At 61.7% G+C, this 115343-nt stretch carries 92 protein-coding genes (1 of these 92 running past the window's edge); 69 read left to right on the forward strand and 23 right to left on the reverse strand.

Annotated features, from left to right (window positions below):
• Positions 1-349: 349 nt before the first annotated feature.
• From ACIQUS_RS19925 to ACIQUS_RS19940, 4 genes are read left to right on the forward strand one after another with little or no spacing between them, the layout of a single operon-like run.
• On the forward strand, positions 350-2257 hold the full coding sequence (locus ACIQUS_RS19925) for a sigma-54-dependent Fis family transcriptional regulator (RefSeq protein WP_403050236.1): 1908 nt from the start codon (positions 350-352) through the stop codon (positions 2255-2257).
• Between the two features lie 10 nt (positions 2258-2267).
• On the forward strand, positions 2268-4001 hold the full coding sequence (locus tag ACIQUS_RS19930) for an ABC transporter ATP-binding protein (protein WP_403050239.1): 1734 nt from the start codon (positions 2268-2270) through the stop codon (positions 3999-4001).
• Positions 3991-4671: a S8 family serine peptidase gene (locus ACIQUS_RS19935; protein WP_403050242.1), complete on the forward strand. Its 681-nt coding sequence runs from the start codon at positions 3991-3993 to the stop codon at positions 4669-4671. Before ACIQUS_RS19930 ends, ACIQUS_RS19935 begins: the two co-directional genes overlap by 11 nt.
• Positions 4664-5968, forward strand: coding sequence for an NAD(P)/FAD-dependent oxidoreductase (locus ACIQUS_RS19940; RefSeq protein WP_403050245.1), 1305 nt, complete (start codon positions 4664-4666; stop codon positions 5966-5968). The genes ACIQUS_RS19935 and ACIQUS_RS19940 overlap by 8 nt, the downstream gene beginning before the upstream one ends.
• 144 nt (positions 5969-6112) lie before the next feature.
• On the opposite strand, the gene ACIQUS_RS19945 is transcribed toward ACIQUS_RS19940, so the two are convergent.
• The gene (locus ACIQUS_RS19945; RefSeq protein WP_403050248.1) at positions 6113-7606 is read right to left on the reverse strand and encodes an aldehyde dehydrogenase family protein; all 1494 of its coding nucleotides are present in this window, start codon (positions 7604-7606) and stop codon (positions 6113-6115) included.
• 416 nt (positions 7607-8022) lie between these two features.
• Here ACIQUS_RS19945 and peaA point away from each other — a divergent pair, with 416 nt between their 5' ends.
• The 5 genes from peaA (at position 8023) to ACIQUS_RS19970 (ending at position 14357) form a co-directional block, all read left to right on the forward strand.
• Positions 8023-9582, forward strand: a complete 1560-nt coding sequence (gene peaA / locus ACIQUS_RS19950; RefSeq protein ID WP_403050250.1) for a quinohemoprotein amine dehydrogenase subunit alpha — start codon at positions 8023-8025, stop codon at positions 9580-9582.
• 73 nt (positions 9583-9655) lie between these two features.
• A complete protein-coding gene (gene peaB / locus ACIQUS_RS19955) occupies positions 9656-11086 on the forward strand; it encodes a quinohemoprotein amine dehydrogenase maturation protein (RefSeq protein WP_403050253.1) in 1431 nt (476 codons plus the stop codon).
• Between the two features lies 1 nt (position 11087).
• Entirely contained in the window at positions 11088-11411 is a 324-nt protein-coding gene (gene qhpC, locus ACIQUS_RS19960; protein ID WP_285865720.1) for a quinohemoprotein amine dehydrogenase subunit gamma, read from the forward strand.
• Between the two features lie 31 nt (positions 11412-11442).
• Positions 11443-12567, forward strand: coding sequence for a quinohemoprotein amine dehydrogenase subunit beta (peaD, locus tag ACIQUS_RS19965; protein ID WP_403050257.1), 1125 nt, complete (start codon positions 11443-11445; stop codon positions 12565-12567).
• 116 nt (positions 12568-12683) lie between these two features.
• A complete protein-coding gene (locus ACIQUS_RS19970; RefSeq protein WP_403050260.1) occupies positions 12684-14357 on the forward strand; it encodes an AMP-binding protein in 1674 nt (557 codons plus the stop codon).
• A 226-nt stretch (positions 14358-14583) separates the two neighbouring features.
• Here ACIQUS_RS19970 and ACIQUS_RS19975 read toward each other — a convergent pair whose 3' ends face one another.
• The 7 genes from ACIQUS_RS19975 to ACIQUS_RS20005 all read right to left on the reverse strand — a co-directional run bounded on the left by ACIQUS_RS19975 (position 14584) and on the right by ACIQUS_RS20005 (position 22108).
• Positions 14584-15057 (reverse strand): copper chaperone PCu(A)C, encoded by a 474-nt coding sequence (locus ACIQUS_RS19975; RefSeq protein ID WP_403050263.1) that lies wholly within the window; start codon positions 15055-15057, stop codon positions 14584-14586.
• A 15-nt stretch (positions 15058-15072) separates the two neighbouring features.
• On the reverse strand, positions 15073-16077 hold the full coding sequence (locus ACIQUS_RS19980; protein WP_403050266.1) for an SCO family protein: 1005 nt from the start codon (positions 16075-16077) through the stop codon (positions 15073-15075).
• A 64-nt stretch (positions 16078-16141) separates the two neighbouring features.
• Entirely contained in the window at positions 16142-19546 is a 3405-nt protein-coding gene (locus tag ACIQUS_RS19985; protein ID WP_403050269.1) for an Ig-like domain-containing protein, read from the reverse strand.
• 241 nt (positions 19547-19787) lie between these two features.
• Positions 19788-20267, reverse strand: a complete 480-nt coding sequence (locus ACIQUS_RS19990; protein WP_403050272.1) for a molybdenum cofactor biosynthesis protein MoaE — start codon at positions 20265-20267, stop codon at positions 19788-19790.
• A gap of 1 nt (position 20268) precedes the next feature.
• Positions 20269-20520: a MoaD/ThiS family protein gene (locus ACIQUS_RS19995; RefSeq protein WP_403050275.1), complete on the reverse strand. Its 252-nt coding sequence runs from the start codon at positions 20518-20520 to the stop codon at positions 20269-20271.
• Positions 20517-21020 carry a cyclic pyranopterin monophosphate synthase MoaC gene (gene moaC, locus ACIQUS_RS20000; RefSeq protein ID WP_403050278.1) on the reverse strand — a complete coding sequence of 168 codons (504 nt, stop codon included), beginning with the start codon at positions 21018-21020 and terminating at the stop codon, positions 20517-20519. Before moaC ends, ACIQUS_RS19995 begins: the two co-directional genes overlap by 4 nt.
• A gap of 197 nt (positions 21021-21217) precedes the next feature.
• On the reverse strand, positions 21218-22108 hold the full coding sequence (locus ACIQUS_RS20005; RefSeq protein WP_403050281.1) for a LysR family transcriptional regulator: 891 nt from the start codon (positions 22106-22108) through the stop codon (positions 21218-21220).
• A 299-nt stretch (positions 22109-22407) separates the two neighbouring features.
• On the opposite strand from ACIQUS_RS20005, the gene moaB reads away from it, so the two are divergent.
• On the forward strand, positions 22408-22947 hold the full coding sequence (gene moaB, locus ACIQUS_RS20010) for a molybdenum cofactor biosynthesis protein B (RefSeq protein ID WP_403050284.1): 540 nt from the start codon (positions 22408-22410) through the stop codon (positions 22945-22947).
• Entirely contained in the window at positions 22944-24164 is a 1221-nt protein-coding gene (gene glp / locus ACIQUS_RS20015) for a gephyrin-like molybdotransferase Glp (protein ID WP_403050287.1), read from the forward strand. Before moaB ends, glp begins: the two co-directional genes overlap by 4 nt.
• Before the next feature lie 782 nt (positions 24165-24946).
• On the opposite strand, the gene ACIQUS_RS20020 is transcribed toward glp, so the two are convergent.
• On the reverse strand, positions 24947-25846 hold the full coding sequence (locus ACIQUS_RS20020) for a bestrophin family protein (RefSeq protein ID WP_403050290.1): 900 nt from the start codon (positions 25844-25846) through the stop codon (positions 24947-24949).
• Positions 25847-25855: 9 nt separating this feature from the next.
• A complete protein-coding gene (moaA, locus tag ACIQUS_RS20025; RefSeq protein WP_403050293.1) occupies positions 25856-26860 on the reverse strand; it encodes a GTP 3',8-cyclase MoaA in 1005 nt (334 codons plus the stop codon).
• Between the two features lie 341 nt (positions 26861-27201).
• Here moaA and ACIQUS_RS20030 point away from each other — a divergent pair, with 341 nt between their 5' ends.
• The 21 genes from ACIQUS_RS20030 to ACIQUS_RS20130 all read left to right on the forward strand — a co-directional run bounded on the left by ACIQUS_RS20030 (position 27202) and on the right by ACIQUS_RS20130 (position 58283).
• Entirely contained in the window at positions 27202-29526 is a 2325-nt protein-coding gene (locus tag ACIQUS_RS20030; protein WP_403050297.1) for an FdhF/YdeP family oxidoreductase, read from the forward strand.
• Between the two features lie 104 nt (positions 29527-29630).
• Positions 29631-31022 (forward strand): cytochrome ubiquinol oxidase subunit I, encoded by a 1392-nt coding sequence (locus tag ACIQUS_RS20035; protein ID WP_403050300.1) that lies wholly within the window; start codon positions 29631-29633, stop codon positions 31020-31022.
• Positions 31023-31036: 14 nt separating this feature from the next.
• Positions 31037-32053 carry a cytochrome d ubiquinol oxidase subunit II gene (gene cydB, locus ACIQUS_RS20040; protein WP_403050303.1) on the forward strand — a complete coding sequence of 339 codons (1017 nt, stop codon included), beginning with the start codon at positions 31037-31039 and terminating at the stop codon, positions 32051-32053.
• A 343-nt stretch (positions 32054-32396) separates the two neighbouring features.
• The gene (locus ACIQUS_RS20045) at positions 32397-33038 is read left to right on the forward strand and encodes a DUF4255 domain-containing protein (protein WP_403050306.1); all 642 of its coding nucleotides are present in this window, start codon (positions 32397-32399) and stop codon (positions 33036-33038) included.
• 44 nt (positions 33039-33082) lie between these two features.
• The gene (locus tag ACIQUS_RS20050; protein ID WP_403050309.1) at positions 33083-34492 is read left to right on the forward strand and encodes a phage tail sheath family protein; all 1410 of its coding nucleotides are present in this window, start codon (positions 33083-33085) and stop codon (positions 34490-34492) included.
• 21 nt (positions 34493-34513) lie between these two features.
• The gene (locus ACIQUS_RS20055; RefSeq protein WP_403050312.1) at positions 34514-34951 is read left to right on the forward strand and encodes a phage tail protein; all 438 of its coding nucleotides are present in this window, start codon (positions 34514-34516) and stop codon (positions 34949-34951) included.
• Between the two features lie 12 nt (positions 34952-34963).
• Entirely contained in the window at positions 34964-35401 is a 438-nt protein-coding gene (locus ACIQUS_RS20060; protein WP_403050315.1) for a phage tail protein, read from the forward strand.
• Positions 35402-35429: 28 nt separating this feature from the next.
• Positions 35430-35609, forward strand: coding sequence for a DUF5908 family protein (locus ACIQUS_RS20065; RefSeq protein ID WP_403050318.1), 180 nt, complete (start codon positions 35430-35432; stop codon positions 35607-35609).
• A gap of 2 nt (positions 35610-35611) precedes the next feature.
• Entirely contained in the window at positions 35612-36316 is a 705-nt protein-coding gene (locus ACIQUS_RS20070) for a hypothetical protein (protein WP_403050321.1), read from the forward strand.
• Positions 36313-38052, forward strand: a complete 1740-nt coding sequence (vgrG, locus tag ACIQUS_RS20075; RefSeq protein ID WP_403050324.1) for a type VI secretion system tip protein VgrG — start codon at positions 36313-36315, stop codon at positions 38050-38052. The genes ACIQUS_RS20070 and vgrG overlap by 4 nt, the downstream gene beginning before the upstream one ends.
• A gap of 14 nt (positions 38053-38066) precedes the next feature.
• On the forward strand, positions 38067-38336 hold the full coding sequence (locus ACIQUS_RS20080; protein ID WP_403050327.1) for a PAAR domain-containing protein: 270 nt from the start codon (positions 38067-38069) through the stop codon (positions 38334-38336).
• A 2-nt stretch (positions 38337-38338) separates the two neighbouring features.
• Positions 38339-38773, forward strand: coding sequence for a GPW/gp25 family protein (locus ACIQUS_RS20085; RefSeq protein ID WP_403050330.1), 435 nt, complete (start codon positions 38339-38341; stop codon positions 38771-38773).
• A 13-nt stretch (positions 38774-38786) separates the two neighbouring features.
• On the forward strand, positions 38787-42449 hold the full coding sequence (locus tag ACIQUS_RS20090) for a hypothetical protein (protein WP_403050333.1): 3663 nt from the start codon (positions 38787-38789) through the stop codon (positions 42447-42449).
• Positions 42446-46243, forward strand: coding sequence for a hypothetical protein (locus ACIQUS_RS20095; protein ID WP_403050336.1), 3798 nt, complete (start codon positions 42446-42448; stop codon positions 46241-46243). The genes ACIQUS_RS20090 and ACIQUS_RS20095 overlap by 4 nt, the downstream gene beginning before the upstream one ends.
• A 172-nt stretch (positions 46244-46415) precedes the next feature.
• The gene (locus ACIQUS_RS20100) at positions 46416-50165 is read left to right on the forward strand and encodes a hypothetical protein (RefSeq protein ID WP_403050339.1); all 3750 of its coding nucleotides are present in this window, start codon (positions 46416-46418) and stop codon (positions 50163-50165) included.
• A 7-nt stretch (positions 50166-50172) separates the two neighbouring features.
• The gene (locus ACIQUS_RS20105) at positions 50173-51546 is read left to right on the forward strand and encodes a contractile injection system tape measure protein (RefSeq protein WP_403050342.1); all 1374 of its coding nucleotides are present in this window, start codon (positions 50173-50175) and stop codon (positions 51544-51546) included.
• Between the two features lie 9 nt (positions 51547-51555).
• On the forward strand, positions 51556-54819 hold the full coding sequence (locus tag ACIQUS_RS20110) for a DUF4157 domain-containing protein (protein WP_403050345.1): 3264 nt from the start codon (positions 51556-51558) through the stop codon (positions 54817-54819).
• Positions 54820-54830: 11 nt separating this feature from the next.
• Complete coding sequence (locus ACIQUS_RS20115; protein ID WP_403050348.1) at positions 54831-56150, forward strand: ATP-binding protein; 1320 nt, start codon at positions 54831-54833, stop codon at positions 56148-56150.
• A gap of 510 nt (positions 56151-56660) precedes the next feature.
• Positions 56661-57278 (forward strand): hypothetical protein, encoded by a 618-nt coding sequence (locus ACIQUS_RS20120; protein ID WP_403050578.1) that lies wholly within the window; start codon positions 56661-56663, stop codon positions 57276-57278.
• Positions 57279-57432: 154 nt separating this feature from the next.
• A complete protein-coding gene (locus ACIQUS_RS20125) occupies positions 57433-57867 on the forward strand; it encodes a YeeE/YedE family protein (RefSeq protein ID WP_403050351.1) in 435 nt (144 codons plus the stop codon).
• Between the two features lie 2 nt (positions 57868-57869).
• The gene (locus ACIQUS_RS20130; protein ID WP_403050354.1) at positions 57870-58283 is read left to right on the forward strand and encodes a DUF6691 family protein; all 414 of its coding nucleotides are present in this window, start codon (positions 57870-57872) and stop codon (positions 58281-58283) included.
• Positions 58284-58295: 12 nt separating this feature from the next.
• On the opposite strand, the gene ACIQUS_RS20135 is transcribed toward ACIQUS_RS20130, so the two are convergent.
• Both ACIQUS_RS20135 and ACIQUS_RS20140 read right to left on the reverse strand, forming a co-directional pair.
• Positions 58296-58526, reverse strand: coding sequence for a hypothetical protein (locus ACIQUS_RS20135; RefSeq protein ID WP_403050357.1), 231 nt, complete (start codon positions 58524-58526; stop codon positions 58296-58298).
• A 52-nt stretch (positions 58527-58578) separates the two neighbouring features.
• A complete protein-coding gene (locus ACIQUS_RS20140; protein WP_403050360.1) occupies positions 58579-59652 on the reverse strand; it encodes an NAD(P)-dependent alcohol dehydrogenase in 1074 nt (357 codons plus the stop codon).
• Positions 59653-59922: 270 nt separating this feature from the next.
• Here ACIQUS_RS20140 and ACIQUS_RS20145 point away from each other — a divergent pair, with 270 nt between their 5' ends.
• Both ACIQUS_RS20145 and ACIQUS_RS20150 read left to right on the forward strand, forming a co-directional pair.
• Positions 59923-60849, forward strand: coding sequence for a universal stress protein (locus ACIQUS_RS20145; RefSeq protein ID WP_403050363.1), 927 nt, complete (start codon positions 59923-59925; stop codon positions 60847-60849).
• 22 nt (positions 60850-60871) lie between these two features.
• Complete coding sequence (locus ACIQUS_RS20150; protein ID WP_403050366.1) at positions 60872-61327, forward strand: hypothetical protein; 456 nt, start codon at positions 60872-60874, stop codon at positions 61325-61327.
• 81 nt (positions 61328-61408) lie between these two features.
• Here the strand turns inward: ACIQUS_RS20150 and ACIQUS_RS20155 are convergent, their stop codons facing one another.
• Positions 61409-61981 (reverse strand): GNAT family N-acetyltransferase, encoded by a 573-nt coding sequence (locus ACIQUS_RS20155; protein WP_403050369.1) that lies wholly within the window; start codon positions 61979-61981, stop codon positions 61409-61411.
• 301 nt (positions 61982-62282) lie between these two features.
• On the opposite strand from ACIQUS_RS20155, the gene ACIQUS_RS20160 reads away from it, so the two are divergent.
• From ACIQUS_RS20160 to ACIQUS_RS20180, 5 genes are all read left to right on the forward strand, one after another.
• A complete protein-coding gene (locus ACIQUS_RS20160) occupies positions 62283-63734 on the forward strand; it encodes an aldehyde dehydrogenase family protein (protein ID WP_403050372.1) in 1452 nt (483 codons plus the stop codon).
• 10 nt (positions 63735-63744) lie between these two features.
• Complete coding sequence (locus ACIQUS_RS20165) at positions 63745-64929, forward strand: iron-containing alcohol dehydrogenase (RefSeq protein ID WP_403050374.1); 1185 nt, start codon at positions 63745-63747, stop codon at positions 64927-64929.
• A 64-nt stretch (positions 64930-64993) separates the two neighbouring features.
• Complete coding sequence (locus ACIQUS_RS20170; RefSeq protein WP_403050377.1) at positions 64994-66439, forward strand: purine-cytosine permease family protein; 1446 nt, start codon at positions 64994-64996, stop codon at positions 66437-66439.
• A 220-nt stretch (positions 66440-66659) separates the two neighbouring features.
• Complete coding sequence (gene betI, locus ACIQUS_RS20175; protein WP_403050380.1) at positions 66660-67307, forward strand: transcriptional regulator BetI; 648 nt, start codon at positions 66660-66662, stop codon at positions 67305-67307.
• Between the two features lie 76 nt (positions 67308-67383).
• On the forward strand, positions 67384-67806 hold the full coding sequence (locus ACIQUS_RS20180; RefSeq protein WP_403050383.1) for a hypothetical protein: 423 nt from the start codon (positions 67384-67386) through the stop codon (positions 67804-67806).
• Between the two features lie 4 nt (positions 67807-67810).
• Here ACIQUS_RS20180 and ACIQUS_RS20185 read toward each other — a convergent pair whose 3' ends face one another.
• Entirely contained in the window at positions 67811-68779 is a 969-nt protein-coding gene (locus ACIQUS_RS20185) for an endonuclease (RefSeq protein ID WP_403050386.1), read from the reverse strand.
• A 173-nt stretch (positions 68780-68952) separates the two neighbouring features.
• Positions 68953-69819, reverse strand: coding sequence for a patatin-like phospholipase family protein (locus ACIQUS_RS20190; RefSeq protein WP_403050389.1), 867 nt, complete (start codon positions 69817-69819; stop codon positions 68953-68955).
• 280 nt (positions 69820-70099) lie between these two features.
• On the opposite strand from ACIQUS_RS20190, the gene ACIQUS_RS20195 reads away from it, so the two are divergent.
• The 5 genes from ACIQUS_RS20195 to ACIQUS_RS20215 all read left to right on the forward strand — a co-directional run bounded on the left by ACIQUS_RS20195 (position 70100) and on the right by ACIQUS_RS20215 (position 77986).
• Positions 70100-71134 carry a L,D-transpeptidase gene (locus tag ACIQUS_RS20195; RefSeq protein ID WP_403050392.1) on the forward strand — a complete coding sequence of 345 codons (1035 nt, stop codon included), beginning with the start codon at positions 70100-70102 and terminating at the stop codon, positions 71132-71134.
• Between the two features lie 118 nt (positions 71135-71252).
• Positions 71253-71972, forward strand: coding sequence for a murein L,D-transpeptidase catalytic domain family protein (locus ACIQUS_RS20200; protein ID WP_403050395.1), 720 nt, complete (start codon positions 71253-71255; stop codon positions 71970-71972).
• A gap of 147 nt (positions 71973-72119) precedes the next feature.
• Entirely contained in the window at positions 72120-73976 is a 1857-nt protein-coding gene (locus tag ACIQUS_RS20205; RefSeq protein ID WP_403050398.1) for a DUF1302 domain-containing protein, read from the forward strand.
• Between the two features lie 24 nt (positions 73977-74000).
• A complete protein-coding gene (locus ACIQUS_RS20210; RefSeq protein ID WP_403050401.1) occupies positions 74001-75368 on the forward strand; it encodes a DUF1329 domain-containing protein in 1368 nt (455 codons plus the stop codon).
• 191 nt (positions 75369-75559) lie between these two features.
• A complete protein-coding gene (locus tag ACIQUS_RS20215; protein WP_403050404.1) occupies positions 75560-77986 on the forward strand; it encodes a LuxR C-terminal-related transcriptional regulator in 2427 nt (808 codons plus the stop codon).
• A 6-nt stretch (positions 77987-77992) separates the two neighbouring features.
• On the opposite strand, the gene ACIQUS_RS20220 is transcribed toward ACIQUS_RS20215, so the two are convergent.
• Positions 77993-78895, reverse strand: coding sequence for a LysR family transcriptional regulator (locus ACIQUS_RS20220; RefSeq protein ID WP_403050407.1), 903 nt, complete (start codon positions 78893-78895; stop codon positions 77993-77995).
• Between the two features lie 138 nt (positions 78896-79033).
• On the opposite strand from ACIQUS_RS20220, the gene ACIQUS_RS20225 reads away from it, so the two are divergent.
• From ACIQUS_RS20225 to ACIQUS_RS20245, 5 genes are all read left to right on the forward strand, one after another.
• On the forward strand, positions 79034-79861 hold the full coding sequence (locus ACIQUS_RS20225; RefSeq protein ID WP_403050410.1) for a hypothetical protein: 828 nt from the start codon (positions 79034-79036) through the stop codon (positions 79859-79861).
• A gap of 64 nt (positions 79862-79925) precedes the next feature.
• Positions 79926-81086, forward strand: a complete 1161-nt coding sequence (locus tag ACIQUS_RS20230) for an acyl-CoA dehydrogenase family protein (protein ID WP_403050413.1) — start codon at positions 79926-79928, stop codon at positions 81084-81086.
• A gap of 10 nt (positions 81087-81096) precedes the next feature.
• Positions 81097-82464, forward strand: coding sequence for an MmgE/PrpD family protein (locus tag ACIQUS_RS20235; RefSeq protein WP_403050416.1), 1368 nt, complete (start codon positions 81097-81099; stop codon positions 82462-82464).
• Positions 82454-83680: a CaiB/BaiF CoA transferase family protein gene (locus ACIQUS_RS20240; protein WP_403050419.1), complete on the forward strand. Its 1227-nt coding sequence runs from the start codon at positions 82454-82456 to the stop codon at positions 83678-83680. The genes ACIQUS_RS20235 and ACIQUS_RS20240 overlap by 11 nt, the downstream gene beginning before the upstream one ends.
• A gap of 9 nt (positions 83681-83689) precedes the next feature.
• Complete coding sequence (locus ACIQUS_RS20245; protein ID WP_403050422.1) at positions 83690-84502, forward strand: HpcH/HpaI aldolase/citrate lyase family protein; 813 nt, start codon at positions 83690-83692, stop codon at positions 84500-84502.
• On the opposite strand, the gene ACIQUS_RS20250 is transcribed toward ACIQUS_RS20245, so the two are convergent.
• Positions 84503-87250: a LuxR C-terminal-related transcriptional regulator gene (locus tag ACIQUS_RS20250; protein ID WP_403050425.1), complete on the reverse strand. Its 2748-nt coding sequence runs from the start codon at positions 87248-87250 to the stop codon at positions 84503-84505.
• A gap of 364 nt (positions 87251-87614) precedes the next feature.
• Between ACIQUS_RS20250 and ACIQUS_RS20255 the strand changes: the two genes are divergently transcribed.
• From ACIQUS_RS20255 to ACIQUS_RS20340, 18 genes are all read left to right on the forward strand, one after another.
• Entirely contained in the window at positions 87615-89303 is a 1689-nt protein-coding gene (locus tag ACIQUS_RS20255) for a GMC family oxidoreductase (protein WP_403050428.1), read from the forward strand.
• Between the two features lie 174 nt (positions 89304-89477).
• A complete protein-coding gene (locus tag ACIQUS_RS20260; RefSeq protein WP_403050431.1) occupies positions 89478-91034 on the forward strand; it encodes a long-chain fatty acid--CoA ligase in 1557 nt (518 codons plus the stop codon).
• A gap of 34 nt (positions 91035-91068) precedes the next feature.
• Entirely contained in the window at positions 91069-92253 is a 1185-nt protein-coding gene (locus tag ACIQUS_RS20265) for a lipid-transfer protein (RefSeq protein ID WP_403050434.1), read from the forward strand.
• Positions 92254-92281: 28 nt separating this feature from the next.
• On the forward strand, positions 92282-92725 hold the full coding sequence (locus tag ACIQUS_RS20270) for a MaoC family dehydratase N-terminal domain-containing protein (RefSeq protein ID WP_403050437.1): 444 nt from the start codon (positions 92282-92284) through the stop codon (positions 92723-92725).
• Positions 92718-93152 carry a MaoC family dehydratase gene (locus ACIQUS_RS20275; protein ID WP_403050440.1) on the forward strand — a complete coding sequence of 145 codons (435 nt, stop codon included), beginning with the start codon at positions 92718-92720 and terminating at the stop codon, positions 93150-93152. The genes ACIQUS_RS20270 and ACIQUS_RS20275 overlap by 8 nt, the downstream gene beginning before the upstream one ends.
• A 17-nt stretch (positions 93153-93169) precedes the next feature.
• The gene (locus ACIQUS_RS20280) at positions 93170-94003 is read left to right on the forward strand and encodes an SDR family NAD(P)-dependent oxidoreductase (RefSeq protein ID WP_403050443.1); all 834 of its coding nucleotides are present in this window, start codon (positions 93170-93172) and stop codon (positions 94001-94003) included.
• Between the two features lie 78 nt (positions 94004-94081).
• Complete coding sequence (locus ACIQUS_RS20285; protein ID WP_403050446.1) at positions 94082-95230, forward strand: acyl-CoA dehydrogenase family protein; 1149 nt, start codon at positions 94082-94084, stop codon at positions 95228-95230.
• Positions 95231-95255: 25 nt separating this feature from the next.
• Positions 95256-96056 (forward strand): enoyl-CoA hydratase/isomerase family protein, encoded by an 801-nt coding sequence (locus tag ACIQUS_RS20290; protein WP_403050449.1) that lies wholly within the window; start codon positions 95256-95258, stop codon positions 96054-96056.
• 29 nt (positions 96057-96085) lie between these two features.
• A complete protein-coding gene (locus tag ACIQUS_RS20295) occupies positions 96086-97498 on the forward strand; it encodes a coniferyl aldehyde dehydrogenase (RefSeq protein ID WP_403050452.1) in 1413 nt (470 codons plus the stop codon).
• 54 nt (positions 97499-97552) lie between these two features.
• Positions 97553-98521 (forward strand): NAD(P)H-dependent flavin oxidoreductase, encoded by a 969-nt coding sequence (locus ACIQUS_RS20300; protein WP_403050455.1) that lies wholly within the window; start codon positions 97553-97555, stop codon positions 98519-98521.
• 91 nt (positions 98522-98612) lie between these two features.
• Positions 98613-99008: a PaaI family thioesterase gene (locus tag ACIQUS_RS20305; RefSeq protein ID WP_403050458.1), complete on the forward strand. Its 396-nt coding sequence runs from the start codon at positions 98613-98615 to the stop codon at positions 99006-99008.
• Between the two features lie 26 nt (positions 99009-99034).
• Entirely contained in the window at positions 99035-99427 is a 393-nt protein-coding gene (locus tag ACIQUS_RS20310) for a Zn-ribbon domain-containing OB-fold protein (protein ID WP_403050461.1), read from the forward strand.
• Positions 99424-100575, forward strand: coding sequence for a thiolase (locus ACIQUS_RS20315; RefSeq protein ID WP_403050464.1), 1152 nt, complete (start codon positions 99424-99426; stop codon positions 100573-100575). Before ACIQUS_RS20310 ends, ACIQUS_RS20315 begins: the two co-directional genes overlap by 4 nt.
• 172 nt (positions 100576-100747) lie before the next feature.
• Positions 100748-101944 carry an acyl-CoA dehydrogenase family protein gene (locus ACIQUS_RS20320; protein WP_403050467.1) on the forward strand — a complete coding sequence of 399 codons (1197 nt, stop codon included), beginning with the start codon at positions 100748-100750 and terminating at the stop codon, positions 101942-101944.
• Between the two features lie 15 nt (positions 101945-101959).
• The gene (locus tag ACIQUS_RS20325) at positions 101960-103102 is read left to right on the forward strand and encodes an acyl-CoA dehydrogenase family protein (protein WP_403050470.1); all 1143 of its coding nucleotides are present in this window, start codon (positions 101960-101962) and stop codon (positions 103100-103102) included.
• A gap of 53 nt (positions 103103-103155) precedes the next feature.
• Positions 103156-103905: an electron transfer flavoprotein subunit beta/FixA family protein gene (locus ACIQUS_RS20330; protein ID WP_403050473.1), complete on the forward strand. Its 750-nt coding sequence runs from the start codon at positions 103156-103158 to the stop codon at positions 103903-103905.
• A complete protein-coding gene (locus ACIQUS_RS20335; protein ID WP_403050476.1) occupies positions 103905-104837 on the forward strand; it encodes an electron transfer flavoprotein subunit alpha/FixB family protein in 933 nt (310 codons plus the stop codon). The genes ACIQUS_RS20330 and ACIQUS_RS20335 overlap by 1 nt, the downstream gene beginning before the upstream one ends.
• Positions 104838-104911: 74 nt before the next feature.
• Positions 104912-106240 carry an MFS transporter gene (locus ACIQUS_RS20340; RefSeq protein WP_403050479.1) on the forward strand — a complete coding sequence of 443 codons (1329 nt, stop codon included), beginning with the start codon at positions 104912-104914 and terminating at the stop codon, positions 106238-106240.
• A 30-nt stretch (positions 106241-106270) separates the two neighbouring features.
• Here the strand turns inward: ACIQUS_RS20340 and ACIQUS_RS20345 are convergent, their stop codons facing one another.
• Positions 106271-106897 (reverse strand): TetR/AcrR family transcriptional regulator, encoded by a 627-nt coding sequence (locus tag ACIQUS_RS20345; RefSeq protein WP_403050482.1) that lies wholly within the window; start codon positions 106895-106897, stop codon positions 106271-106273.
• Between the two features lie 52 nt (positions 106898-106949).
• Positions 106950-108926 carry an alkyl/aryl-sulfatase gene (locus tag ACIQUS_RS20350; RefSeq protein WP_403050485.1) on the reverse strand — a complete coding sequence of 659 codons (1977 nt, stop codon included), beginning with the start codon at positions 108924-108926 and terminating at the stop codon, positions 106950-106952.
• Positions 108927-109170: 244 nt separating this feature from the next.
• On the opposite strand from ACIQUS_RS20350, the gene ACIQUS_RS20355 reads away from it, so the two are divergent.
• Complete coding sequence (locus ACIQUS_RS20355) at positions 109171-110307, forward strand: CaiB/BaiF CoA transferase family protein (RefSeq protein WP_403050488.1); 1137 nt, start codon at positions 109171-109173, stop codon at positions 110305-110307.
• A 188-nt stretch (positions 110308-110495) separates the two neighbouring features.
• Here ACIQUS_RS20355 and ACIQUS_RS20360 read toward each other — a convergent pair whose 3' ends face one another.
• From ACIQUS_RS20360 to ACIQUS_RS20370, 3 genes are read right to left on the reverse strand one after another with little or no spacing between them, the layout of a single operon-like run.
• Positions 110496-111722 carry a PD-(D/E)XK nuclease family protein gene (locus ACIQUS_RS20360; protein ID WP_403050491.1) on the reverse strand — a complete coding sequence of 409 codons (1227 nt, stop codon included), beginning with the start codon at positions 111720-111722 and terminating at the stop codon, positions 110496-110498.
• Positions 111723-111765: 43 nt separating this feature from the next.
• Complete coding sequence (locus ACIQUS_RS20365) at positions 111766-112428, reverse strand: histidine phosphatase family protein (RefSeq protein ID WP_403050494.1); 663 nt, start codon at positions 112426-112428, stop codon at positions 111766-111768.
• Between the two features lie 53 nt (positions 112429-112481).
• A complete protein-coding gene (locus ACIQUS_RS20370) occupies positions 112482-112883 on the reverse strand; it encodes a MerR family transcriptional regulator (protein WP_403050497.1) in 402 nt (133 codons plus the stop codon).
• A 74-nt stretch (positions 112884-112957) separates the two neighbouring features.
• Between ACIQUS_RS20370 and ACIQUS_RS20375 the strand changes: the two genes are divergently transcribed.
• Positions 112958-114049, forward strand: a complete 1092-nt coding sequence (locus ACIQUS_RS20375; RefSeq protein ID WP_403050500.1) for an SDR family oxidoreductase — start codon at positions 112958-112960, stop codon at positions 114047-114049.
• A gap of 111 nt (positions 114050-114160) precedes the next feature.
• Here ACIQUS_RS20375 and ACIQUS_RS20380 read toward each other — a convergent pair whose 3' ends face one another.
• Positions 114161-115343: the 3' portion of an alkyl/aryl-sulfatase gene (locus tag ACIQUS_RS20380; protein ID WP_403050503.1), read on the reverse strand. It continues 800 nt past the right edge of the window; 1183 of the gene's 1983 nt are visible here — the last part of the coding sequence; the start codon falls outside the window, past its right edge; its stop codon occupies positions 114161-114163.

Genomic DNA, 115343 nt, shown 5'->3' on the forward strand with positions numbered 1-115343 from the left:
CGCCGGAGCGAAGGGACCCGAAGCGAAGCGTAGGGCCGTATGTAGGAGCAGGCGGTTTTGCCTACTTTTTCCAAGAAAAAAGTAGGCCGCCGTAAAGGCGGAAGGGGCCGGCAGCGTCGCCGCATGGAATGGATAAGCTCGCAGCTTCAACACCCAAACCCCAAACCCCAAACCCATACCCCCGCAATACAGCGGCCGCCTCCCGGCCCGAGGTTTTTTACCGGCAGTGCGTGGATGCTCTGAAATATTGGAGTAAAGTCAGCGAGACCCAAGCAGTCGCATCAACCGTGGGCTGCTCGACATCGGCCATTGGCGGCACCGCGCCGCACACGGCACGCTGGAGTGAGAGATGGCGCAGCATATACCAATAACAAATGCTACCGACCCCTTGCAGACCTCGCGGATGGTGCGCCTGAAGCTGCTTAGCGAAGGCGCGTTGCCGCAAGGCATGCTGCGCGAGGAAATCGACGCCTCGTGGCGGCGCAGCCTGGGCCACGGTCTCAATTGCCTGGACGCCGAACAGGTGGAGCTGGACGCGCGCCACCGCCTGCAGGAACTGCTGGATGGCAACCGCCTGCTGATCGATGCCGCGACGCCGGAGATGGAATACCTGGTCCACCGCCTGGGCAACAGCAGCATGATCATCCTGGGCGACGCACAGGCCAACATCCTGGCCATCGGCGGGCAGACCGCCGAGCTCAACAAGGTGGGCCTGCGCGACCTGCACCCCGGTAGCTGCTGGAGCGAGTCGAGCCGTGGAACCAACGCCATCGGCACCGCCGTGGTCGAGGGCCGGCCGACCCTGATCAACTGTGGCGAGCATTACCTGGATCGCCTCAGCCCGTTTTCCTGCACCTCGGTGCCGCTGCGCGACCCGCTGGGGCATGTGATCGGCGTTCTGGACCTGACCCGCGAAGGCGTCATGGCCCAGCCCCAGGACAATCTTTCGACGCTGATACTGGCGGCCAGCACTATCGAGAGCCGCATGTTCGGCCTGTGCTACCCGGAGCAACTGGTGCTGGCCTTCCACAGCCGGTCGCAGTACCTGGGCAGCGCCTGGCATGGCCTGCTGGCCCTGAGCCTGGACGGTGAGGTGCTGGCGGCCAACGAACGTGCCTGCGAGTTGCTCCAGCTATCGCGCCAGGCCCTGGTCGGGCGGCGTTGCAGTGAACTGATGGGCGAGCGCACCTCGGCCTTCCTCACCCGCCTGTGGATGGACCGGGTGAGCAGTGTGCAAACCGCCAAGGGCGAGTTTTTCTTCCGTGCCGTGCACCTGCCCCGGCGGGTCGGCATGGGCACGGCGCAGCCGGTCAATAAAGCGCTGCCGTCCCCACGGCCTGTGGCGCTGGAAACCCTGGCCGGCCGCGATGCACGTTTTGCCAGGGCCCTGGGCATGGCGCGCCGGGGCCTGAACAATGACCTGCCGGTGCTGTTGCTCGGCGAAACCGGTACCGGCAAGGAGGTGGTGGCCCGTGCACTGCACCAGGCCAGCGCCCGTGCCGACAAACCGTTCGTGGCGGTCAACTGCGCCGCCATTCCCGAAGGCCTGATCGAATCCGAACTGTTCGGTTACCGCGAAGGCGCCTTCACCGGCTCGCGCCGGGGCGGCATGGTCGGGCGCCTGATGCAGGCCCACGGCGGCACCTTGTTCCTCGATGAAATCGGCGATATGCCGCTGGCCTTGCAGGCGCGCCTGCTCAGGGTGCTGCAGGATCGCCGGGTCGCGCCGCTGGGCGCCGGCGAAGAGCAGGAGATCGACGTGGCGGTGATCTGCGCCACCCACCGCGACCTCAAGCGCCTGGTGCTCGACCAGCATTTTCGCGAGGACCTCTACTACCGCATCAATGGCGTGAGCCTGCAACTGCCGGCCCTGCGCGACCGCGACGACCTGGGCGAGGTGATCGACAGCCTGCTGGGCAAGTTCGGTGCCCAAGGGGTGAGCCTGGACCCGGGCCTGCGCGAACTGCTGGGCAACTTCGACTGGCCGGGCAACATCCGCCAGCTGGAAATGGTCCTGCGTTCGGCACTGGCCATGCGCGAACCGGGCGAGCAGGTGCTGAGCCTTGAGCACCTCACTGACTGCCTGCTCGATGAGCTCAGCGGCACTCCGCCGCACAGCGGCAGTATCCGGGATAACGAGGTGGAGCTGATCCGCAGCGCCCTGGAGCGGCATCAAGGCAATGTCTCGGCGGCGGCGCAGGCCCTGGGCATCAGCCGTGCCACCCTGTACCGAAAACTCAAGCCGTTGCGCGAATAAGGGGCCGGTGATGGGCGGTATTTTCCTGAGGCTCATCGACGCCTCCGACCCGCAGCTGATGCGCCGCGCGCTGGCCTGGTTGTACGGTTTCGTGCGTCCGCACTGGCGGGCGATCGGTGCGTTGCTGGGGCTGTCGCTGGCAGCGTCGCTGCTGGTGCTGGCGCAGCCCTGGCTGGTCAAGACCCTGATCGACCAGGGCCTGCTGGCCAAGGACTTCCAGGTGCTGTGGCACATGGCGGCGATCATGATTGCGGTCGGCATTGCCGGCACGCTACTGGCGGGGATCAACCGCTACCTGCACACACGGCTGTCCGGGCGCATCCTGTTCGCCCTTCGCGATGACCTGTACCGCCACCTGCAACAGCTTTCGCCGGCGTTCTACGGGCGCAAGCGCATCGGTGACATCCTCTCGCGGCTGGACGGCGATGTCGCCGAGATCCAGCGCTTTGCCGTGGATTCGCTGTTCTCGGCGGTGTCCAGCGTGATCGGCCTGATCGGCGCGGTGACCCTGATGCTCATGCTGTCCTGGCAGTTGTCGTTGTTGCTGGCACTGCTGATTCCCATCGAAGTGTTGTGGCTGCGCTGGATGCGGCGCAAGGTCGAGCGCGAGGTGCGTACCTTGCGTGAGCGCTCCGCCGATGTGTCGTCGTTCCTGGTCGAGACCCTGCCGGCCATGAAATTCATCCAGGCCGCCGGGCAGCAAGGCCGCGAGTCCGATCGCCTGGGCCGCCTGGGCCAGGGCTACATGAGCCAGCTGCTGCGCGTGCAGGTCACCGAGTTCTTCACCCAGGCGGTGCCGGGCACGCTGACCTCGCTGTGCCGCGCCTGTGCCTTCCTGGTGGGTGGTTACTGGGTGATCCAGGGCACTTGGCAGCTGGGCGCGCTGATCGCCTTTTCCACCTACCTGGGCATGGCGGTCGGGCCGGTACAGAGCCTGCTCGGTCTGTACGTGGCGGTGCAGCGCATGGCCGTGAGCCTGGGGCGGGTGATGGAACTTCAACAGGAACCGGTTGGCGTGCACCAGGCCGTCACGCCTACGCCCTTGCCCCAGGGGCCCGGCGAGTTGCGCCTGGAAGCGGTGCACTTTGCCCATGAACAGCGTCTTGGCAGCGTGCTGGGCGGTGTCGAAATCTGTATTCCAGCCGGCGTGAAAGTGGCGATCAGTGGCGCCTCGGGCGTCGGCAAATCGACCCTGATCGACCTGCTGCAACGGTTCTACGACCCCGACCAGGGACGCATCCTGCTCGACGGCACCGACCTGCGCGAGCTGGACCTGGTGGCCCTGCGCAAACAGATCGCCGTGGTCAGTCAGGACATCGTGCTGTTTCGCGGCACCCTGGCGCAGAACCTGGCCTACAGCGTGCCCGAGGCCCGTCGCGAAGACCTTGAGCGGGTCGTGCGCCTGACCCGCCTGGAGTCGCTGGTCGAGGCCTTGCCCCTGGGCCTGGACGGGCTGCTGGGCGAGCGCGGCCAGCAGTTGTCCGGCGGCCAGAAGCAGCGCATCGCCATTGCCCGGGCCTTGCTCCAGGATCCACGGGTGCTGGTGCTCGATGAAGCGACCTCGGCGGTGGATGAAACCACCGAGCGGGAGGTGATCGCGGCCATCGACCAGCTGTTCGCCGGGCGCACGCGGATCCTCATCAGCCACCGCACCAGCACCCTGGCTGACGCCAACCTGCACCTGCACCTTGAAAACGGCCGCTTGCAAGCGGTCTGGCAGGAGCCGCTGCGCCATGATGAGTGAGGTCTGCGTTGGGGTGATCGATACCGGCTGCTCTGCGCTTCAGGCCCGCTCGCTGGCGGGTGGACGACGCTTCTGGCTGGAGCAGGGGATGTTGCGCGAAGGCGATTTGCAGGTCGATGCCCTGGGCCATGGCAGTGCCGTGCTCGGGCGGTTGCTGGCTCAGGGCGAGGGCGTGTCCGCGACGATGGCCCAGGTGTTCGACAGCCGCGGGAGCACCTCGGTATTGCAAGTCAGCGCGGCGTTGCTGTGGTTGGTGGAGCAGGGCGTGAGCCTGGTCAACCTGAGCCTGGGCCTGCAGCAGGATCGTCCGGTGCTGCGCCAGGCGTGCGCCGCGGCCCTGGAGGCCGGGGTATTGCTCTGCGCGTCCAGCCCGGCACGGGGCGGGCCGGTGTACCCGGCCAGTTATCCGGGGGTGTTGCGCATCACCGGCGATGCCCGCTGTCGCGAGGGGCAGTGGTCCTGGCTCGACAGCACCCAGGCGGACTTTGGTGCCGCGGTGGGTGAGCATGCCGGACAGGCCGGTGCGAGCCTTGCCTGTGCAGCGCTGAGCGGGCTGATCTGTGCCTACTTGCGCACGCATCCCGGCGCGAACCGCGAGCAGGTGCTGGGCTACCTGCGCGAACAGGCGGCCTACAGAGGGCCCGAACGTCGCGGAGGCGAGCATGGGTGAGCCGCGCATTCTGATTCTCGGTGCAGGTCCCGCAGGTGGCGCCACGGCCATTGGCCTGCGCCGGCTGGGCTATGACGTCGAGGTGGTATCCGACTGGCGGCGGTTCGATGCAGTGGAAGGCGTTTCCCAGCGGGTGCTGGAAGGCTTGCGCCATGCAGGCCTTGGCAGCGCCCTGGCGCAAGCCGCCGTGCCGGCCCGGCGCCGGGTTTACTGGAACGGGACTCGCCAGCAATTGAACCAGGAGTTCCTGCTGGACCGGCGCCTGTTCGACAGCGCCTTGCGTGATGACGTGCGCCGGGCGGGTGTGCAGGTTATCGAGGGGCGGGTTCGCGAAGTCCACAGCAGCGCGCACGCGCACCGCGTGGTGCTGGACAACGGCCGGGTGCTTTCGGCCGACTTTCTTGTCGAAGCCCGCGGGCGTCAGGCGCCCCTGGGCAGCAACCGCTTGCGTGGCCCGGAATGCGTCAGCCTGCTCAATCTGTGGCAGGGCGAACCGGGAGAGCCCGTCTCGGCGGTGGAGAGCCTCGACGATGGCTGGGCCTGGATGGCGCGCATGGCCGATGGCCGTTGCTATTGGCAGGTCACCCTGGACAGTGGATCGACCCGGCTGCCTTCCCGTGCGCAGTTGCCCGGGTATTGTGCCGATCGCCGTCGGCAGTCGGCGCTGGTGGCCGAACTGTTCGGCGCGGCTGCCTGGCAGCCGAGCGAACTGCATGCCCGCAGCAGCACGGCGATCCTGGCCGGCGATTGTGTCGGCAGTAACTGGGTAAAGGTGGGCGATGCGGCGATGGCGGTGGACCCGTTATCCGGCAACGGTATTTTCCAGTCGCTGTCTTCGGCGTTGCAGGCACCGGCGGTGGTCAATACGTTGCTGCGCCATCCCGAACGCGTGGACCTGGCACGGCGTTTTCATCAAACGCGAATCGAACAGCTGTTTCTACGCTTTGCGCGGATCGGGCGAGATTTCTATGCCCAGGAGCAACGTGTCGCCGGGCATCCGTTCTGGGCACAACGCCGCAGCTGGCCGGATGAACTGCCGATCCATGTCCAGGCTGACTTCAGCCAGCTGCGAGTCGCCTGTCGCCCGGTCATCCGCGAGGGTGTGATCGACGAAGCCGAGGTGGTGGTCGGCCCTGACCAGCCGCTGGGGATCTGGCACGTGCAGGGGGTGGAGGTGGCGCCGCTGGTGCATGGCCTGCAGGCCGGGCAGCGCCTTGAAACGCTGTTGGCCAACCGGCCAGCCGGGGAACAGGCGATGCTCCGTGCCTGGCTTACCGCCCAGGGCCACCGCGGGTAACCGCAGCCGCCAGGCTACGGTGGTGTCAGCCATCGCCGGCGATGCCGGCTCCCACAGGGATACCGGCATGCATATGGGAGTTGGCGATGCCGGCTCCCACAGGGGGTACCGGCATGCCCGTGGGAGCTGGCGAAGCCTGCGATGCTACAGTTTGATCAGCACCGACTTGAGCTCGGTGTAGTGCTCGATCGCCGCTGCCCCCATTTCCCGTCCGACACCCGACAGCTTGTAACCACCAAACGGCAATGCCGGGTCCAGGGCGCTGTGGCAGTTGACCCACACCGAACCGGACTTGATTCGCGGAATCATGCGGTGCACCGCCGCAAGATCATTGGACCAGATGCTCGCGCCCAGGCCATAGGGGTTGTCGTTGGCAAGTCCCACGACCTCATCGATGTCGTCGAACGGCATGGCGACCAGCACCGGGCCGAAGATCTCTTCCTGGACCAGGCGGTGACGCTGGTCGACATCGACGATCACCGTCGGCTTGACGAAGTAACCCGGCCCGAACCCTTCGCCGCCACAGGCGATGGTGGCACCCAGCTCGCGGCCAAGGTTGATGTAGCCGGTGACCCGGTCCTGCTGCTTGGCCGAGATCAGCGGGCCCATCTGCACCTTCGGGTCCAGGCCGTTGCCCAGGGTCATGCCGTTGGCGATGCCGGCGATGTCGGCCACTACATTGTCGAAATGCTTGCGGTGCACGTACAGACGCGACCCCGCGCAGCACACCTGGCCCTGATTGAAGAAGATCGCCGTGGCAGCGCCGGCGGCGGCTTCCTGCAGGTTGGCGTCGGGCATGACGATGGTCGGCGATTTGCCGCCCAGCTCCAGGGTGACCCGGGTCATGTTCTCCATCGCGGCCTTGCCGATCTGCTTGCCGACTTCGGTGGAGCCGGTGAAGGTCAGTTTGTCGACGCCCGGATGGCGGGTGAGGGCGGCGCCGGCGTTGAGGCCGGTGCCGGTGATGACGTTGAACACACCCTCCGGGTAACCCGCCTCCTGCACCAGTTCGGCCAGTTTCAGTGCGGTGAGCGGTGTCTCGTCCGCAGGCTTGAGCACCACGGTGCAGCCGGTGGCCAGCGCCGGGCCGAGCTTCCAGCACGCCAGCAGCAGCGGGAAGTTCCAGGCAACGATGGCGCCGACCACGCCGATGGCTTCACGGCGGATGAAACCGTGGAACTGGTCATTGGGCATCAGGGGAATCGAAGGTTCCACCGTCGTGCCTTCGATCTTGGTCGCCCAGCCGGCCATGTAGCGCAGAAAATCGATCGCCAGCTGCACGTCCATGACCTTGGCCACGGCGGCGCTCTTGCCGTTGTTCAGGCACTCCAGTTCCGCCAGTTCCTGGGCATCGCGCTCCATGAGGTCAGCCAGGCGCCACAGCAGGTTCTGCCGCTCGCGCGGGCGCAGGCGGCTCCAGGCGGAATCGTCGAAAGCGGCGCGCGCCGCCTTGACGGCACGGTCGACGTCTTCGCTGTCGGCGCAGGGCACCTCACCCAGCACTTCGCCCGTGGCCGGATTGCGAAAGCTCATGGTCTGGCCGCTCTGTGCATCCTGCCACTGCGCGCCGATGCGCATTTTCAGTTTACGGTCGAGAAAGGCCTGGGTGCCTGGGAGGATGGGCTGGGTCGAAAGCATGGGGCGGCGCCTCTTGTCATTGGATGTGCAGGGCGCTTTCGCAACCGCCATGCCAAGGTCGTGGAAGTCGCTCAAGATGTTGATATAAAAGGGTAATCGGCAGCAGGCCGGGGGGCAGTGCATGACCCGGGCTGTAGCAGTTTGAGACGCCATGAGACAGCGATGGAACAGTCCGGTGTTGGCCTAAGCTTGTGGCGAGCGATGGGCGTGTCTCATGGTGCAACGGGGTGTCGCAAATTTAGACGCCCAGTGTGGACCCATACGCCGGGCACAACACCCCGGTATTGCTCAAGCTATTGAAAAGAAAGACTTTGCGAAGATTGGCACAGATTCTGTATTGCTCATTCGCAGATGCACCTACGGCACCCAGCGTGCAAGAACGATAAGAACAACACCGTGGAGGTCTGACCTTGAGAATGACTCGACTCCGGCGACACAGCAGCAGCCTGGCACTGATTGCCGCCGCCTTGCTGTGCACCCAGGCCCAGGCATCGGAGCCTGGCGCCAACCTGCTGCAGACCAAGTGCATGGGCTGTCACCTGCCCGAAGGCAATGACACCTACAGCCGCATCAGCCACCAGCGCAAGACGCCGGAAGGCTGGCTGATGAGCATCGGCCGCATGCAGGTCATGCATGGCCTCAAGATCAGCGATGAGGACCGCCGCACCCTGGTCAAGTACCTGGCCGACAAGCAGGGGCTTGCGCCCAGTGAAACCGAGGGCGTGCGCTACGCCATGGAGCGTCGCCTCAATACGGTCGAGACGTTCGACGAAAAACTCAGCCAGACCTGCGGTCGCTGTCACTCCGGCGCTCGGGTCGCCCTGCAACGGCGTCCGGCCAAGGAGTGGGAACACCTGGTCAACTTCCACCTGGGCCAATGGCCGTCACTGGAGTACCAGGCCCAGTCGCGCGACCGTGACTGGCTGCCAATCGCCCTGAATGAAATGGTGCCGGACCTAGCCAAGCGCTTTGCCTTCGACACCCCGGCCTGGGCCGACTGGCAGAAGGCACGGCCCAAGGCCGAGGTCCTGGGGGGGCAGTGGACCTTCAGTGGTCATATGCTGACCAAGGGTGATGTGCGTGGCGAGATGAGCATCGCCAGTGCCGAAGGTGATGGCTTCAAGGTCGAGATCAAGGGCCAGTACGCCGACGGCACCCCGTTCCAGGGCAGCGGCTCGGCCATTCTCTACAACGGCTACGAATGGCGTGGCAACGTCAAGATTGGCGATACCCCCATGCGCCAGGTGTTCGCCGCACTCGATGGCGAGATGAAAGGACGCATGTTCGAGGCCGAGCATGACGAACGTGGCCTGGACTTCACCGCGGTGAAGGAGGGCAAGGCACGTCTGCTGGCGGTGCAACCCTCGTTCATCAAGGCGGGCAGCGAGGCCGAGCTGACCCTGGTGGGCAGCGGCCTGTCAGGCAAACCAGACCTGGGCGCCGGTATCGAGGTCACCCAGGTGCTGGCGTCCAGCGCCAACCAGGTGCGGGTCAAGGCCCGTGCCGCGAAGGACGCCGCGCCGGGTGTGCGCGAGGTGAGCCAGGGTGCGCTCAACGGCGTGAACCTGACCGTTTACGACAAGGTCGAGGAAGTGAAAGTGGTGCCGGCCTTCTCCATCGCCCGTATCGGCGAGAACGGCGGCAGCACGCCCAAGGTCCAGGGCCGCTTCGAGGCCGAGGCCTGGGGCAAGGACGCCAAGGGTGAACCGCTGCGTATCGGCTTCCTGCCGGCGCGCTGGTCGGTGGAGCCCTATGACGAAAGGGCCAGGGAGGACGAAGACGTCAAGTTCGCCGGGCACATGCAGGACAACGGCATCTTCATGCCCGGTGGCGCCGGCCCCAACCCCGAGCGCCGGATGATGACCAACAACGCGGGCAACCTGAAAGTGATCGCCAGGCTCGAAGACGGCGGACAGCAGGGCGAAGGCCACCTGATCGTCACCGTCCAGCGCTGGAACAACCCACCACTGCCGTAGGCGGCCGTGTACCGAGCGGGCGCTGCGGCGCCCGGTTACCAACGTTGATCGGGATGCACATCGGGAGGTCGCCATGGGCGCACAATTGAATCTGGTCGAGCGCAACCTGCATGAAGTGCAGGTCGATGCCGACCGCATGCTGTTCCATATACCCAGCAGTTCGCTGTTTGCCACCGACGCGGTGACCGGCGGGATCATCGACACCTTGCGCGAGCAAGGCTGTTCGTCCGAAGAGTTGCTGCAACGTCTTGAACCGCGCTTTGCCGGCCAGGACATCATCGATACCCTGCGCGAGCTGATGGCCCTGGAAGTGGTCAGCGACGGCTCGCCGCTGACTCCGGAAATCGGGCTGAAGCGGGTCGAGCGCACGGCCCTCAACACTGTGGTCTTGAACGTCAACACCGGCTGCAACCTCAGTTGCAGCTACTGCTACAAGGAAGACCTGGACAAGCCCTCGGCCGGAAAGAAAATGAGCGTGGCCACCGCCGAGTCTTCGGTGGAGATGCTGCTCAAGGAGTCGCCGGACGAGACGCGCTACACCGTGGTGTTCTTCGGTGGCGAGCCGCTGTCCAACCGGCCGCTGATCGAGCACATGGTGGGCTATTGCGAACGCCGCTTCGCCGAGCTGGGCAAGCAGGTCGAGTTCGTCATGACCACCAACGCCACGCTGCTCACCGAGGACATCGTCGACTGGCTCAATGCCCATCGCTTCGGCCTGTCGGTGAGCATCGACGGCCCCAAGACCGTGCATGACCGCAACCGCATCACGGTCGGCGGGCAGGGCACCTACGACGTGGTCCGGCGTAAAGCCGACATGCTGCTGTCGCGCTACGACAGCCGCCCGGTCGGTGCGCGGGTGACCCTGACCCGCGGCATCACCGATGTCGAAACCATCTGGAACCACCTGTTCAACGAGCTGGGCTTTGCCGAGGTGGGCTTTGCCCCGGTGACCTCGGGGGACATGGCCGACTTCAACCTCAGCGCGGCCGAGCTGGTCGAGGTCTTCGCCAACATGAAGGCCCTGGGCCGGCGTTACCTTGCGGCGGCGCTGGAGCACCGCAATATCGGCTTCTCCAACCTGCACCAGCTGATTACCGACATCCATGAAGGGCACAAGAAGGCCCTGCCATGCGGGGCTGGCCTCAAGATGCTGGCGGTCGACCACCAGGGTGAGCTGAACCTCTGCCACCGCTTCACCGGCTCCAGCCTGCCGACCTTCGGCAATGTGCACAGCGGGGTCAAGCAGGTGGAACTGAACGACTTCCTGTCCCAGCGCCTGGACCGCAGCGGCACCGGCTGCGAGAGCTGCCGCATCCGCAACCTGTGCTCGGGCGGTTGCTACCACGAGAGCTATGCCCGCTACGGCGATCCGACCCACCCGACCTACCACTACTGTGAACTGATGCGCGACTGGGTCGACTTCGGGATCGAGGTCTACAGCCGCATCATGGCCGCCAACCCGGCCTTCATCAGCCACTACATCACCCCGCGCAAGGCACACTGACATGAAACACCTCAAGCCGCTGAACAACAAAGCCCAGATTCTTGAGCAGGCAGTCGCCCAGGACCGTGTCGAGGAAGTGGTCGCCATGAGCGCCGTGGCCGGGTGTACCGCCACCACCGACCCGGGCTGGGAAGTGGATGCCTTCGGAGGCGTCAGCTCGCTGTGCCAGCCGATGGAAGCCGACCTCTATGGCTGCTCCGACCCGTGCTGGTGGCCGGCCCAGGTGCCCGACATGATGAGCACCTACCAGGACTGGAACGCCCAGGCCACCAACTCCCAGGACGACTGGCGCAACCTCGGCACCGTGTTTCCGAAAGACAAGTGACCGGCCGACAAGAACAACAAGGGGAAACCGCATGAAAGCTGGAGTTTTCGCAAAACTGGCGTTCACCGTCGCCGCCTGTGCCGCCAGCCTGGGCGCCTGGGCCGCCGACAGCAGCGCGCCGGCGCTCAAGGCCGGTCATGAGTACATGATCATCACCAACTACCCGAACAACCTGCACGTCATCGACCTGGCCAGTGACGAGGTGTACAAGAGCTGCAAGCTGCCGGACGCCTTCGGCCCCGGCACCGCCATGATGGCGCCGGACAACCGCACCGCCTATGTGCTCAACAACCACTACGGCGACCTGTACGGCATTGACCTGGACACCTGCCAGTCGGTGTTCCACGCCAACCTGTCGAGCACCCCGGGCGAGGTGGGGCGTTCGATGTATTCCTTTGCCATCAGCCCCGACGGCAAGGAGCTGTACGCCACGGTCAACCCGACCCAGCGCCTGAACGATCACTACGTGGTCAAGCCGCCGCGCCTGGAAGTGTTCCGCGCCGGCGACGGACAGGACGCCAAGCCGGTACGCAGCTTCCCCATGCCGCGCCAGGTCTACCTGATGCGGGCGGCGGACGATGGCAGCCTGTTCGTCGCCGGCCCCGACATCTACAAGATGGACGTGAAGACCGGCAAGTACGAGGTGGCGCTGGCGCTGCGCAACTGGAAGCGCCCGGGCTTCAGCGCCCCGGACGTGCTGTACTTCTGGCCGCACCAGACCGCGCAGCATGATTTCACCATGCTCTACACCGTGTCGCGCTTCAAGGACGACAAACAGGACCCGGCCACGGCCGAGCCGATGTACGGCTACCTGAGCATCGACCTCAAGACCGGCAAGAGCAGCTACCGCGAGTTCGCCTCCCTGACCGAGTTGTACTTCACCGGCCTGCGCTCGCCCCAGGACGAGAACCAGATGTACGGGGTGCTCAACCGCCTGGCCCGTTACGATATCAAGGAGCGCAAGCTGATCAAGGCCGCGAACCTGGAGCACACCTACTACTGCGTCGCCTTCAACAAGAAGGGCAGCAAGCTGTACCTGGCTGGGACCTTCAATGATATTGCGGTGTTCGATCCGCAGAGCCTGGAGAAGGTCAAGAACATCAAGTTGCCAGGCGGCGACATGTCGACCAGCACCGCCCAGGTGTTCATCCGCTAAGCCGGGCTCCCACAGGGGACCGATGTTGTCTCCGGTCACCTGTGGGAGCTGGCGCAGCCTGCGATCGGCTGCACAGCGGCCGCCATCCACCCGCACAACAAGAACAAGAGAACGCCATGAACGCGCTGAGCCATACCCAGGGGCGGCAGGACACCCCGCTGCTCGAGATGTGCATTGGAGACGCCTTCGACCTCACCGTTTCACGCTTCGCCCGGCGCGAGGCGCTGGTGGTCCGGCACCAGGGGCTGCGCTACAGCTGGCAGACCCTGGCCGAGGCGGTCGAGCGTCACGCCCGGGCCCTGATGGCCCTGGGCCTGGAACGTGGCGACCGCCTGGGCATCTGGGCACCCAACTGCGCCCAATGGTGCATCACCCAGTTCGCCAGTGCGAAGATCGGCGCCATCCTGGTCAACATCAACCCGGCCTACCGCAGCAACGAGCTGGAATACGCGCTGAGCCAGTCAGGCTGTCGCTGGGTGATCTGTGCCGATGCCTTCAAAACCTGCGACTACCACGCCATGCTGCTGGAACTGGCGCCTGGGCTTGCTACCAGCAATCCCGGTGAACTGGCGTGCGAACGCCTGCCCCAATTGCGCGGGGTGGTCAGCCTGGCCAGCGAGCCACCGGCGGGTTTCCTGTCCTGGGCAGCAGTGCAGGCGCGGGCCGGGGAGGTCAGCACCGAGGACCTGGCGGCACGCCAGGCCAGCCTGCGTTGCGATGAACCGATCAATATCCAGTACACCTCCGGCACCACCGGCTTTCCCAAGGGGGCGACCCTCAGCCATTACAACATCCTCAACAACGGCTACATGGTCGGCGAAAGCCTGGGCCTGACCGAGCACGACCGCCTGGTGGTACCGGTGCCGCTCTACCACTGCTTCGGCATGGTCATGGCCAACCTCGGCTGCATGACCCATGGTTCGACCCTGATCTACCCGGGGGACGCCTTCGATCCGCTGACCACCCTGCGGGCGGTGGCCGAAGAAAAGGCCACCGCGCTTTATGGTGTGCCCACCATGTTCATCGCCGAGCTGGATCATCCCCAGCGCGACAGTTTCGACCTCTCCAGCCTGCGCACCGGCATCATGGCGGGGGCCAACTGCCCGATCGAAGTCATGCGCCGGGTGATCGATGAAATGCACATGAGCGAGGTACAGATCGCCTACGGCATGACCGAGACCAGCCCGGTGTCGTTGCAGACCGGCCCTGACGATGACCTGGAACTGCGCGTTACCAGCGTCGGCCGCACCCAGCCGCACCTTCAAAGCAAGATCATCGACACGGCCGGGCAGTGCGTGCCCCGTGGCCAGGTCGGTGAGCTGTGCACCCGTGGCTACAGCGTGATGCTCGGCTACTGGAACAACCCGGCGGCCAGCGCCGAAAGCATCGACGAGGACGGCTGGATGCACACCGGCGACCTGGCGTGCATGGACGAGCAAGGCTATGTGCGGATTGTCGGGCGCAGCAAGGACATGATCATTCGTGGGGGGGAGAACATTTATCCGCGCGAGCTGGAAGAGTTCTTCCTGACCCACCCGGCGGTGGCCGATGTCCAGGTGATCGGTATTCCTTGTGCCCGGTATGGTGAGGAGATCGTCGCCTGGATCAGGCTGCACCCGGGCGAAGGCCCGGGCGAGGAGCAGTTGCGCGACTGGGCCAGGGCACGTATCGCCCATTTCAAGGTGCCGCGCTACTTCCTTTTCGTCGACCAGTTCCCGATGACGGTCACGGGCAAGGTGCAGAAGTTTCGCATGCGCGAGATCAGCATCGAGCAATTGCAGCGGCCCTGATCCCGACACCGTTTGCCCAGGTATGTTACGACCGCTGCGCGGCCGATCGCAGCCTGGCGGCAGCGGCTACAGGGAATTGGCGTTCAGTGGCCATCGCCGGCGTTGCCGGCTCCCACAAGGGTTCGGTATACACCGCCCCCTGTGGGAGCTGGCGAAGCCTGCGATCGACTGCGAAGCAGGCGCAACCCGGACAGTGCGGTCAACCGGTTTCACCACCGCTGCGCAATCAATGCACATGCGCGGCGGTATGGCCGGCCTGTGCCTCTACGGGTCCCACCTCGACCATCACCTCAACCACACCGGCCTTTTCGAACTCCAGGGTCATCGCAAACTGCTCCCCGGCCTTGAGGGGCTGTTCCATCCCCGTCAACATCACATGGTTGGCACCGGGCTGGAAGGTGACCTCGGTGTTGGCCGGAATCTCCATGGCATGGGTTTGCTGCATGCTCATCATGCCGTCGCTGGCCGCCTGGCTGTGCAGTTCGGCCTTTTGCGCCCGGGGGCTGCTGACCCGGATCAGGCGGTCGGCCTGGCTCCCCTGGTTGAACACGGTGAAGTACGCAGAACCGCCGGGCAGCTCGGCCGGCAGCTCACGGGACCAGGGTTGGGTGATCACAAGTTCGCCGACGCTGTAGTCATGGGCAAAACTTGGGGCCGTGCCAAGGAGCAGGGCGGTAAACACCAGGAAACGGGAGGTCATGGGCCAGTTCCTTCTTCAGTTAACCGTACGGTTGTTGTTTTTCTGATCATTGGCAGCCATCGGCTGCAAACGCTCGGTCTCTTCGTCCAGGTAGGTCAGCACCGCGGCGACTTCGACTTCGCCCAGGCGCAGGTTGGGCATGGCCAGGCGGTTGTATTGCTCGAACAACTGCATCGCCAGGGGCTCCTGTTCGGCCAGCATGCGGTCGGGCTCCCGGATCCAGCGACTGAGCCAGGCAGGATCGCGCTGGCGCGTCACCCCCAGCAGGTCCGGGCCGATGCTGCGCGCACCGGCATGCTCGGTGTCGCCCAGGGTGTGGCAGGAGGAGCAGCGTGTCCGGTAGATCTGCTCACCGGTGCTGGGCGGGCGTATGACCGGCGAGTCGGCCATGTCGTTGGTGCCGGTGGTGGCCAGCTTCCAGTTGTGCAGACTCTTGCCCAACCGGTCGGCCAGCACGTAGGGGTTTTCCATGGGCGAGGCCTTCATCCAGCGGCCGGTGGCCTGGTTGCCGATGATCAGGCTCAGGTTATGGTCCTTGGTCGGGCCATCGTCGACGCCCTTGATGAACAGTCCGAGTTTTTGCCGTAGCTGGGTGATCTCGTCCTTGTTGCCGGTGAGAAACTGCCAGCCGGGGCCGACCTTGAATTTCCCCGCGTACTCCTTGAGCACTTGCGGGGTATCGGCCTGCGGATCAATGCTGATCGAATAAAAGAACACATCCTGACCCACCCGTTCGCCCAGCAGTTTCTGCACCTGCTTCAGGCGCGCGGTTTCCAGCGGGCAGGAGTCGGTGCAGCGGGTGAAGATGAAGTTGATCGCCACCACCTTGTCCTTGATCAGGTCGTCGAAGAAACGCACCGACTGCCCGTCCTGGTTGATCAGGGTGGTGTTGGGAAAGTAGTGCTGCCCCCATTGCTGGTCAGGGGCGCTTTCACTGGCGTTCGCCAGCGGCCAGTGCGCGCTGCCGAGTGCAAGCACCAGCAGCAGGCGACTGAATCGTGTCCAGGTATTCCAGGCCATGCCATTTCCTCCTGAAGTCCTCTTGTCCAGGCGATGCTGCCGGCCTGGACAGGAGGGGGACGGGTCAACGCACCGTGAGTGCTACCGTGAGCGACTTGCCATCGACCGGCTTGATCGTCACCGTCGGGTTCGCCGCCGGCCCGCTGCCGGTGGTGCTGGCCGACAGGCGCCAGTTACCACCCGCCATTACCGTTGCGGTGCCCAGGGTCAAGGGCCCGCTGGTGGTCGCTGCGGTGAGGGTGAGGGTGGCACCGACTTTCAGCGAACTGGTGCCGGCCAGCTCCCAGGCATAGCGGTTGTTGCTGCGCACGGTGACGCTCGCCAGGCTCGCCTTCAGGTTGTAGTCGACCTCGACCACCGCCGGTGTGACGGCGACGCGTACGTTGGCCGCCGATTCCGACACGGCCCCGCGGGCATCCTTGACCTTGTACTCGAACACCGCGGTGTAGGCCTCGCTCACCGTCGCCGGCGGGGTAAAGGTCACCCGCGTGCCGTCGCTGCTGACGCTGCCATGGCCGGAGTCCGGTTGGCCGAGGCTGACGACCGACAGCGGCAGGTCGCCATCGGGGTCGCTGTCGTTGGCCAGGACGTTGAGGGTGACAGGCACGCCAGCCTTGGTCGCACCACTGTCGTCGCTGGCAACCGGCAGTTTGTTGTCATCATCGCCATCGCCCGGGTCTTCGCCGTTGTCTTCACGAGCGCCTGGCAGTGCGGCGGAGCTGATATAGCCGACGCCATCCCAGGTCGGCATGGGGGATGGCATCAGCTCGAGCTGGCCAGGGTTCTCAAGGTCGAAGCGCAGCAGCATGGAGTTGTCTTCATGCTGGGTGTTGTGGCAGTGCTCCATGAAGGTACCGGCGAACTCGCGGAAACGGATCGCCATTTCCACCTCTTCGGAGCTGTCCACTTCCGGCCCGACCCGATAGAGGTCCTTGCGCGACCATTTTTCCCACTCCGGTGGCGCCTTGCCGTCGCGGTTGAGGATGACGCCTTCCTCGAAGTGCACGTGCACCGGGTGGCTCCAGCCGTTGCCGCCGTTCTTGATCGTCCAGACTTCCAGGGTGCCATCGCCGCCGTAGCCGGCGTCGGTCGGGCCGCTGGCCAGCTGCGGCGCGGCGGTGATCCGCCGTGGGTCCATGGCGTAGCCGAAGCCGCCGTCGGTCTTGATCGTCCAGGGCTGGGTGTCGGTGCCATCGGAGCGGCCGAATTCGAAGCTGCGATGGCGCGCCTGCTTGAGTTTGGACTGCATGGCCGGGTCGTTGCGGTCGATGGTCAGCGGGATCATCGACTTGCCGGCGGCCTTGCCGGGCTTGGCCGGTTCATAGGCGGCCGGGTCCATGGCCAGGTCCTGGCCGGTGTAGGCCTTGACGTTGAACTGCATGAACTTGCCGACCACCGGGTCGCCATCGCGCCACCTCGGGCCCTTGCTGGTCTGGTCGACCACCGCCTTGTATTTTTCCGAGAGCACGTCGGCCAGCGCGATGGCGTCCTTGCTCGGGCCCTTGCCGGTGTCGTGCTCCATGAGGTTGACGAGGAAGATCTTGTCCCCGGCTTTGATCCCGTTCTTGCCGAAGTTGATGATGATGTCGTAGCGCTCGGCGATGGACAGGGTCGGCAGGATGCCGTTGTCGTCCCGGGTATCGCCGTTACCGTTGAGGTCCATGCTGCCGTCGAACGGAATGGCATGCTCCATGATGTTGCCGTCGTTGGCGATCATGTGAAACGGCACCCGGGCATAGGAGACGCCCGACCCCCTGGGCCCGGGGAACTCGCCACCATTGCCGGCGATTTCGCGGACCACGGCGACCTTGAAGTAACGCGACACCGAGCCATTGAGGATACGCAGGCGATAGCTGCGTGCACGTACGTCGAAATAGGGTTTGTACAGCCAGTTGACCGTCATCTGGTCGCCGAGGAAACCGTCGATGTTGAAGGGGTTGAACCACAACTGGCCGCTCTGGTCCCAGGCCTTGTCGGCAAAGGTCAGGTTGACGTCATAGTCGCGGTTGCCCCACGGCAGTGCCGAACCGCTGGGCAGGCGCAGGTTGACGCCGTCTTCCAGCGCCTCGTTGCCACGGTCCAGGGCGCTGTAGTAGTTCATCATCGCCGCGTTGCCCTTGTAGACGTTGTGGGCGGTGAAATCGAGCATGTGGTCGTGGAACCAGTGGGTGCTCATGGTCTCGCGCCAGTCGCCGCGCACCTTGATGCTGCCGTTCTCGCAAGTCTTGAGCCCGGGGGTGCGGTCGTTGACCCAGAGGGTTTCCCCCGGGTTGCAGGGGAACGCCGCCCTCGGGTCCTGGGCGGCGGTGTTGATCGAGTCGTAGCCGGCCAGTTGCAGCGGCCAGCGGTAGTCGTAGTACTGCCCGGGAAAGAAGAAGGCGTTGGTGTAGCCATCGCTTTCGGCCGGGTTATGGCCGTTGTGCTCGTGGGTGCTGAGGGTGTGCAGGCCGAAGCCGCCATTGGCGGCCGGATCGATCGGCAGGGCGTTGTAGTGACGCAACAGCACGGGCTGGCCGTAACGGGCCATCAGCAGCTTGGGCGGCAGCGTGCCATCGAAGGTCCACACCGAGTTGTGGTTCTGGATCGGCATGTTGGGGTGCAGGCGGATGCCGATGCCCTTGGTCGTCCCCTGGGTGGCGGTGAGGCCCGCGGTGTTGTGATAGAGCCCGCCGGGACCGAACTCGCCCTTGCTGTAGCCATGCATCTGCTTGCTGTCGCGCAGCCCCTGGTTGACCCGCGCGCCGGCCTGCGCGGTCTTGAACGCGGCCTGGGGGTAGAACTCGTTCCAGCGTTGATGGGACCAGCCTTTTCCGGGTGGCCGTCCTTCGGCGGGCGAACCCACCGGGTGGCGGTTGAGGAAGGCTTCGATCTGCGCTTTCCAGGGGTTGCGGTCCAGCACGTTGGAATACTGCGTGGGGAAGGGCGACAGCCCCGGTTGACGCAGGAAGGCGTCCAGGGCGGCGCTGGCCGGGCCGCTGCGGGCGACGCTGTTGGGGTCCTGCTCGGGCGCCGCCCCCGTGGTCGGGATCGGGAAGGGCAGGGTGCCGGCTTCGGCCGTCGGGTCGAGTTTCTCCAGGCCGAACTCTTCGTACAACAGCATCTGCTGGGTAAAGGGCTGGGCACCGAACAAGGGGCTGGCCAGGCCATTGGTGGGGTAGTTGAACGAGGTCTGCTGGGCCGGCTGCAGGACGTTTTCAGTGCGCGGCGTGGTGCGGTCGCCGTAGGCGCCGTTGGGCAGGGCGAGCGCGCCGTGGTTGCCTTCGGGCAAGGACTTGAGCGCGTCCAGCGCGGCCTGGATGGCCAGCGGGTCGGTGGGCGCGGCGGTGTAGGCAGAGGGGTCGGTCGGTGGGGGCTGGCTGGTGTCGTCGATCGGCGCCGCACTGCTCGTGCTGGCATCGAGGGCGACCAGCAGCGCGCAGGCGATGCCTGTACGCCGGAACAGGCCAAGGGGTGAAGGAGGAATGTGCATAGCGTTTACCTCGCTCGATGCCGTGCTGGCAGGCGCAGTGGGCTGCAATCGTAAATATCAAATGGCCACTTCTATTGCGCATCAAGCAAAAACGGATCCAACTCCAGAGACGGTTAGAGAAAAGGTGTAAATAACTGATTCATAAATGATTTATTTTTGGTGAGGGGGGAGGGCGGGGAACATTGGATCCAGGTCTGGGGGAAGTTCCCCGTTATCGGTGGGCGGTACAGCGGGAGGTCGGTTACCTGAACGGTTCAGGGCCTCCATTGTGCAGCCAGCGCGCCGCTGCCTGGGCATCGCTTTCGCGGGCATCCACCCAGCGGGCACCGTTTCGGCTCTGTTCGCACTTCCAGAACGGCACGCAGGTCTTGAGCTGGTCCATGATGTAGGCACAGGCGTCGAACGCCGCCTGGCGGTGAAGGCTGGCGACGCCGACCAGCACGATCGGCTCTGCGGCGGCGATGCTGCCGACCCGGTGCGTCACCGCGACGTCGAGCAGCTGCCAGCGCTGGCGGGCGGCGGCGACGATGGCCTCCAGGCTCCTCTCGGTCATGCCGGGATAATGTTCGAGAAACAGTTCGCTGACGCCTGTGGTTGTCAACCCCAGGTCGCGCACGTAGCCGGTGAAGGTCACCAGCGCGCCCAGGCCTTTAGCACGGGCACGCAGGGTGTCGATCTGCCGGTTGCAGTCGATTGCCTTGAACTGGACGCTGATACTCACGCTAACCCCCGGTCACCGGCGGAAAAAACGCGATGTCGTCGCCATCGCACAAGGGCTCGTCCAGCGAGCAGAGCGCCTGGTTGCGCGCGCACATCAGGTTGGCCTGGCCCAGGGTCTGCGCCCACACCCCGCCGCGGCTGACCAGCAGCTCACGCAGCGCCCGCAGGTCGGTCAAGGTCGCCAGCCAGGGCAGCGACTCACACTCCAGGCCCAGCTGCTCGCGGTAGCGGGCAAAGTACTGCAGGCGAATCATGGCGTTTGCTCCAGTTGATAAAGTCCCGAGCGGCCGCCGGCTTTGCGCAGCAGCCGCACCCAGTCGATTTGCATGCTGCGATCGACCCCCTTGCACATGTCATAGAGCGTCAGCGCAGCGATGCTGGCGGCGGCCAGGGCTTCCATCTCGACCCCGGTGACGCCTTTGAGGCTGCAGGTGGCAAGGATGCGCACGGAGTCCGGCGTCACTGCCTTCAACTCGACACTGATGGCCGTCAGCAGCAGCGGGTGGCACAGCGGGATCAGCTCATGGGTGCGCTTGGCCGCCATGATGCCAGCCACCCGCGCCACGGCGAACACATCGCCCTTGGGATGGCCGCCGGCATTGATCAGGTTGAGCGTTTCCGGCTTCATCCTGACCCAGGCTTCGGCCATGGCCTCGCGGCGGGTTTCGCACTTGTCGGTCACATCGACCATATGGGCGTTGCCGCGACTGTCCAGATGGGTCAGCGCTGCCGACGTTTCAAACGGTTCGTTCATTAACACTCCGTGGCAGCCTGAAAACAGGATGCCGAACCTTGTTCAAGTTTGATACCTGGCAACTACGGCAAGTAATGACAGGCAATGAATTACCCCCAAGCGCATCCAGTCGCTTGTTTTGATCGGGTAATAAGAGGTTTCAAGTAGTGCGAAGCACTGCAAGGAAGTTAACGCTGAACAGTTAAGTCCGGGCAGTATTAGCCTTGCATACCGAGCATCGCTTTAACTTCGGCAAAACACTTCTCCGCCAGTGCCGAACGCGGTTCGGTCCTGCGCAGCAGCAAACCGATGGGGGCGTGAACGCTGGCACTGGAGATCGGCAGGATGCGGATATGCTCGCTCAATTCTTCCAGGCCGTACTGCAACGGCATGATTGCGCAGCACATCCCGGCGCACACGGCCTGGATCAGTTGATAGGTGGAGTCGCTTTCCAGCACCGTCAGCGGATTCAGGCCACGGCTGCGAAAGCTCAGGTCGACCGACTGGCGATAATGCATGCCTTGCGACAGCAGCCCCAAGGGCAGCGCGCCAAGCGCCTCCCACGACAGCTGCGGTTGTTCGAACTGGAAATGCCGGGTGTCGTACAGCAGGCCCATGCTGGTGGAGCCCAGCTCGATCACATCGAAATAGCTGGTGTTGATCTGGTCCAGGTAGCAGATGCCCAGGTCAAGCTGGTTGCGGCTCAGGCCGTCGGTGACCTGCTCCGAGCTCAGCGAGGTCAGCTGGAACTGCAGTTCCGGGTAGCGTTGGGCCAGGGGGCTGAGGAACTGCATGGGGTTGAAGCTCGACAGCGGCACCATGCCCACGCGCAGGCTACCGACAATCTGCCCCCGGCAACTGGCCGCTTCCGCCTGCAGCCCGTCATAGGCGGCCAGCAGCGTGCGTGCCCAACCCAGGATACGCTCGCCGGCTTCGGTAAAGCCCTCGAAACGCTGGCCACGGGTCACCAGCACCAGGTTCAACTCATCTTCCAGGTTGCGCAGGCGCATCGACAGGGTCGGCTGGGTGATATGGCACAGCGCGGCGGCCTGACCGAAATGGCGGGTCTGGTCCAGTGCGATGAGGAATTTGAGCTGTTTAATATCCATGACACGGCCTGGTCGAGAAAGGGGAAGGCGTAAACGGGCGTTTCAAGCATAGCGCGTGTCCTGGCCCATCGCCCTGACCGCTGAACTACCGAATGAACTTGCAAGTGGCTGCACGGTATAGCGAAGTTATCCCAGCGTCCAATGGGAATTAATGAACGGCTGATAGAGGGGGTCGATAGCGGAACGTGCCCAACACTTCGATAGAGCCGTTCGATGGGGTGTTTGGAACTGTCGATTGGACGCTGCCTTTAATTGTCTCTAGTTTCCCTGCAATTAACAGTCGTCCTGCAGAGGTTTACATGAGCATCAAACTGGATGCGGTATTTGTTCCGCTGAACATTGCGGTATTGACCGTGAGCGATACAAGAACCTTCGAGACCGATACCTCCGGCGAACTGCTGGCCAGCCGCGCCGTGGAAATGGGCCATCGCCTGGTCGCCCGTACCTTGCTCAAGGACGACCTGTACACGATCCGCGCCCAGGTCGCGAGCTGGATTGCCGACGATCAGGTGCAGGTGGTGCTGATCACCGGCGGCACCGGGTTCACCGGGCGCGACAGCACCCCCGAAGCTGTCGCCTGCCTGCTGGACAAGCACATCGAGGGCTTCGGCGAGCTGTTTCGCGCGCTGTCGATCCTGGACATCGGTACCTCGACGGTGCAGACCCGCGCGCTGGCCGGCATGGCCAACGGCACCCTGGTGTGCTGCCTGCCGGGCTCGACCGGTGCTTGTCGCACTGCCTGGGAAGGCATTCTCGCCGAGCAGCTGGATGCGCGGCATCGGCCCTGCAACTTCGTCGCCCATCTCAAGCCCGGCAACGCCTGCGAGTCGCGTCAATGAAAGGCAGTCCCTTGCTCGCCGTGGACCAGGCCCTGGACCAATTGATGCAGCTGGCGGCGCAGGCCACGCTGCAGGCGGTGGAGCAGGTGGGCCTGGAGCACGCCGATGGGCGTGTGCTGGCCCGTGACCTGCTGGCCCCTGCCGATTCCCCGCCCTGGTCCAACAGCGCAATGGACGGTTATGCGTTCAGGCTGGCGGAGGTGGCGGCGGGGCCCTTGCCGGTGTCACAGACGGTGTTTGCAGGTACGGCGCCCGATCCATTGGCGCCGGGCAGCTGTGTGCGGATCTTCACCGGCGCGCCGGTGCCGCCGGGCGCCGACTGCGTGCAGCTTCAGGAGAACTGCCGGGTCGACGCTGACGGGCGGGTGTCATCGACGGTGCCCTTGCGCGTCGGCGCGAACATCCGGGTGCAAGGCGAGGAGATCGGCGCCGGCGCGCCGCTGCTCGCTGCCGGTACCGTCCTTGGGCCGGTGGCGCTGGGTGTGCTGGCGGCACAAGGAATGGAACAGGTCGCGGTACGGCGCAAGCCCCGGGTTGCGCTGTTATCGACCGGCAATGAGCTGGCGAAGATGGGGGCGCCGCTTGCGCCTGGCCAGATTCATGACAGCAACCGGATCGTGCTTAAGACGTTGCTGCGTCGACTGGGCTGCGAGGTCATCGACCTGGGGGCGGTCGGGGACGAACTGGCGTTGATTCGTGCCGCGCTTGAACAGGCCGCCGGCGCCGACTTGATCCTCAGCAGCGGGGGTGTCTCGGTCGGTGATGCTGACTGTATCGGCAGCCTGTTGCGCGAAGGTGGGGAGGTGAGGTTGTGGAAACTGGCGATCAAGCCCGGCAAGCCGTTCACCTTCGCCACCTACAACGGTGTGCCGTTCATAGGTCTGCCGGGTAATCCTGGTTCTGCGTTGGTGACGTTCCTGGTGCTGGTGCGGCCCTACCTGCTGCGGCGGATGGGCGTTGTGCAGGTCGAGCCATTGCGTATACCGGTTGTTGCGGGTTTCGACTGGCCGACGGCGGGCAATCGCCAGGAATACCTGCGGGTACGGATCGAGCGAGGGCGCGCGGTGCTGCAGGCCACGCAGAGTTCGGGGACTTTGCTCAGTGCCGTCGAGGCCGACGGTGTGCTTGAAGTGCCGGCCGGAAAGACGTTCGACATGGGCGAGTTGCTCGATTTCATTTCCTTTGCCGGGGTGGTAGGCCCAGGTAGCTCTCATTGATCGGCCTGGGCTGGTGGAGCCCTTTTTGGGTGTTTTTGGGGGGGAGCTGATCCATTTGATGCAGCGACGCTGCTGGCCCCTTCCGCCCTTACGGCGGCCTACTTTTTTCTTGGAAAAAGTAGGCAAAACCGCTCGCTCCTGCATCCGGCCCTACGCTGCGCTCCGGGTCCCCTCGCTTCGGCGTCTTCCGGGGCCACGCGGCACTACGACTTGCTTCGCAAGTCTACGGCTCGCGTTCTTCGGCTGCGCCGAAGGTGCTACGCACCGGCCCCTCCAGACACCTACGCTCGGCCTCCTGAAGTCGCAGGTTGCGGCGTCTGTGCCTACGCGTATGAAGAGCAAAAGCCAGAGCCAGAGCCAGAGCCAGAGCCAGAGCGACTGCAAGTCGCTGTGTTCGCTTCGCGTGCGAAGCTTGTCTTGCGGTGGTGATTATCCACTGCACAATCGACTTTCGAAGATAAAGCCAGTTCAGGCGCCGCCCGTAACTTTGCGACTTCAGGAGGCTGAGTGGAGGTGTCTGTAGGGGCCGGTGCGTAGCACCTTCGGCGTAGCCGAAGAGCGCGAGCCGTAGACTTGGCGAAGCAAGTCGTAGGCCGCGTGGCCCCGGAAGACGCCGGAGCGAAGGGACCCGAAGCGAAGCGTAGGGCCGTATGTAGGAGCAGGCGGTTTTGCCTACTTTTTCCAAGAAAAAAGTAGGCCGCCGTAAAGGCGGAAGGGGCCGGCAGCGTCGCCGCAGGGAATGGATAAGCTCGCACCTTCAACACCCAAGCCCAGGCTCAGGCTCAAGTGAGAATGAAGTCGACCGGTACCAGGGGCGAAGGCAAGTCGGTATGCCCCAACGCCCCGAGGATCTCACGCTCGATGGTACGCACCAAGGCATCGGTGGGCAGGTCGTTCTCATCGCGGCCGAACGGATCCTCCAGCTCGTCGCTGATCGCATCCAGGCCGAAGAAGGTGTAGCTGACGATGGCGGTGAACAGCGGCGCCAGCCAGCCCAGCGGCTCGGCCATGGCAAAGGGCAGCAACACGCAGAACATATAGATGGTGCGGTGCAGCAGCAGGGTATACGGGAAGGGCAACGGCGTAGCCTTGATCCGCTCACACACCGCCTGGGCTTCGGACAACCCCTTCAAGCGCTGCTCCAGGGTCACGTAACGCCATTCGCTGATCTGCTCGCTGGCTGCCAGCGCCGAACACTGCGCCCCGGCCAGTTGCAGGATACCGTCACTGACGTTGTAGGCCGGCAGGCTGTTGGCCTCCGGCAGCCATTGCCTGGCCGCTGCCACTTCGTCCTCGTTACGCAGCCGGGCGTTAAGTGCATGGGCGTATCCGCACAGACTCATCAGCAGGGCGCTCCGGCGGCGCCTGTCGGTAATCACCACGCTTTCGCGGATGAACGAGCGCACCTCGATAATCACCTGCCCCCAGGCCTTGCGGCCCTCCCACCAACGGTCGTAGCAGGCGTTGTTGCGAAAGCTCATGAAGATCGACAGCGAGATCCCGAGCAGGGTGAAGGGCGTGGCGTTGACCCGGGAAAAGAACGCCGGGTGAAGGTTCTCCAGCAACACGATCAGCGAGGCCAGCAGCGCGACCATCAGGGTACGCCGGGCCACGCGCTTGGCGATCGAGCCCTTGAGCGCGACCAGCACATTGAGCAGATTGGGTTTGGGATGTACGACCATGAGTGTTCCTTAGCCACCTGTCATGTTCATGAAGCGCAGGATCTGCACGTCGCCATCGACCTCGAAGTGATGGCGGTAGGGCTTGTGCGCGATGGCGCTGCGAATGGCCTTTTCCAGCCGCTCGCTGTCGCCCGGGTGAGCGCGCAGCACCTGCTTGAGATCGGCGGAGTGCTCGTTGCCCAGGCACAGCAGCAAGCGCCCCTCGACGGTGAGCCGCACGCGGTTGCAACTACCGCAGAAGTTGTGACTGTGGGGCGAGATGAACCCCAGGCGAATGTGCGGGGCTTCGGCCAGGCGCCAGTAGCGCGACGGGCCCTGGGTCGATTCCGCTGACTCGATCAGGGTGAAATGCTCGGCGATCCGTGCGCGTACCTCATCGCTCGAACAATAGGATTCGCTGCGCTGGTGTTCGCTGATGATCCCCAGGGGCATTTCCTCGATGAAGGACATATCCAGCTCACGATCGATGGCGAAACGAATCAGGTCGATGATCTCGTGATCGTTGCGGCCCTTGAGCACCACGCAATTGAGCTTGGTGCGGCGAAAGCCGGCGGCACGGGCGGCATCGATCCCGGCAATGACCTGGGCCAGGTCGCCGGTGCGGGTCAATTCCTTGAAGCGTTGGCTGTCCAGGCTGTCGAGGCTGATGTTCAGGCGCGACAGGCCGGCATCGAACAGCGGCCCGGCCAGGCGCGTGAGCTGGGAGCCGTTGCTGGTCATGCACAGCTCGCGCAGGCCGGGCAGGGCGGCCAGCCGGGCGCAAAACTCGACGACGCCCCGACGCACCAGCGGCTCGCCGCCGGTCAGGCGGATCTTGCGGGTGCCCATGGCGACGAAGCGCTCGGCGATCTGGTATTGCTCTTCCAGGGTCAGCAGGCGCTGGCGCGGCAAGAACTGCATGTCTTCGGCCATGCAGTAAACGCAGCGAAAGTCGCAGCGATCAGTGACCGACATACGCAGATAATCGATTTTTCGACTGAAGCCGTCGAGCAGTTCTGTAGTGGCTTTATTCACGATCGCCCTATCCTCTTAAACAGACTTTCGTCGATTTGTTAACTGCGTGAATGGGGAATAACGATACGGTTGGCCGAGGATAGGCAAGGGGGCGTTGAAGCGTCAAATTGCTTTTAGTGACCGGTTGATAAGAACGCTCTATCACCGGCTGGAGCCCTTGCTACGCGTGGCCTGTAGGGGTGATAGACCGTTCCGATCAGCCTTTCATAACTTTCGATTGGACGCTGTCTGGGGCATTCAATAGGCTGCCGGCATTGCAAGACTTATGTGCCGGTTAAAACAACTCGGCAGTAACTTTCATAAGTGCTCTGCGTCCTGTGTGCCAATCGAGGAAAACCCAGATGAGTGAAGAAGAACATATTAAAAGCTATAACGCGCCGGCCGCGGGTTGGGGCGCACTTAAAAGTGTGACCAAGGCCTGGCTGGGCAGCGAAAACGCTTTCAAGAATCTTCGGATGATGCTCAAGACCAACCAGAACGGCGGTTTCGACTGCCCGGGTTGCGCCTGGGGGGAGTCACCTGAAAACGGCATGGTCAAGTTCTGCGAGAACGGCGCCAAGGCGGTCAACTGGGAAGCGAGCGGGCGCCTGGTCGACCCCGATTTCTTTGCCAGGTACAGCGTTTCGGCGCTGGCCGGGCAAAGCGACTACTGGCTGGAGTACCAGGGCCGCCTGACCCATCCGATGCGCTATGACGCCGCCACCGACCACTATGTCGAAACCTCCTGGGAAGACGCCTTCGCGCTGGTGGCGCAGCACCTGAACAACCTCGAGTCGCCCGACCAGGCCGAGTTCTACACCTCCGGCCGGGCCAGCAACGAGGCGGCCTACCTGTACCAGCTGTTCGTGCGCGCTTTGGGCACCAACAACTTCCCCGACTGCTCGAACATGTGCCATGAGGCGAGCGGGGTGGGGATGTCGGAAACCCTCGGTGTCGGCAAGGGCACCGTGGTGTTCGACGACCTCGAACATGCCGACGCCATTTTCGTGATCGGCCAGAACCCCGGCACCAACCACCCGCGCATGCTCGAACCCCTGCGCGAGGCGGTGCAACGCGGTGCCCAGGTGGTGTGCTTCAACCCGCTCAAGGAGCGTGGCCTGGAGCGCTTCCAGCATCCGCAGCACCCGTTCGAGATGCTCAGCAACGGCTCCGAGCCGACCAATACGGCGTACTTCCGCCCGGCGCTGGGTGGTGACATGGCGGTGATGCGCGGCATCGCCAAATTCCTGCTCAAGTGGGAGCGCGAGGCCCAGGCCAAGGGTGAGCCGCCGGTGTTCGACCACGCCTTCATCGCCGAGCACACCAGTGGCCTGGACGCTTACCTGGCCGAAGTCGACGCTACCACCTGGGCGCATATCGTCGAGCAGTCGGGCCTGAGCCTGGCCGAGCTGGAGCTGGCCGCGCGCATGTACCGTCGGGCCGAACGGGTGATCATGTGCTGGGCCATGGGCGTGACCCAGCACCGGCATTCGGTGCCGACCGTCCAGGAAATCGTCAACCTGCAGCTGCTGCGCGGCAACGTCGGCAAGCCCGGCGCCGGGCTGTCGCCGGTGCGCGGCCACAGCAATGTGCAGGGCGACCGCACCATGGGCATCGACGAGCATCCACCGACCTGGTTCCTCGACGCCCTGGAGCAGCGCTTTGCCTTCAAGGTGCCGCGCCTGCACGGGCACAACGCGGTGCTGGCGATCCAGGCCATGGAAGAGAAACGCGCCAAGGTGTTCATCGCCCTGGGCGGCAACTTCGCCCAGGCCACGCCCGATACCCCACGCACCCACGCCGCGCTGCGCAACTGCGAGCTGACCGTGCACATCGCCACCAAGCTCAACCGCTCGCACCTGGTGACCGGCCGCGATGCGCTTATCCTGCCGTGCCTGGGCCGCACCGAAATCGACGTGCAGGCCCAAGGGCCGCAAGGGGTGACCGTGGAAGACACCTTCAGCATGGTCCATATCTCCTTCGGCCAGCTCAAGCCGCGCTCGCCGCTGTTGCGTTCAGAGCCCTCGATCATTGCCGGCATGGCCAAGGCCACCCTGGGCAATCATCCGATCGACTGGGACTGGGTGGTGGCCGACTATGGGCGGATCCGCGACCTGATCGCCGACACCATTCCCGGCTTTGCCGACTTCAATACCCGGCTGCAGCATCCGGGCGGCTTCCACCTGGGCAACACGGCGGCCACCCGGCAGTGGAAGACCGCCACCGGCAAGGCCCGCTTCACGCCTAGCGCCTTGCCTGCCCAGTTGGTGAATGAAACCGTGCTGGCACGCGGTGAAAAGCCGGACCTGATCCTGCAGACCCTGCGTTCGCACGATCAGTACAACACCACGCTGTATGGCCTGGACGACCGCTACCGCGGGGTGTTCGGCCTGCGCGAGGTGGTGTTCGCCAACGACGCGGACATTCGCCGCCTGGGCCTTGAGCCCGGTGACAAGGTCGACATGGTCTCGCTCTGGGAGGACGGTCGCGAGCGCAGGGTGACGGGCTTCACCCTGGTGGCCTACGACATCCCGGCGGGGCAGGCGGCGGCCTACTACCCGGAGACCAACCCGTTGGTACCGCTGGAAAGCTATGGCGATCGGACGTACACGCCCACGTCGAAGTTCATCGCCATCAAACTGGAGAAGGCGGGGGCGGATAACCGCATCCACACCGTCGCCGGCTGACAGCCGCACACTCCAACTTCCATCGACAGCAACCCCCGAATGGGGTGCGGGCCGCTCGCGGCGGCCGCACCGGGGGACGGCTGCCTGTCTAAAAGGACATCCTCATGGCAACGCTCGGCGCGTTGGACCTGGCGCGGATTCAATTCGCGTTCACGGTCTCGTTCCACATCATCTTCCCGGCCATCACCATTGGCCTGGCCAGCTTCCTGGCCGTGCTGGAAGGCTGCTGGCTGAAAACCGGCAACCCGGTATACCGGGACCTCTATCACTTCTGGTCGAAAATCTTCGCCGTCAACTTCGGCATGGGCGTGGTCTCCGGCCTGGTCATGGCCTATGAGTTCGGCACCAACTGGGCGCGTTTCTCCGACTTCGCCGGTAGCGTCACGGGGCCCTTGCTCACCTACGAGGTACTGACCGCCTTCTTCCTGGAAGCGGGTTTCCTCGGGGTAATGCTGTTCGGCTGGGACCGGGTAGGGCGGCGGCTGCACTTCTTCGCCACGGTCATGGTCGCCATCGGCACCCTGATCTCGATGTTCTGGATCCTTTCGTCCAACAGCTGGATGCAGACGCCCCAGGGCATCGAGATCATCGACGGGCGCGTGGCACCGGTGGACTGGTTCAAGATCGTCTTCAACCCGTCGTTCCCCTATCGCCTGGCGCACATGGCACTGGCGGCGTTCCTCTCCACGGCATTCTTCGTTGCTGCCTCGGCGGCCTGGCACCTGCTGCGCGGTCGCAACACGCCGCAGGTACGCACAATGCTGTCGATGGCCATGTGGATGATCCTGGTCGCCACCCCGGTACAAGTGGTGGTGGGCGACGCCCACGGCCTGAACACCCTGGAGCACCAGCCCGCCAAGATCGCCGCCATCGAAGGGCACTGGGACAACAAACCGGGCGAGGCCTCGCCGCTGGTGCTGTTCGGCCTGCCCGACATGGACGCCGAGACCACCCGCTACAGCCTGGAGGTGCCTTACCTGGGCAGCCTGATCCTGACCCACAGCCTGGACAAGCAGATTCCGGCGCTCAAGAGCTTCGCCAAGCAAGACCGCCCCAACGCCACCATCATCTTCTGGAGCTTCCGGGTCATGGCGGGCCTGGGCATGCTGATGATGGCCTGTGCGCTGCTGGCCCTGGTGCTGCGTCGCAACGGTGCGCTGTACCGCAACCGGGCGTTCCTGTGGCTGGCCCTGTTGATGGGGCCATCGGGTCTTGTGGCCTTGCTGGCGGGCTGGTTCACCACCGAAGTCGGCCGCCAGCCCTGGGTGGTCTACGGCATGTTGCGCACCACCGAGGCGGCGTCCAACCACAATGCGGTGCAGATGAGCGTCACCCTGGCGCTGTTCGTCCTGATCTATTTCTCGGTGTTCACCGTGGGTATCGGCTACATGATGCGCCTGGTGCGCAAAGGCCCGGGCGCCCATGAGCCGCACCCGTCCCCCGAGCTGCCGGGCAACCACGCCACCGCACGCCGGCCACTGTCGGCCGCCGACTGAGAAGGAGTCGAACAATGGGTATTCAAGGTATCGATCTGTCGGTCATCTGGGGCGTGATCATCGCCTTCGGGCTGATGATGTACGTGATCATGGATGGCTTCGACCTGGGGCTGGGCATTCTCTTCCCGCTGATCAGCGACGCCCGCGAACGCGATGTGATGATGAACACCGTGGCGCCGGTCTGGGATGGCAACGAGACCTGGGCCGTGCTTGGCGCCGCGGCGCTGTATGGCGCGTTCCCGCTGGCCTACTCGGTGATTCTCGAAGCGCTGTACCTGCCGTTGGTGCTGGTACTGGCCGGGCTGATCTTTCGCGGTGTGGCCTTCGAGTTCCGCTTCAAGGCGCACCCGAGCAAACGCCACTGGTGGGACAAGGCGTTCATTGGCGGCTCGGTGCTGGCCACGTTCTTCCAGGGCGTGGCCATCGGCACCTACATCTCGGGCATCCCGGTCGAACATCGCCAGTTCGCCGGCAGCGCGCTGGACTGGCTGGCACCGTTCCCGCTGTTCTGCGGCGTGGGCCTGATCCTCACCTATGCGCTGCTGGGCAGTACCTGGTTGCTGATCAAGACCGATGGCATGCTCGAATCGCGCATGCGTCACTACAGCCGGCCGTTGACCTACCTGCTGGCGATCGTGATTGCACTGATCTGCGCCTGGACCGCCTGGCTGCATGAGGACATTGCCCAGCGCTGGTTGGCCGGTAGCCACGGGATCCGCTCTGCCGTAATCGCGCTACTGGCCGTGCTGGCCGTGGTGGTGATCCAGAAGACCCTGCGCAAGCGCCATTCGCACGTGCCGTTCATGGCGGTGGTGGGGCTGGTGTTCCTGGGGTACCTGGGCCTGGCAATCAGCATCTGGCCGAACATCGTGCCGCCTGCGGTGAGCATCTGGGACGCCGCGTCGCCGCTGTCGAGCCAGCTGTTTGCGCTGATCGGGGCGCTGTTCATCATCCCGATCATCCTGGTGTACACCTTCTGGAGCTATCACGTGTTCCGCGGCAAGGTGCAGGTGGGGGATGCCTATCACTGATCGATGGTGGTGTGCAGGCTGGCGTTGTGAAAAGGCCAGCCTGGCAGCCGACAAACAACGGTTATCGATGGCGTATGAAAAGTGTTATGTCGGGAAGTGGGTTAAAGGTCCACGGATGATTTCGTATCGCTATTAATATGATATAGGGTACATGGGCATCTAACACTACATGCCTGTCCCTTCAGCGGCATCGCGAACCGATTGCCATGGCTGCCAGATTTTTTTTGACTGGCCAGCTTTTTCTGCTTCACTGATCAATCAAGCAGTTCGTAAGCACTAAGATCAGCGGGCAACTGGCGAGAAACCAACGCGTCCTGTTGCTTCCTGGAAGGTAGGGGTCGTAATGATCGCGCATGCCTTGTCCATAGTCGTGAATGAACTGAACCTACACTTGCAGCAAGCGTATAACCAAAAATTGCCGGCAGTGGAACTGGGGAACATTGCGGAAGGATTTCGAGTAGGTGCTACCGGCAGCGGCGTGTCGCAAGACGTGCTGAGCATGTCGTTGGTAAATATCCAGGAAGAGAAAACGCTGAAGAACACATCGTCTCTGGTTCGCGATATCCCGCACAAAAAAGCCACCTACGAAAACCCGGCTGTTTTCTTGAACCTGCATATATTGATCGTCGCCGCACACAGCAACTATACCAATGCGCTATTGATGCTGTCCCGTGCTATCCAGTTCTTTCAGGTGCGCAACAGCTTTACTGAAAGCAGCGTGGCGCCTGCCTCCATCACAACCAATGCCCCCCCCAACGCCTTGGATCGGCTGGTCGCGTTCAAGTTGATATTCGATTTGCACTCTCCGGGGCTGGAGGAAGTTAACCACCTCTGGGGGACCTTGGGTGGCAAGCAGTATCCCTTTGTGCTGTACATCGTACGTATGCTGGAACTTCGCTTCCACAGGGTGCAGGACGCCGTCCTGATCAAGGAAGGCGAAATCACGTACACCCAGCTGGCCCCGAGTCCCGACGCCGAACCATAGACGCTGTTTCCATTCTCGAATTGTAGATTCGCGAGGTACAAAAAATGGCGGAAATATACAAGACCCCTGGTGTCTACATAAAGGAAGTTCCTAAGCTACCGCCATCAATTGCCGCAGTGGAAACGGCGATTCCCGCGTTCATCGGGTATACCGAGAAAACGGACAGTGACGAGCTCAAGAAGCCGTTCCGAATTACGTCAATGGTGGAATACGAACAGTACTTTGGTGGTGCGGACCCGGAAGATAAGATTACTGTAGATGAGACAAAAGTCTCGCAAGACAAAGTGCTAGGAAAATTCAAGGCCACGTTAAAACCAGAGGATCGTTCGAAGCACATCATGTATTACGCTTTGCAGATGTTCTTCGCCAATGGGGGTGGGCCCTGTTACATTGTTTCTGTGGGGGATTATGGGGGCTCTATTAAAATAGACGCCCTGTCAGAAGGATTGAAGCTGCTGGAGGCCGTTGATGAACCGACATTGATACTATTTCCGGAAGCCCAGTATCTGGAAAGTATCAGTGACTTCAAGACCCTCATCACAGCTGCGCTGGAACAGTGTGAGAAGCTGAAGGATCGATTTGTCATCATGGACGTACACTGGGGTGATAAAAAACCGGAAGACCCAAAATCGAACATCACCAACGTCATCAGCGATTTTCGTAACGACGGCATTGGCGGCGATAATCTTAAGTATGGCGCCGCCTACGCGCCAAACCTGCACACTGTTCTTGAATACGTAATTGATCCAAGCAAGACCAAGGTCAGCTATGGAAGGGGCGAAAAACCCAAAAAGGAGGTCAACCTGGATGCCCTGAAGCAAGACGATACCCAGGCCTACGAAAGCGCCATGGCCGCCATCCGTGATCTGCCCTGCATACTGCCACCCAGCGCTGCTATCGCTGGCATCTACGCGTCAGTGGACGCCGAGCGTGGCGTATGGAAAGCACCTGCCAATGTCAGCCTGCGCGCCGTCATCAAGCCAACGATCGAAATCAGCCATGAACAGCAGGAAAGTATCAACGAGGACGCTACCACAGGCAAGTCGGTCAACGCGATCCGGGCATTCACGGGCAAGGGCACACTGGTGTGGGGCGCGCGTACCCTGGCCGGCAATGACAATGAGTGGCGCTATGTGAATGTGCGTCGATTGTTCACCTTTATCGAAGAGTCGATCGACAAAGCCATCACAGACTTTTGCTTCGAACCGAACGACGCCAATACCTGGGTACGGGTGCAGGCCATGTGCGAAAACTTCCTGACCGTGCTCTGGCGCCAAGGTGCATTGCAGGGCATCAAGCCGGAGCACGCGTTCTGTGTGTCGGTCGGCCTGAACAAGACGATGTCGAACCAGGACATCCTGGAAGGGCGCATGAAGGTTGAGATCGGCCTGGCCGCGGTGCGTCCCGCCGAGTTCATCATCCTGTACTTCTCCCACAAACTGGCGCAGTCCTGACTCGCGCAATCGAGGTGACTCATGGCACAGGAATATCCCCTTGCGCGCTTTCACTTCCTGGTGGATTGGGGGGGCGCAAAGATGAGTTTTACCGAGGTGACCGGGCTGGTCATGGAGCGCGAAAAAATCGAGTACCGCCACAGCGACAGCAAGGACTTCAGCAAGATGGTGATGCCCGGCATGCTCAAGAGCAATAACGTCACGCTCAAGCGCGGCACGTTCGCCGGGGATTACGACTTGAGCGATTGGTTCGGCATTGTAGCCAATGAACGGGTCGAAAACAGGCGCGATGTAACCATCAAGCTGCTGAACGAAAAGCATGAACCGGTGGCCGCGTGGACGGCGACCCGTTGCTTCCCGCTCAAGATCAGCGCATCGGATCTTAAGTCCGACGCCAACGAAGTCGCCATCGAGAGCCTGGAGTTCGCTCACGAAGGTTTGAAGTTGATGAAGTTTTGACGAGCGCGCGGCATGAGCGACTACTACCCACCGTGGGGTTTTTACTACAAGGTCGAATTCAGCATCAGCAACGACAAGAACGACACGCGGTTTCAGACGGTATCGGGCTTGTCCGTCGAGTGCGACACGGAAGAATACAAGGAAGGCGGTGAGAACCGCTTCACCCACAAGCTGCCGGTGCGCACCAAGTACGCCGACCTGGTGCTCAAGCGCGGGATGGTGACCGATTCGGCGGTCGTTGCCTGGTGCCTGGACGCCTTCAGTACAGGCTTTTTTGTACCGGCCGATGTGAATGTGATTCTGATGAACGAAAAAGGGCTGCCCTTGCGCACCTGGAAGGTGGCCCATGCCATCCCCAGGAAGTGGCTGGTCAGCGATCTGAGCGCCACTGACAACGCCATCGTAATCGAGACCCTGGAGCTGTCTTACCGCTACTTCACGATTCAATAGGCGGCCTGCGCCGCCGGGGTTGCAAGCCATGCCAATCGAGATCAGGGAATTGCACATCAGGGTCGCTGTCACCCCGCCCCAGGGCGCGACGGCGTCGCCTGCACCGGCGGTTGCGGCGGACAAGGACAACGAGCACGTGCAGCAGGCACTGGTGGCCGAATGCGTGGAGCAGGTACTGCGCATCCTGCAGAATAAAACGGAGCGTTGACGATGGCTCAAGGCAAGCTCGAAAAGATGCTGATCCTGGCGTTCGAGACGTCAACCGCTGCCGAAAGCGGCGGCAAGCCTGAGGCCAGCGCGATCTTCGAGGCATTGATCAATCCGGAAACCTATTCCCTGGAATACAAGGTAAAAACCGCGGAAGGACAAGGGCAGGGCACCAGTGGCACGCAACAGAAATTTGCCTACACGCTGCCCGAAGAGCTCACCTTCGAGTTCCTGTTCGACAGCACCGGCATCATCGATGGCAAGGCAAACAAGGACGGGGTGTTCGAAGAGATCGAGCATTTTCGCAAGCTGTTGACCGAATACCGTCCTGACTCCCATGAACCCTTCCACCTGAAGTTGATCTGGGGACATTTGATCTTCAAGGGCCGGGCAGTCGAACTGGGTATCACCTACAAACTGTTCAACCCTGGCGGCCAGCCCATCCGCGCAGTGGCCAGGGCCAAGTTCAAAGGCAGCATGGAGGAACAAAGGCGGATTGCCAAGGAGGACCGCCGATCCCCCGACCTGACCAATGTCCGGGTGGTCAAGGCCGGCGACACCCTGCCATTGATGTGTTTCAAGATCTACGGCGATCCCAGGTACTACCTGGACGTGGCGCGCATCAATCACCTGTCGAACTTCAGGGCGCTGGTTCCCGGGCAGGCGCTGGTCTTCCCGCCCATCCAGAAAGCCGAGTCACTGACATGAACGATGCCTTCAGCATGCCGGCGACGGCCACGCCTGATGTCTGCACCTTCGCCCTGCTGGTCGACGGACTGGATGTATCGGGTCAGTTCCATGTGCTGTCACTGGAGGTGAGCCGGGAACTGAACCGGATTCCTTGCGCCGTGATCGTTCTGAGCGATGGCGAGGCCGCGAAGTCGACCTTCCAGGCCAGTGATACCGAGCACTTCATCCCGGGCAGAAAGATTGAAATCCAGCTTGGCTATCGCGCGAAGAATGAAAGGGTGTTCAAGGGCGTTATCGTCAAGCACAGCATCCGGGTTCGCAAGAGCGCCAGCCAGTTGATCGTAGAGTGCCGTGACGACGCAGTGCGGATGTGCCAGGAAACCAACACTCGCCATTATTCCGGCAAGACCGATAGCGAAATCATTGAAGAGCTGATCTCGGCCCATGGCCTGGAGCACCAGGTGCAATCCAGCGGTGCGGTGCTGGGCGATCTGGTTCAGTACAACGCCAGCGACTGGGACTTCATGCTGTGCCGTGCCGAGGCCAACGGCCAGGTGGTCGTGGTGGATGACGGCAGCATCAAGGTAATGCGCCCGGCAACCAGCACCGAGCCTGTCGTCAGTATCCACTATGGCGCCACCTTGATCGAACTCGATGCCGAAATCGATGCGCGGTGGCAAAGCAAATCCATACATACCAGTAGCTGGAGTGCTGTGGAGCAGAAAATCATAGTGGCCGAAGCGAACGAGAGCGCGGTTGTATCCAGCGGCAACCTGACGCCCGACCACCTGGCCGGGGTAACAGGCAGCGATGCCCGGGTACTGCGTCACGGAGGAGGCCTTGGGCAGAGCGAGCTACAGGCCTGGGCTGACGGCCGGCTGCTGAAGGAGAGACTGGCAAAGGTCCGCGGCCGGGCCAGATGCCAGGGTTTCGCCAGCGCCAAGCCGGGCAACATGCTCATGCTCAACGGTGTTGGCCGCCGTTTCGAAGGCAAGCTGTTTGTGGCCGGCGTGCGCCATCTGGTGGTCAACGGCAATTGGGAAACGGATGTGCAACTGGGGTTGAGTCCACAGCAATTCGCCTCAGCCCACGACCTGCGGCCGATGCCGGCGGCCGGGTTGCTGCCAGCGGTGAGCGGCTTGCAGATCGGCGTTGTCACCGCGTTGCAGGGGGATCCAGCGCATGAGGAGCGAATCGCCGTGCAACTTCCGTTCGTTGGCAATTCAACCCAAGGGGTGTGGGCACGCGTTGCTTGCCTGGACGCAGGCAAGCAACGCGGTACGTTCTTTCGTCCCGAGATCGGTGATGAAGTGGTGGTCGGCTTCCTCGACAGCGATCCGCGTCATCCCGTAGTGCTCGGCATGTGCCATAGCAGCGCCCGGCCGGCGCCGGAGCCGGCCGCCGATAGCAATGACCTCAAGGGCTATGTCAGCCGCGAGAAACTGCGGTTGCTATTTGACGACGACAGCAAGAGCGCACGGTTGGAAACACCGGCCGGTAACCGGATCACCCTGTCGGAAGATGCCAAGGGCATCGTCATAGCAGACCAGAACGGCAACAAGATCACGCTGGACGCCAATGGCGTCTGCATCGAAAGCAACAAGGATCTGATCCTGAAGGCCACCAACGACATCAAGCTCCAAGGCGTCAATCTCGACCTCAAGGCAAGCATGGCGCTCAAGGCAAACAGTAGCGACGCAGAACTGTCCGGGGCGAATGTGGTGATCAAAGGTGGGTTGATTCGAATTAACTGAGTCCGGAGAACGAGATGCTGCCCGCCGCCCGTATTACCGACATGATCGTGAGTAGCGCAACCCTCGGCGCACCCGTGCCGATCATCCCGCCGGGTGCGCCGACGGTGCTGATTGCCGGATTGCCGGCCGCACGCATGGGCGACAGCTGCGGCGTGGACATCATCGTCAGGGGTTCGATGAGCGTCCTGATCGGTGGTCAGCCTGCCGCCCGGATGGGCGATACAAGTGCCGGCGGCGGCGCCGTGATCGGTCCGGGCGCACCGAACGTGCTGATAGGAGGCTGACAATGCGACGCGACTTCCTCGGACGCGGCTGGTCCTTTCCACCAACATTCGATTGCTCACGCCCTGGCGTGCAGATGCTCGAGGACGAGGCAGACATCGCCTCCAGCCTGGAGATCCTGCTCAGTACCGCGCTCGGCGAGCGTACCATGCTGCCCCAGTATGGCTGCAACATGGACGAGCTGGCATTCGAGAGCCTGGACATACGCATGAAGACCCTGGTGGCGGACAAGATCGAGACCGCGATTCTCTACCACGAGTCACGCATCGAACTGGAGGGCGTGCGCTTCGACGATACGCAAGCGCTTGAGGGGGCTCTGTTGATCGAAGTCGCTTACCGGGTCAAAGCCACCAATTCGCGTTTCAACTTTGTCTTCCCGTTCTACAAGCTGGAAGGCACCGACATCAACCTCGCCACCACCGTGGCCTTGTTGCCGTAGCGCGGGTGACGGTATGCCGGTCAACGATTGCACGCACACTACCGATCCGCTGAAGCTTGTGCGCGAAGGCAGCAGTCAGGCTCAGCGCCAGGCGACGGCACTCGATCCAGCCTACGCGCCAGTGGATCAGCGTACCGTTGCGCACCATATGGTTTTTGCACGGGCCTATTCGGCGTTCCTGAAATATTTCGATGCCAGCAACACGAAAAATGGCGACTGGCAGCCGTTTTTCGCCGCAGACGTCAGTGTGCAACTTGCCATGGCCGCGGTACAGGACGTGGAGCTCTACAAGGCTTCGATATACGCCTGCTTCGATTTCCTCAACAATCGGGACAACGCATCGAACGAGGCCGAGCTCAAAAACAGGTTGGGGCAGCTGTTCGGTAGCGTGGCCACGCTCGCCGCGCAACTTGAGCAATTGAAAGAAGGGTTGCCATCGCAGTTGCCTCTGAAGGCCCAGTTGAAAAACCTGATAGGCAAGCAGCTGGCGCCTGCCTTCAAGATGCTGTTGCTTTACCACCGGGACGGTTTGCAGGTGACTGCGCCGCCCCCCAGCGGGCCCTATCACCATGAGGTCAGACCCTCCATTGAAATCCTCGGGGCGGCCTTCACCCTTGAGCACGTCAAGGCACTGACGTTTTCCAGCGACTGGATTGTCGAGGACAAGGCGACGGACTGGAAGCGGTACATCAAGCACCTCGACAACACCAAGGTCTATCCACCCACGATGATCTATGGCGGTGCGGCGACGCTGTTCAACCGGATCAACCATATCGCAACGCATAATCTGTTTACGTCGGTGTTCGAGCGTTTCCTGAAAGTCTACGCGCGCACCGTAATCGATGCCGGCGCCGAGCTGGCATCGAGCTTGACCAACAACAATGCGCATGAGCCACACTACGCACTGTTCCTGGCATTCCTGCGCCTGTTCGAACATGTGCGTGAGGAATCGAACACACTCACCGAACGTCACCTGGACTTTTACTATCGCCAGGTTTTACGTCTCAAGGAGAGGGGGGCGCAGCCGAGTCATGTACACCTGCTGGCTGAACTGGCAAAGCCTGTGTCCTCTTACCTGATCGAGGCCGGGACCCTGCTCAAGGCGGGCAAGGACGGTCTGGGCAAAGAAGCCTATTTTTCCGTGCTGCGCGATACCGTACTGAACCAGGCCCGGGTGGCTGCGCTGCAGACGGTCTATCGGCATGACGCCGAAACCATCCGCACCGATGTGCATGGCAAGTACGGCGGACGGCTGTTCGCGTCATCGATTGCCAACTCCGCCGACGGCCTCGGCGCACCGCTGGAAGACAGCGATCCATCCTGGCACCCCTTCCATAACAAGCAGTACCTGGATGGCGGGCTGGCTTCGATCAGGATGCCGTATGCCACAGTCGGTTTTGCTATCGCATCGCATTATCTGCTGCTGGCTGAGGGCAGGCGCAGCATCACGCTGGATCTGACATTGGCAAGTAACGGAGCGGTTGTCGATCTGGCACGTGATGCCAGCTGTTTGTTGACCACGGCTGAGGGCTGGCTGGAAAAACCGATACTCAAAGGGGGCATTGAACAGGGCGCATTGCGTGTCGAGTTGGTTCTGGATGGAGCCGATCCGGCCATCACGCCCTACCGGCAGAACATTCACGGACAACGCTTCGCAACCGACTTGCCGGTGTTGCAAGTACTGCTCAGGCATCGCACCAGCGAGCAGTATGCGTATGCGATGCTTCAGGATGTGGTGGTGCGCAAATATGTACTGAAGGTCGCTGTCGAAGGCTTGAAGACGCTGAAGGTGTCGAACGACTTCGGCCCCGTCGACACCTCCAGGCCTTTCCAGCCGTTTGGCGCCTTACCGGTTGTCGACAGTGCGCTGGTGATCGGATCGAAGGAGATGTTCCAGAAGCAATTGAGCAGTGCCACTGTCCATGTCCAGTGGCTGGAGGAGCCGCAGTCAGAAGACGGCGAAAGTACGGGCTGTATCGATTTCCTCAGGGCAGGGCAGTGGAGCCCAACCCGCATCGATGCGATCGATATCTGTAAAACGGACTACCCCTTGACCGGCGACCTGGAAATGTCGGTACTCGATGAACCTGACTTGTCGGCACCTGCATTTCATAACACCGAGTCCCGTCAGGGGTATATGCGGATACGGCTCAAGGGCGTTGACACGATGGCTGAATTCCAGCGCAAGTGGCAGAAGTACTTGAGCCAGCCCAAGACTCAACCCGTGCCGATACTGACCCCGCCACCGGTCATGAGCGCGTTGAGCCTGAGCTACAGCGCCAGCCAGACAGTGGTCCTGGACAGCGCGAGTGAAGCGGCCTTCGCGCAGCGCAAGAGTCGCTTCTTCCATGTCGCGCCTTTCGGCGAGGCCGAACAGCACCCGCTGCTCAATAGCGCACGCAAGGTGCACCTGATGCCGCAGTTTGCCTTTCGCAGCGTTGATGCCGGCACCGCGAGCGGTGGCGAGTTGTACATTGGCGTAAGCGGCCTGCAGCCACCTCAGAACCTCACGTTGCTGATGGAAGTAGCCCCTGGCACGGCCGATCCACTGGTGACGAAGCCTGCAGCGCACATTACCTGGAGTTATCTATGCGACAACCAGTGGCTGGCTTTTACCGACAATGCGGTGAGTGATGGGACACAGGGACTGCTGTCCTGCGGCATTGTCACGCTGAGCGTGCCGCGCGCTGCTTCGTCGACCAACACCCTTCTGGCGCCCGGCATGCACTGGATACGACTGGCGGTCGCCGACCGTGTCGACAGCGCTTGCCGCCTGTTGATGGTGGCGGCCCAGGCGCTGGAGGCCCGATTCGTCACGCTCGACAACGACCCTGCATTCACTGCCAAGGTGCTGCCGGCAGGAACCATCACCCGGCTGGCGCAGCCTGATCCGGCCATCAAGCAACTCGTGCAGCCGTTCTCGACCTTCGGTGGGCGCGGTGCCGAGACTCGCGGCGATTTGCGCACGCGCATCAGTGAGCGCCTGCGTCACAAGGATCGTGCGATCACGCTCTGGGATAGCGAGCACCTGATCCTGGATGCCTTCCCTCAGATTTACAAAGTCAAGTGCCTGAACCACACGCAGTACGAATCGGATGCCAGTGGTGTTGGCATCTATCGTGAGCTGGCGCCCGGCCATGTGACGGTCGTGGCGCTGGCGAATCAGCAATTGCAGAACCAGCGCGATCCCCTGCGGCCTTACACCAGCCTGGACCTGCTACAGCAGATCGAGACTTTCCTGCTCCAGCGTTGTGCCTGCTTCGTCAAGTTGCATGTTCGCAACCCGCAGTTCGAGGAAGTCAGGTTGGCGTTCAAGGTCCGGTTGCATGACGGCTACGACGAGTCCTACCACATCACCAGGCTGAAGGAGGACGTCACGCGCTTTCTTTCACCCTGGGCGTTTCCGGGGGGCGGTAGTCCATCGTTCGGTGGCAAGGTCTACAAGTCAGTGCTGATTCACTTTGTCGAGCAGCGGCCCTACGTGGATTACGTCAGCGACTTCCAGTTGTTCCACGACATCGCAGGAGTGCCAGGGCGCAGCGATCTGGATGAGGTGGTCGGCTCGCTTGCCGTTTCGATGCTGGTTTCGGCGCCTGCCAACAAGCATGTGATCGAAGTCATGCACCCGATGGCCGCGGCGAACTTCGCCGACCACTGCCCCTGCGAGCCAACATGAGTAGCGAACCGCTCTCTATCCCCAGCCAGCCGGCATTGTCGCCTGCAGCCGACTACTATGCGCTGCGTCGTGAGGGCATCGGCTTTATCGAACAGATGGCCAGCGCCTTGTGGACCGACTACAACGCGCACGATCCGGGCATTACGATCCTGGAACAGCTGTGTTTCGCCCTGACCGACCTGGCCTACCGCAACGGTTGGGATATCAAGGACCTGCTGACGCCAGCCCGGCCTTCCGGCGACCCGGCACAACCCTTTCCCGATCAGGCATTCTTCACGGCGCGTGACATCCTGACGGTAAATCCGGTGACTGCGGACGACTTGCGCCGCTTGTTGATCGGGTTGAATGTCGTGCGCAACGCCTGGGTGTTCTGCAAGCAATGTGCTTGCGATGTGCTGTATTACGCCTGGCACGAAGGCGAGCGGCAGGTCATGTCCTATCGCAAACCCGACCCCGGCGTGCAGCCGGTGGTCCGTGTCGATGTGCAGGGATTGTATGAAGTACTGCTGGAGCTGGAAGCAGATGCCGATGCCGGAGATCTGAACGATCGCAAGGTCGACCTGAAGTCGAGCATCGAAGGGGCAGACGGCACGTCGTATGCGCTGGAGCTGGAGCTGCGTTTTCCCGAGTGGGAACTGGCACGTCCGGCTGACTGGCAAGCCTTCGTGAAGGCCGGCGATGTACTTGCGGTCAAGCTGGTGTCGCTGGGCGCCGACAAACACTACGACGTGCTGAACGACGCCGGCGTGGATCAGGCCGGCCGCGAACGCTACCTGCGCGAGCATTGGAACCATGCACTGTACCTGGGTTTCGAGGTCGTTCTACCAGGCGCGGTCGTCATTGCGATACGCAGTGCAGCGCTACATCTGTTCGGCGATAACACGACCCGCAGCAACATGACATTGGCGCGCTTGCAGGAGGTGCTGCAGGACAGCGGTTCCGGCGGCGCCATCGCACGCTACCGCAGCAAGGTAGGCAAGGCGCTCCGGGCGGTGAATGATGCCTGGCAGACACTGGCAAGCCACCGCAATCTGGACGAGGACTATTGCCGAGTGGCCTGTGTGGCGATCGAGGATGTGGCCGTGTGCGCCGACATCGAGGTTGCGCCGGATGTCGACATCGAGTCGGTCCAAGCCCAGGCGTGGTTCCTGATCGAGCAGTATTTCAACCCTGCAGTGCGGCATTACAGCCTGCAGGAAATGCTGGACGGTGGCACGTCAACTGAAGACATCTTCAACGGCCCGATGCCTCAAGCCGGCTTCCTCAAACACGATGAGCTGGCGGCCTCCAGGCTCAAGTCGGTATTGCGTAACTCGGACATCATCAACCTGTTGATGGGTATCAAGGGGGTGGTGGCCGTCGGCAACCTGTTACTGTCCAAGTTCGACGAAGACGGTGAGCTCGTCAAAGGCGCGGCAGACCCGAGCCTCGATGACGGCAAGCCGGTGTTCGACCCGCTCAAGAGCAGCGCCGCCTGGCAGCTGTACTTGAGCCCGTTGCACCAGCCGCGCCTGTATTTCAAACGTTCGCGTTTCCTGTTCCACAAGAATGGCCTGCCATTTCTGGCCCGCAGGGATGAAGCGGCAGACACGCTCATGCAACTGCGCGGTGAGGCCGAACGCAGCAAGATCAAGGATGCCGACCTGGATCTACCCGTACCCGCAGGTACCTACCGCAATCCGGCGCAGTACCACCCTGTGCAGTACGGCTTCCCGCAGGCCTACGGCATTGGTCCGCAAGGACTGTCACAGTATGCTTCACCACTGCGCAAGGCTCAGGCCAGACAGCTACAGGCCTACTTGATGGTGTTCGAGCAATTGCTGGCCAACGCCTACGCGCAACTGGGGCAGACGGCGGAGCTGTTTTCGCTGAACCCGGCGGTGTCGCAGTCTTACTTCGCCGGCACACTCAATGCCGCGCAAATCAAGTCATACAAGGATGTAGTAGAGAAGGGACTCAATGCTTTGCGTCTGAGCAGCATGACGGAAACGGCGGTCGAGTTTCACCAACGACGCAACCGCTTCCTGGACCACCTGATGGCGCGATTTGGCGAGAATTTCGCAGAGTACGCATTGTTATTGACGGATTTGAACGGGTTGCAATCGGGCCAGGCGCGCCTGATCAACGACAAGATTGCATTCCTCAAGGCGTATCCGCGCATCAGCCACGGGCGCGCCAAGGCATTCGACTACACGCTACCGGGCTGTACGCCGGACAACAGTGCCGGCATCAAGCAGCGCGTCAGTCTGTTGTTGGGCTTCGCGCAGCTACGGTTTGCCTGGGTAATGTCTGGCCCGGGCATCGTTAGCGGCTATGCGCTGGAGGATCAGCAAGCCAGGATCTGGTTGAGTGGTGCATTCGCGCAGCCTGTCGCTGCGGCGAGCGACAACGCTGCCCGGCAGTTGGCGTTTGCCCGATGCATTTCTCGCCTTTCACAGCCCGGGGCCTACGAAGTTATCCGTCAGGGTGCAGGATACAAGCTGACCGTCATCGATGTCGCCGGCCAGCCAATGGGCGAGCGCCCACAAGCCTTCACCACGCTTGCCGCTGCACAAGAGGCGATGGATGAACTGCTGGCCTTTAGCAGCAACCAGCGCATGATCGTGGTCGAACACCTGTTGCTGCGGCCTAAATTTCCAGGCGATGCGTTGTTCCCGGCAGGTTCCAGCGGCGCGTGCGGCTGCTGTGACGATGCCGATCCTTACTCCTTTCGCCTGAGCTTCGTGATACCGGGGTGGATTGCCCCCTTTAGCGACAACCTGACGCTGCGCGGTTTTGCCGATCGCACCATCGCCCAGGAGTTGCCGTCGCACCTGCTGGCGAAATTGTGCTGGGTTGGCAACGAAGGCTTTGTTCCCAACCCCTGCGCGGGGGTGGTGGCTGACGTTGCGGCGCTGTTGGCGTCCAGGTGGCGGACGATCGACGCTAAGCAGCACAGCGAAGCAGACACCTGCCGCTGCGCCGAAGCGCTTTATCTCGCCTTTTCGGCCGTTTTCACTGCCTGGTACGCGGACAGGATGCTGGAGTATCTGCAACCTGCCGCACTGCAGGCCGCATTGCAAAGCGTGTTCGCAACGCAACCGGATCGCTCCACTATTGTCTGCACGAACGCACTCGACGAGTCCGTGTTTACCGAGGTCAGGGCGCTAATGATCCGGTACTTTCAATCTGTGGCGTTCAATGGTTGGCAATTCGAGCGCTTTGAGAATGCCTGGTGCGCGTGGTTGCAGGCCAATGCCGCTTTCAACTGGACGCAAGAGCGCGTGCAGGCACGTGTACAGGCCATTCTCGATGCCGGATTGTCCGGTGCCGCCGACGAGCCCGCGCTGTGCGCCTGTGCAGCCGACCTGACCCTGGCGTGGGGGCAGGCGTTCGACGCCTGGATGCAAGCCAATATCGCCTCCGGCAGGCAACCCGTCGATTTCACGCCCTTTGCTCCGCCTGCGCTGGTGCTGTGTCCGGGCCTCGAGTTCAAGCCCGGCACTGGCGCGCAGGTCGAGGCGTTGCTAATGGACCGCTATTGCGCCTACATCGAGGTGTCTTACCGCCTGCGGGTGGTATTGGCGTTGCTTGGCAACCTGCGCAATGCCTATCCGGAGGCGACCTTGCATGATTGCGACGAGGGCAGCGACCTCAACCCGGTGCGCCTTGGCAGCACGGCACTGGGCGATCTGCCGCGACACAAGGGTGCGCTGCCAGCAGTGTCGGAGCCTGCACCATCGGTGGCTGACGGCGTGACAACCAATAGCGGGAATACCAGAAAACGTTCCAAACGCAGTAAGCCCACCCCATAAGCCCTCTGGGAAAACGGTGCTGACGATGGATGCCGAGCAGGATAAATACCCGATCTTCGAAGCCAACCAGGTGCTGTCGAATCTGCCCCTGAACCAACTGTTCGGCTACTTGAGCGAACAGGAACGCCTGACCCGCGCGAACCTGGTCGGCACCGGTATCTCGTGCGGGCTGGTGCTGCAACTGGACAGCGCGACCACCACCCTGCACATGACCGGCGGTTGTGGCATCACCACCCAAGGCTACCTGGCCGTCGAAGCCGAGAATCTGGCGCTGACCTCGTACCGGGCCTATAACCTCGTGCCCGACATGGACTATCCCTTGTTGCGCGACAAGTCCCAGGCCAGCCAACCGCAGTATCCACTCTGGGAGTTGTTCGCGGCAGGGGAGCCCAATGTCACGCCCTTGAGCTCGCCTGCCGGCTTTCTGGACGACAAGGCTGTATTGCTGTTCATCGAGCTGAAGAAAGAGGGTTTGCGCAACTGCAACCCCAACGACTGCAACGACCGGGGGTCACAAGTCACCGTCACGGTGCGACGGCTGTTGATCGATGCCGACGACCTGGCCAAGGTCATGGCCGAGGCTGCCGGGCTCGCCGCAGGCCAGACAGTGGCCGACCTCGAGGCGTCGTTGCTCGTTGGCCTGAACCTGCCCGACCTGCGACTGCCGCGCCTGGACGTACCTGAAACCGCACTGGTCAGTACCCAACAGGTATTGGCGGCATTTTACCGGGTGTTCTACGACACCGGTCTGGCCAGACACACAGGTGCGGCGCTCAGCGCTGCGTACGCGGCTTTCAAGCCGCTGCTGCAGGATCTGTACCCCAACGATCCATTCGCCGGTTTCCAGCTCAAGTTCGGCTTTCTCGAAGATCTGTCCGGCAATGCCGCCCAGTTTTATTTTCTCCAGTATTACTGCGACCTGTTCGACGACCTGCTGCGCGGCTACGACGAGATGCGCTGGAAAGGGGTGGAGCTGGTCTGTACCTGCTGCCCCGGCGAGCATCCGTTTCCCCGTCATCTGATGCTGGGTATTGCGCAGCCGGTCAGCGTTGCCAATCCCGAACTGTACCGACAAGGTTTCAGCCCTGCGTGCCTGGGCGAGCAGCAGCGCGAAGCATTCCGGCAATTGTTCCAGCGCCTTGTGGTCATGGTCGACAGCTTCACCTATCAGCCCCGGCTGCCAGATCCCTCAAGCGACGCCCCCATCGACCGGCAAGTAAGGATCACCCCCAGTGTTTACGGAGCCAGGCCGCTGGCTGAAAAAGCGCTGCCGTATTACTACGGCTTGAGCGGTACACCACCGCTGTACCACCTGTGGAACCCGGAGCACAGCCGACGCCGGCGCGCCAACCAGAACCTGGGCTATCGCAGCGACGAGTACACGCCCGCCGCCCCGCCGTTCGTGCTCGATGCCTTGCGCTACGATCTGGAGCCCTACGATTTCCTGCGCATCGAAGGCCACCTGGGCAAGCCATACCAATCCGTACTGGACACCTTGCTGCGGCTCAAAGCACGCTATCGCTTGCCGATCGAGATCCTGGCGCTACGCACAGGTGCCTTTGATGAAACGGCGCAACTTGCGGCAAGCAACAAAACGCGCTTCCCCGACCTGGAAGCCCTGTATGACGTCCTGCGTGAAGAACTGCTGACCAACCTGTGTGAAGGGGTTCGCTACCTCTACGACGTCGTGGCCAACGTGGACCTGCCAGGCGGCACTCCCAGCCACCCATTGCTGCAACGACGCGCGCCGCAGTACCGGTATGGCGGCAGCACGGTCGGTGCCTGGTATGAAAAATACCTGGCCAGCTTCCTGGCGCGGCCCTACATCGATGTGGATCAGCACAAGACCGATGCGAACGCGATCCTGACGGTCTATTGCGCGCTGTTCACAGGTACGACCGGTTTGCCGAACAGCCTGTACGCACACGTGGTGTCAATCTATTACATGAGTACGCTGTCCGAAACCCTGCCCGCCAGCCTGGACGCGCTCGCCTACGCCGACTTCGAGAACAAATGCCAGGATCTGCTCAGCCTGACCCGTTACTTTCGCAGTGACGTCAGCAAGCAGGTGACTGCTGATCTGCAGCAGTTCATTCCACAGGAAGCGCTGATCGATCACTTCGACCAGGTGTTGTATGGCTGCAACCTGGAGGCGATCAAGGCGTTGCACGAGGAGTATCTGCGCCGCCTGCGTGAATTGAAGCAGCAGCAAATGCTCGGTTACTTCCTGCGTCAGCATCCGGGTATCCAGCACAAGGCCGGCGTGCCCCTTGGGGGAACCTTCGTCCTGGTGTATCACCAGGAGGCCAACGCAAGGGCGTTCATGCTGGACGAGCGGGCGAGGGCGATGTTCGATGCGCCCCTGGCGGCTGGCGGCCTTAAAACTGCCGCGTTCGGCACCCTCGACAGCCTGGCGGTTTCCCGGGCATTGGGGCGGATCGGTCGCAACAGCACACTGGTAAAAGACCCGGACGTCCGGATGGTGCTTGCAAGCCTCACCGGCGAGGTGCCGGAGGCTGATATTCGCCCGGTGACCGAGGACGATGACGATAGCTTGATCAGCCAGTCGGTCAGATCGTTGGAAAAGGGCACGGTCATCGCCGATTTCTTTCTGCCTTATCGCTGCGCCGGCGATGGCCCGGGCGTGCAATATGTGTTGCCACTGCCGCCGCTGGGCTTGAGCGTGAAGCTGTCCTGTACCAATGAGGCGGGCAATGCCGCGACGCTGGAGCCCATAGGCGGCCAGGCGCCTTACGCCTATCAACTCGATGACCAACCCTTCAAAGCGTTGACCACGCCCGTGTTGCTCAGCGCGGGCGATCACACCCTGGCGGTACGCGACAGTGCAGGGGCACAGTCTGCCCTACAGACAGTGTCGGTGCCGTCGGCCTTGCACATCGGGCAGGAAGCGTACATCGACGACGTCAACGCAATGACGTACCAGGTAAGGTTTACCGTCACCGGTGGCGTCATGCCGTACTCGGCAGACAACGGCAGCCTTGATGTAAGCACTTATACCAGTGATCCAGTCCCTAGCGAGCAGCCCCTGCGGGTGAACATCAGTGACTGCGCCGGCTGCAGTGTGCATCGGGAGTTTTCCCGTATCGTGCCGCCCAGGTGCGATTTGCCGTGTGATGGATTGGCGATGCGTTGCGGACATCGTTTCTGGCTGCCTGAGCCCGAGCCTGAGCCGGAGCGACGGTTTGTCAGGGTACAACTAAAGGTCGATGTGTTCCGTTTCGAATTGCGCGCCGGCGGGATGGTCGATCTGACATCGGAAGTCGAAGCGATTCTTTCGGGCGTGAGTAGCGACGACCTCAACAACAACTTTGACGCTGTTGCTCAAAAGTGGACCGATCAGATCAATCGCTTGATCGCCGGTGCCATCGACGACGATGACTGGCTGCGCCTTGATTACACGCGCAATATCGGGGGTATGGCCGTACTTGGAATCGAGTATTTCGTGTGCCTCAAGTTCGAATTCCGTATTCGGGCAGTCATCATGCGTTCCAACATCGACACGAAATTGCCGATCGAGACGCTCTACACTCCCGCAGGCACAGAGATCAATGTCGGCCCGGATTTCCCTACGGTTGTCATTCCCCCGTTCAACTGCTCTCGAATCGCCAAATGCGACCCTGAGCGTCCGGTGACCCATGACTGCACGGACGTCGACCTGACGTTGAAAATCAACCAGCGGCTTGAAGGAAACCAGCTGACACTGAAATTTACGGCGACAGGTCGTGACAAGCCAGTTGCCTTTTTGTGGGAAGTGCAGGATTGCTTGCCATCGGTGTCCGCAAACAAGTCCGACACCTTGACCGTTATGTCCGGCTCGCCGACCGTCAAGTCGATCCGGCTTACAGCCTTCACTGAACGGGGCTGTGCCGTTGTGGCCACAGGCCAATTCACCGTGGGGTAGCCGCATCATGCCGCCGAAACCGCCCCACTGTATCCGCCGCCAGTACCTCGACGTCGAGATGCAAGGCAGCGAGTCCGATGCCTTTGCCCTGCAGGGCAAGTTGGCGGCGTTGCTTCGGCAGCGGCTGATGCCGGTGATCGAGCAGGCGCTGGACCGCTACAGCCCGGCGCAAGGCATTCTGCGCATCGAACGGCTGGATATCGACCTGGGCAGCATCGCACTGGAGCGGCTGGAGCAGGATTTGCCGCAGGTGCTCGGGCAATGCGTCGAGCTCGCCCTCGACGCACGCCTGTCACGCTACGGCGGCAGCCAACCGGTCAGCCAAGATGGACCTGTACAGGTCATCGACAGTGTGCAGGCACTGGACGAGGGGCTGGCTTGGTTTCTTCGATATGGCACGTTGCCTTGCACACTGTATCTGGCCAGCGGCATGAACCTGGAAAGCACCCTGGTAGCCGCCTGGCGTGCTGCTGGTTCAACCTCGTCATTGGCGCTCGCCCCCTTGTTGCTGCAGGCGCTAGCAGGGCAGGCGGCACTCGAACGCCTGGCGCGCCGCTTTACCGCCCGGTTTCACCAGGCCTTGTTGAGCCGGCTGTCGTCGCCAGCGGCAGCTGCACTGGGACTGGGGCGCCAACGCCTGCACGCAGGCGTGTTTCCTGCCGACAGGATCCGCGCTGAACGTCTGCTATGCCAGGCAGCGTTTACCCGGGTGCTGCAGGCCAGGACCTGTACTGCCGAGGATCTGGTCGAGGATGCGATGCATCTGGACAAGGGCGCGTCGGCTACCCGGACCGGTACAGAGGGGCAATATGGAGCGTCAGAAATACCTGTCGAAGGCGTAGTCACAGGCGCAACGGCTGAGGATCACCTCAGCCATGCTGACGAGGAAGAAGGGATATTCATCAACAATGCCGGCTTGGTCCTGTTGCACCCATTCCTGAGCCGCCTGTTCGAGGCATTGAAGCTGAGCGAAGGCGAAAGCCTGTTGCAGCCCGGACGGGCGCTGGTGCTGTTGCACTTGCTTGCCAGTGGCCAGGTCCAGGCGCCGGAGTACGAACTGGCTCTGCCCAAGCTGCTGTGCGGGTTGCCGCTGACGGCAAACGTGGACATCGACCTGGTGCTCGGTGCTGAGGAAATAGACGAGGCACAAGGTTTACTGGAGGCAGTAATCGGCCATTGGACGGCGCTGCGCAATACCTCCAGCGATGGCTTGCGCGGCACCTTTCTGATGCGCCCTGGGAAGCTTGCGCGGCGCAACGGTGAATGGTTGTTGCAGGTAGAGCAGCAAACAGTGGACATCCTGATGAGCGAACTGCCGTGGGGGGTCTCGGCGGTTCGCCTGCCCTGGATGGAACAGATCCTGTGGGTGGAATGGGCTTAGCGAGCGATCATGAAAGCGAGCGCTGAAAAAACTGCATCGACCACGACCTCGGCCAGTACTCACGAGACGAGCCATCACGCGTCTGGCAAGGCGTCAGAGGGCAGTTTTTTCTCGCCAGTGCGCCAGACCGGTGCCGTCCAGTTCAAACTGTCGGTGAGCCAGGCCGGCGACAGCTTCGAACAGGAAGCGGACCGCATGGCCGATAAGGTCATGGGCGCACCGGCACCTTCACCAGTGAATCTGCAGCACACCCCATCCCGGCAACTACTGCGCAAGGAAAGTGGCAGCACGCCGACCGTCGATGCAGCCACCCAGTCGGCAATCGGCAGAAAGATGACCTCCGGGCAACCGCTGTCCAGCGAAGTACGCGATTTCATGGAGCCACGTTTCGGCGCCGATTTCAGCAACGTGCGCATTCACAGCGATACAGAGTCGACCAGGCTGAGCAACCGCTTGAGCGCGCGTGCCTTTACCTACCAGAACCATGTGTTTTTCTCCGATCACCAGTACCAACCGGGCACTGGCGAGGGCAAGCACCTGCTAGCCCACGAACTGACCCATACGCTCCAGCAAGGGCATGCTGTACAGCGCAGCGCCGCGGTATCGAGCAGCGCCAACACACCACAGATCCAGCGCTTCGGGGTGCAGGATGCGCTCGATCGCTTTGCTGAAAAGGCCCATTACCTGCCGGGCTTTGCCCTGTTGAGCATCGTGCTTGGCTTCAACCCGATCAACCGCCGCAAAACCGATCGCAGCGCGGCCAGTATCCTGCGTGCGTTGATCGAGGTGCTGCCCGGTGGCGCCGTGATTGCCCAAGCGCTCGACAATCACGGCGTGTTCACCCGCGCTGGCACCTGGGTCGAACAGCAACTGGCGGTGCTGGGCGATGTTGGCAGCGATATCGTCGCGTCACTTGCAGCGTTCATCGACGCGTTGAAGTGGAGCGATATTCTGCACCTGGACGATGTATGGGAGCGTGCCAAGGCGATATTCACCCAGCCGATTGCACGCTTGCTGGCGTTCGCGGCCAGTGCGGTGACAGGGCTGATGGCGTTGATCAAGCAAGCCATCCTGCGGCCGCTGGCTGCCTTGGCGCAGGGCACTGCGGCTTACGATCTGTTGAAGGCGGTGCTGGGACAGGATCCGATTACCGGCGACCTCGTGCCACGCACGCCACAGGCCTTGATCGGCGGATTCATGAAGTTGATCGGCCAGCAAGAGGTGTGGGAGAACATCCAGAAAAGCAACGCCATCGGCCGCGCCTGGGCCTGGTTCGAGAGGGCAATGGGCGGTCTGCTCGGTTTCGCCCGGTCCATACCGGCACAGATTGTGGAAACGCTATCGAGCATCACCTGGCAGGATGTCGTCACCCTTAGCGGTGTGTTTGCCAAAGTGGGCAAGGCCCTGGTGAACGTGGGCGGGCAGTTTTTCAGCTGGGCCGGGGCGCAAGTCATCAGCCTGCTGGAAATCATCTTTGCCGTTGTTGCGCCCAATGCCATGCCCTACATCAAAAAGGCGCAGGGTGCGTTTCGCACCATTATCCAGAAGCCGATTGCCTTTGCCGGCAACCTGGTACGCGCCGGGAGGATGGGTTTCGAGCTGTTTGCCGCCAACATCGGTGCGCATTTGAAAAGCGCACTGATCAAATGGATCACCGGCCCCTTGGGGGAGGCGGGCGTTTACATGCCAACGGCCTTTAGTCCGATCGAAATCGCCAAGCTGGGGCTGTCGGTGCTCGGCCTGACCTGGCAGGCCATCCGCGCCAAACTGGTCAAAATCATCCCTGACCCGGTGCTGGCGGTGCTGGAGAAAACCGCCAGCGTGTTGGTGACCTTGGTGCGTGAGGGCCCGGTGGCGGCCTGGCAGGAAATCAAGAACGAGTTGAATGCGCTCAAGGATACGATGATCGCCAAGGTCACTGAAATGATCACCAGCGAAGTGGTCAAGGCGGCCGTGGTGAAACTGGTGAGCATGCTCAACCCCGCCGGTGCGGTGATACAGGCCATCATCGCGGTCTGGAACACGATCAACTTCTTCATCGAGAAGATCAACCAGATCGCTGGTGTGGTCGCCACGTTTATCGATTCGATTGCCGAAATTGCCGCAGGCAGGGTGACGGGCGCGTCGAAAAAAGTCGAGCAGACCATGGCCAATACGCTGACCGTGATCATTGCGTTCCTGGCCCGGTTTGCCGGGCTGGGAAATATTCCGGGCAAACTGGTCGGCATCATCAGGAAAATCCGCGCGCCCATCGACAAGGGACTCGACAAGATCGTGGCGTGGCTGGGCAACCTGCTCAAGAGGATCGGCGCGGCGGCGAAGGCGGGCGTCAAGAGTCTGGTGAGTTGGTGGAAGAAAAAAGTGCCTGTCAGTGGAGGGGGGGAGAACCACACGCTGACGTTCGAGGGGGAGCGCAAAAGGGCCCGGCTGGTACTGCGATCCACGCCACAGATGCCGTCCGCTTTCTTGAAGACCATGGCCGAGAGCCAGCTCGTGCCTGAGGTAACCTATCGCCAGCCCGTCGAAAAAGTGGAAACCCAGGAAGTCGCCATCGCTTATGTGCAGTCCCAGCTGGCCTCCTTTGACGATAACAACGATGCTACTGCAACGGGTAAGCGCGCCGACGAGGCCGACCAGTTTGCTATCGAGCTGGATAACAAGCTGGAGATTCTCGGCAGGTATCTTGGCACTACGTTGGATGGCTGGGGTGTGAAGAACCCAAACATCAAAGCCAAGGATATCGATCTGCCGCGTGGTAGCTTCAGTTATCAGCAAAAAGTCGACATCGCTGCCCAGCACAGAAAAATGGGCGGTGGGCATGAGCTACGGGAAAACAAACAAGGCGACCTGATCAATGTTTCCCGCGAAAAGGGCAAGGAACTGGCACGGCGCCACGTGGTGTCCGCCCACGACATGTCTGAACACTACACCAAAGCGCTGACCGGCAAAAAAGCCTCCGAAGCCAAGCTCTTGCTTGAGCAGCGTGGCTCTATTGCCCAGGCACGTACCTTTGTGAGTGGCTTGACGGTAGAAGCCATCCAGGTTGCCGCCAAAACCCGATACTCGAAGTTTTTTGGCTACCTGCGCAATATGTTCATCGGTGACAGTCGGCAAAACAGTGCGATCCAGGAAAAAATTGATCGTTATCACCCCGCTATGCAGAAGGCCGATGGCACACCGGATGAAGAGAAAATCGATGGACATGTGCGCCATATGAAGCGCGCCTGGGCAATCGACTACTCGATAACAATTTCCGGCCTGGACAAACAATAGGGAGCGCAAAATTGTCGACCGACAATCTCCAGACAGCCCTGCACTACCTGCGCGCTGTCATTGTGGCCCGGCTCCAGTGCGCATCGCCTGAGGCACTTGAGCAAACCGTCAACGGCACCGCCTACTACGCGGACGATTCGCCTTTCGCACAGTTCATCGAGGCGCACGCGCCCAGCTTCGAGGAGTACATCGTGTTGCTGCTGGCACTGTCGCCGAATGTGCTGCCGACGTTCTTGAGTGACATCATCAGCACCTATCTGCCAACCGGTGGCGACTTTCCTGCGTTCGGTGGCGTCAGGGGCAACGGCCACCGTGGCGTGATCCCTACTGGCGAAACGGCGCAATTCATCTTGGCCGGCGACAACCTGGTCAACCGGATGCTGGTGCAGCGCATGTTGGGCAGCGAGCACTGGTTCGCGCGCAAGCACATACTCTGGCCGGAGGCGGTGCGCGAGGGCGAGCCGACGATGAGCGGACGCTTGATTCTGGCGCCGGAAGTCGTGGAGTTGCTCACGGTCGGCACCGTCAGCAAACCGCGCTTTTGCAGCGAGTTCCCCGCCGAGCACCTGCAAACGGAAATGGACTGGAGCGACCTGGTGCTCAACCAGGACACCCGCAAGCAAATCCGTGACATCGAAAACTGGAACCTGCACAAGGACACCTTGTTGCACGACTGGGGCATGGGTCGCAGGATGAAACCAGGCTACCGGGCCTTGTTCTATGGGCCGCCCGGCACCGGCAAGACGTTGACTGCAACCTTGTTGGGCCAGCAGACGGGGCGGGAGGTGTTTCGCGTCGATCTGTCGCGCGTGGTCTCCAAGTACATCGGTGAGACGGAAAAGAACCTGGCGCGGCTGTTCGACAAGGCCGAAAACAAACAATGGATCCTGTTCTTCGACGAAGCCGATGCCCTGTTCAGCAAGCGCACCGATGTGCGCGACTCCCTCGACAGGCATGCCAACCAGGAAGTCGCGTACTTGCTGCAGCGCATTGAGACCTACAACGGTCTGGTGATTCTGGCCACCAACCAGCGCAGCAATATCGATGACGCCTTCGTGCGGCGCTTCCAGGCGATCGTACACTTTCCAATGCCCGGGCCAGTTGAACGCGAAGCGATCTGGTGCAAGTCCTTCCCGCCACAGATCGAACTTGCGTCAGACGTGGACTGGCGGGAAATCGCAGGACGCCATGAGCTCAGTGGCGCGAGCATTCTGAATGTCAGCCACTATTGCGCACTCGAGGTGCTGGCCAGTGGCACGCACCGCCTTGACCAGCAGCAGCTGGAAGCGGCCATCCTGCGTGAATACGTCAAGGAGGGAAAAATTATCTAGTCCCCGTCTGGTCTATTCATCTGCAACCAGGCCAGCCAGAGCGGTCACCCGCCACTTGACCCTGTGCAGGAGCATGGACGGTGGGGGTAATTCAATCCAGATCATATTCATCACAGCGTACCGCCTGTCGCTGTTTTTGCCCGAAAAATGAACGATCGGAAAATACAGTCCTCTGATTTCCCAGCAGACCGGTCCGCAGTGATCGTGTTTGCTCTCCCCAGTAAAAAAATGGACGTTCAACCTCATCTGCATGGTATGGCATGCACATGGGGATTTTTTTTACCTGAAATCCGGAGTAAAGACATGCCCCCATCAATGACTCGCCAAGCGAGTCGCTGCGTTCCCGTCATGCCGGATTTTTGATCTGGTCTGTTTATCTGAACTTGAGCCTGTAGTTGCGACCAAGGCGTTCGTGCGCCGGTTGCATGGTCATTCAGCAGTCATGCATTACGTGGAGAAGTCGTCGTGGAGATTAATACAATTATCAGCCTGTTCGGGCAGAAAGAATCCATGGAACTTGTGCGTCTGGCGGTTATTTATATCCATCTGTTGGCCTGCTGCGTCGCCATTGGTCTGGTGTTTGCCAGCGATGCGGCAATGGTCAAGGATTTATTGAAAGGTCGAACATCGAGTGGGCACGATGACGCTCACATGGAAAGTTTGCAGAGGTCTGTTGCCAATGCACTTATATTGTTATGGCTGACCGGCGCAGCGATCATTGGCGTCGACTATATAGAAAAAGGCATGGCCTATTTTAATAATCCAAAACTTCACGCCAAAGTCATTATTGTCTTGTTGTTGACCTTTAACGGCATGTTGCTGCATCGCTATGTATTGCCGGCCTTGCTCAAGGCCGGGTCACTGCTTGACCTCAAGGTCGGTGTGCGAATGTTTGCCCTGTTCGCTGGCGCACTGTCGGGCGTGTCGTGGTTGTACGCGGCCATGCTGGGGGTCGGCCGGCCACTGGCCTGGAAGTATTCGCTGACCGAGTTGCTGGTGGCGTATCCGCTGTTGATTGCGCTCGGGTTTGCGCTGATGGTGGTCCTGACCCAGTGGGCGCGTATTCGCCGCATGGCCGTGGCGGACCAGCCGGGCCCATGGCTGCTTGCGGGCATTCACTCGCGTTGAACGGCTGAAACGATCGGAAAAGGCAGTGAATCTGCCAAGCCTCGGCCCCCTCCCAGTGAGGGGGCTTTTGCGTCGCTTGTCGCCTGAGGGTGAGCGTAGTGTAATTGAGCGGGCATCTGCGCCTGTTTCAGTTGTTCTGTGCGAAGGAGTTGACATGACGATCGATTGGCCCGCTTTCACCCCGTGGTCGGCCTTGTTCGGCGGCGTGCTGATCGGCCTTGCCGTGAGTCTGTTTGCGCTGATGAATGGTCGTATCGCCGGCATCAGCGGCCTGCTGGGCAGTGTGCTGCAAAAGGAGGGCGAGGGCAGGGGGGAGAAAGCACTGTTTCTTCTGGGCGTGTTGGTGGCGCCGCTGGTGTGGTGGTTGTTTTCGCAGGCGCCGATCGTGCAGTTCCAGACGGGCTGGACGGGGTTGCTCGTAGCCGGTCTGCTGGTGGGGGTGGGCACGCGCTACGCTGCCGGTTGCACCAGTGGCCACGGTGTCTGCGGGCTGGCGCGGCTGTCGCCTCGCTCGCTGGTCGCCACCCTGTGCTTCATGAGCACAGGGTTTGCCATTGTATACGTCAGCCGCCACCTGCTGGGAGCCTGATCATGCGATGGTTGACGGCGTTTATCTGCGGCGTGCTGTTTGGCCTTGGTCTACTGTTGGCGGGCATGGTCAACCCCACCAAGGTGCTTGGTTTTCTCGACCTGGCCGGACAGTGGAACCCATCGCTCGGCCTGGTCATGGTGGGCGCCATCGGCGCGGCCCTGATACCCCTGCAATGGAGCAGCAAACGAACACGTTCGATGCTTGGCTTGCCGATGCGCATGCCCACGACGCGAGCACTGGATCGCCGCTTGGTGGGCGGCAGCCTGGTATTTGGCGTCGGTTGGGGCATCGCCGGTGTCTGCCCGGGGCCTGCGCTGGCCCTGGTGCTGAGCGGCCACTGGCAAATACTGGTGTTCGTATTCGCGATGCTGGCGGGCATGGCGATCTTCAACTTGCTGCAAAGCCGGCCCTGAGCCCGGCCCCGATTACAGTAGTACCGAAGGGCCTTTACCGTAGCCATGCAGCATTGTCTCCAACGCCGGCATGCGGGGCACGTTGTCCTGTATCAGTGCAAATGAGTGCGGCGCGCTGAGCCGGGCATTGAGTCGTTCAACGAAGTCGGTCGCTTCCTCAAGACTGCGAAAGCTCACCATCCAGACATCCAGATGAACCCACCAACGGTCCTGACGTGAATGATCTTCAATGTAGATGTTCATTTGAGGCTACTCCGTTGTCGATGCGCGGGTTTGCACGGGACGCCGGTCTCGATCAGGGCGTTATGGCGACCTTCATCACCCCATCGCGTTGATGCGCAAACAGCTCGTAAGCGGCTTCGATGTCGTCGAGTTTGAACCGGTGCGTCACCAGGGGCCCCAGGTCGATGCGCTCGTTGGCGATCACCTCCATCAGGCGCCGCATACGCTCCTTGCCGCCGGGGCACAGGGTGGTGACGATGGTGTAGTCGCCCAGACCCGCAGCGAAGGCATCGAGGGGAATGCGCAAGTCCGAGGCATAGACGCCGAGACTGGACAAGGTGCCGCCCGGGCGCAAGACCCGCAGCGCGGATTCAAAGGTCGCTTGTGTACCGAGCGCTTCAATCGCCACATCGACCCCGCGCCCGTTGGTAATCGCCATGATCTGCTCGACGACATTACCCTGGGTGTAGTCGACGATGTGGGTGGCACCCAGCTGACGGGCTACCGTCATGCGCGCATTGACGCTGTCGACCCCGATGATCATGCCCGCCCCTTTGAGGCGGGCGCCGGCTACCGCACACAGGCCAATGGGCCCGAGCGCGAAGACCACCACGGTATCACCGATCTTCACATCGCCTCGCTCTGCGCCGCAGAACCCGGTGGACATGATGTCCGGACACATCAGTACCTGTTCATCCGTCAGGTGATCGGGGATCAGGGCAAGGTTGGCCATGGCATCCGGCACCCGGACATACTCGGCCTGGCAGCCATCGATGGTGTTGCCGAACTTCCAGCCACCGATCGCCTTGAACCCATGCAGGGCGCCGGGCCCGTCCTGGGACGCGCAGCCACACAGGCAGGCATTGCTGTAGCCACTTGGGGTGATTGCACCGGCGATGACCCGCTGGCCTTCGCTGAAGCCTTTGACCTGGGCGCCGAGCTTTTCAATGACGCCGACGGGCTCATGGCCGATGGTCAGGCCTTTGGCGACAGGGTATTCCCCCCGCAGGATGTGCACGTCGGTGCCGCAGATGGTCGTGGTGGTGAGCCGCACCAGGGCATCGGCAGGGCCTATGTCCGGAATCGGCTTCTCATCCAGCACTATCCGGTTCTTTTCCACAAAAATTGCAGCTTTCATGGTCGCCATGGCATCGATTCCTTTTTGAGAGTGCGGCCTTCACCTGTGTTTAGCCTGCGCTGAAAATCATCGAATCAATTGACCGGGATCAAGGATCCACCTCCGTTTGCGGTGGAGCGGTTACCGTGCGTCGGACCACGCATGACTGCAGTTGGGCCTGCGCCGGACGGTCCGGCATTTCGAGGTGCTTGGCATCGGAACTTGATACAGGTCAAACACACAGCCTAGGACAGATGCACGATGGCAGGTACCAACTCATCGCTAAGTGCGAGGTGTGTCATGTCCGACTATCAACGCGTGCTGCTGATTGCTCCCCCGCTGATGCAGCGCACAGACGCTTATGACCGTGCCGCAGCCCTGGCCAAAGCCAAGGGCATGGCGTTGCATATCGTGGCGTTCGATTACCTGGTGGGCCTTGCCACCGCCGGGTTGGTCAATGAACAGGCACTGGCTGTCATGCGCCAGGCCTATGTCGAGAAGCATCATCAATGGCTTGAAGAACAGGCCGGCCCGATGCGCAGGAACGGGCTCACGGTCACTACCGAAGTCGTCTGGGTCGATGATGTGCTCGACGAGATCCTCACCCACCTCAAGGAGCAGCCCTTTGCCCTGGTGGTCAAGGATATCGAGCACGAATCGCGCTTGATGCGGGCGATGTTCACGTCCCTGGATAACCAGCTGCTGCGGGAAACCAGGGTGCCCTTGCACTTTGTCAGCAAGGCCGGTCACGCCACGCCGCGCAAGGTGCTGGCTGCGGTCGACCTGTCGCGTCCTGACGATCAGTTCCCGGGCTTCAATGACCGCATTGTCAATGAAGCGCTGAAACTGGCCATGCAGTGTAAGGCACAGGTGCAGATCCTGTATGCCTACGACCTGACTTCCCTGCAGACCGATGCACAAACCCTGGGCCGTAAATCGTTCCTGTTTGGCTCCAACGTTGCCGAAAGCCTGCATGAGGCGCAAGGCGCCGCCTTCCGCGAGCTGGCCGAGCGCAACGGGATTGATCCGGAAAATTGCCATATGATCATGGGGGACCCGGCAAAAGTCCTGAGCATTTTCTGTGAAGCCCAGGATACCGACATTGTCGTGATGGGCCGTGTGCACCATCGTGGACTGGCCAAGTACATCGGCAGCACGGTTGAGCGGGTGCTGTACAAGATGCCGAGCAGTGTCCTGGTGGTTGCCCCGCAGTCCCCGGTGGTCTGATGCGTGATTGCGTGTTCAGGCAATGACCTGGTTCGAGGGCGTTGTGCAGCTACTCACGGCCAGGCCCTGGATGCTGTCGGGGTTTGCCGCTATCAGCCTGGGCGTGGGCGTCATTGTCCAGCATCGTTACACCGTGCTGGTTGGCAAGGCGATCTTCAATCCTGGCGCGCCAGGTTGGCGGGACAAGGTCGAGCGTATGGCGACCTGTGCCAAGGAGTCGAACCTGGTGCTGTGTCTACTCCTGGCCGTAGGGATAGGGTACCCGACGACCCTGTACTTTGCGGCGCGATCGATCCGCGCCATCGCTGCGGCCTGCGAAGCCAACCTCAACGACCCGTTGGTGATCCCGGGCGAAGATGGGCGGTCGATATCGATTGCTTCGCCCGTGTGCCAGTGCTTGTCCCAGGTGTTTCTGGACCGCAACGGCGTCGTGCGGCTCGCCCTGTTCGATACCTCAGCCCTTGATGTGACGGACTAGCAGGGCATCACCGAAGAGGACGAGCAGCACTGTTTGGACCGTGTTATTCCGGCGGGACAGCCTACCCCCGCGCAACGCCCGTCAAGCCAATGAAAGGCGGTGGATCACCTGGCAGGCATCGTCGGGACCACGGCTGGTCGAGAAGCCGAAGTCACGCGCCAGGTCGTGCATCGCCGCGTTCGCCGCGACGTCGATCGAAAACATTGTCTTGAATCCGTTGGCCCGGGCCTTGTCGATCAGGTGGCCGAGCAACAGTGCCCCCAGGCCGCGGTCCTTCCACTGATCATCGACCGTCACCGCGCATTCGCATTCATCCGCTTGCGCGCAGGCTGCATAGCGGCTGATACCGACCTCCTGCAGTTCGCCATTGACGTGGGCCAGCGCCACATAGGCCATGCGCTGCGGTTGGTCGACGGTCATCAACTGATCGAGCATCGCCTCGCCTGGCTCCTTGATCTGGCACAGGAAGCGAAAATGCCGTGACTGCGGTGAAAGACGCATGATGAAGGCTTTTTCCCGTTCGCGATCCTCGGCACGCAAAGGCCGGATCAGTACGTGCCCGCCGTCCGTCAGCGGTTCTATCCAGTGCTCGCCGTGTTCGGCCGCAAACGCGAGGGAAGAGGGTGCTTGTGCATTGGGTTGAACAGATGCCATGGGAGTTACTCCGAAGAGAGAAAGGTTCGTACCGCACCCTTTCTGTCTACACCTGTGGGATTTGCGTGGGTTGATACAGGTCAAGCCCAAGGTGTGATGCTGATGAACGGTCAGGTCGTCGCCTGCCGAAAATGCCTGCCAATACGGGTGTTCGTACTGAAAATATATTCAATAAATGCCTATCGCATTATTGAAGATATTTTCAGTATCGCCTAGGATTGCCGCCAGCCTGACAAGAACAAAACGAGGTGAAGCGGTGACTGTGTTGAAAGACAGGGCCTATTGGCTCGAGAAAGCTCAAATGCTGCAGATTGAGGGGCGGGCGTTTATCGATGGCATCTATGTCGATGCCCGTAGCGCTGCGACCTTCAGTGCATTCAGCCCCATCGACGGCGCGTTGCTGGCGCCCGTGGCCTTGTGCGCCGGGGACGATGTGGACCTGGCCGTGGCCGCTGCCCGTCGCAGCTTCGAGGCCGGTGTCTGGTCCGGTCTGGCGGCCCGCGAGCGCAAGGCGGTGTTGTTGAAGTGGGCGGCGTTGCTGGAAGCGCACACGGATGAACTAGCCTTGCTGGAGTCCCTGGACAGCGGGAAGCCGATCGCCGATACCCTGGGTGGTGATCTACCTGGCACGATCTACTGCCTGCGCTGGTTCGCTGAACTGATCGACAAGGTGCACGGCGAAGTGCCAGCGACCGACCCAGCGTTCTTTGGCACCGTCACCCATCAAGCCTTGGGCGTGGTAGCGGCGGTGGTGCCCTGGAACTATCCGTTGCTGATGGCCGCCTGGAAGTTCGCTCCGGCCTTGGCGGCCGGCAACAGCGTCGTTCTCAAACCGTCGGAAAAAACGCCACTCAGTGCCTTGCGCGTTGCCGCCCTGGCGATGGAGGCGGGCCTGCCTGCGGGTGTGTTCAACGTGGTCAGCGGTGATGGCGCCGTCGGCCGTTGCTTGAGCCTGCACGGCGATGTCGACTGCATCGCTTTCACCGGTTCAGGCAAGGTCGGGCGGGAAATCGCCCAGAATGCTGCTACCTCCAACCTCAAGCGTGTGTGGCTGGAGCTGGGGGGCAAATCAGCAAACATCGTCATGGCCGATTGCCCGGATCTCGCTCAAGCCGCCCGCTCGGCCGCCGCGGCGATTTTCGCCAACATGGGCCAGGTCTGCAGCGCCGGCTCGCGCCTGCTGGTCCAGCGCACGATCGCCGAGCCGTTGATCCGCGAGTTGCTCGCAGCCGCCGACGACTATAAGCCCGGACACCCACTGGACCCCGCCAGCGTCACGGGCGCCATCGTTGATACCGTGCAGTTGGAGCGGGTCTGTCACTACATCGAGATCGGCAAGCAGGAGGCCCAATTGCTCAAGGGCGGCCAGCCGCTGCCGCAGCTCGGCTCCGGTGCTTACCTGGAACCGACGATTTTTCTCGCCGAGGACGCATCGGCACGCATCGCCAACGAAGAAATTTTCGGCCCAGTGCTGGTGGTCATCCCGTTCGACACCCTCGAACACGCCATCGCTATCGCCAACCAGACCGAATTCGGCCTGGCGGCAGCCGTGTGGTCGACCGACCTCAAGACCATTCGTACCGCCACCCGCCAGCTCAAGGCCGGCACGGTCTGGGTCAATTGTTATGACGAACTGGTGGACATGAACTTCCCGTTCGGCGGCTTCAAGGAGTCCGGCAATGGCCGGGACAACTCGGCCCATGCCTTGAGCAAGTACACCGAGTTGAAATCGACCATCATGCGTTGCAGTTAAGGTGAGCCCCGTGGAAAACACACTTTCAGCACTGAACCCGCAAAAATGGACCGTGCCGGTCCCCATGGAATACGGCCCGGGCGTGCGCAACCAACTGGCCCGGTTGTGCCGCGAATTCAACATTTCCCGGCCAATCATCATCACTGACCAGGGCTCGTTGAACCTGCCCTTCGTCGGCGAAATACAGCGCGATCTGACCCAGGCAGGCCTGGCTTGCGGCTTGTACGGCGGCATCGAGCCCAACCCGACCGACCTGTCGGTCATGGCCGGTGCGGCGGCATACCAGGCCTGGGAAGCCGACGGCATCATTGCCCTGGGCGGTGGCAGCGGCCTGGACGCAGGCAAGGCGGTGGCCCTGATCGCCCGGCAGCAGCGCAGCGAGCTGTGGGCGTTCGATTTCGACAAACCGGTACCGACGGGCTTCGGCGCCGCGGACTTCCCCCCGGTCATCACCCTCCCGACCACCGCCGGTACCGGTGCCGAAACTGAGAGCACTGCGATGCTCACCGACACCGGTCGCGGTATCAAGGGCTGCGTCTGGCATCCCCATGCCCGACCGGCGGCAGTGATCCTCGACCCTGAGCTGACGCAAAGCCTGCCTGCCAACCTGACCGCCTGGACCGGTTGCGATGCGATCATTCATGCCCTGGAAGCCTACTTCGTGCCGAGCTTCAACCCGCTCAGCGACGGCGCCGCGTTGCAGGCCCTGACGTTGCTCTGGCACTCGATCGACACCGCGGTGCAGCGTGGCCAGGACCTGGAAGCGCGAGGCAAGATGCTTATCGGCTCGTGCCTGGCCGGGGTGGCTTTTCTCAAGGGCCTGGGCCTGGTACATGCGCTGAGCCACATGGTGGGCGCCACCTACAACACTCACCACGGCCTGACCAACGCGATCATTCTGCCGGTGGTGTTGCGCTTCAACCAGGCCCAGATCACGCCGCGGCTCAAACCGGTGGCGCAAGCACTCGACCTGCCGGACGCAAGCTTCGAGACCTTCTACAGCGCCGTGTGCGCCATGCTCGATCGCCTGCAGATCCCCAAGTCCCTGTCGACGCTGGGTGTCAGACACGCCGATATCGGTGCGGTGGCGCGCAAGGCCATGGGCGACCCTGCACGCCTGACCAATCCGCGTGATAGCACCCTCGAACAACTCGAGGGCTTGCTGCAGCAGGCGATCGATCGCGCCCGCGACTGATGGCTTGATCCCGTTCCAACCACCTAGCCGTGCAACCAAACCAATAACAAAAGGTGCAACTGCCATGTCTGCCCCACGCCAAGCGGCGTCCAAGGGACGCCTGAACCTGGAAACACGCTCCATCGATTACGTCCCGCTCGCCGAACGTCACGGCAAGGCCTGGCACTTGTGGCCCATCTGGTTTTGCGGGGAAGCGCACCTGACCACCCTGGCGGTCGGCATCATCGGCGTCGGCATGGGCGCCAACCTGTTCTGGTCGGCAGTGGCGATCGTCCTCGGCTGCGCCTTCGGCACGCTGTTCATGGCCGGCCACTCGACCCAGGGCCCGCAGATGGGCCTGCCGCAGCTGATCCAGTCGCGCCCGCAGTTCGGCTACCTGGGGGCGTTGCTGGTCTATGTGGTGGCGATTGCCACCTATGTCGGCTACAACGCCTTCAACCAGTTGCTGGTCGGGCAGACGCTGCACGAACTGTTCGATGTCCCGGAAAACGGTTCGGCGATTGCCTTCTCGTTGCTGGCGATCATCATGGCCATTGCCGGTTACAACACTTTCCACAAGGTGCAACGGCTGCTGGCCTTCGTGTTGATTGCGGTGATGCTGGTGTTCACCGTCGGGTTGTTCTTCTTCGTCCAGTTGCCGGCCGAGCAACTGAGCGTTTCCGGCTTCAAGGCCACGCCGTTCCTGGCGCAGTTCTTTGTCGCCGCCGCCTATCAGCTGAGCTGGGCGATCTACGTCTCGGACTATTCACGCTACCTGCCGGCCAATGTCAGCGTGCGTTCGTCGTTCTGGTGGACCTACCTGGGCGCCATGATCGGCGGGGTGTGGATGATGCTGATCGGCGCCCTGGCCGCGGCATTGAGCCCGGGGCAGAACCTGGCCAAAGGGCTGGTGATGCTGGGCAACTCGCTGTTCAGCGGTTTTGGTGAGATGCTGCTGATCCTGGCCGTACTGAGCCTTGTGACCAGTGCCGCGCAGAACTTCTACGGCGCGTCGATCACGCTGCTGAGCATTGCCGATACCGTGAAGAGCCAGACCTCCACCTTGCTCAAGCGCATTGTCTCGATGGTACTGGTAGGGAGCACCGCGATTGCCATCGCCATGACGGCCTCCGATAACTTCGTCAAGGAATTCGGTGATTTCCTCGCGATCCTGCTTTACCTGTTCACGCCGTGGACGGCCATCAACCTGGTGGACTTCTATAAAGTGCGTCATGGCAAGTTCTCGATTACCGAGATCTTCAAGCCCAACGGCATCTACGGTCGCTGGAACTGGCGGGGGATCGGTGCCTACGTGGCCGGCTTCGTCGCCATGCTGCCGTTCTCCAGCACCGGCTTGTATACCGGTTACGTCACCACCTTGCTCGATGGCGCCGACATCAGCATGCTGGTTGGCCTGGTGGTTTCGGCGATTGTCTACGGGTGGCTGTGCCGCTCCCAGGACATCGAGGCCGAACTGTCGCGCATAGGCGATCTGGACAAGGACCTGGAAAGCGGCCTCCAAGCCAATTGACCCAGGTCTGAAAGGGCTCGCCGCCTGCAATGGGCGGCGAGTTTCAAGCTGTTGTTCCACACGCCTGCAACCGCCACGCCGTTGGCATCTCCCTCGCGCTTATTTCCTGTCACTTATCCGCTCAAAAGTTGCTAAATTAACGCCGCGTTTCACGTATCGTTCCACAGAGGCCGCTGCCCGGAGAGTCGTTTTATGCCCCGCACTACACAGGTTTTGATGGATGAGCAGTGAGCCTGAAGTGGTCGAACTGAAAAAGCGTCGCACGCGCATCGATCCCCAGACGCGCCGCAAAGCCATTATCGAGGCCACGATGCAATGCATCACCCGCTATGGCCACAGCGGTAGCACCCTGGAGCGCATCTGTGCGCAAGCCGGGGTGTCCATCGGGCTGATCGGTCATCACTTTTCCAGCAAGGAAGAGCTGATGTTGTCGACCTACCAGGAGTTGACCGACCAGCTGCGCGAAGAAACCCGCAAATACCTGGAAATCCAGGGCGGCTCGCCCGAGGATCGCCTGATGGCGATCATTCGCTCATCGTTCCGTGGGCAGATATTCAATGAGTTCATCCTCACCACCTGGCTGGGTTTCTGGGGGGCGGCGGTGTCGTCGCAGGAACTGCGGGCGCTGAACAAAAAGCTCTATGCCGACTATCGCAAGGAGCTGGAGGCCGTATTCAAGGACATCGGCAAGGCAAACGGCACGCAGATAGACGCCAAGAGCGCCGCGTTGACCATCACCGCGCTCATTGACGGATTCTGGCTGGAATGGGCGCTCGACCATAAGGCGTTCAGCGCGAAAAAGGCCGAGAAGTGCTGCATCGCCACGGCGCAGATGTTTGTGAAGAGCGCTGTGCCTTTGCACGTGTAGGGAGGGAAGGGGATAGCCATCGCCCGCTGACGCTGTCGGCGCTATGCTGAATCTATAATCCCTTGGGTCATTGATCATGCGCACGATGATGCTGTTGCTCGCAGCCAGTGTTGTTGCCGGTTGCCAGGCCCCGATGCCCGCCGCCAACCCCCAGATGGCCTGGGTCGATTTCGCAACGCCATTCCCCAACGACCGGTTGCTGATGGCCGAGCGCCTGGATAAACAGCGCCTGAGCGACGGGCGCTTTTTCCAGGTGACCCCGGGCAGCCATGAGCTGATGGTGCGCTTCGACTACGAAGTCGCCGGTGGTGGCGACATGGGCATGATGGGCGGCCCCACCGTGCGTGTCTGCTACCTGACCCTCAAGTACGATCATTTCATGGCTGGCCAGCGCTATGTGCTCGAGGGTCGCTCGATGGCCATGACCCCGGAGGCCCGGTTGTACAACACCAGGCGCGAGATCGTCGCTGAACTCAGCGATTTTTATTGCCTTACCTGAGGCGTTACTTGCAATTCCCAGCCTTTCGATAACCCGCCGCCTGAGCTTCAGATTCCGACGCGAAAGCGACCTGGTTTTTTGCCGAAACCTGCGCATAGCCAGGGCAGCCACTGGGAAGATGATAGACGTGGCTCTTCTGGTTCCCGACGATCACACCTGTGGCCGTGGATGCACTGGCCAGGGTGGGCGTTGGAGCGGGTTGTGGGGTTCGCACAGGAACAGCGCTCACAATGCCGTCACCCGCGGGTTTGTAGCCGCTCGTCCAGCTGCGCTGGCCGGTAACGAACGGGTTGGAGTGCCCCATGATGGCGGAGATGCGGCGATCGCGTTCCTTCTCCCAGGCCGTCACCGGATGCTGCTTGTCCCAGGCCATGAGCAACTGTTGCTGCTGGCGCGACATGTTCAGCTTGTACCGGTCGAACATGTAAAAGGTCGTCCTCGCTACAAGGCCTTTTACTTCGTCGCGAGGTTCTGCTGCGCGCTGTTGGAAATCAACCTTGGTAGTGCACTGGCCGTATTGAGGGGCAACGCCTGAAACCATGCCATAGTTGAAATTGCTGCGGTCGCCGTTCACCTCGCCGACAGAGGGGTAGAGATTGAACAGGTCGGCTTCCATTGCACGGAACACCGGATCGGTATCCACACACTGTTCCCGGCCGCCGCTCTGCCAGCATTGACGCTGGTGACCGAAAGTCCAGGCCGGAACGATGTGTTCCCACTCGGTTCGCTCGGCACGGGTTTGCTGCTGGCGGGTTTCATATCCGCATGACTTGGCATCGATCCGGCCGCCGGATTTACCGACCCAAGTCCACTTGCAACCGCAGTACAGCTCTCCCATGGGGCTGTTTGCCTGGTCGAGGTAGATCTTCTGCTTGGCGATGACCTTGGCTTCAGTGAACGTTGCAGGAGGGCTTGAGAAGGCAGGGGAAACAGTAGTAAGGAATAACGTTACGACGTACAGCAGCTTCTTCATGTGAAAGCATCATCGGTATTTACAGGGAGCGGGAGTATACGTGGATGGAGAACTTTAGTGGGCGTGGACAGGGATGTCAGAATTAGCAGTTTCCAAACTTTAAACACGCCGCTCATGCGCGTGACAGGGAACTTCTGATGAACGTCTCGCTGTGTCCAACGGGTTGCAGGCACTCAATGCTCATGGGCATGTGAATGGACCGTCAGGGCACCTGGAACCTTGGTGCGCTCAAGCCCGCCACGGGCCAGCCACTTGAGGGTCTGCTCATAAGCGCGCTGCAACAAGGATTCGGTCTGGGCAAAGTTGAACACCGACACATCCACGGGACACAAAGGTGGGACGATGTGCAGGCTGGTGAGGGTGCGGAAGTGTTCGATGTCGCTCACCAACTGTCGCATGCTCATCAGGTTGACAGTATGCAGGGCCAAGGCAATCAAGCCGCGGGGCGGTTGTGTCAGCGCGCAGCTCATGCCTGTGGGGACCACCACGACCTTGGTGGCGCCCAGGGCTACGGCCGTTGAAATAGGTGTGTTGCTTGCCACACCACCGTCAATCAGGAACTGATCGGCAATCTGTACGCAGGGGAACACCAACGGGATGGCGGCGCTGGCCAGTAACGCCTGCGCGAGTTCACCACGGGACAACACGGTCTCGGCACCGCTGAGCAGGTCGGTGGCAACGATGTGCAGCGGCAGCACCGCATCCTCAATGCGGTGAATGGGCAGGGCTTTTCCCAGCAGCCGGTCCAAGGCGGCCGGCTGCAACAGAAAACCCCGCCGTTTGATCAGACCTCTACAGGTATCGAGCCAGGACAGGGGAAAGATGTCGGTTTTACGCAGGCCTCGCCAGAACCCGGCAAGTGCCTCGACCCCTTCGACATCAGGTCTTGTGGCGAAGTAGGCACCGTTGATGGCGCCCACCGAAGCCCCCACCACCAGGTCGAATCGAATATCGGCCTCGACCAGGGCCCGCAACATGCCGACCTGAACCGCGCCCAGGCTGCCGCCACCAGCGAAGACGATTGCGGTTTTGCTCGCCATGGTCGAGGTCCCTGTACGGAATGTACCGAACCAGTTTAGCTGACGGATCGGCGTTACCTTGGGGTGTAGCCGCTGCCGTCAGGCTGCGATCGACCGCGAAGCGGTCGCCAAACCTGCCCCTGCGTATCATCAGGCACACCGGGGTGACTGGATTGCGACTGCTGCGCAGTCGATCGCAGCCTGGCGGCAGCGGCTACTGTGGGCGCGCGCCAACTTTCGCATGGCCGCGCCAGGCACTTGCAGCTAAGCTGGCGACAGGGCTCTCTCAAGGATGGATTCGATGATGCATGTACCGCTCGCTCTGGGTCTGTTACTGGCCGCTGCCTTGGTCGAAGCGGCCCCGCTGCAGGTGCCCACCCCGGCCGAACTCAGGGCCCAGCTCGACAGTCTCAAGCCTGGCCAGTTTCTCTGGTACCCGCAGGTCTCGCCGGTGGGACCGGTGACCGTGGTGGTCAGCCTCACCGAGCAACGTGCTTACGTCTATCGCAATGGCATCGCCATCGGCGTCAGCACCGTGAGCAGCGGCAAGGCAGGGCGGGAAACCCCCACCGGGGTATTCAGCATTCTGCAGAAAAAGGTCGAGCATAAATCCAGCCTCTACAACAGTGCGCCGATGCCCTACATGGAGCGCCTGACGTGGGACGGCATCGCCCTGCATGCTGGCCATCTACCGGGCTACCCCGCCTCACATGGTTGCGTGCGCCTGCCGCTGGCATTCGCCAAGAAGCTGTATGAGATCACCGGTTTCAGTTCTACCACCGTGATCGTTTCCGATACCCACAGTGCACCGGTGGAGGTTTACCACCCCGGTGTGCTCGCGCCTACGGTCAACGAGGGCAAGGCCCAAGGCCCGCTGGTGTTGAACAACCAACAGTTCTGGAACGATCCAGACCCGACAGCGGGGCCGTTGTCGATCCTGATCAGTCGCGCCGACCTGCGTGCCTACGTGTTTCGTGGCGGCCAGTTGATCGGCTCGGCGCCTGCATTGTCGCTTGAAAGCAGCCGGCATCGCAGTGGCATGGCGGTGTATTCCCTGTTGCAAAAGCCATCCGCCTTGGCATCCGACGCCGCGCAGCCATTGCGTTGGTCGGTGGTGGGGCTGAGCAACCCGGAGTACGGGAATACACCCTATGAACAATTGGGCCACTTGAACATGAGTCCGGAATTCCGCCGTCATTTACGCTCGGCAATGGACATCGGCACGATGCTGGTGATCACCGACTGGGCGTCAACTCGGGATACCCGCAGCAATGGAACATTCACGGTGGTCAGCACCGAAGACAGTGAAGAACTTAAACCATTGGTCAAGAAATGATCGGCAACCCTGTAAAAATCAAGCAAAATAGCGCCCTTTGACTTCAAACCGACCGTCCGGAGTAACGCCGTACGGCCGATCTGCTTTCGATTGCAGACAGGTTTTAACAGGATCATCCATGTCGATGTTCGAACCATTGCGGGGAGCCATCCGGCTCTCAGTGGCCACTGTTGGCCTGTTTTTCCTGGGCGCCTGGCACACCGCCCACGCCCAAACGCTGCCCAGTGCCGCCGAACTGCAGCAATTGGCGCCGAGCGCCAGCCTGTCGACCCTGGCCCTGGCACTCACCGCCTATGCGTGCGCCAGTGACAGCGACGCAGACAAGTTGCTCACGGTTATCGATTACTCCAAGGCATCGCGTGACAAACGTCTGTGGGTGTTCGACTTGCGCGCCAGGAAACTGTTGTTCGAGGAGTGGGTTGCCCATGGCAAGAACAGCGGCGCCGATGTACCGACGACGTTTTCAAACACCCCGAACAGCTACCAATCCTCCATCGGCCTGTATGAGACAGGTCAGACCTACAGCGGCAAGCACGGCCGCTCGCTGCGCCTGCAGGGGCTGGAGCCGGGGTTCAACGACAACAGCATGTCGCGGGCGATTGTCATGCATGCCGCCGCGTATGCCGATCCCAAAGTCGTTGCCGGTCTCGGTCGCCTGGGTCGCAGTCAGGGATGTCCTGCCGTTCGACCGGCCATTGCCGGCAAGCTGATCGATACGCTGCAACGCGGAAGCCTGGTGTTCGCCTATTACCCGCAGCAAGACTGGCTGAACAAATCGCGCTTTCTTAACGCGCAGAGCTGCTCGCTGGCTCATCAAACGCTCGCCAGCAAGCGATAGGCACCGCTTGTAGTGGTCAACTAACTCCGCAGCGGGCACCCATTACCCGCACGGGTAGGTCGCAAAACTACCCCTTCAGGCAATATTGCTTGCCGGTTTACCTGCTTAGCATGGGCTTTCCATCTGATCCAACTCCTGGAAAGCCGCATGCAAACAATAATAAAGCGCGCAAACCTGCAACCCACCTTGTTGGCGACCGCAATCGCTTTGGTATGGGGAACTCAGGCGCAAGCCGTGAGCTTCACGCTCGGGGAAATCGAGGGCACCTTCGATTCGTCACTGTCCATCGGTGCAAGTTGGGCGACTCAAGACCCCGATTCAGACTTCATCTCCAACTTCAACGTGATGGGCGAGGAGGGCCACGCCGCCTCCCGTACCGCCGATGACGGACGCTTGAACTTCAAGAAACATGAAAGCTTCTCGAAGATCTTCAAAGGCATCCACGACCTGTCGCTCAAGTATGAAGACTCTGGGGTGTTTGTCCGTGGCAAGTACTGGTATGACTTTGAGCTCAAGGACGGCGATCAGCACTTCTACGACATCGATGACCACGGGCGTGACCGCTCTGCCAAGGCCTCGGGTGCGGAGTTTCTCGATGCCTTTGTCTATCACAACTATCAGATCGGCGATTTGCCCGGCAACGTGCGCCTGGGCAAGCAAGTGGTCAGTTGGGGTGAAAGCACGTTCATCCAGAACTCGATCAACGCCATCAACCCGATCGACGTTGCCGCGTTGCGCCGCCCGGGCGCCGAGGTCAAGGAAGGGCTGATTCCGGTCAATATGTTCTACCTGTCACAGGGCCTGACCGAGAACCTGACCGCTGAAATGTTCTACCAGCTGGAGTGGGACAAGACGGTAACCGATAACTGCGGCACCTTCTTTGGTGCTGACCCGGTGGCCAAGGGCTGCAATGACCGTCTGGTGATTACCGGACCCGACTTTGCCCCTGGTGTGGCTAGCAACAGCCTGAGTATTCAAGACATTGCCCGGGGCCTGGATAACGCCTACATCCCCCGTGGCAAGGATCACGAGCCCGGTGACAGTGGCCAGTTCGGCCTGGCCTTGCGCTGGTTCCTGCCGGAGTTGAACGACACGGAAGTTGCGGCCTATGCGATGAACTACCACAGCCGCAGCCCGTATTTGAGCTTTACCCGCACCACCGTGGCGGGCGCGCCTACCACCGCCAATACGCCGGCCCGCGTGCGTACCGCCAGCTACTTTGTCGACTATCCCGAGGATATCCGCCTCTATGGCCTGAGCTTCCAGACCAACGTCGCTGGCGTAGCGCTTGGCGGGGAAGTCAGCTTCCGTCCGAACATGCCGCTGCAGATCAACACGGCCGATCTGAACCTGGCCGCAGTGAACCAGTTTGGTCTGATCAATGGCGTGCCGGGCGCGGTATCGCCAGTGTTTGTCGACGGCTTTGCCACCAACGCCCCAGGCGCTGCGATTCCAGGTTACAAGCGCATGCCGGTGACCCAGGTACAGGTGACGGCGACCAAGTTTTTCGACCAGGTACTGGCAGCAAGCCGCCTGACGCTGGTGGGCGAGGTGGGCTACAACCGCGTCTCGGGCTTGAGCACCGATACCGGCGACGTGCGTTTCGGTCGAAGCCCGACCTACGGACCGGGCGCGCTGGTCGACAACGGCGCGGTATGTACCGGTACCGCCGCCGGAACACCAACGGCCAGTAACCCGCAGCAGGAATGCAACAACAAGGGCTTTTACACCAGCGACTCCTGGGGCTACCGCGTGCGCGGCAAGCTGGACTATCCCAACGTGATTGCCGGCATCAACCTTTCGCCCAGCGTTGCCTGGTCGCATGACGTCAATGGCACCGGGGTCAGCTTCGAAGAAGGCGCCAAGGCGGTCAGCCTGGGGCTGGATGCCGACTACCAGAACACCTACACCGCAAGCCTCAGTTACACCAACTACTTTGGCGGCGACTTCAACACGCTGGTGGACCGTGACTTCATGTCGCTCAGTTTTGGCGTGAACTTCTAAACCTGATTCCGTGGAGATCTGAAGATGAAACCCATCACTTTTTTTCAGGGTGCAGCGCTGACCCTTACCTTGTTGGCCACAGGTGTAATGGCTGCGGTTTCACCCCAGGAGGCGGACAAGCTTGGCACGACGCTGACGCCACTTGGCGCGCAGAAGGAAGGCAACAGCGACGGCAGCATTCCGGCCTGGACCGGCGGGCTCAAGCCGGGGGCGGCGAAAGTCGAGAGGGGCTTTCTGGGCGATCCGTTCGCCGATGAGAAGCCGCTGTTCGTGATCACTGCGCAGAATGCCCAACAGTACAAAGACAAGCTGACCGACGGGCAGCTGGCGATGTTCAAGCGTTACCCCGACAGCTACCGGATTCCGGTATTCCCAAGTCATCGTACGGCGGCAAACCCACAGGAAGTCTATGATGCGGCGAAGAAAAGCGCATTGAATGCACAGTCCCTGGCAGGGGGTAACTACATCGGCAACCTTGGCGCTTCACGCTTCTATGCGTTTCCATTGCCTGCAAACGGCGTTGAGGTGCTGTGGAACCACATGACGCGCTACCGCGGCAAGAACTTCCGCCGCCTGACCGCTCAAGCGACGCCGCAAGCCAATGGATCTTTCACTGCGGTTGAGTTGAGCGATGAAGTTGGCTACCCGCAGTACATGAAAGACGCCGATGGGAAAAAGGCCGAGAACGTGATGTTCTACTACAAGCAGGAAGTCACTGCGCCTTCGCGCCTGGCCGGTGGCGTGACGTTGGTCCACGAAACCATCGACCAGGTCACCGAACCGCGCATGGCGTGGGTCTACAACGCTGGCCAGCGCCGGGTCCGCCGTGCGCCCCAGGTTGCCTATGACGGCCCGGGAACCGCCGCCGACGGCCTGCGCACCGCTGACAACGCCGATATGTTCAACGGCGCCCCGGACCGGTATGACTGGACGTTGGTTGGCAAGAAGGAGATGTACATCCCCTACAACAACTATCGCCTCGCTTCGCCGCAGCTCAAGTACAAGGACATGCTCAAGGCCGGGCACATCAACCCTGACTACACGCGCTACGAGCTGCACCGGGTATGGGAAGTGGTCGCCACCCTCAAGCCAGGCGAGCGCAATATCTACGCCAAGCGCCATATGTACTTCGATGAAGACACCTGGCAGCTGGTGGAGATCGATCACTACGATGGTCGTGGTCAGCTGTGGCGTGTTGCCGAGGGCTTTGCCATGGCCGACTACGAGCAGAGCCTTGGCAACTACGCTGCCATGGTGATCAACGATCTGGTCGCCGGTCGCTACTTGGTCATGGGACTGTCCAATGAGGCGCCGCATGGCACCGAGTATGGCACCAACCCGACCATGGCCGACTTTACCCCGGGTGCCTTGCGCAACGCCGGCATTCGCTGAGACCAGTGGGAGCGGGCATGACCTGCGACTGCGATGGGCCAGTCCTATCGCATCGTGAGGCAAGCTCGCTCCCACCTAAGTGAACAGATCAAGCGTAGGACTAGTTCCTACGACCGATTGTGAAGGCAGGCCCCTGATGATTTGCTAGGCACACGCTGCCGCCTGGCCAATAACAATTATCAGGTGTTGTCATGACCAGTCTTAACCTCAAGACACTGCCTTCGCTGCCGGTGTCATTGCCCAACTTGCCCGCACGGCACTTGCCTCGCCAGCATCTGGTTGACCTGCTGCTGAAAAAAAGCCAGCGTTTGCGCCTGTTGTGCGCCCCGGCCGGTTTTGGCAAAAGCACCTTGTTGTGCGAAACCCTGCGCCAACTGCCGCAAGAGCGCACTGCCTGGATCCCGATGAGTGGCCAGTGGCTGACCATCGGCACGTTCTGCCAGCAGATCGGCAAGGCTTTCGGGGTCGCCCCGGCCATCTACCGTGATACCGATGCGTTGCTGTCGTGGTTCAGCCAATGCGAGGAAACACTGCGTCTGGTGCTCGACGATTACCCAAGCCAGGGGCCGGATCCGATTGGCCAGTGGCTCGACCAGTTGCTTGGGTTGCCCGGCAGCGCCTTGCAGGTGTTTGTCAGCTGTCGCCAGCGCCCGCAATTGAACCTGTCACGCTTGTTGCTCGAGGATGAATTGCTGGAGCTGGACAGCCGCCAGTTGGCGTTCAGCCGTGACGAATTCGAGCAGTTGATGGGCCTGTTGGCGCCCAACCGTTGCGCCAACGAAAACGCCATGCTCTGGCAACAATCGTTGGGCTGGTGCGCCGCCACGCGGCTGCTGTGCGAAGCGTCGCAACAGCAGGGCAGCGTCTGGTTGCGCGAATACTTGCAGCACGAAGTACTGTCGCGCCTGACGGAGCGACAAGTGTCGATACTCAGCGCCCTGGCCCACCTGCCCAAGTTCAATGCTGCGCTGTATGCGCACCTGTGGGATGACGAAAACGGTACCGCTGCCTTCGAGCTGATGCTGCGCACCAACGCCTATTTTCACGTGCTGGATGCGGCCGGCCAGTGGTACTGCTTGTTGCCCGCTATCGCCAACGCCTTGCGCGACCAGCTCCAGGGGGCTGCGCTCAATCAACTGCGGCTGCGCGCGTGCCATTGGCTGAGCGCCGCAGGGTGCATTGACGACGCCATCGAGTTGGCCCTGTGCGCAGGACAGCCAGACCTTGCCGCCAACCTGATGGATCGCCTGGGTTTTGACTGGTTGTTTGCCCGCCAGCATTTGAACAAATGGCTTGGTTGGTACGACAGAATGCCGCCGTCACTGTTGCTCGGCTCGCCGCGCTTGATTTTCCAGAGCGCACGGGCGTTGCTGTTGAGCTGGCGGCTGGACGAAGCGCACAGCTGCATTGCCCGTCTTGAACGGTTTCTGCCACATCCCGACCCTGTACAGCATCGGCGGCTGATTGCCAATTGGCAGGCATTGTACGGCAGCCTTGAGGGCTTGCGAGGCCATGCACAGACGGCAGGTGAGCACTGCCGCCAAGCACTGGCGCACCTGAGCAGTCCTGACTGGCGATCGGCCATTCTGTGTCATTCGACCCTGGGTCGGGTAGAAATGGCCACCGGCAACAGCCAGGACGGCCGCCAGTTGCTCCAGGATGCGGTAGAAATTGCACGGCGCCATGGTTGTCTGGCCAACGAGGTACTGATCAATACCGATCGCATTCGCCAGGCGATCCTTTCCGATGAGCTGGCCCAGGCTGAAATTCTCTTGAACCAGAGCCTGGAGCTGACCCGCGCCGATACACGGCCAAGTTTGTTGCTGGGGCGCCTGCACCTGCTGCAAGGCGAACTGCACCTGTTGCGCGGTGCTGCAAGCGAGGCTGAAAAGGCGCTTGAGCTTGGAATGAGCCTGGCTCGCGAAAGTGCTGACCCCTTCAAGCTCCACGGCTATGTGGGCCTTAGCGAAGTTGCCGCCAGACAGGGTGACTTCGACCAGGCAAGCCGGGCAATGCATGACGCCGAACGGCACATGCATTGTCAAAAGGCTCAGGCCAGCTGCTATCAGATGCTGCTGGACTACCAGCGCCTGCGGTTGCTTGTGCACAGGGGCGAGTGGCAAGCGATCGAGCCGATTGCCCTGGCGATGGAAGCGCTGCTTGACCCGGGATCTGGCCGTATCGCACCGTTGCACACGCCGTCGTTGCCGCTGCGTATTCAACTGCTACTGGCGCTTGCGCAGCGCGGGCTTGGCCGAGCGGATGAGGCGCGCAAGCGTCTACTGGCAATGCTCGAGCACTGTGAACGGTTCAAGTTCAACGCGCTGGCCAGAGAGGCGCGTGTGCTGCTGGAAACGATCGAAGGTCAAGGTCAAGGCGATGTGCCCTCGGCGAATCCCGCAGCAGCCAAGCCCTCACGCTTTGAATTATCCAGCCGCGAACTGTCGGTACTGAACCTGTTGGCCACCGGCCTGACCAATCAGGAAATTGGCGACAACCTGTTCATCTCCCTCAATACCGTCAAGGCCCATACCAAGAGCATCAACGCCAAACTTGGGGTCAAGCGCCGCGCGCTGGCGGTGATGCGCGCACAGGAAATGGGCTTGCTTGCGCCATGAAGCGAATTATTGGCATGGGTCCTTGCCGCACGCTTGCAGCGTTTCAATCAATGCCTGGGTACAGGCGGGCAGTGCCTGCAGATCGCGCACCAGGATGCTGCGTTCGCGAACCGCCCAAGGCTCGTCCAGTTCGACGACGGACAGCTCCATGCTCAGGGCATGGCGGCGTGCGGCAGTCTCGGGAATGACGCCAATGCCAACACCGGCTTCGATCATGCGACACACCGCCTCGAAGCTCGACAGCTGGATTCGAAGCGGCAGGGATTCGCCGATGTTCTCCACCTGTTCACGCATGAAGCTGTTCAGCGTACTGCCATCGTGCAGGCCGATGTGGGGGAACTGCAGGGTGTCGGCCAGTGACAGGCGCTGTTGTTGCGCCAATGGATGTTCACGGGGGACGGCCAGCACCAGGCGGTCGGTACTGAAATGCAGCGCTTGCAGGCCATTGGCGTGCACGGGGCCGGCAATGATGCCCAGGTCGGAGGAGCCGTCCAGCACCCCGCGAACGATGTCGCGGTTGAGTTTTTCCTGCAGGTCCACGGTCACGCCGGGGCGCAGTGCCAGAAAACCCGCCAGCACCTGGGGCAGGAATTCGGTGACGGCAGTGGTATTGGCAAATATGCGGATGTGGCCGGCGGCATCAGTGCCGTAGGCGGTGAACTCGCTCTTGAGGTACTCCACCTGACGCAGGATCAACCGCGCGTGGTGCAGCAGGCGCTGGCCCGCCGGCGTGACCTCGACACCGCGGTTGTCGCGATAGAGCAGGCGGCTGCCCAGCTGGTTCTCCAGGGCCTTGATCCGGGCACTGGCAGCGGCGGGAGAGAGGCAGGCCTTGCGTGCGCCCTGGGTCAGGCTTGGGGCCTCGGCTATGTGGGTAAACAGACGCAGGTCGGCCAGATCAAAGTGCATGGGTGGGCTCGCGGCAGGCAAAGGATTTCGATGTTGGCGTTCGTTTATGGCGAACGCTGGATTATTAAAAGACTGATTCATCAAACGCAAGCCTGTGGGCATGCTTGCTGTCACATTGATCGAGCCTGGAGCATCTCCATGAGCAATTCCCCTTACGCCCAATGGATTGGCCGTCGCGAACACACCGAGGAACGCCTTGGCAGCAACCTGGTCAAGCGTATCGCTGCAACCCTAGGCCAAGCGACACCGGCGCCCGGCGACGCGTTGCCGCCGCTGTGGCATTGGGCATTCTTTCAACCGGCCGTCGATCAGCTGGAGCTTGGGCGCGACGGTCATCCGCTGCAGCTGCCGATCCTGCCACCGACGGTCAATCGCAACCGCATGTGGGCAGGTGGGCGAATCGAGTTCTTCGAGCCGTTGCGCGTCGACGCGCTGGCGACCCGCATCAGTACCTTGCTCAACGTCGAGGAAAAGACTGGGCGTGGCGGTTCATTGCTGTTTGCCACCCTGCGTCACGATTACCAGCAAGACGGCAAGCTGTGCCTGCGTGAAGAGCAGGACATCGTCTATCGCGAGCCAAGTCCGCCGCGCCTGGGCGACGGCCAGGGTCTGCCGCCTGCCGACTGGCAGGAGACCGTCGAGCCGACATCGACACTCTTGATGCGCTACAGCGCGGTGACCTTCAACGCCCATCGCATTCATTACGACTGGCCCTACGCCACAGACGTCGAGGGCTACCCCGGCCTGGTCGTGCATGGGCCGTTGATTGCGACCCTGAACCTGCGCGCCTTTTGCCACGCCAACCCTGAAGCACGCCTGCGGCGGTTTGCCTATCGCGGGGTACGCCCCTTGATTGCACCAGAGCCGTTTCAAGTAGGCGGTCGCATCACCGCGCCAGGCCAGGCCGAGCTGTGGGCCGGCGATGCGCGCGGTATCGCCCAGCAGGCGGAGTTGACGTTCGACTGATCGAATCACGGCGTCGCCTGTGCGTGCCGTTGCCCCCCCATCACAACAAAAACCAGGAGTAACGATGAATCCCAACAGTGAAGAGCTCAACGCCATTCGTGAAGGCGTACGCGCCTTGTGTGCCGGGTTCGATGCCGCCTACTGGCGCCGGATCGACGAGGAGAAAGGCTTCCCGGAGGCGTTCGTCAGCGCCATGACCCAGGCCGGTTGGCTGTCGGCGATGATCCCTGAGGCGTTCGGCGGCTCCGGCCTTGGCCTTGCCGAAGCCTCGGTGATTCTTGAGGAGGTCAACCGCAGCGGCGGTAACTCCGGTACGGTTCACGGGCAGATGTACAACATGTTCACCTTGCTGCGAAACGGTAGCGATGCACAAAAGCGCTACTACCTGCCCAAGCTCGCCAGTGGCGAGTTGCGCCTGCAATCGATGGGGGTCACGGAGCCTACAACCGGCACCGACACCACCAAGATCAAGACCACCGCGGTGCGCAAAGGTGACAAGTACGTCATCAATGGCCAGAAAGTGTGGATCTCGCGCATCCAGCATTCGGACCTGATGATCCTGCTGGCGCGCACCACGCCGCTTGATCAGGTCAAGAAAAAGTCCGAGGGCATGTCGATCTTCCTGGTCGACCTGCGTGAGGCCATTGGCAATGGCTTGAGCGTTCAGCCCATCGCCAACATGGTCAATCATGAAACCAATGAGCTGTTCTTCGACAATCTGGAGATTCCGGCCGACAGTTTGATCGGCGAAGAAGGTCGGGGATTCAAGTACATCCTTGATGGCCTCAACGCGGAACGTACGTTGATTGCCGCCGAGTGCATCGGTGATGGCCGCTGGTTCATCGACAAGGCCAGCCAGTATGCCCGCGACCGGGTGGTGTTCGGTCGTCCGATCGGTCAGAACCAGGGCGTGCAGTTCCCGATTGCCGAAGCCCACGTCGAGATCGAAGCCGCCGACCTGATGCGCTGGCGCGCCTGTGAGCAGTACGACAGCGGCGTCAATGCCGGCGCCAGCGCCAACATGGCCAAGTACCTGGCGGCCAAGGCGTCCTGGGAGGCGGCCAATGCCTGCCTGCAGACCCACGGCGGCTTTGGTTTTGCCTGTGAATACGACGTCGAGCGCAAGTTCCGCGAAACCCGCCTGTACCAGGTCGCGCCGATCTCCACCAACCTGATTCTGTCCTACGTGGCCGAGCATCTGCTCGAACTGCCACGCAGCTACTGAGGAAATCATCGTGAGCCATACCCGTACATTGGCTGCATTTCTGGCCAAGCTGAGCTACGACGATTTGCCCGATGCTGTGCTGGCACGCACCGAAGACCTGTTTCTGGACTGGCTCGGTTCGGCACTGGCCAGCCAGGGCGCGCACCCGATTCCATTGTTCGAGCGCTATGCCGCCAAAATGGGCCCTGCTGACGGTACCGCAAGCATCCTGGTCAACGGCTTGCGCAGCTCGCCGTACTTCGCCGCCCTGGTGAACGCCGCGTCCTCGCACCTGGTCGAGCAGGATGATCTGCATAACAGCTCGGTGCTGCACCCGGCCACGGTGGTGTTCCCGGCCGCGCTGGCTGCCGCCCAGGACTTGGGCAAGAGCGGGCAGGCATTGCTGCTGGCGTCGGTTGCAGGCTATGAGGCGGGCATCCGTATCGGTGAATTCCTCGGACGCTCGCATTACCGCATCTTCCACACCACCGCCACGGTCGGCACCCTGGCCGCAGCGGTCGCGGTCGGCAAGCTGATGGACTTCGACGAAGACGCCTTCATCAACCTGCTTGGCAGTGCCGGCACCCAGGCCTCAGGGCTGTGGGAGTTTTTGCGCGATGCGGCGGATTCCAAGCAACTGCACACCGCCAAGGCTGCCGCCGATGGCTTGCTGGCGGCCTACCTGACCGCCGATGGCCTGACCGGTGCACGCAACATTCTCGAAGGCGAGCAGGGCATGGCTGCAGGCATGTCCAGCGATGCGCGCCCCGAGTGTTTGTCCGATCGTCTGGGCAGCCGCTGGGCGTTGCTGGAAACATCATTCAAGTTCCACGCTTCTTGCCGTCACACCCATCCGGCCGCTGACGCACTGCTGGCACTGATGCAGCGCGAAGGGCTGCAGCATGACCAGATCGAGCGCGTGATTACCCGCGTACACCAAGGGGCGATAGATGTACTGGGGCGGGTAACCGTTGCGCAAACCGTGCACCAGGCGAAGTTCTCCATGGGCACGGTGCTTGGGCTGATCGCGGTACACGGCAAGGCGGGCTTGACCGAGTTCGACCAGTTCGCCCTGAGCGATGCGCGGGTCAGCGCCTTTCGTGACAAGGTCACGATGCAACTGGACGCCGAAGTCGATGGCGCCTATCCACAGCGCTGGCTGGGTCGGGTCGATGTGCTGAGCGTCGAGGGGCGCTGCTTGCATGCCGCCATCGACTCGCCCAAGGGCGACCCGGACAACACCTTGTCGCGCGAAGAGCTGGAGGACAAGTTCCGTCGCTTGCTGGCTTATGCCGGAGCGCTAAACACCGACCAGGCCGCAATCCTCATCGAACGCGTATGGAATCTGCGCAACACGCCGAGCTTGAGCGACCTGATGGAGATGAGCCATGGCTGCTGAATCGAATACGCCGAGACCGCTGGACGGCATCACCGTTGTCAGCCTGGAACATGCGATTGCGGCGCCATTCTGTACACGCCAGCTGGCGGACCTGGGGGCACGGGTCATCAAGGTCGAGCGCCCCGGCAGCGGTGACTTTGCCCGCGGTTACGACCAGCGGGTACGGGGCATGGCTTCGCATTTTGTCTGGACCAACCGCTCCAAGGAAAGCCTGGCGCTGGACCTCAAGCATGATCAAGCGCAGCCGGTACTCGAAGCGCTGTTGCAGCAAGCTGACGTGCTGGTGCAGAACCTTGCGCCGGGCGCAGCAGCGCGTATGGGGTTGTCCTATGAAGCCTTGCGCAGCCGCTTTCCGCGCCTGATCGTCTGCGATATTTCCGGTTACGGCGAAGGTGGCAGCTATGAAAGCAAGAAGGCCTACGATCTGCTGATCCAGAGCGAAAGCGGCTTTCTTTCGGTCACCGGCGACGCCAATGAAGAAGGCATGGCCAAGGCTGGTTGCTCCATCGCCGACATCTCGGCCGGCATGTATGCCTACACCGGTATCCTCTCGGCACTGTTGTTGCGTGAGAAGACCGGGGAGGGGAGTCGCGTAGATGTCTCCATGCTCGAGAGCCTGGTGGAGTGGATGGGCTACCCGATGTATTACGCCTTCGAAGGCGCTGCGCCGCCGCAGCGCACAGGTGCGGCGCATGCCACCATCTACCCGTATGGTCCGTTTCCCGTCGGTGACGAGGCAACGGTAATGCTCGGGTTGCAGAACGAGCGGGAATGGCAACAGTTCTGCGCTGTGGTGCTGGAACGTCCGGAGCTGACCGTCGATCCGCGATTTTCTGCCAACTTCAAACGTTCGGAAAACCGCCAGGCCCTGCGGGCAATCATCGTCGAGGTATTTGCAGGGCTGGGCTACCAGGCGGTGGTCGAGCGCCTCGATGCCGCGCAGATCGCCAATGCCCAGGTCAATGACATGGCATCGGTGTGGACGCATCCACAACTGGCGGCCAGGCAGCGTTGGGCTGAGGTAGCCAGCCCTGTGGGGACATTGCCCAGCTTGTTGCCGCCGGCCAGTAGCAGTGCGTTCGCACCGCGCATGGACGCGGTGCCCGGGCTTGGCCAGCACAGCATCAGCGTGCTGGCGGGGCTGGGCTACAGCGCTGCGAAAATCAGCGACCTGACGCAAACCGGTGCCATCCAGAACGGCGCCCAACTCGACTGAGGCTTTCCCATGTCATGGACTATCGTTCGCTCGGCACTGTTTGTGCCGGGCAGCCGGCCGGAGCGGTTCAGCAAGGCCCTGGCCAGCGGCGCGGATGCGGTGATCATCGACTTCGAAGACGCCGTGGCGCCACAAGACAAGCCCCAGGCCCGGGAGAATCTGTCGGCGTTCCTGGAACAGCATGCGGATGCACGCGTGCTGGTACGGGTAAACGCTGCCGGGCACCGCGAGCACGAGGCCGACCTGCAGCTGTGCCGCACGCTCCCCGGCGTGGTTGGTATCTTGCTGCCCAAGGCAGAGACGACCACGCAGGTACTGAGGGTTGCTGCCACCCACAAGCCGGTCTGGCCGATCATCGAAAGCGCCATGGGCGTGCTGGCCATCGAGCGTATCGCGGCCTGCGTGGGTGTGGCTCGTCTCACCTTTGGCGCCCTGGACCTTGCCCTCGACCTGGGAATGCGCGCTGATTCTGCGGCGGCGGACAGCGTGTTCGACCAGGTTCGCTACGCAATGCTGCTGCATTCTCGGGTCAACAGCCTGGCGCCGGCGCTTGACAGTGTTTACCCGGCGTTTGAAGACGAAGCCGGGCTCGATGCTGCCCTGCGTCGCGCTCGCGACATGGGCCTGGGGGGTGCCTTGTGCATTCATCCGCGCCAGGTGGCGGTGATTCATGCGGCGCTTGCGACCACAGCGCAGGAAAAAGCCTGGGCGCAGCGCGTGCTCGACGCGGCAGCCTCGGGGCTGGCGGTATTTGAAGTGGATGGGCAAATGGTCGACGCGCCGGTGATAGACCGGGCGCGTCGCCTGTTGGCCCAGGGCTGATCAGTCGAGCAGTCCCTTGGCCCGGGCAATGGCCACAGCCTCGGTGCGCCCTTGCGCACCGAGCTTGGCGTTGATGTTGCGCAAGTGGGATTTCACCGTGAACTCGGAAAGAAACATCTTTTGCGCGATCGCCCGGTTGCGCAGCCCGGCCGCCAGCAACTGGATGACCTGGATCTCCCGGGTCGTCAACGACTCTTTCGCATCGCTTTCGCCTGACGACGTAGCGCAGGTCTCGCCGCAATTGCCGGCGCGTTGCAACAGGCGGGTCAGAAAACGTGTCTCGATACCCAGGCTGCTGGCGCGGGCCTGGTGGGACACGGCCCAACGCTGAAGCACATCGGCCAGCCGCGCGCCCTCATCAAGGAAGGTGCGCAAAAAGCCTTCGTGGCTGGCAAAACGCAGTGCTTGGGTCAGTTGCGCAAACCCGTCTTCCTGTTGCCCTGCGCCATCCAGTGCCATGGCCAGCAGCAGGCACAATTTCAGCTTGCGGCGGTAGTGCTGGCGCTCGTCGGCCTGAGCGATAGCATCCTGCAGCTGTGACGCGGCCTCGACACAGGCGCCCTGGGCAATTTGCAGGCGCAGGCGAGCAATCGATGGGGTATCGACATCGCTGCCGTGAAAGAGAATGCCGGGACGGTCCCAACTGCTGATCAGATTCGCCGAGCGCAAGGCCTGGGCTGCCGCGTCCAGACGGTTTTCCAGGGTGGCGATGCGCGCCCGTTCCAGCCAGGCGGAACACATCACCCGGTCCGAGCCGGATTGGCGACCGATCTGTTCCAGTTCGGCAAGGTAGCGCAGCCAGGTATCGCGCTCGCCTTTCAAGTAGGCGATCCTGGCCAGCAGTACGTGGCTGGAAATCAGTGAATCCGGTGGGCTGCCATCTTTGGCGTGGGGCAGCGCCTCGCAAAGGTTGTGTTCAACTTCTTCCAGCGCATCGGACTCGTACAGGGCCAGTGACAAGGTAATGTCCAGCGACGTTTTGCCACCGAATGCGCTGTTGCCGTTGCCTGTCCAGCGGCACTGGGCGGCGGCTTGCAAGCGGGCAAGGGCGTTGCCCAGCCGACCCTGGGTCAGGTCCAGGACGCCTTCGATGCATCCGGTGACCGTGTTCAAGTAGGTCACACGATCTGGCGAGCTGCGCTTGTAGGCCTGTGAAAACAGATGCCGCGCCTCTTCATGGCGCCCGGTAACCAGCATGCTGAATGCCAGCGAGTTGGTGACTACGCCGTACTGGAACACTTCATCGAGCGGGATCTGCTCGATATGCTCAAGGCCTTCGAGGTAACACTCATCCACCTGGTCGGTGATGGCCAGGACCATGCAGCGAATGGTCCTGGCTTCCAGCTTGAACCGTTCGCGCGTGTCTTGATCGGCACGCCCTTCAAGTTGCTCGACAATCTTCAGCGCGTCGCGGTAGCGCCGGTGCAACGCCAGTGCCCAGGCATAGGCCACGTTGAGGTTCGGGTGCAGTTCCAGGTAAGCCTGGGGAATCCGGTCGAGCCAGCTGAGCAGCAGCCGCGAGCGCGCGTCGGCCATCAGTTGCCCGGCATACAGCGCCAGACGGCTGGCCGCTTCAGCCGTAGCCCCGGCTTGTAGCAGGTGCTCGATGGCCGGAATCGGCCGGTCCGCCGAGAAATGCCACTGGGCGGCGGCGTGGTGCAAGCTGACTGCGCGCCCGGGGAATTGCCGGTTCAGCGCGTCCTTGAGGTAGCTGGCGAACAAACTGTGGTAACGGAAACACTGATGTTCATTGTCCAACGGGAAGATGAACAGGTTACTGCGCTCAAGGTGCTCGATCATGGCCTGGCTGTCGTTGCGCCCGGTGACCGCATCGCACAGCGGCGCATTGAGTTGCTCGAGAATGCTGGTGTCCATCAGAAACAGGCGGCAGTCTTCGCTTTGCCTGGCGAGAATGTCTTCAGCCAGGTACTGGGCCAGCTCCTGGTTCGAACCGGAAAAAGAGGCCACGAAAGCGGCAGGGTCGGTACGTCCTTGCAACGACAAGCTGGCCAGGTAGATGGCCGTGATCCAGCCCTCTGTGCAGCGAAACAGCGTAGCGATCTCATTGTCGCGCAATGTCAGCTGGCGCTTTTCACGGATAAAGCGGGTGGCCTCCTCCAGGGTAAAACGCAGCGCGGCGGGGTTGATCTCCACCAACTGGCCGCGGGCGCGCAGTCGGCCCAGGCCGATATCCGGCGTGGTTCTGGAGGCGATCACCAGCACCCCGCAGGGCGGCAAAGCGTCCATCAGGCGTTGAACGAAGTCCAGTACCGAAGGGTTTTCAATGGCTTCAAACTCATCAAGCACGATTGAAAACGGCTTCACACAGCTGCTGACGCGTTCCAGCAGCTCCTGCAACTGCTCGGCCGCATTGACACTGGCTGGCTGTGAGCCAGCCTCGAGCGCGTCATCGGCACACAGGTCACGGATACCGCTGAGCAAGTGGGTGATCAGGCGTTGAATGTCGTTGTCGGCTTTATCCAGGTTAAGCCAAAGCACGCGGCGTCCGGCAGCCAGGCAGCGCTCGCGGTACTGCAGGAGCAGCGTGGTTTTGCCGAACCCGGCAGCGGCGCGAAGCAATATCAACCGCGCGTTGGCCACACTGCCCATGGTGTCGAGCAAATGGGCGCGGACAAGATGGCTGGGCGCGGCAATCGGCGCTGAAAGCTTGGCGTGCAGCACCTTTGCGCAGGTGGTGTGGCCAAGGTCCGTGGCAGCTGAGTCGTGGTGCTCCAGAGCATCGGGCATTGAAGTCTCCAGCAAGCGGGCTAGAGGGGGGGCGCGCAAAGACGCCGCCGTGGTTCCGCTTTTATTGTTATTTGATCCCTGCAGTTTGCCACGTCAAGGGTGGCAGGTATGCCGTTCTTTTGAACTAGTTCACCGCCCTGTAGGAGCGGGCTTGCCCCGCGATTTCGATCTGTCAGTCACATCGCATCGCGGGGCAAGCCGGCTCCTACAGGCATTCGATCCATACCAGGCAAAGGGACTAGTCCCCGTTTCACCTGTTCGAACGATTGTGCTCGTCGGCCGCAGGCTTAGGCTGGGTCCGGCATGTAGCAATGGCTTGCCGCTAGCGGCAATGCGACTTTCGAACAATAACAAAGGTGACGGTATGGAACAGGCTTACGATTTCATCGTGGTCGGGGGTGGGTCGGCCGGTTGCGCAGTAGCAGGGCGCCTGGCGGATGCCAACTGTGGTGAGGTGGCCCTGCTGGAAGCGGGTGGTCATGATCATCGCCCACTGGTGACGACGCCGGTCGGCATCGCGCTGGTGATCCCGCGGGCCGGTGAATTCAACTACGCCTACAACAGCTTGCCTCAGCCCAGCATGGCGGGCCGCGCAGGGTATCAACCGCGGGGCAGGGGCCTGGGCGGCAGTTCCTCGATCAACGGCATGGTGTATATCCGTGGCCGGGCCTCGGACTATGACCACTGGCAAAGCATGGGCGCTGAAGGCTGGGGCTGGAAGGATGTGCTGCCTTATTTCAAACGCTCCGAGTGCAATGAGCGGGTCGCGGGCCGCGATGACGATCCATTGCATGGCGGCACAGGTCCCTTGCATGTCACCGACCCGCGCTCACCCTGCGCCATGGCCCGGCACTTTCTGGAGGCGGCAAGCAGCGCCGGACATGCCTATAACCATGACTTCAATGGGCCTGTGCAGGAAGGCGTCGGTTACTTCCAGGTCACTCAGCGCAACGGCGAACGCTGGAACGCCGCCCGTGCCTATTTGCACCGGGGCAACACGGGCGATGGTCGGTTCAATGGCGGGCGCGCCAATCTGCACGTCCAGGTAAACACCCAGGTACTGCGCGTACTGTTCGAGGGGCGCCGGGCGGTGGGTGTGCTGGTACTCAAAGACGGTCGCGAGCAGGTCTTGCGGGCACGCAAGGAAGTCATCCTCAGTGCCGGTAGCCTGATCTCGCCGCAGTTGCTGATGGTGTCCGGCGTAGGGCCGGCCAAGCATCTGCAGGAAAAAGGCATCAAGGTGCTGGTCGATGCGCCACAGGTCGGCAAGAACCTGCAGGAACACGTCGATGTCATCTTGCACAAGCGTCTGTTCCGCACCGAGCTGTTCGGGGTGTCGGTGCGTGGGGCGTTTCGCTATCTCTGGGAGCTGATCAAGTACCGCGGCCGGCGCGAAGGTGTGTTCACCCGTAGCTTTACCGAGGCCGGTGGTTTTCTGAAAACCGACCCGTCACTGGCCGAGCCGGATGTGCAACTGCATTTCGTGATGTCCGCCGGTGACAATCATGGGCGCAAATTCCGCTATGGCCATGGCTATTCGTGTCATGTCTGTGTCCTGCATCCCCATAGCCGTGGCGAAGTGCGCCTGGCCTCCGCCGATATGCGCGATGCGCCGGTGATCGAGCTCAACATGCTCGCCGATGACCGCGACATGGAGGTCATGCTCAAGGGCGTGCATCAGGTTCAGGCGATTCTCGAGCAGCCTGCGCTGGCGCGCTTTGGCGGCAAGGCGCTGCACTTTGCCGGGCTGAAATTCGACGGCAGTGATGACCCGCAGATCAAGCAGGTCATCCGCGAGCGTGCCGATGGCGTGTATCACCCGGTCGGCACGTGCCGGATGGGCAGCGACGCGGCCTCCGTCGTCGATCCTCAATTGCGGGTACGCGGGGTCGAGGGCCTGCGCGTGGTGGATGCCTCGGTGATGCCAAGGGTGGTCGCCGGCAACACCAATGCCCCCTGCATGATGATCGGTGAAAAGGCCGCGGACCTGATCATCGCCGATCACCGTGCGCATGCCGCATCCGGCGACACGTCAAAGCCTGTGATGGCCTAGCCATTGACGAAGGGCCGCAAACCATCCCGGTTTGCGGCGCTGCGCCTGAGGCAACCCTCTAGTTCATTCGAACCACTGCAAGCACGCCTCAGGTTCATCCCTTTGATCGACGCTGACCGGTGGCGCGCTCCTTAGTATCGATCCTACAAGAACAACAGTATCAGGAGCTTGACCATGTACCTGACCCAAGGGTTGCAGCGCATGCTGCAACAAGAGCCGGACCACCTCGCCACGATCTATCGTGGCCGCCGCCAGACCTATCGCGAACTCGGGCAACGGGTCAGCCGGCTGGCTGGCGCGTTGCGTTCGCTTGGGATGAACAGCGGTGACCGGGTGGGCATGCTCGCACTCAACTCCGACCGCTACCTGGAATACATGCTGTCCACCTGGTGGGGTGGCGGTGTGCTGAACCCGGTCAATATTCGCTGGAGCGTCCCGGAGATCGTGTTCTCTCTGGACGACTGTGATACCGGCATTCTGATTGTCGACGATCACTTCCTGCCGATGGTCGAGCAGATCTGCAGTACCGCCCGTCGTGCACCGATTGTCATCCATGCCGGCGACAGCCCGGCGCCGGAGGGCATGTACGCCTACGAGCAACTGATCGCCGAAGCCGCACCGGTAGCCGATGCGATGCGCGGTGGCAACGACCTGGCGTCGATCATGTACACCGGCGGCACCACGGGCCTGCCCAAAGGTGTCATGCAATCGCATCTGAACCTGTGGTCGTCGGCCGTTGCCCGGGCAGCGCAGTTTCCTGGCCTGGACAACTGCCGAGGCCTGCACGCCGCGCCCCTGTTTCACACGGCGGCCATGGCCCGAGCGGTGGGGATGTTTTTGATCGGTGGCACGCATGTGCTGATTCCGGCCTTTGAGCCACTGGAAGTGTTGCAAACCATCGAGCGTGAACAGGTCAACGAGATGCTGCTGGTGCCGACCATGTTGCAAGCGGTGGTCATGCATCCGCAGTTCGCCGCCTACGACCTGCGCACCCTCAAGCGCCTGGCGTACGGCGCATCACCGATTTCGCCAACGCTGCTGGAAAAGGCCATGGCGGCCTTGCCCGGTATCGAATTCATGCACGCCTATGGGCTGACCGAAGCCGCGCCCGTGGTATCGGTGAACCCGAACGCCAGCCACAGCCCCGAAGGCATTGCCAGCGGCCGTGTGCGCAGCGTCGGGCGGGGTGGCTACGGCGGCATGGTGCGTATCGTCGATGAGCAGGGCAATGAAGTGCCGCGCGGTACGGTGGGTGAAATCGTCGTCTGCGGCCCGAACATCATGCAGGGCTACTGGAACCGTCCGCAAGAGACCGCCAAGGCCCTGAAAAATGGCTGGCTGCACACCGGAGACGGCGCCTACATGGACGAGGACGGCTACCTGTTCATCGTCGACCGCCTCAAGGACATGATCGTCACCGGTGGCGAGAACGTGTTCTCCGCCGAAGTCGAAAACGTCATCGCCCGCCACCCCGAAGTCGCCATGTGCGCGGTGATCGGCATTCCTCACGAGCGTTGGGGCGAAGCGGTGCACGCGGTGGTGGTGCGTACCCCGGGCAGCGAACTGAGCGAAGCCCAGCTGCGCGAACACTGCGCCAGCTACATCGCCGGCTTCAAGTGCCCGAAATCGGTGGACTTCACCGCCGCGTTGCCGCTATCGGCCGCCGGCAAGATTCTCAAGCGCGACCTGCGCGAACCCTACTGGAAAGACCAGGCCCGAGCAGTCAACTGATCCCGGCCAACCTTTGACCCTGATGGAGTAAAACATGAGCAATAAAGTTGTGGTTGCCGGCGTCGGCATGATCCCGTTCACCAAGCCGGGCCAAAGCGACACGTATCCGGTCATGGGGGCCAACGCCGCGAAAAAGGCACTGGCCGATGCCGGTATCGACTACGCCCTGGTGCAGCAAGCCTACGTCGGTTACGTGTTCGGTGACTCGACCTCGGGTCAGGCGGCCATCTATGGCGTGGGTCTGACGGGCATTCCGGTCATCAACGTCAACAATAACTGTGCCACCGGCTCCACGGCCTTGTTCCTGGCGCGCCAGGCGGTGGAAAGCGGCGCTGTCGAGTGTGCCATTGCCCTGGGTTTCGAGCAGATGGTGCCGGGGGCGCTCAAAGGTGCCTGGACTGATCGTCCTGGTCCGATGGAGCGGTTCGCCAATGTCATGACCGACCTCCAGGGCTTCCAGCCAGAGGCCCCGCGTGCCGCGCAGTTCTTCGGTGGCGCCGGTCGTGCCTACATGCGTGAGTACGGCATCAGCCCGGACATCTTCGGCCGCATCTCGGTGAAGGCGCGTAACCATGCCGCCAACAACCCGTTCGCGGTGTTCCGCAACCCGGTGAGCCTGGAAGAAATCATGGCCTCGCCGATGGTGTTCGACCCCATGACGCGCCTGCAGTGCTGCCCACCTACCTGTGGCGCCGCCGCTGCGATTCTCTGCTCCGAGGCCTTCGCCAAGAAGCATGGCCTGGATACCCGCGTAGTGATCGCCGCCCAGGCCATGACCACCGACCGCAACAGCAGCTTCGACGAAGCCGACATGCGCAAGGTGGTGGGCTACGACATGACTCGCAGCGCGGCCCTGAGCGTGTACGAGCAAGCCGGCGTGGCACCGACCGACATCAACGTGGTCGAGCTGCATGACTGCTTCACCGCCAACGAGCTGATCACTTACGAAGGCTTGTGCCTGACGCCGGAAGGCACCGCCGAGAAGTTCATTCTCGAGGGTGACAACACCTACGGCGGGCGCGTGGTCACCAACCCGTCCGGCGGCTTGCTCTCCAAAGGTCACCCACTGGGGGCGACCGGCCTTGCGCAATGCGCCGAGCTGACCTGGCAACTGCGCGGTGCCGCCGAAGCCCGCCAGGTGGAGGGTGCGCGCCTGGCCCTGCAACACAACCTGGGCCTGGGTGGCGCCTGTGTGGTCACCCTGTACCAGCGTCAGTGATCCGCGCCCCTGAACCGGAGATGTCTGCATGATCGATAAAAGCCATATCGGCGCCGTGGTGTCGAGTCACAACGTCAGCGTGGAGGCCGGTCGCCTGCGTTTCTTCGCCAAGGCCACCGGACAGCGCGATGCGCGTTACACCGACCCGGCTGCGGCGCTGGACGCCGGTTACCCGAACCTGCCGGTACCGCCGACCTTCCTGTTCTGCCTGGACATGGAGGCGCCGAACCCCCGCGCCACCATGGACCTGCTGAACATCGACATCGGCAAGGTGCTGCACGGCGAGCAGAGCTTCAAGTACCACCAGATGGCGTTTGCCGGCGATTGCCTGCATTTCGAATCGCGGATCGTCGACATCTACGACAAGAAGGGCGGTGCCCTGGAGTTTGTCGTGCGTGAAACCCGTGTAACCCGTCAGAGCGGTGAACTGGTCGCAGAGCTGCGTAACAGCCTGGTGGTGCGAAATGGATAAGGAGTCACTGATGCAGCCGGTCAACTTTGTCGACGTGCAGCCAGGCAGCACATTGCCGTCGTTCACCTGCGAGCCGATCAGCCGCCTCGCCCTGGCCCTGTACTGCGGCGCTTCGGGGGACCACAACCCGATTCACGTCGATCTCGACTTTGCCCGCAAGGCCGGCATGCCCGACGTGTTTGCCCACGGCATGTTGTCGATGGCCTACCTCGGTCGCCTGCTGACCGCCTGGGTGCCACAGCAATCGATTCGACAGTTTTCGGTGCGTTTTGTCGCCATCACCCAACTGGGCGATGCAGTGACCTGCTCGGGCACCGTGGTGGAGAAGGATGAGGCCACCGGCACGGTGCGCCTGGAAATCACCACCCGCAATCAGGCAGGCGAAATCAAATTGTCCGGCGAAGCCATCGTGGCCCTGGGCGCTTGAACAACAAGGAGAAAAACATGAGCAATAAACTTCAAGACCAAGTGGCAATCGTTTCTGGCTCCGGCCGTGGCATCGGTCGCGAGATCGCCCTGAAACTGGCCGCCGACGGTGCAGCCATCGTGGTCAACGACCTGGACGCGGCGCCGGCCGAAGAAGTGGTCGCGCAAATCGTCGCTGCCGGCGGCAAGGCGGTGGCCTGCGTTGGCAGCGTGACCGACAAGGACTTTGGCGATCGCTTCGTCAAGACCGCACTCCAATCCTTCGGTCGCCTGGACATCATTGTCAACAACGCCGGCTACACCTGGGACAACGTGATCCAGAAAATGACCGACGAGCAGTGGGACGCGATCATGGATGTGCACGTCAGCGCACCGTTTCGCATTCTGCGCGCCGCCAGCGACTACTTCCGCGAGAGCGCCAAGCAGGAGGCGGAAGCTGGCCAGGAAGTGTTCCGCAAAGTGGTCAACATTTCCTCGGTGTCGGGCGTGATGGGTAACGCAGGCCAGGCCAACTACTCGGCGGCCAAATCGGCCATCAACGGCCTGACCAAGGCCCTGGCCAAGGAGTGGGGTCGCTACAAGGTCTGCGTCAACAGCGTCGCCTTCGGCCTGATCAAGACCCGCCTGACCGAAGCCACCGCGGGTGAAAGCAACACGTCCACCCTGGACATCGACGGCAAGCAGATCAAGGTCGGGGTCAACCCGCAACTGATGAAGAACATCGAATCGATGATTCCGATGGGCCGTGCCGGTACACCGTTGGAAGCTGCAGGCTCGGTGTACCTGTTCTGCATTCCCGAGTCCAACTACGTGTCTGGCCAGGTGCTGGTAGTGGGCGGCGGACGTCCATAAGTGACCTGCGAGCTGCCATGCATCGGCGTGGCAGCTTACTCCTTTTCTGTTGCTTGACCGTCTTGCCGAGGAGCTTTCATGAGTGCCCAAACCTCTCCCTGGATCACTGATGACCTGGTGATCTTCCAGGATTCGATCCGACGATTCATTGCCAATGAGCTGACCCCGCACGAAGAGCGCTGGGCCAAGCAGCAGCACGTCGATCGTGACATCTGGCTCAAGGCCGGTGAGTTCGGCATGTTGCTGCCGAGCATTCCGGAACAATACGGTGGCGGCGGTGGTACCTTCGCCCATGACGCTATCGTGACCCTGGAACAAAGCCGGGCAATCAGTACCAGCCTTGGCACCAATGTGCACAGCGGTATTGTCGCTCACTACCTGCTGCGCTATGCCAGCGAAGAACAAAAGCTCAACTGGCTGCCGAAAATGGCCCGCGGTGAAATGGTTGCGGCCATCGCCATGTCCGAGCCGGGTGCAGGCTCCGACCTCAAGAGCATCAAATGCCGCGCCGTACGTGATGGCGACTGCTATGTCATCAACGGCTCCAAGACCTTTATCACCAACGGCTACCACGCCGACCTGATTCTGGTCGTGACCAAGACCGATCCGGAAAAAGGCGCCAAGGGTGTTTCGATCATCGTCGTCGAAACCAAGGACCTGAAGGGCTTCCGCCGTGGCCGCATCCTGGAAAAAATCGGCCAGAAAGGCCAGGACACCACCGAGCTGTTCTTCGACGACGTTCGTGTGCCGTGCGCCAACCTGCTGGGAACGGAGGAGGGCAAGGGCTTTATCCAGCTCATGCAGCAACTGCCGCAGGAACGCATGATCATCGCCCTGGGCGCGGTCAGCACCATGGAACGTGCTGTTGAAGAGACCGCTGAGTATGTGCGTCAGCGCAAAGTGTTCGGCCAGTCGTTGCTGGACCTGCAGAACACCCGTTTCAAGCTGGCCGAGTGCAAGACCATTGCCACCGTTGCACGCAGCTTTGTCGACGACTGCATGGCCAAAGTGCTCAAGGGCGAGCTCGACCCCGAAACCGCCGCCATGGCCAAGTGGTGGTGCACCCAGCAGAACTGCACGGTGATCGACGAGTGCCTGCAACTGCACGGTGGCTACGGCTACATGACCGAGTACCCGATCGCTCGCCTGTACGTGAACGCACGCGTGGGCAAGATCTTTGGCGGGTCCAACGAAATCATGAAAGAGCTGGTAGCACGCACCTTGTAGGGGCGAGCGTCGCGAGGGTACAGACATGAGCACAACCATTGAAGTTGGCGTTGACCAGGGTTTGGCGACGCTGGTGTTGTCCCGCCCCGAGCGCAAGAACGCGCTGACGGCGCAGATGTTCGCCGAGATGCTTGAGGCACTCGCGACCTTGCGCCGCGACAGCACGGTCAAGGCATTGCTGTTGACCGGCGCCGGTAGCGATTTTTGCTCTGGCGGCGACCTGGGCTCCATGCAAGGCGCAGTCGAGGCGGATACGGTGCGCACGCGAATGGTCGAAAACAATCGTTTGCTCAGTGCCCTGGCTGACTTTGACCGCCCGGTTATCGCTGCCGTCGATGGCGTCGCCTTCGGCGCGGGTTTCAGCCTGGCGCTGGCAGCGGACTTTGTCATCGCTTCGCAACGTGCGCGGTTCTGCATGGCCTTTGCCCGCGTCGGGCTGACTCCGGACCTTGGCGCTTCCTACTTTCTGCCGCGCATTGTCGGGCTGCAGAAAGCCAAGCAACTGGTCTATTCGGCCGCCGAAATCAGCGCCGAACAGGCGCTGGCCTTGGGTATCGCGCTGGAAGTACAGCCTGCCGAGCGGTTGCACAGCCGCGCCGAGGAACTGGCGCGAGGCATGGCGAACATGTCTGGCTGCGCCTTTGGCATGACCAAACGCCTGCTGGCGCGTTCGTTCGAAGCCAATCTTGCGACCCAACTGGACGCCGAGGCCAGCAGCCAGGCGGTGGCCATGAGCTCCAGCTACCTGCAGCAGGCCACGGCGCGTTTTGCCAGTAAACAGCCGCCGTTGTACCAGTGGCCGCTGGCACAGCCCAGCAGCAAATAAACGACTGTCCTCACCACAGGAGGTGTGCCATGAGCAGCATTGAGAACACGAGCCCGCTTGCCATTCGTTCGATCCTGGACAAACAACGCGCCAGCCTGCTGGACCGCGATCCGTTGACCGCGGCGCAGCGCATCGAGCTGATCGACCGCGCCATTGGTTTGCTGGTGGATTTTCAGGAGGAAATCGTTGAAGCGGTGTGCGCCGATTTCGGCCAGCGCAGCAAAGACTTCAGCCGCGTCACCGAAGTGCTTTCGCCGTTGATGACGCTCAAGCAGACCAAGGCCCAGCTTAGCGAGTGGATGCAGCCCGAAGCTCGCCACACCGAGCGTGGCCAAGCGTGGGTCGAGTATCAGCCACTGGGTGTGATCGGCATCCTCAGCCCGTGGAACTTCCCGGTCAACCTGGCCTTTGGCGGCCTGGCCGGCGCGCTGGCGGCAGGCAACCGGGTCATGATCAAACCGTCGGAATTCACTCCGCAGACCTCGGCATTGATGGCGCGGATGATTGCCTCGGTGTTCAGTGAAAGCGAAGTGGCGGTGATTACCGGCGGGCCAGAGGTCGGTCAGGCATTCTGCGCCCAGCCGTTCGACCACCTGCTGTTCACCGGTGCGACCAGTATCGGCAAGCATGTGATGCGCGCCGCTGCCGAGAACCTGGTGCCGGTGACCCTGGAACTGGGCGGTAAATCGCCGACGATCATTTCGCGTTCGGCTGATTTCGATGCTGCCGTGACCAAGATCATCACCGGCAAGCTGCATAACGCCGGGCAGATCTGCCTGGCCCCGGACTACGTGTTCGTGCCGCAAGAGTCGCTACAGGACTTTATCGTCGCGGCCAAAAACGTAGTCGCCACCTATTTCCCGCGTTTGCTGGATAACCCCGACTACACCTCGCTGATCAATGCCCGGCATTTCCAGCGGTTGCAGGGCTACCTGAGCCAGGCGCAAGCGGCGGGTGTCGAGCTGATCGAGCTCAACCCTGCTGGCGAAGACTTCAGTCAGCAAGCCCACCACAAGCTGGTACCAACCTTGCTGATCAACCCCGGCGACGAGTTGCTGGTGATGCAGGACGAGATATTTGGCCCGCTGTTGCCGATCAAACCCTACAAGACCATGGCTGAGGTGGTTGCCTACATCAACGCCCATCCACGTCCACTGGGCCTTTACTACTTCGGCAGCGATGAAGCCGAAGAGCGTCTGGTGCTCAGCCGTACCACCAGCGGCGGCGTGACGCTGAACGATGTCATCCGCCACGTCGGCGTCGAGAGCCTGCCCTTCGGTGGTGTCGGGCCCAGTGGCATGGGGGCCTATCACGGTCGGGATGGCTTTCGCACCTTCAGCCATGCCAAGGCCGTGCTGCGCGCCGCCGACGGCCCGGACCTGATGCGCCCACCGTACGTTGAACAGGTTCGCCAGATAGTGAGTTCGCTGATTACCCGCTGAGCAGTAGTGGCTGACGCGCCAGCCTGGTAGCGCGCACAGAGACGAGAGACGCTTATGAAAACGCGCATCACCGAGTTGCTGGGAATTGAGTACCCGATCATCCAGGGCGGCATGATGTGGGTGGGTCGGGCCGAGATGGCAGCCGCGGTTTCCAACGCTGGCGGCCTGGGGATACTGACCGCATTGACCCAGCCTACGCCTGAGGCGTTGTCTGCAGAAATCGCCCGATGCCGGGAAATGACCGACAAGCCGTTCGGGGTGAACCTGACCTTGCTGCCGTCGATCAACCCGCCCCCTTATGCGCAGTACCTGCAGGCCATTATCGACAGTGGCGTAAAGGTGCTGGAGACGGCCGGCAACAACCCGGGCGAAATCATCACGCGCGCCAAGGCGGCCGGGCTGACGGTGATCCATAAGTGCGTGGCGGTGCGCCACGCCCTGACCGTGCAGCGCCTGGGCGTCGATGCGGTGTCCATCGATGGCTTCGAGTGTGCCGGGCACCCCGGCGAGGATGATATTCCGGGGCTGGTACTGATCCCGCTGGCGGCGCGTCAACTGAGCGTGCCGGTGATCGCTTCGGGGGGCATCGCCGATGGTGTCGGCATGGCCGCCGCGCTCACCCTGGGCGCTGAAGGGGTGAACATGGGCACGCGTTTTTGCGCCACCCGCGAAGCGCCTATCCATGACGACATCAAGCAGGCCCTGGTGGCGGCCAGTGAACGCGACACCCGCCTGATTTTCCGCACCTTGCACAACACTGCACGGGTGCTGCGCAACCCGGTATCCGAAGAGGTGGTGAGCATCGAGCAGCGTGGCAACGCGCAGTTCGAGGACATTCGTCACCTGGTGGCGGGCGCCCGTGGGCGTGCGGCGCTGGAGTCCGGGCAGTACCAGGACGGGATCATCACCGCCGGCCAGTGCGTCGGGTTGATCGACGACGTACCGACCTGCGCCGAGCTGATCGAACGAATGGTCCGCGACTGTCGCGACAGCCTGCACCGTGCCCAGGGTTTGATGGGTTGAGCCAGTAGAAGGAGCGGTTATGCATACCCCAGCGCTTCAAGCCAGCCATGCCACAGGGCAGGGCAACGATGTACCGGAAGGCTTCGAACCCATGCAGGGCACCGGCTTCGTCCCTTCGATCGGCGCCATTTATGTGAATCGCCAGCGCCGCAGCATGGGCGCCCGGATTGCGCACAGTCATTTGAATCCGCTGGGTTTTGCCCATGGCGGCATGCTCGCGACCTTGATCGATACATCGTTTGGCATGGCGATCAAATTGGCTGTGCACACCGAGGTGCCGCCGGTCACGGTCTGCCTGAACATCGAATACCTGAGCCCCGCCTACCCAGGGTCGTGGATCGAGTCCACGGTCGAGGTCCAGAAGATTGGCGCGCGCCTTACCAATGCCAGCTGTGTGCTCAGGGACGGCGAGCGTCTGATTGCCAAGGGCAACGCGATTTTCGTCGCGACCGCAGGCGTACCGACAAGCAAAACTGACAACAAATAATTGATCCACCTCGTTCGGAGCACCTCATGAGTGAAGTCTTAGCCACTGCAGCGGCCGCGCTTGGCCCACAGGAGCAGTACCTCGAGTTTCTAAGCCAGGGCCGCTTCATGCTGCAGCGCAGCCTGTCCAGCGGCCGCTATGTGTTCTATCCGCGGGTGCTGATTCCCGGCACCGGCGAAACCGACCTTGTGTGGGAACAAGCCAAGGGCACTGGAACGGTCTACGCCATTACCGTCAACCGCGCGCGTACCGGCAGCCACAACGTGGCCCTGATCGATCTGGACGAAGGCCCGCGGATGATGTCGCGCATCGAAGGCCGTGAAACGGCGCCGATCGGTAGCCGCGTAAAGGCGCGGATCATCGAGGAGGAGGGGGTTGCCATGGTGGTGTTTGAAGTGATCGAGGAGGTAGCGGCATGAACCAGGCTATTCGCGGTAAAACCGCCATTGTCGGCATCGGCACCGCGGGTGTTGGCGAAGCCAAGGGCTTCAGTGCCATGGAGTTGCTCGGCCAGGCATCGCTGCAAGCGATCGCCGATGCCGGCTTGCAGTTGCAGGACATCGACGGCATTTTTGCCGCTACCAGTTCCCATGCCTTCCCGACGCTGTCGGTGGCCGAGTACCTGGGGATCAAGCCGTCCTATGTGGATGGCACCAATATCGGCGGCTCCAGCTTCGAGATGCATCTGCTGCAGGCGACCCTGGCGCTGGAAGCCGGCCTGTGCAATGCCGCCCTGGTTTGCTACGGCTCCAACCAGCGCACCGCCGGTGGTCGCCTGGTATCGATGAGTGAGCCGCAGTGGCACGAGGCGTTCTACAAACCGCGTCACCCCATCACGTCCTACAGCCTGGCGGCCAGCCGTCATATGTACCAGTACGGCACCACCCGCGAAATGCTCGGGGAAGTGGCGGTTTCGGCGCGCCAGTGGGCCAACCTCAATCCTGAGGCCTTCGCCCGTGGACCGCTGACCCTTGACGATGTCATGGCCAGCCGTATGGTCAGCGACCCGCTGTCGTCGGCCGATTGCTGCCTGGTGACCGATGGCGGCGCAGCGTGTGTGCTGGTACGTGCAGACCGTGCCCGTGACTTGCAACGCAAACCCGCCTACTTCCTTGGCGCGGCTGGCGCGCAGTGGCACCGCTCGGTCGTCGCGATGCCGGACCTGACGGTAACGGCCGCCTCCGAAAGCGGGCCACGGGCCATGGCAATGGCCGGGGTCACCCACGCCGATATCGACCTGGTCATGCTCTATGACGCCTTCACCATCAACACCATCCTGTTCCTCGAAGACCTGGGCTTCTGTCCCAAAGGCGAGGGCGGGCGCTTTGTCCAGGGTGGGCATATCGCCCCCGGCGGTGGCCTTGCCGTGAACACCAACGGTGGTGGTCTTTCCTGCGTTCACCCCGGCATGTACGGCCTGTTCCTGATCATCGAGGCCGTGCGCCAGATACGTGGGGAAGCAGGTGCTCGCCAGCTGAAGAAAGCCGACATTGCCTTGCTGCACGGCAACGGCGGCACGCTGTCGAGCCAGGTGACCGCTTTCCTGGGCAGCGAAAACGCGCTCTGAGCGCATGCCCGGGAAAGGGAGTACGGGCGCAATTTGGTCCGAACGATCTAGAGCCGCGATTGCTGAGTCATTCAATACTCAGCGCAGGTTCGCATAACAACAAGAAACCACGCACAGGCGACCCTCGTCGCCGAAGGCCTGCCTGTGCGTCTCGACTGCTCGAGGAGTCTCGATGGACATCCACTTCACCCCCGATGAACTTGCCTTCCGTGAGGAGGTAAGAAGCTTTTTGCGAGAAAAACTGCCGGCGAGCCTGGCCGCCAAGGTCAAGCTCGGTAAACGCCAGTCCAAGGCCGACATCTGTGGCTGGATGAGCACCCTCAATGAACGCGGCTGGTACGCCAATGGTTGGCCGGTGGAGCTGGGCGGTACCGGCTGGAGCGTGATCCAGAAGCACATCTTCGACGAAGAGTGCGCCTTGTTCGGTGCGCCGCGCGTGCTGCCGTTCGGTGTCGTCATGGTGGGGCCGGTCATCATCAAGTTCGGCACGCCCGAGCAGAAGGCCCATTACCTGCCACGTATCCTCGACGGTACCGACTGGTGGGCACAGGGCTATTCGGAGCCCGGTTCGGGCTCGGACCTCGCCTCGTTGAAAACCCGTGCCGTGCGCGATGGCGATCACTATGTGGTCAACGGCCAGAAAACCTGGACCACCCTGGCCCAGCATGCCGACTGGATCTTCTGCCTGGTGCGCACCGACCCTGAGGCCAAGGCGCAACGGGGTATCTCGTTCCTGCTGATCGACATGAAATCCCCGGGCATCACCGTGCGCCCGATTGTCACCCTCGATGGCGAGCACGAAGTCAACGAAGTGTTCTTTGACAACGTGCGGGTGCCGGTGGCCAACCTGGTGGGCGAAGAGAACCAGGGATGGACCTGCGCCAAATACCTGTTGACCCACGAGCGAACCGGCCTGGCTGGCGTCGGCTTCTCCAAGGCGCTGATTGCCCAGCTCAAGGTGATTGCCCAACGGCAACTGTGTGACGGCAAGCCGCTGCTGGACAACCCGATGCTCCGCACCCAGATCGCCGAGCTTGAGATCCAGCTCAAGGCAACCGAAATGAGCAACCTGCGCATTCTCGCCGCCAGCCAAGAGGGCGGTGAAACCGGCGCGCAGAGCTCACTGCTCAAGGTCAAGGGCACCGAAATTCGCCAGGCCATCACCCACTTGTTGCGCAAAGTCATCGGTCCTTACGCCTTGCCGTTCCTGGAAGAGGAACTGGAGCAGGGCTATGCCGGTGAGCTGTTGCACAGCGACTACAGCGCAACGTTGGCCAGCCAGTATTTCATCATGCGCAAGCTGTCGATCTACGGTGGCTCCAACGAGATTCAGAAGAACATCGTCTCGAAAATGATTCTCGAACTGTAAGGGGTTGCCTTGATCATGGATTTCAAATTGACCGAAGAGCAGCAAATGCTGCAGGACACCGTGGCCCGGCTGGTGCGCGAAGGGTATGGCTTTGAACAGCGCGAACGCTTTCGTCACAGCGAGGCGGGTTTGAGCCGCGCGTTCTGGGCCCAACTGGGTGAGCTGGGGCTGACGGCCGTTCCCTTTGCCGAGGCATTCGGCGGTTTTGGCGGCGGTGGTGTCGATACCATGCTGGTGATGAACGAGCTCGGCCGCGGCTTGTGCCTGGAACCCTACCTGCATTCGGTGATTTTTGCCGGTGGCCTGCTTGAGCAATTGGGCAGCGATGAGCAGAAAGATCAGCTGCTGACCCAGGTCGCCAGTGCCCAACTGCAGTTGGCCGTGGCCTTCGAAGAGCCGCAGAGCCACTACCACCTCAACGATGTACAGACCCGTGCTCAGGCCGTGGAAGGTGGCTGGATCCTGTCGGGTCGCAAGGCGGTGGTGATCGGCGGGCAGACCGCGGGCCTGATCCTGGTATCGGCACGTTCGGCCGGTGACGCCCGTGACGAAGCGGGTATCAGTCTGTTCCTGGTCGATCCGCAAGCAGCGGGTGTGACGCGCCGCGTGTACCCGACCATAGACGGTGTCAAAGCCTGCGAGCTGCTGCTCGACGGTGTCTTTGTCGCCAACGACGGGTTGCTCGGCCAGGCCGGCAAGGCGTTCAGTGCGCTGCGTTACCAGCAGGGCCGTGCCATCGCGGCGCAATGCGCGCAAGCGGTGGGCAGCATGGAAGAAGCCTGCAACCTGACCCTGGACTACCTCAAGACCCGCAAGCAGTTCGGTCAGCCGATCGGCAGCTTCCAGGTCCTGCAACACCGCATGGTGGACATGCGCTCGGAGCTGGATCAGGCCACCTCCATGGCGATGTTGGCCGCTTGCGCCGCCGATCAAGCCGATAGCGATGAACGCAGCCGTACCTTGGCTGCCGCCAAGTACGTGGTAACCCGTGCCGGCCGTTTCATCTGCGAACAGGCTATCCAGCTGCACGGCGGCATTGGCCTGACCCAGGAGTACGTGCTGTCGCACCATGCCAAGCACCTGGTGATGATCAGCCACCAGTTCGGTGACGATGATCATCATTTGCAGGCCTACGCCCGCTTGCTGCAGGTCGCCTGACCCTGACGTCTTGTTCCCCGGGCCTGCGGGCCCGGCTTTTTTGGAGTTCTGCGATGAAAGTCCTCGTAGCCGTCAAACGCGTGGTCGATTTCAACGTCAAGGTCCGCGTCAAGGCGGACAACAGCGGCGTTGATCTGAGCAACGTGAAAATGGCCCTCAACCCCTTCTGCGAAATCGCCGTGGAAGAGGCCGTACGCCTGAAAGAGCAGGGTGTGGCCAGTGAAGTCGTGGTGGTCTGTGTAGGCACGGGCGCTGCGCAGGAGCAGCTGCGCACCGCATTGGCATTGGGTGCTGACCGCGCCGTGCTGGTGGAGTCGGCCGACGAACCGGGTTCCCTGGCCGTGGCCAAGCTGCTCAAGGCTGTGGCAGATAAAGAACAACCGCAGTTGGTGATCCTCGGCAAGCAAGCCATCGACAGTGACAACAACCAGACCGGCCAGATGCTCGCTGCGCTGGGCGGTTTTGCCCAAGGGACCTTCGCCTCCAAGGTTGAAGTCGCTGGCGACAAGGTCAACGTCACCCGCGAAATCGACGGCGGCCTGCAGACCGTAGCGCTGAACCTGCCGGCGGTGGTGACCACCGACCTGCGCTTGAACGAGCCACGCTATGCGTCGCTGCCGAACATCATGAAGGCCAAGAAGAAGCCGCTTCAGACCATCACCCCGCAAGCGCTCGGTGTCAGCACGGCATCGACCGTCACCACCTTGAAGGTGGAGGCACCGGCTACCCGCAGTGCCGGGATCAAGGTCAAGTCGGTTGCGGAACTGGTCGAGAAACTCAAGAACGAGGCGAAGGTAATCTGATGACAATCCTGGTTATTGCAGAACACACCCACGCAGGGCTTGCCGCCGCCACCTTGAACACGGTCACGGCCGCGCAGCAGATAGGAGGGGAGGTCCATGTGTTGGTGGCCGGTGCCGACATCGACGGCGCTGTTGCCGCGGCGCAGGCCATCGACGGTGTCAGCACGGTGCTGGTTGCCAACGATGCAGCGTATGCGCACCAGTTGCCGGAAAACGTTGCGCCGCTGATTGTCGAGCTGGCCGCAGGGTACAGCCATGTGCTGGCACCGGGGACGTCCAATGGCAAGAACATTCTGCCGCGGGTAGCAGCGCTGCTGGATGTCGATCAGATTTCCGAGATTATCGCGGTGGTGTCGGCTGACACCTTCAAGCGGCCGATCTACGCGGGTAACGCCATTGCCACGGTGCAGTCGAGTGCGCCGATCAAGGTGATTACGGTGCGCAGTACGGCGTTTGCCAGTGCTTCGTGTTCGATCGCGGGGCAAGCCCGCTCCCACCGTGTGGACAGCTTGCCTTGTGCGGGTGTTTCCAGCTTTGTTGGTGAAGCGTTAGCCAGCTCTGATCGTCCTGAGCTGACGGCTGCGAAGATCGTCGTGTCTGGCGGTCGCGGCATGCAGAACGGTGACAACTTCAAGCACCTGTACAGCCTGGCCGACAAGCTCGGCGCGGGTGTGGGGGCTTCGCGCGCGGCGGTCGACGCCGGTTTTGTCGCCAACGACATGCAGGTCGGGCAGACCGGCAAGATCGTGGCGCCCCAGTTGTACATTGCCGTCGGTATCTCGGGTGCGATCCAGCACCTGGCGGGGATGAAAGACTCCAAGGTGATCGTCGCGATCAACAAGGACGAAGAAGCACCGATCTTCCAGGTTGCCGATTACGGCCTGGTGGCTGACCTGTTCGAGGCGGTTCCTGAGCTTCAAGCCGCTCTCTAATCGACGTTCCTGTCCCTGGCCGCTGGCGTCTGCGACGACGGCGGCCTGCGCAACTGTCCGTCAAGGAGTGCTCCATGAATGATGCCGTCGTACTGCCGGCTGCGGTCGAGCAGGATGAGCAGCAAACCCGCGCGGTGTACCGCAAAGTAATTCTGCGCCTGTTGCCGTACCTGTTCCTGGCCTATGCCATCAACACCATCGATCGCTTGAACGTGTCCTTCGCCAAGCTGCGCATGGCCGAGGACATCGCCCTCACCGACGCCGCCTACGGCATAGGTGCGGGGATTTTCTACCTGGGCTATATCCTCTTCGAAGTGCCGAGCAACCTGTACCTGCAACGCATCGGCGCTCGCGCCACGTTGACTCGAATCATGGTGCTTTGGGGGGCGGTGACCGTGGCAACGGCCTTCGTCACCACGCCGGGGCAATTGATTGCCGCCCGGTTTCTGCTCGGGGTTGCCGAGGCCGGTTTTTTTCCAGGCGTTATCCTCTACCTGACCTTCTGGTTCCCACCTGCGCTGCGCGCGCGAATCACTGCGGTTTTTCTCATGGCGGCGATGATCGCCGGGATCGTCAGCGGGCCGCTGGCGGGCTATATCATGAGTCACTTCGGTGGCTTCATGGGCTTGCGAGACTGGCAGGTGTTGTTTGTGCTCGAGGGTGTGCCGGCCATGTTGCTGGGTGTGTTTGGCTGGTTCTGGCTGGTCGACAAACCGGCCGATGCGCCGTGGCTCAGTCCCCGTGAGAAGCAACTGCTGGCCAGCGCCCTGGCCCAGGGACAAACGGCCGGCAGTGCCCATGCCAGTCTTGTCCAGGTACTGCGCAACCCGCGGGTGTACATTGCCGGCGTGGTGTTCTTTTGTCTGTATAGCGGCTCCAATACCGTGTCTTACTGGATGCCAACGCTGATCCGCGGCTTTGGCGTGGAGAACCTCAAGACCATTGGCCTGCTGGCGAGCATTCCCTACCTGCTGGCGCTGGTGGGTATGTACCTGTTGGCACGCAGCTCCGACAAGCGCCTTGAACGGCGCTGGCATGTGGCGGTGACGGTGATGGTGGGCGCCACCTGCTTCTTCCTGCTGGGGCCGGCGCAAGGCAATCTGGTTGCCTCGATGGCGTTGATGAGTGTCGGCGCGGCAGCGTCACTGGCTTCGCTTTCGTTGTTCTGGACCATTCCGCCAGCGCTGCTTACGCCTGCAGCCGCACCGGTCGGGATTGCGGTGATCAGTTGCATCGGTGGCCTGGCGGGGGTTGTCAGTCAGATTGTCGTGGGGGCGATCAAGTCGGCGACGGGGGACTTGTACCTGGCGTTCGATTTGATTGGTGTTGTATTGATAGTGGGTGTGCTGGTGTTGCTGCTGGCGATACCTGCGCGTCAATTAACCGAGCGGGTCAAACCCTGACAAGGCCAGTATCGCGGGGCAAGCCCGCTCCTACCGCCCGTAGGAGCGGGCTTGCCCCGCGATGCGGCCCGCGCAATCCCGCAACTGCGGGCCTGGGCCTTCGAGCATGTTCAGGACCATTTGCGTATAGCGTGCGACCACTTCCTCGATGCCCATCTGGCCGTCGTTGCGATACCAGGCGCAGGCCTGGGTCAGCAGACCGATGATGATCCGCGACATCAGTTTGCTTTCATCACACCACCACGTACCTTCGCCAACCCCTTGATCAAGAATCTGCTGCAGCTTGCCGAGATAACGCCGACGCGCCTGGCGAACCGTGAGCAGCTCGTGTTCGTCAAGGCAGCGCAGCTCCATATTGCCCAGAACAGCTTCATCCTTGTTGTTCAGGTGGGTGCCCAGGTGAAAGGCCACGAAGGCCTTGAGTGTGTTCCTGGCACAGGTATCGGGGCATTGCCGGTTCCAGTCTGCCGCCAGTTGCTCGTAATGGTGCAGCACCAGGGTGGTCAGCAGCTCCTGCTTGCCTTTGTAGTAAAGGTACAAGGTTGATGAATTGATGCCGGACTCTGTTGCCAGCAGGCGCAGGCTCATCGAGGGATAGCCGACACGCGCGATCAGTTTGATCGCGGCATCGCGGATACGTTTTTCAGTGGTGTTCATGGGGGGAGTCCGGGAAAGGTATCGCGGGGCAGCGAGCCCCGCGAAAAGGCCCTTAAGGTGTGACAATGTTGAACCAGGGCGAGAAGGTGTCGAGCATGCCCAGCAACTCGCCGAGCTTCTGGCTGTCACCCTGCACCTGGATGTCGCCTTGCTTGATGGCGGTCGGGAAGTCCAGCTGGCGCAGGCTGATTTTATCCAGCGTCGCTTTGCTCATGGTCACCGTGGCCGCGGCTTGCGGGTTCTGGGTGCCGGAGCGGTGAGTCAGCACACCGTTGCGCAAGGTCAGGGCAAACGGCTGGTTGAGGTCGCTGAACACCCAGTTCAAGGTCATGTCGTGGCCCTGGGCCTTCTGCGAATCCAGGCGCACGGCCAGGTAATCGAAGAACATCGACGGCGACATCGCCTGGATCATGTCCGGGGAGTTGGTGCCACCCTGGTACTGCGGTACGCCCTGGCGCAGCTCCATGGCCCCGGTCAGGTACATGTTGCGCCACAGCGCGTTCTCGCTCTGGTAGCCCAGCTGTTCCATGGCCTGGGCTTGAAGTTCGCGCGCCTCTTTGTTGTCAGGCGCGTAGAACACCAGGTTGTTGCCCAGTTGCACCGCCCAGCGATACTCGCCATTGGCCAGTGCCGCTTTCATCTTCTCCATGGCCGGAGCAAGGCCACCCAAGGCCTTCACGAAGTGCGCGGCGGCTTGCTCTGGCGGCAGTGGGTTGAGGTTTGCCGGGTTGCCGTCGTAGTAACCGAGGTAGCGTTGGTACACCGCCCGCGAGTTGTGGCTCAGGGAGCCGTAGTAGCCGCGGGTGTACCATTTGTTCTCCAGGTCGCCCGGCAGTTTCTGCATGTCATGGGCAATTTCCTCGGGCGTCAGGCCTTGGTTGAGCAGGTGCAAGGTGCGGTCATTCAGGAAGGCATACATGTCACGCTGGTCAGCGAGCAGGGTACGTACGCGTTCGCCGGTCCAGGTCGGCCAGTTGTGCGAGACGAACATGACGTCGGTCTTGTCGCCGTAGCGCTCCAGGCTCGCATCGATGTACTGCGCCCAGGCCTTGGCATCGCGCACCAGGGCGCCGCGTGGGGTCAGGATGTTGTGCATCATCTGCGTGGTGTTTTCAGACATGCACAACGCGCGCAGCTGCGGCAGGTACAGGTTCATCTCTGAAGGCGCTTCGGTGCCGGGGGTCAGCTGGAACTCGACATCGACCCCGTCGATGCGGTGCGTTTCGTAAGGATCCTTGATCGACACCGTAGGCGCGATCAGCGTGACCGTGCCACCCACCGGTGTCGATTTGCCCATGCCGGCATCGACCTGGCCCTTGTCATTGCGTGGCAGCAGACTGCCGAACTGGTACAAGGCGCGGCGGCTCATGGCGGTACCGGCGAAAATGTTCTCGCTCACCACATGTTCCATGAAGCCACTGGGCGCGTAGATGTTCACCTTGCCCGCCTTCACGTCGGCGTCGTCGACAATGCCTTTGATACCGCCGAAGTGGTCGGCATGGCTGTGACTGTAGATCACCGCCACCACCGGCTTTTTCGGGCGGTGCTGATAGTACAGCTCCAGTGCGGCGCGTGCGGTTTCGGAAACGGTCAGCGGGTCGATGATGATCAGGCCCTGATCGCCTTCGATCACGGTCATGTTCGAGACGTCCATCCCGCGCAGCTGGTAAATGCGCTCGGCGACCTGGAACAGGCCGGCATGGCTGTTCAACTGCCCCAGGCGCCACAGGCTCGGGTTGACGCTGTCTGGCACCTGGTCTTTGTTGAGGAACTGATACGCAGTGGTGTCCCAAATCACCTTGCCGTCGGCGCGCTTGATCTGCCCGTCAAACGCGGCAATCAAACCGCGACTGACCGACTCGTAGTCAGCGCGATCGGTAAACGGCAACTGGCTCAGCACCGCCTTGTTGCTGCTGATCGTTTGGCTTGAGGCGGGTTGGTTGATGGCAGGCTCGGCTGCGTACAGCATCGGGCTGCTGATGGCAGCGATTGCTGCGGCCAGCAGCAGGGGATTGAAGACGTGTTTCATGAATCCACCTTGGTTATTGTTATGCGTAACGGGTGCGTTCACCCACCTTGATGTTGCAGGTCTCGGAAACTGCACACTAAAGGACGGTGTGGGCAATGGCAGTAGATCGAACGAACCATACGCATCGTTTGCGCACGACGGGCATGCGGGCTGTCGGTGTGGCTTTGGTTCATTCGAACGATTGTCACGACAGGCGCAGTCACTAGGCTTGAAGCCATCAAACAACGAGCAAGGTGTAGCGCACATGTCAGGACCGTTGGCGGGGTTGAAAGTCGTGGAGATGGCAGGGCTTGGGCCGGCGCCATTTTGCGCGATGATGTTGGCGGACATGGGCGCCGAGGTGATCCGTATTGAAAAGCCAGTAAAGGCCGGCGCTGCCGACAACAGCCGCGTGCAGGTGCTTAATCGCGGTCGTCGTTCGCTGGCTATCGATATGCGCGCAGAAGGTGCCACTGAGACTGTCCTGGAACTGATCGCCAAGGCCGATATCCTGATCGAGGGCTTTCGCCCTGGCGTCATGGAGCGCATGGGCCTGGGACCGGATCTGTGCCTGGCGCGCAACCCGAGGCTGGTCTACGGACGCATGACCGGCTGGGGCCAGTTCGGCCCCCTGGCGCAGGCGGCGGGTCACGATATCAACTACATCGCGATTGCCGGCGCCTTGCATGCCATTGGCCGTGCAGGCGAAAAGCCGGCCGTACCGCTAAATTACGTTGGCGACTTCGGCGGTGGCGGCATGCTGCTGGGTTTCGGCGTGCTCTGTGCACTTACCGAGGCGCGCACCTCGGGTAAAGGCCAGGTGGTGGATGCGGCCATGACCGACGGCACCGCGTTGCTCTCGGCCATGATGTACGGATTCAAGGCGGCGGGCGCCTGGAACAATGAGCGGGGCGACAACCTGCTCGATGGCGGCGCACACTTCTATGACACCTACCGTTGTGCCGATGGCAAGTTCATCGCCATCGGTGCCATCGAACCGCAGTTCTATTCACTGTTGCTCAAGCTGTGCAACATCACTGACCCGGCGTTCCATACCCAGCGGGACAAATCGGCCTGGGCACCGCTCAAAGAACGCATGACCACGCTGTTCCTGACCCAGACGCGGCAGCAGTGGTGTGCATTGCTTGAAGGTACTGATGCCTGCTTCGCCCCGGTACTGGATTGGGACGAGGCAGCAGAGCATCCCCACAACATCGAGCGCGAAACCTTTATCCGCGTGGATGGCGTGTTGCAGCCGGCGCCCGCGCCACGCTTCAGTCGCAGCGTGCCCCCAACCCCGAGCGCCCCGCGGCGGAGCGGGGCGGACAGCGAAGCCATCCTGGCCGACTGGGGCATCGAGGCTGAGCGTATCGAGGCGTTGAAGGTGCAGCGTAGTATCTAATGGAGCTGGGTCGGGGCCTGTGGGAGCGGGCTTGTCCCGCGATCTGCCGCAACGCGGCAGCCATCCCTGGCTACACGGAGTGCCTGATACAACCGGGTGGCCGGATTGCGAGCGCTTCGCACTCGATCGCGGGACCAGCCCGCTCCCACATCCATTAAAAATGGGTACAGGCACTTTTCGTAAAAAGCTTAAGCTCGTCTTGGAACGAGCAGCTTCATGTTGAACTCGCGTTGCATACGCTTCACCATGTCAATGACTTGATAAGCAAAGCCGGTTGAACCTCGATCATTGAGCATTAGCCAGGCATTGGGGTCGGTATCCCAATTAGAGGGTACGGATATTGAGGTATAGGCCCGAGCATCGTACGTCCACCATGGCCACCATTTCGTAGCACTGCCTGTTACGCCACACAGTACATTCATGTACTCGCCCAGGGGCTGGATGTCCAGATCTGCATTTTCCCCCTCATCCCAGCGGCAAATTCCGAAATACAGCTTGCCATGGTTGCCCCGGTCAAAAGCCCAGCCCATACCGAAGAGATGCGACGGATCGAATCGAATGCCGAAGTGTCCTTGTGGCGATCCGTCCAGTAGTGCTTGATCAGAAAACAACTCGACGCCTACCTTGGAGAGTTCCCCCTCCAGATAAGATAAAAAATTTCGCCACATCTCGCGTTTGGCTTCACGTAGGTGCTGGGAAATGACGAAGGCGGCCTTGAGGTTCTCCTCATTGCGAAGCATGAGTCGGGTGAGTTCCTGAGGGTTATCCACGTGCAACTCTCCATTGATGTTGTGTTCCACAAACTGAGCAAGCGCCTCGACGAACAAGCGTACTGCGCCTGCCTTGGTATGCCGGGCGCAGTCCTCCAGCCAGTCTTTGAGGCGGAAGAAATCAAAGGTTACGATCCGTTCCCTCAGTGACAAGGGGGCGTTTGCAGGAAGGCTGCGCTCGGAGTAATCAGCATTACTCAGGTAGATGAGCAACCAGTCGGCATGCTGCTTGTCAAGGTAGCGGGCGTAATCATGCAATTGGTCATCCTGGTCAGTCGCCCATGGCTTGTTTTCGATGGCGATCGCACCGGAGCTGAACCGAAGGTACAGGTCCAGGCGACGGCCACTGGGTAGTCGGAACTCAGTGTGGCTGCTGCTGTATTCCGATGCCTTGGGTATGAAGCGCTGATCCTGGAAAAAATCGAGAAACTTGTTCAAGTACAGGGCACTTTGCCCGTGAGCGCCGTTCGGATCGAGCAGTAAACCGAGATACGAGGACAGGGCGTTTTCGTCGTTTCGCAGAAACGCCATGAGGCGAAACTCAGGAGCGATTTGTGCCTGGTACTTTTGCTTGGCTTGTTGGTCTAGCTCATGCCAAAGGCGGAACTCATTGAGCAGGTTTTCAACGGCGGTGATGTCCAACACGATCCCTCGTGGCATTTATCGGGCCCGGCCTTACCGAGTGGTTTCAATTCGTCGAGTCACTTCTCACTCTGGCGCCATCCAGGTCGATTGAATCACTCAGTGACCACAACGAATCGCCTGGAGCGTGGGAAACGACGTAGCCACAACCATTAGGGACGTGATTATCGATCTCGTACCTGCGCCACTCGATCATCGCCTGGGCATCGATCTGGGCTGGCTCGCGCTCAATGAGCCACGCTACCGCATTCAGAAATTGCCCGTGCGAAAAGACCAGGATGTCTTGTGCCGGATACATGGCGAGGCGATCCAGGAGCGATCGTGCGCGGCCAATAAACGCCAGGAACGATTCGGCACCTTTTCCGTCGACGTAGGACGGATCTGCCTTAGCCCAATATCGGTCGACCCATGCTTTTCGTTGCCCTACGGTGGTGTTCACACACTGGACTGGATCTAGATAGGTGAACTCCTCGATGGGCCATGTCTGGAATGGCGCGCCCGGGAATAGGGATAGCGTGGCATCCGCGGTCGCTTGAGCTCGTGAAAATGGAGAGGCAACGATTAACCCAGGTAGGCGGCCAACGGATCTCGCCACTCGCTTGGCTTGTTCGATGCCCTTTTCGGTGAGCGGGATAGTTGCGTGATCTTGGGAAGCTGCGCCAGCATTGGCCGCGCTTTCTCCATGGCGTACTAGCCTGACATTCTTCATTGACTTACCTGTCGTTTCAGCGACGCCCGACCCCAGCAGGGGAAGGGCTGGAATCAGGGGCGGGGTGATGGGCAAGCGCTGTTCAACTTCTGTAGCGCGGCTTGCTCGGCAGCACTGCGTTCAAAGTTTATGCGCTCCTCATCCAGATACCGATAAATGCTCTGGAGGCTGACGATTTTCTGCTTGATCTCTGCCATCTTCTTTTCAATGAGCTTCGCGCCGGCAGCACAATCGATCAGCTTGTTGCGCTGCGCATCCAGAATCTCGCCTATTTCCCCAAGGGAAAACCCCATGCTCTGTGCGCGCTGGATAAAGTCCAGATCCTGCAGGGTCTGCTCGGTGTAGACGCGGTAGTTGTTGGTTCTTCGCTGCGCTGAGATCAGACCGATCTGTTCGTAGTAACGCAGCGTATGTCGACTTGCACCGCTGCGGCGCTCGAGTTCGCCGATTCTCATGAAAACTACCGCTTGACTGTAGAGTTGGGTCGATAGTTTACGCTTGATTTCTCACCTTACCAAGGAACAGGGAAATGAGCGTGGAGTGCTTTGTTACCGGGGGTACCGGCTTCATCGGACAGCATCTGGTGGCCTACTTGAGTGCACAGGGGCACAAGGTTCGGGTCTTGATGCGTCGTGCGGAGCGACTCGCGGCGTTGCGTGAGCAAGTTGCCAGCCTTGGGGGGAACGCTGCCCGGGTGTTTGCCGTAGCCGGAGATCTTGCGCGCAGCGACCTTGGTCTGAGTATTTGCGACCGAGCCGTTGTACGTCATGCCAGCGTTGTATTTCATCTGGGCGCCCAGTTCGCATGGGGACTTTCGCTGCAACAGTCACGGGCAGTGAATGTCGAGGGCGCGAAGCGGGTGGCGCTGTTGGCGGCTGAACAAAACAGTCGATTGGTGTTGATCGGCGGCTACATGCTGAAGAATGACCAGCACCTGCAGAAAATCGGCATTGTTGCCGATCATCCGGCGTTGACGGACTGGCCCGCGGTCTACCGGCAGGTCGGTGGTTACGAGGGCAGCAAGCTGGAGGCGTATTTTGCAACCCTGCAGCTTATGTCGGCCCTGGGCGGGGAAATGACCGTTGTCCACCCCGCGACAGTGTGTGGCCATAGCCGCACGGGACACATCCTTGAGGGGCAGCCCCTGATGGAGCTGGTACGCAACCTGGTGCAAGGTAAGCTCGCGGCAGTGCCGGGTACTCCTGAGCACTGGCTGCCGCTGGTCACCGTGGATTACCTGGTTGAACTGGTGGCGGCCTGTGCTTTCGACCCCACCATGGCGGGCCAGGAATTGCTGGCGCTTGATGATCAGACGCCCAATTTGCGAGAGCTCCTGGCGCAGGTGGCGCAGCCACTTGGCGTGAAGCCGCCGAAGCATCACGTTTCGCTGCGTCTGATGAAGTGGCTACTGAGCGTTCCACCTATTGCGCGATTCTTGAATACAGACGTCGAGGCCCTGGATTTCATTCAGACCACACGTTTTGATACAGCAGCGGACGAACAGTTTGCCAACCGGCATGGCATTGCCAAACCCGATATCCGCGAGGCGCTTGAGCACACTGCTAGGTTCGTCAACTCACACTGGCGCTCGAAACGCAGGTACAAACGATCTATCGCGTAACGATCACGGCAACGCGGGCTTGGCCGGGCATTGCCGTGATCGTCAAACCAGGCGAGAGCGACATCCGTGCCTGGACAAGGCCGATGCCGCTGCCGCTGCCGCCAGCGGTGATCAAGGCATGACGATATTGAACTGCGTCTTGAAGCTGTCGAGCATGCCGAAGAAATCGCCAAGCTTCTTGCCGTCACCCTCGACTTTCACCAGGCCTTGCTTGATCGCCGTGGGGAAGTCCAGCTTGCGCAGGCTGATCTGGTCCAGGGTGCTCTTGTCCAGGCGCACGGTGACGTCGCTGTTGCCGTTGAGCTGGTCGGCACGATGGGTCAGCACGCCGTTGCGCAGGATCAGTGCGTGGTTCTGCTTGAGGTCCTCGAACACCCAGTCGAGGGTCATGTCGTGGCCCTGGGCCCGGTCCGAATCCAGGCGAATGGCCAGGTAGTCGAAGAACAGGGAAGGGTCCATGGCCTTGATGTAGTCGACTTTGGCGCTGCCGGAGTCATAGTCCGGCACACCGCTGCGCAGCTCCATGGCGCCTGTCAGGTAGATGTTGCGCCACAGGGCGTTCTCCGACTGGTAGCCGAGCTGTTCCAGGGCATTGGCCTGCAGCGCGGTGGCGGCCTTGTTGCCAGGCTCGGCGAACACCAGGTGATTGCCCAGTTGCACCACCCAGCGATAGTCGCCTTTGTCGTAAGCGGTACGCATCCTCTTGAGCACGGCCTCGCTGCCGCCCATGGCTTCGACATAATGCCGCCCTGCGTCGACCGGTGTCAGCGGGTTGAGGCTCGCCGGGTTGCCATCGTAGAAGCCGAGATAGCGCTGATACACCGCACGCGAGTTATGGCTGAGCGAGCCGTAGTAGCTGCGGGTGTACCACTTTTTCTCCAGCTCGCCAGGCAGTCGATCCATCTTTTCGGCGATTTCGGTCGGGGTCAGGCCCTGGTTGAGCAGATGCAGCGTACGGTCGTTGAGGAACGCGTACATGTCGCGCTGATCGGCCAGCAGGGTACGGATCCGCTCGGCGCCCCAGGTCGGCCAGTTGTGCGAGACGAACATCACATCGGTCTTGTCGCCGTAGCGCTGCAGGCTGGCGTCGATGTACCGGGACCAGGCCTTGGCATCGCGCACCAGGGCACCGCGCGGGGTGAGGATGTTGTGCATCATCTGGGTGGTGTTTTCAGACATGCACAGCGCCCGCCATTTCGGCAGGTAGAAGTTCATTTCGGCCGGTGCCTCGGTGCCCGGCGTCAGCTGGAACTCGATGTCGATACCGGCGATGGTATGGGTTTCGTAAGTGTTC

Origin of the sequence: Pseudomonas sp. NPDC090755, assembly GCF_044769005.1 — a bacterium.
Classification (GTDB): Bacteria; Pseudomonadota; Gammaproteobacteria; order Pseudomonadales; family Pseudomonadaceae; genus Aquipseudomonas.

What these genes read in the sequence shown, in the direction of transcription:
- ACIQUS_RS20305 (WP_403050458.1), top strand. Translation starts at nt 98,613, where the DNA reads ATGCAGGGCACCGGCTTCGTCCCTTCGATCGGCGCCATTTATGTGAAT.
- ACIQUS_RS20330 (WP_403050473.1), top strand. Translation starts at nt 103,156, where the DNA reads ATGAAAGTCCTCGTAGCCGTCAAACGCGTGGTCGATTTCAACGTCAAG.
- ACIQUS_RS19930 (WP_403050239.1), top strand. Translation starts at nt 2,268, where the DNA reads ATGGGCGGTATTTTCCTGAGGCTCATCGACGCCTCCGACCCGCAGCTG.
- ACIQUS_RS19970 (WP_403050260.1), top strand. Translation starts at nt 12,684, where the DNA reads ATGAACGCGCTGAGCCATACCCAGGGGCGGCAGGACACCCCGCTGCTC.
- ACIQUS_RS20335 (WP_403050476.1), top strand. Translation starts at nt 103,905, where the DNA reads ATGACAATCCTGGTTATTGCAGAACACACCCACGCAGGGCTTGCCGCC.
- ACIQUS_RS20270 (WP_403050437.1), top strand. Translation starts at nt 92,282, where the DNA reads ATGATCGATAAAAGCCATATCGGCGCCGTGGTGTCGAGTCACAACGTC.
- ACIQUS_RS20120 (WP_403050578.1), top strand. Translation starts at nt 56,661, where the DNA reads ATGGAACTTGTGCGTCTGGCGGTTATTTATATCCATCTGTTGGCCTGC.
- ACIQUS_RS20245 (WP_403050422.1), top strand. Translation starts at nt 83,690, where the DNA reads ATGTCATGGACTATCGTTCGCTCGGCACTGTTTGTGCCGGGCAGCCGG.
- ACIQUS_RS19980 (WP_403050266.1), bottom strand. Translation starts at nt 16,077, where the DNA reads ATGGCCTGGAATACCTGGACACGATTCAGTCGCCTGCTGCTGGTGCTT.
- ACIQUS_RS20230 (WP_403050413.1), top strand. Translation starts at nt 79,926, where the DNA reads ATGAATCCCAACAGTGAAGAGCTCAACGCCATTCGTGAAGGCGTACGC.
- ACIQUS_RS19945 (WP_403050248.1), bottom strand. Translation starts at nt 7,606, where the DNA reads ATGCTTTCGACCCAGCCCATCCTCCCAGGCACCCAGGCCTTTCTCGAC.
- ACIQUS_RS20355 (WP_403050488.1), top strand. Translation starts at nt 109,171, where the DNA reads ATGTCAGGACCGTTGGCGGGGTTGAAAGTCGTGGAGATGGCAGGGCTT.
- vgrG (WP_403050324.1), top strand. Translation starts at nt 36,313, where the DNA reads ATGAACGATGCCTTCAGCATGCCGGCGACGGCCACGCCTGATGTCTGC.
- ACIQUS_RS20365 (WP_403050494.1), bottom strand. Translation starts at nt 112,428, where the DNA reads ATGAAGAATGTCAGGCTAGTACGCCATGGAGAAAGCGCGGCCAATGCT.
- ACIQUS_RS20055 (WP_403050312.1), top strand. Translation starts at nt 34,514, where the DNA reads ATGGCACAGGAATATCCCCTTGCGCGCTTTCACTTCCTGGTGGATTGG.
- ACIQUS_RS20035 (WP_403050300.1), top strand. Translation starts at nt 29,631, where the DNA reads ATGGCAACGCTCGGCGCGTTGGACCTGGCGCGGATTCAATTCGCGTTC.
- ACIQUS_RS20350 (WP_403050485.1), bottom strand. Translation starts at nt 108,926, where the DNA reads ATGAAACACGTCTTCAATCCCCTGCTGCTGGCCGCAGCAATCGCTGCC.
- ACIQUS_RS20020 (WP_403050290.1), bottom strand. Translation starts at nt 25,846, where the DNA reads ATGGTCGTACATCCCAAACCCAATCTGCTCAATGTGCTGGTCGCGCTC.
- ACIQUS_RS20300 (WP_403050455.1), top strand. Translation starts at nt 97,553, where the DNA reads ATGAAAACGCGCATCACCGAGTTGCTGGGAATTGAGTACCCGATCATC.
- peaD (WP_403050257.1), top strand. Translation starts at nt 11,443, where the DNA reads ATGAAAGCTGGAGTTTTCGCAAAACTGGCGTTCACCGTCGCCGCCTGT.
- ACIQUS_RS20135 (WP_403050357.1), bottom strand. Translation starts at nt 58,526, where the DNA reads ATGAACATCTACATTGAAGATCATTCACGTCAGGACCGTTGGTGGGTT.
- ACIQUS_RS19985 (WP_403050269.1), bottom strand. Translation starts at nt 19,546, where the DNA reads ATGCACATTCCTCCTTCACCCCTTGGCCTGTTCCGGCGTACAGGCATC.
- peaB (WP_403050253.1), top strand. Translation starts at nt 9,656, where the DNA reads ATGGGCGCACAATTGAATCTGGTCGAGCGCAACCTGCATGAAGTGCAG.
- ACIQUS_RS20250 (WP_403050425.1), bottom strand. Translation starts at nt 87,250, where the DNA reads ATGCCCGATGCTCTGGAGCACCACGACTCAGCTGCCACGGACCTTGGC.
- ACIQUS_RS20070 (WP_403050321.1), top strand. Translation starts at nt 35,612, where the DNA reads ATGGCTCAAGGCAAGCTCGAAAAGATGCTGATCCTGGCGTTCGAGACG.
- ACIQUS_RS20240 (WP_403050419.1), top strand. Translation starts at nt 82,454, where the DNA reads ATGGCTGCTGAATCGAATACGCCGAGACCGCTGGACGGCATCACCGTT.
- glp (WP_403050287.1), top strand. Translation starts at nt 22,944, where the DNA reads ATGAAAGGCAGTCCCTTGCTCGCCGTGGACCAGGCCCTGGACCAATTG.
- ACIQUS_RS20060 (WP_403050315.1), top strand. Translation starts at nt 34,964, where the DNA reads ATGAGCGACTACTACCCACCGTGGGGTTTTTACTACAAGGTCGAATTC.
- ACIQUS_RS20180 (WP_403050383.1), top strand. Translation starts at nt 67,384, where the DNA reads ATGCGCACGATGATGCTGTTGCTCGCAGCCAGTGTTGTTGCCGGTTGC.
- qhpC (WP_285865720.1), top strand. Translation starts at nt 11,088, where the DNA reads ATGAAACACCTCAAGCCGCTGAACAACAAAGCCCAGATTCTTGAGCAG.
- ACIQUS_RS20140 (WP_403050360.1), bottom strand. Translation starts at nt 59,652, where the DNA reads ATGGCGACCATGAAAGCTGCAATTTTTGTGGAAAAGAACCGGATAGTG.
- ACIQUS_RS20220 (WP_403050407.1), bottom strand. Translation starts at nt 78,895, where the DNA reads ATGCACTTTGATCTGGCCGACCTGCGTCTGTTTACCCACATAGCCGAG.
- ACIQUS_RS20190 (WP_403050389.1), bottom strand. Translation starts at nt 69,819, where the DNA reads ATGGCGAGCAAAACCGCAATCGTCTTCGCTGGTGGCGGCAGCCTGGGC.
- ACIQUS_RS20085 (WP_403050330.1), top strand. Translation starts at nt 38,339, where the DNA reads ATGCGACGCGACTTCCTCGGACGCGGCTGGTCCTTTCCACCAACATTC.
- ACIQUS_RS20110 (WP_403050345.1), top strand. Translation starts at nt 51,556, where the DNA reads ATGAAAGCGAGCGCTGAAAAAACTGCATCGACCACGACCTCGGCCAGT.
- ACIQUS_RS20340 (WP_403050479.1), top strand. Translation starts at nt 104,912, where the DNA reads ATGAATGATGCCGTCGTACTGCCGGCTGCGGTCGAGCAGGATGAGCAG.
- betI (WP_403050380.1), top strand. Translation starts at nt 66,660, where the DNA reads ATGAGCAGTGAGCCTGAAGTGGTCGAACTGAAAAAGCGTCGCACGCGC.
- ACIQUS_RS20130 (WP_403050354.1), top strand. Translation starts at nt 57,870, where the DNA reads ATGCGATGGTTGACGGCGTTTATCTGCGGCGTGCTGTTTGGCCTTGGT.
- ACIQUS_RS19925 (WP_403050236.1), top strand. Translation starts at nt 350, where the DNA reads ATGGCGCAGCATATACCAATAACAAATGCTACCGACCCCTTGCAGACC.
- moaC (WP_403050278.1), bottom strand. Translation starts at nt 21,020, where the DNA reads ATGAACGAACCGTTTGAAACGTCGGCAGCGCTGACCCATCTGGACAGT.
- ACIQUS_RS20095 (WP_403050336.1), top strand. Translation starts at nt 42,446, where the DNA reads ATGAGTAGCGAACCGCTCTCTATCCCCAGCCAGCCGGCATTGTCGCCT.
- ACIQUS_RS20160 (WP_403050372.1), top strand. Translation starts at nt 62,283, where the DNA reads ATGCTGCAGATTGAGGGGCGGGCGTTTATCGATGGCATCTATGTCGAT.
- ACIQUS_RS20185 (WP_403050386.1), bottom strand. Translation starts at nt 68,779, where the DNA reads ATGAAGAAGCTGCTGTACGTCGTAACGTTATTCCTTACTACTGTTTCC.
- ACIQUS_RS20275 (WP_403050440.1), top strand. Translation starts at nt 92,718, where the DNA reads ATGGATAAGGAGTCACTGATGCAGCCGGTCAACTTTGTCGACGTGCAG.
- ACIQUS_RS20105 (WP_403050342.1), top strand. Translation starts at nt 50,173, where the DNA reads ATGCCGCCGAAACCGCCCCACTGTATCCGCCGCCAGTACCTCGACGTC.
- ACIQUS_RS20200 (WP_403050395.1), top strand. Translation starts at nt 71,253, where the DNA reads ATGTCGATGTTCGAACCATTGCGGGGAGCCATCCGGCTCTCAGTGGCC.
- ACIQUS_RS20125 (WP_403050351.1), top strand. Translation starts at nt 57,433, where the DNA reads ATGACGATCGATTGGCCCGCTTTCACCCCGTGGTCGGCCTTGTTCGGC.
- ACIQUS_RS20290 (WP_403050449.1), top strand. Translation starts at nt 95,256, where the DNA reads ATGAGCACAACCATTGAAGTTGGCGTTGACCAGGGTTTGGCGACGCTG.
- ACIQUS_RS19995 (WP_403050275.1), bottom strand. Translation starts at nt 20,520, where the DNA reads ATGATTCGCCTGCAGTACTTTGCCCGCTACCGCGAGCAGCTGGGCCTG.
- ACIQUS_RS19940 (WP_403050245.1), top strand. Translation starts at nt 4,664, where the DNA reads ATGGGTGAGCCGCGCATTCTGATTCTCGGTGCAGGTCCCGCAGGTGGC.
- ACIQUS_RS20195 (WP_403050392.1), top strand. Translation starts at nt 70,100, where the DNA reads ATGATGCATGTACCGCTCGCTCTGGGTCTGTTACTGGCCGCTGCCTTG.
- ACIQUS_RS20005 (WP_403050281.1), bottom strand. Translation starts at nt 22,108, where the DNA reads ATGGATATTAAACAGCTCAAATTCCTCATCGCACTGGACCAGACCCGC.
- ACIQUS_RS20170 (WP_403050377.1), top strand. Translation starts at nt 64,994, where the DNA reads ATGTCTGCCCCACGCCAAGCGGCGTCCAAGGGACGCCTGAACCTGGAA.
- ACIQUS_RS20155 (WP_403050369.1), bottom strand. Translation starts at nt 61,981, where the DNA reads ATGGCATCTGTTCAACCCAATGCACAAGCACCCTCTTCCCTCGCGTTT.
- ACIQUS_RS20370 (WP_403050497.1), bottom strand. Translation starts at nt 112,883, where the DNA reads ATGAGAATCGGCGAACTCGAGCGCCGCAGCGGTGCAAGTCGACATACG.
- ACIQUS_RS19975 (WP_403050263.1), bottom strand. Translation starts at nt 15,057, where the DNA reads ATGACCTCCCGTTTCCTGGTGTTTACCGCCCTGCTCCTTGGCACGGCC.
- ACIQUS_RS20225 (WP_403050410.1), top strand. Translation starts at nt 79,034, where the DNA reads ATGAGCAATTCCCCTTACGCCCAATGGATTGGCCGTCGCGAACACACC.
- ACIQUS_RS20325 (WP_403050470.1), top strand. Translation starts at nt 101,960, where the DNA reads ATGGATTTCAAATTGACCGAAGAGCAGCAAATGCTGCAGGACACCGTG.
- ACIQUS_RS20260 (WP_403050431.1), top strand. Translation starts at nt 89,478, where the DNA reads ATGTACCTGACCCAAGGGTTGCAGCGCATGCTGCAACAAGAGCCGGAC.
- ACIQUS_RS20295 (WP_403050452.1), top strand. Translation starts at nt 96,086, where the DNA reads ATGAGCAGCATTGAGAACACGAGCCCGCTTGCCATTCGTTCGATCCTG.
- ACIQUS_RS20080 (WP_403050327.1), top strand. Translation starts at nt 38,067, where the DNA reads ATGCTGCCCGCCGCCCGTATTACCGACATGATCGTGAGTAGCGCAACC.
- ACIQUS_RS20285 (WP_403050446.1), top strand. Translation starts at nt 94,082, where the DNA reads ATGAGTGCCCAAACCTCTCCCTGGATCACTGATGACCTGGTGATCTTC.
- ACIQUS_RS20315 (WP_403050464.1), top strand. Translation starts at nt 99,424, where the DNA reads ATGAACCAGGCTATTCGCGGTAAAACCGCCATTGTCGGCATCGGCACC.
- ACIQUS_RS19935 (WP_403050242.1), top strand. Translation starts at nt 3,991, where the DNA reads ATGATGAGTGAGGTCTGCGTTGGGGTGATCGATACCGGCTGCTCTGCG.
- ACIQUS_RS20280 (WP_403050443.1), top strand. Translation starts at nt 93,170, where the DNA reads ATGAGCAATAAACTTCAAGACCAAGTGGCAATCGTTTCTGGCTCCGGC.
- ACIQUS_RS20320 (WP_403050467.1), top strand. Translation starts at nt 100,748, where the DNA reads ATGGACATCCACTTCACCCCCGATGAACTTGCCTTCCGTGAGGAGGTA.
- ACIQUS_RS20375 (WP_403050500.1), top strand. Translation starts at nt 112,958, where the DNA reads ATGAGCGTGGAGTGCTTTGTTACCGGGGGTACCGGCTTCATCGGACAG.
- ACIQUS_RS20145 (WP_403050363.1), top strand. Translation starts at nt 59,923, where the DNA reads ATGTCCGACTATCAACGCGTGCTGCTGATTGCTCCCCCGCTGATGCAG.
- ACIQUS_RS20210 (WP_403050401.1), top strand. Translation starts at nt 74,001, where the DNA reads ATGAAACCCATCACTTTTTTTCAGGGTGCAGCGCTGACCCTTACCTTG.
- ACIQUS_RS20150 (WP_403050366.1), top strand. Translation starts at nt 60,872, where the DNA reads ATGACCTGGTTCGAGGGCGTTGTGCAGCTACTCACGGCCAGGCCCTGG.
- ACIQUS_RS20310 (WP_403050461.1), top strand. Translation starts at nt 99,035, where the DNA reads ATGAGTGAAGTCTTAGCCACTGCAGCGGCCGCGCTTGGCCCACAGGAG.
- ACIQUS_RS20050 (WP_403050309.1), top strand. Translation starts at nt 33,083, where the DNA reads ATGGCGGAAATATACAAGACCCCTGGTGTCTACATAAAGGAAGTTCCT.
- ACIQUS_RS20030 (WP_403050297.1), top strand. Translation starts at nt 27,202, where the DNA reads ATGAGTGAAGAAGAACATATTAAAAGCTATAACGCGCCGGCCGCGGGT.
- ACIQUS_RS20090 (WP_403050333.1), top strand. Translation starts at nt 38,787, where the DNA reads ATGCCGGTCAACGATTGCACGCACACTACCGATCCGCTGAAGCTTGTG.
- ACIQUS_RS20215 (WP_403050404.1), top strand. Translation starts at nt 75,560, where the DNA reads ATGACCAGTCTTAACCTCAAGACACTGCCTTCGCTGCCGGTGTCATTG.
- ACIQUS_RS20205 (WP_403050398.1), top strand. Translation starts at nt 72,120, where the DNA reads ATGCAAACAATAATAAAGCGCGCAAACCTGCAACCCACCTTGTTGGCG.
- ACIQUS_RS20265 (WP_403050434.1), top strand. Translation starts at nt 91,069, where the DNA reads ATGAGCAATAAAGTTGTGGTTGCCGGCGTCGGCATGATCCCGTTCACC.
- moaB (WP_403050284.1), top strand. Translation starts at nt 22,408, where the DNA reads ATGAGCATCAAACTGGATGCGGTATTTGTTCCGCTGAACATTGCGGTA.
- cydB (WP_403050303.1), top strand. Translation starts at nt 31,037, where the DNA reads ATGGGTATTCAAGGTATCGATCTGTCGGTCATCTGGGGCGTGATCATC.
- peaA (WP_403050250.1), top strand. Translation starts at nt 8,023, where the DNA reads ATGACTCGACTCCGGCGACACAGCAGCAGCCTGGCACTGATTGCCGCC.
- ACIQUS_RS20255 (WP_403050428.1), top strand. Translation starts at nt 87,615, where the DNA reads ATGGAACAGGCTTACGATTTCATCGTGGTCGGGGGTGGGTCGGCCGGT.
- ACIQUS_RS20045 (WP_403050306.1), top strand. Translation starts at nt 32,397, where the DNA reads ATGATCGCGCATGCCTTGTCCATAGTCGTGAATGAACTGAACCTACAC.
- ACIQUS_RS20345 (WP_403050482.1), bottom strand. Translation starts at nt 106,897, where the DNA reads ATGAACACCACTGAAAAACGTATCCGCGATGCCGCGATCAAACTGATC.
- ACIQUS_RS20065 (WP_403050318.1), top strand. Translation starts at nt 35,430, where the DNA reads ATGCCAATCGAGATCAGGGAATTGCACATCAGGGTCGCTGTCACCCCG.